We start from the raw sequence: 112,707 nt of genomic DNA, 5'->3' as shown, positions 1-112,707 counted from the left end.
GTCCACCGGCTCGACGGCGTCAGCGAGGCCGCCGCCGCGGCCTTCGCGCCCGCCGTGACCGCCCCGCTGCCGGCGGGCGATGTGCGTGATCGCCTCGACCGCCCACCCCGCGCCAGGGCAGCGTCCGCTTGCGGAGGGCGTCGGGGGCACCGTGATCGATTCCTCGACCCCGGCATCCGTGCACAAGGCTTTGCATAAAACTGCTGCACTACGTATAGTCATGCCATCCAGGAGGAGGGTTCGATGACGGTACGAGCAGCAGTGGCGGGCGCGAGCGGATACGCGGGCGGGGAACTCCTGCGCCTGCTCCTCGCCCACCCGCACATCGAGATCGGTGCCCTGACCGGGCACTCCAACGCCGGTCAGGCGCTCGGCGGGCTCCAGCCCCATCTGGCACCGCTCGCCGACCGGGTCCTGGAGCCGACGACCGCGGACGTCCTCGCGGGCCACGACGTCGTCTTCCTCGCCCTGCCCCACGGGCAGTCCGCCGCCGTCGCCGAGCAGCTCGGCCCGGACGTCCTCGTCGTCGACATGGGCGCCGACTTCCGGCTGCAGAACGCCGCCGACTGGGACCGTTTCTACGGCTCCGAGCACGCCGGGACCTGGCCCTACGGGCTCCCCGAACTTCCGGGCGCCCGCGCCGCGCTGGAGGGGTCCAAGCGCATCGCGGTGCCCGGTTGCTACCCGACCGCCGTCTCGCTCGCGCTCTTCCCGGCCTACGCCGACGGGCTCGCCGAGCCCGACGCCGTGATCGTCGCCGCCAGCGGCACCTCCGGCGCCGGCAAGGCCCTCAAGCCGCACCTGCTCGGCGCCGAGGTCATGGGCAACATGACCCCCTACGGCGTCGGCGGCGGCCACCGCCACACCCCCGAGATGATCCAGAACCTGAGCGCCGTCGCCGGCACCCGGGTGGGCGTCTCCTTCACCCCGACCCTCGCCCCGATGCCCCGCGGCATCCTCGCCACCTGCTCCGCGTACGCGAAGCCCGGCGTCACCGCCGAGTCCGTCCGCGCCGCCTACGAGAAGGCGTACGCCGACGAGCCGTTCGTCCGCCTGCTCCCCGAGGGGCAGTGGCCGGCCACCGCGGCCGTGTACGGCTCCAACGCCGTCCAGATCCAGGTCGCGTACGACGCCGAGGCGAACCGGATCATCGCGATCAGCGCCATCGACAACCTCGCCAAGGGCACCGCCGGCGGCGCGGTACAGAGCATGAACATCGCCCTCGGTCTTCCCGAGGACACCGGACTCTCCACGATTGGAGTCGCTCCATGAGCGTCACCGCAGCGAAGGGATTCACGGCGGCGGGCATCGCCGCCGGGATCAAGCAGAACGGCAACCCGGACCTGGCCCTCGTGGTCAACACCGGGCCGCGCCGCGCCGCCGCGGGAGTCTTCACCAGCAACCGCGTCAAGGCCGCCCCCGTCCTGTGGTCCCAGCAGGTCCTGGCCGACGGCGAACTGACCGCCGTCGTCCTCAACTCCGGCGGCGCCAACGCCTGTACCGGCCCGAAGGGCTTCCAGGACACCCACGCCACCGCCGAGAAGGTCGCGGAGGCCCTGGAGATCGGCGCGGGCGAGGTCGCCGTCGCCTCCACCGGCCTCATCGGCGTCCTGCTCCCCATGGACAAGCTGCTGCCCGGCGTCGACAAGGCCGTGGCCGAACTCTCCGAGCACGGCGGCGAGAAGGCCGCCATCGCCATCAAGACCACCGACACGGTCCACAAGACCGCCGTCGTCACCCAGGACGGCTGGACCGTCGGCGGCATGGCCAAGGGCGCGGGCATGCTCGCCCCCGGCCTCGCCACCATGCTCGTCGTCCTCACCACCGACGCCGACGTCGACGCCAAGGGCCTCGACGAGGCGCTGCGGCAGGCCACCCGGCTCACCTTCGACCGGGTCGACTCCGACGGCTGCATGTCCACCAACGACACCGTCCTGCTGCTCGCCTCCGGCGCCTCCGGCGTCACGCCGGCGCAGGACGCGTTCGCCGAGGCCGTCCGGCAGGTCTGCGACGACCTCGGCCGTCAGCTCATCGGCGACGCCGAGGGCGCGAGCAAGGACATCCGGATCGAGGTGATCAACGCGGCGAGCGAGGACGACGCCGTCGAGGTCGGCCGCTCCATCGCCCGCAACAACCTCCTCAAGTGCGCCATCCACGGCGAGGACCCCAACTGGGGCCGGGTGCTCTCCGCCATCGGCACCACGAGCGCCGCCTTCGAGCCGGACCGGCTGAACGTCGCCATCAACGGCGTCTGGGTCTGCAGGAACGGCTCCGTCGGCGAGGACCGCGAGCTGGTCGACATGCGCTACCGGGAGGTCGCCATCACCGCCGACCTGGCCGCCGGCGCCGAGTCCGCCGTGATCTGGACCAACGACCTCACCGCCGACTACGTCCACGAGAACAGCGCGTACTCCTCATGAGCGACGGAACCCGGAAGCACAAGGCCCTGCCCAAGGCGCAGACCCTCATCGAGGCGCTGCCCTGGCTGACCCGCCACCACGGCAAGACCATCGTCATCAAGTTCGGCGGCAACGCCATGATCGACGAGGAGCTCAAGGCCGCCTTCGCCCAGGACGTCGTCTTCCTGCGGCACGCCGGCCTCAAGCCCGTCGTCGTGCACGGCGGCGGCCCGCAGATCAGCGCCGCCCTCGACAAGCACGGCATCGTCAGCGAGTTCAAGGCCGGCCTGCGCGTCACGACCGAGGACGCGATGGACGTCGTACGGATGGTGCTCGCCGGACAGGTCCAGCGCGAGCTCGTCGGGCTGCTCAACCAGCACGGCCCGCTCGCCGTCGGCCTCACCGGCGAGGACGCGCACACCATCACCGCCACCAAGCACCAGCCCGTCATCGAGGGCGAGCCGGTCGACATCGGCCGGGTCGGCGAGATCACCGCCATCGACACCGGCGCCATCCAGGCCCTCCTGGAGGACGGCCGCATCCCGGTCGTCTCCTCCATCGCCCGCTCCGAGGACGACGGACATGTCTACAACGTCAATGCTGATACGGCGGCTGCGGCACTCGCTGCGGCGCTGGGCGCGGAGACGCTGATGGTACTGACCGACGTCGAGGGCCTGTACGAGGACTGGCCGAACAGCGACGAGGTCATCAGCCGGCTCACCGCGAGCCAGCTGGAGAAACTGCTGCCCGAGCTCTCCAGCGGCATGGTCCCCAAGATGGAGGGCTGCCTGCACGCCGTGCGCAACGGCGTCCGCACGGCCCGCGTCATCGACGGCCGGGTCCAGCACTCGATCCTGCTGGAGATCTTCACCGACGAAGGCATCGGCACCATGGTCGTGCCGGACGAGAACGCGGGGGACAAGGAATGAGCAACGCGGACCTCACCCAGCGGTGGCAGGGCTCGCTGATGAACAACTACGGCACCCCCCGCCTCCCGCTGGTGCGCGGCGAGGGCGCGACGGTGTGGGACGCCGACGGCAAGGAGTACCTCGACTTCGTCGGCGGTATCGCGGTCAACGCGCTCGGCCACGGTCATCCGGCCGTCGTCGAGGCCGTGTCCCGGCAGATCGCGGCCCTCGGCCATGTCTCCAACCTGTTCGTCGCCGAACCGCCCGTCGCCCTCGCCGAGCGGCTGCTGCAGCTGTTCGGCCGGCCGGGCCGGGTGTTCTTCTGCAACTCCGGCGCGGAGGCCAACGAGGCCGCGTTCAAGCTGGGCCGGCTGACCGGCCGGCGGCACGTCGTCGCCACGGACAACGCCTTCCACGGCCGCACCATGGGCGCCCTCGCGCTCACCGGCCAGCCCGGCAAGCAGGCCCCGTTCCGGCCGCTGCCCGGCGACGTCACGCACGTCCCGTTCGGCGACGTCGAGGCGCTGCGGGCCGCCGTCACCGAGGAGACGGCGTTCGTGATCATCGAGCCGATCCAGGGCGAGTACGGGGTGGTCGTCCCGCCCGCCGGCTACCTGCGGGCGGCCCGCGAGATCACCCGCGCCACCGGCACGCTGCTGGTCCTCGACGAGGTGCAGACCGGCATCGGCCGTTGCGGCACGTGGTTCGAGCACCAGGCCCACGACGGCGTCGACCCCGACATCGTCACCCTCGCCAAGGGCCTCGGCGGCGGGCTGCCGCTCGGCGCGACCGTCGCCTTCGGGCCGGCGGCCGAACTCTTCGAGCCCGGTCACCACGGCACCACCTTCGGCGGCAACCCGGTGGCCTGCGCGGCCGGCCTCGCCGTCGTCGACACCCTCGCCCAGGACGGTGCGCTCGACCAGGTCAAGCGGATCGGCGAGAAGCTCCGCGACGGGATCGAGGGCCTCGGCCACCCGCTCGTCTCCCACGTCCGTGGTGCGGGCCTGCTGCTGGGTATCGTGCTCACCGGGCCCCTCGCACCCCAGGTGCAGCAGGCGGCCCAGGACGCCGGCCTCCTGGTGAACGCGCCCGCGCCCGATGTCGTACGGATCATGCCGGCGCTGACCATCGGGGACGCGGAGGCGGACGCCTTCCTGGAGGCGTTCGCGGGTGTCCTGGACGCGGTGGACGGGGAAGGACGACGCGGAGAATGAGACGACGATGACCGAGGCGCAGGGCACCGAGCACGACGGGTCCTCCAAGGGGGACCCGGCGGGACCGTCCGTTCCGCAGACCCGCACCGCACGCCACCGCAGGATCGTCGACATCCTCAACCGGCAGCCGGTGCGCTCGCAGAGCCAGCTGGCCAGGCTCCTCGCCGACGACGGGCTGAGCGTCACCCAGGCGACGCTCTCCCGGGACCTCGACGAGCTCGGCGCGGTGAAGATCCGCAACACCGGCGGCGAGCTGATCTACGCGGTCCCCAGCGAGGGCGGCTTCCGCACCCCGCAGGCGCCGCTCGGCGAGTCCGCCAAGGAGGAGCGGATGCGCCGGCTCTCCGGCGAACTGCTGATCTCGGCGGAGGCGTCGGCGAACCTGGTGGTGCTGCGCACCCCGCCCGGTGCGGCCCAGTTCCTCGCCTCGGCCATCGACCAGGCCGAGCTGCACGACATCCTCGGCACGATCGCGGGCGACGACACGCTGCTGCTGATCTCCCGCGACCCGGCGGGCGGCCAGGCCCTGGCCGACCATCTGCTGCGGCTGGCGCAGAACGACCGCTGATTCAGTACCGCGTGATCGCCGTCGGGCCGCCCCGCGTCCCGACGGCGATGTGCGGGCGGCGGGCCGGGTCGGCCCACTGCAGGATCCGGCGCATCGCGCCGGCCGGCACGGACACGCAACCGGCGGTCGCCCCGCGCCCGTTGACGTGCAGAAAGATCCCGGCGCCGCGGCCGCGCACCGGGCGGTCGTAGTTGAAGCCGACGACGAGCGCGTGCGCGTACTGCGTCCCGTACGAGACGAGGTGCTCGGACTCGGCGGCCCGGCAGTCGGCGGGCAGCCCCTCGACCCAGCGGTTGTACGCCTGCGAGGCATTGTCCTGGCACCACCAGGAGCGCTCGGTGACGGGCACGTACGGGTAGGAGGTCTCCGGCGGCTCGGCGATCCCGAAGGCGTACGGCAACGGGTACAACCCGGTCGGGGTGGTACTCGTCCCCTGCCGGCGGGTCGCCCCGTCGACGAGCCCGTTCGCCCCGAACCGCGCGGGCGCGGACCCGGCCGCCGCCCACCGCCCGCCCCGCCGGTCCCACCAGGTGACGGTCCCGGTGGTGGAGCCCGCGGAGGGCGCCTCGGCGGTGATCAGCTGCGTACCGCCCCCGGTGTCGGCCATGCGCGAGGGCAGCGGATCGGCAGGAGCGGCGGCGGTCAGGGCGAGGACGACGGCGCCGACGGCGAGAAGCACACGCATGGCGCGACGCTAGACCCGCCGCGGCGCCGCCGCCACGGCTACGGGGCCGGGCGGGGGAGCGGCGGCAGCGGGAGCGGCAGCCCGGGCAGCCCGTCCATGCTGGTCGCGATGTGGTCCTTCTTGGCGAAGTACGCGCTCAGCGAGTCGTCGTCCTCCCGCGCGAACCGCCTCGCGTGCAGATCGCGGTCCTCGTCGTACGACATGAACGGCACCCCGTACCCGCAGGAGTCCCGGACGACCTCGGCCCGGACGACGATGACGGCCCGCAGCCCGTGCTGCGTGACGTCGATGTCCGGGAAACGGGCCATCAGGCCCTCCCAGCGCTCGTCGTCCCGGAACACCGCCTCGCCCTTCCCGTGCACCCGCACGATGTTCGGCGGCCCCTGGAACGCGCACCACATGAGCGTGATCCGGCCGTTCTCCCTCAGGTGCGCGACGGTCTCGGCGGTGGACCCGGCGAAGTCCAGATACGCGACGGTGCGGTCGTCGACCACCGCGAACGACCCCCGCAGCCCCTTGGGCGACAGGTTCACGGTCCCGTCCCCGTCGAGCGGCGCGGTCGCCGTGAAGAACACGGGCTGCGCCTCGATGAACTCCCGCAGCCGCCCGTCGATTCGCTCATGTGTTTTCCCCATGGCCCCGATTCTGCCGTGTGGCGAGCGGAAGTGCCGAAGCGTTTCAGCGGTCGGTCAGCGGCACGCCCGCGCCTGCGGATTTCGCCGGATCCAGCGACCGCAGCAGGACCTCGCGGAGATGGGAACGGTCCCAGGCGCGGAGCACGTCGTGGTGCCGGTCGAGCAGCTCCAGCACCTCGACGGCCACCTCGGGCGGGGTAGGCCAGGCGATGTAGGCCCTGCGGGTCGCCGCGAGGGCCGCCCGCGCGCGCAGCCTCGGATGCGGATCCTCCAGCATCCGCATCAAACCGAGCATCCGGTGGGAGCTGTAGCCCAGTGACAGCAGGCGCAGGGCCGCGGCCCGTTGCGGGTAGGGCCGTTCCGGCGCGATCCGGGCCAGCAACTCGTCCCCCGGCAGGGAGTACGCGTGCTCGGAGAGTGACCGCGTCACCTCGTGGACGACCGCTGCCGACGGGTCGTCGAGGAGTGGCAGCACCCGCTGCCAGCCCTTGGGGTCCAGGGTGCGCAGCCCGGCGACCGCCGAGGCGCGGACCCTGGCGACCGGATGGGTCGTCAGCTCCCTGAGCAGAGGCAGGTCCTCGTCCGTGCGCTCCGCGCACTCGGCGAGGCCGACGGGCGCGTAAGGCCGGCGGGCCGCGTCCGCGCATTGTGCGCGGCAGAGGTCGGCGGGGTGGCCGCCGGAGGCGCGTACCGCTTCGCGGGCGGCGGCGCGCACCGTCCCGGAGCGGTCGGCGAGGTACGGCTCCGCGTCGGTGAGGGCGGCGACCGCCGCGGCGCGGGTCTCGGGCCACTTGGAGGTCAGCAGGACGGAGAGGTGGGCCGGGTCGGGGTCCGGGACGTCGGCCACTGCCGCCAGGCACATGCCGCGTACCAGCCGGTCGGGGTCGGCCGCCGCGGTCCACGCGGCCCGCTCGGCCGGCAGGAGACCGCCGTCCAGCGCCGCCCGGTGGGCGAACCGGCGGGTGACCGGATCGGGCGCGTCGAGCAGGACCTCCCGCACGCGTGCGTCGGAGAACGCCTCCGCCAGCAACGCGTGGGCCGCCTCCCCCTCCCGCCGCTTCTCCACGGCCAGCACCGCGGCGGCGGTGGCGGCCAGGGCACCGGCGGGCAGCGGCCCGCGCAGCGCGTCCCGCAGCAGCCTCCGGGCCCGCGCCCGTACGGGCTTCACCCAGTCCGCGCACCGCACCGCGACCAGGGGCAGCACCCGGGCCAGTTCGTCGCGCGGAAGCGCCGCGGCCTGCCGCAGCGCCGCCCGCCGGTCCGCCCGCGAGGCGGCACACAGCGCCCCACCGAGCCCGCCGGGCGCGACGGCCCCGCCCTCCGCCCGGACCTCCCGGTCGTACCGGACCCACACCGCCGGCGGGTCCGCCAGGTGCGGCAGGCCCGCGGACATCTCACTCACCTCGCGTCGCACGGCGACGTCTCCCCTCTGCGGCCCGCCAGTCGTACAGGCGCTCCTGGTTCGCTTCGGCGAGGGCGCGGACCTCGTCCGCGTAGGGGCCCTCCGCGGCCTTTCCGTCCCACGGCACCCGCGTCCCCCTGCCCGCGGGCGGCCGCGCGCACCGCCCGAAACGGGTCATCCACCAGACGCAGCGCGGCGAGCAGGGCCTCCGGCTCGTAGCGGTGCTCGGCGGTGGTGGTGCCGTCGGAGCCCCAGTGCGGGGCGGTGTCCCAGTCGGCGACCTCCCGTCCGTCGACCCAGTGGAAGCCGATGCTGAGCCGCAGGCTGCTCCTCCACCCCATGACGCGCGACAGCGAGCCGGAGCGCACGTCCGCGTCGAGCCGTACCCAGTCCTCGGCCCGCCCGGCGCCCACGGCCGAGGCCGTGCCCTTTCCGCGCAGCAGGCGTTCGCCGGGCGTGGGGTACTGGGTGGGAAGGAGGCGGTGGATCGTCACGAGCCGGACTGTAGCGGCGCGGCCGATCACCCCACCCGCGATTTTCCGCCGCCCACACCCCTCGATTGACGAATCATGCAGAGCAATGCATACTCATGCATCAACAGGCTTCAGTTACGGCCAGGAGGAGCGCAGCAGTGAGCAGCAACAACGGTGACGTCCGGCTCTGGGGCGGTCGGTTCGCGGATGGGCCGGCCGAGGCCCTGGCGAAGCTGTCCGCCTCGGTGCACTTCGACTGGCGCCTCGCGCCGTACGACATCGCCGGCTCCCGTGCCCACGCCCGCGTGCTGCACAAGGCGGGACTGCTCACCGAGGACGAGCTGGCGCGGATGCTCGACGGACTCGACCGGCTGGAGGCCGACGTCGTCTCCGGCGAGTTCACCGGGACCATCGCCGACGAGGACGTGCACACCGCTCTGGAGCGGGGGCTGCTCGAGCGGCTCGGCCCCGACCTCGGCGGGAAGCTGCGTGCCGGACGGTCCCGGAACGACCAGGTCGCCACGCTGTTCCGGATGTACCTGCGGGACCACGCCCGCATCATCGGTGGCCTGATCGCCGACCTCCAGGACGCCCTCGTCGGCCTCGCCGAGGCGCACCCGGACGTCGCCATGCCGGGCCGTACCCACCTTCAGCACGCCCAGCCGGTGCTCTTCGCCCACCATGTGCTGGCCCACGTCCAGTCGCTGTCCCGGGACGGCGAGCGGCTGCGCCAGTGGGACACCCGGACCGCGGTCTCCCCGTACGGCTCGGGCGCCCTCGCCGGCTCCTCGCTCGGGCTCGACCCGGAGGCCGTCGCCAAGGACCTCGGCTTCGAGCGCGGCTCGGCGGGCAACTCCATCGACGGCACCGCCTCGCGCGACTTCGTCGCCGAGTTCGCCTTCATCACCGCGATGATCGGGGTCAACCTGTCCCGGATCGCCGAGGAGATCATCATCTGGAACACGAAGGAGTTCTCCTTCGTGACCCTGCACGACGCCTTCTCCACCGGCTCCTCGATCATGCCGCAGAAGAAGAACCCGGACATCGCCGAGCTCGCCCGCGGCAAGTCCGGCCGGCTCATCGGCAACCTGACCGGGCTGCTCGCCACCCTCAAGGCCCTGCCGCTGGCCTACAACCGGGACCTCCAGGAGGACAAGGAGCCGGTCTTCGACTCCTGCGACCAGCTCGAGGTCCTGCTGCCGGCCTTCACCGGCATGATGGCCACCCTCACCGTCCACCGGGAGCGCATGGAGGAGCTGGCCCCGGCCGGCTTCTCGCTCGCCACCGACATCGCCGAGTGGCTGGTCCGGCAGGGCGTGCCGTTCCGTGTCGCGCACGAGGTCGCCGGCGAGTGCGTGAAGGTCGCGGAGGGGGAGGGCAAGGAGCTCGACGAGCTCACGGACGAGCAGTTCGTGAAGATCTCCGAGCACCTCACCCCCGAGGTCCGCTCCGTCCTCAACGTCCCCGGCGCCCTCGCCTCCCGCAACGGCCGCGGCGGCACCGCGCCCTCCGCCGTCGCCGCCCAGCTCGTCGAGGTCAAGGCCGACCTGGTCATTCAGCACGCCTGGGCGGACGCCAAGAAGTAACCGCAGTACGTCACGTCACAGCGCCGCCGCCCAGTCCGCGAGCGCGTCGAAGTCCGGCCGGAGCAGACCGAGCCGGGGGTCGATGTGCAGCAGCAGGGCGGCGGCGAGGTGGTTCTGCTCCACGTACTCGTGGTCGTACGACGTGATGTCGTCGTCCACCCACGCGAACGGCCGCCCCGCCGCGTACTCGAGGATGTACTGGGTCTTCCAGAACGTCCCGCGCGGGGCGGCCCCGTGCATCTTCGGCCAGTCGATGAACGGCAGCTCCGGCAGCCCCAGATGAGGCCCGATCCAGTCGTTCGCCTCATCCTTCCAGGTCGTCGCCCAGACCAGCTCGTACTGCTCCGCCAGCTCCCGCAGCTCCGCCCCGTGGTCAGGGTTCAGCCAGACCCGCAGCGGCTTGCCGTCGAACCAGCCGGACGGACGCATCCGGTGCGTCGTGTACCCCTCCGGCCGCCGCTCGGCCTGCGCCGCGTACGGATTCAGCGGCCCGTCGACGTCGATCAGCAGCAAGGGCTTCATGGGCATGGACATGGTCATGCGTGCAGCATCCCGCTTCCGCCTCGGTGAGGCATCTCTATTTCAGATGAGACATTCATGTCTCATTTCGTGTATCGTTGTCTCATGGCAGTCGACCGCACCCAGGTACTCCGTTCCGCCGCCGCCACGCTCAGCCTCAGAGCGACCGCCACCCTGGACGACGTCGCCCGGGCCGCCGGCATCGGACGCGCCACGCTGCACCGGCTCTTCGCCGGGCGCGAGGCGCTGATCCGCGCGCTCGAGGAGATGGCCCTGGAGGAACTGGACGCCGCCTTCGACGGCGCGGCCCTCGACGAGGGCCCCGCGGACGAGGCCGTACGCCGGCTCGTCGCCGGGGTGGAGCCGATCGCTCCGCTGCTGTCGTTCCTCGTCACCGAGAACCAGCTGTTCGAGGGGGAGGGCCAGCACGAGGGCTGGGCCCGGCTCGACGCCCGCGTCTCCGCGCTCTTCCGGCGCGGTCAGGAGGAGGGCGTCTTCCGGATCGACCTGACGCCCGCCTGGCTCACCGAGGCCTTCTACGGGCTCGTCGGGAGCGGGGCGTGGGCCGTGATGGACGGGCGGGTGGCCGCCAAGGACTTCCAATTCATGATCGTCGAGCTGCTGCTCGGCGGAGCGCGCAGGAGCGTGGAGCAATGACCGTGACCGACCGGCACCAGGGACACGCCGAGGTGAGCCGACGGCCGGGCCGCTGGCTCGCCCTCGCGGTACTCGTCCTGGCCGTGCTGCTGGTGGCCGTGGACGCCACCGTGCTCGGCCTCGCGACGCCCTTCCTCTCCGAGGACCTCAAGCCGTCCGGTACCCAGCTGCTGTGGATCGGCGACGTCTACTCCTTCGTCATCGCCGGTCTGCTGGTCTCCATGGGCAGCCTCGGCGACCGCATCGGCCGCAAGAAGCTCCTGCTCACCGGCGCCGTCGCGTTCGGCGCCGTCTCCGTGCTGAACGCCTACGCCACCAGCCCGGAGATGATGATCGCGGCCCGCGCCCTGCTCGGCGTGGCCGGCGCGACCCTGATGCCGTCCACCCTCGCGCTGATCCGCAACCTCTTCCACGACCCGCGCGAGCGCAGCCTCGCCGTCGGCATCTGGGGCGCGATGGCCTCCGCCGGCGCGGCCGTCGGCCCGGTCGTCGGCGGCTTCCTGCTCGAACACTTCTGGTGGGGCTCGGTCTTCCTCATCAACCTGCCGGTCATGGCGGTCCTCGTCGTCGTCGGCTACAAGCTGATCCCCGAGTCGAAGAACCCGGCCCCGGGCCCCTGGGACCTGCCCAGCGTCGGCCTGTCCCTGGTCGGCATGATCGGCGTCGTGTACGCGATCAAGGAGATCGCCGCGCACGGTCCCACCGTCGACGTGGCCGTCGCCGTGCTCGCCGGTGCCGGCGCGCTGACCTGGTTCGTCCGCCGTCAGCTCACCCTGCCGGCGCCGCTGCTCGACATGCGGCTGTTCCGCAACCGCGGCTTCTCCGCCGCCGTCGTCGCCGATCTGCTGACCATCCTGGGCCTGTCCGGACTGATCTTCTTCCTGTCCCAGTTCCTGCAACTGGTCCAGGGACGACAGCCGTTGGAGGCCGGTCTGGCCGAACTCCCGGCGGCCGTCGGCGCGGTGACGGCCGGTCTGATCGCCGGTTCCGCCGCCCGCCGCTGGTCGGTGCGGTCCGTGGTGGCCGGCGGCCTCGCCGCGGTCGGTCTGTCGCTGGCCGTGCTGACCACTCTGGACAGCCACAGCGGCTACCCGCTGCTGGGCGCCAGCCTGCTCGTCGTCGGCGTCGGCGCGGGGTTCGCGTTCACGGTCACGGCCGACGTGATCCTGGGCGGCGTGCCCAAGGAGCAGGCCGGTGCGGCCTCCGCGGTCTCCGAGACCGCGTACGAACTGGGCGCGGCGCTCGGCATCGCGCTGCTCGGCTCGATCGTCACCGGCGTGTACCAGGGCTTCGTCACCCCGGCGGGCGTCCCGGACGGCGCCGCCGCGGCGGCCCACGACTCGCTCGGCGGCGCGGTCGAGGCGTCCGCGGACCTGGCCCCGGAGACGGCCGCGGCCCTGGTCGCCACGGCCCAGGACGCCTTCGTCGACGGCCTGCGCATAGCCGCCGGAATCGGTGCGACGGTCCTCCTGGCGACGGCGGTGGCGGCGTGGTTCCTGCTGAAGGGCCAGAAGCTGGCGGACGGCGTCGAGCACTGACGCCGCCGGACGCCGAGGACGCCCACGACGCACCGCACGCACCGGACGCACCAGACGCACCGGACGTGAGAAGCGCCCCCGTACAGCAGTGCGGGGGCGCTTCTCACGTCGCTCGTCGAGGCGCTACGCCGCCTTCGCCTTGGTGGCGTACATGTCCACGTACTCCTGCCCCGACAGCCGCATCACCTCGGCCATCACCGAGTCCGTCACCGCGCGCAGCACGTACCGGTCGCGGTCCATGCCCTCGTAGCGGGAGAACTCCATCGGCTCGCCGAAGCGGACCGTCACCCGGCCCGGCCGCGGCATGCCCGCGCCGCCCGGCTGGATCTTGTCCGTGCCGATCATCGCGAACGGCACCACCGGCGCGCCGGTCATCAGCGTCAGCCGGGCGATGCCGGTACGGCCCCGGTACAGCCGGCCGTCGGGGGAGCGGGTGCCCTCCGGGTAGATCGCGAACGCCTTGCCCTCCTCCAGGACCCGGCTGCCGGTCATCAGCGCGGCGACGCCGCCGCGGCCGCCGTCGCGGTCCACCGGGATCATGCCGACGCCGGTGAAGAACCAGGCCATCAGCCTGCCCTTGAGGCCCTTGCCCGTCACGTACTCGTCCTTGCCGATGAAGTACACCGGGCGGTCCGTGCACAGCGGCATGATCATCGAGTCGATGAACGTCAGATGGTTTCCGGCCAGGATCACCGGTCCCGTGCCCGGGATGTTCTCCGCGCCCTCCACGCGTGGGCGGAACATCAGACGCAGGATCGGTCCGAGCACTGCCTTGATGAGCGCGAGACGGGACAACGGTTCCTCCGGTGTCGGGGACGGCATGCGGGCGGCGGGCTGGGAACTGCGGCGTGCGAAGTGCAGGTGAGGACGATACTCGCGGGTCATACGGATCCGCACATCGGGTTCACGGAGCGGCAACGCGGCGTTGACGCGATTTTGCGCCCCGTTCTCCCGACGTCTGCCGCCCGGAAGGCGGCCCCGCCTACGGTCGGAGCGCCCGATTGACAGGTGCGGGACATCGACACGACAGCGGCAGAAGGAGCCTTCATGACCCAGGGTTCGCGTACAAACCCGGCCCGGCGGACCGTCCTCGGCGCGGCGGGAGCGGCCGTCCTCGGCTCCGCGGCCCTCGGTACGGCGGAGGCGCAGGCCGCCGGCGGACCGGCAGCGGACCGCACGGCCGGCCGGGGCCACCGCGCCCTGCCCGTCCCCACCGTCATCGCCCACCGCGGCGCCAGCGGCTACCGCCCCGAGCACACCCTGGGCTCGTACCAGCTCGGGCTCGACCTCGGCGCGCACGTGGTCGAGCAGGACCTCGTCCCCACCAGGGACGGGCACCTGGTGTGCCGCCACGAGAACGACATCACCGGCACCACCGACGTCGCGGACCACCCCGAGTTCGCCTCCCTGCGCACCACCAAGACCGTCGACGGGGTCTCCCTCACCGGCTGGTTCACCGAGGACTTCACCCTCGCCGAGCTGAAGACACTGCGGGCCAAGGAGCGCATTCCCGGCACCCGCCAGGAGAACACCCTCTACGACGGCCGCTGGGAGATCCCCACCTTCGAGGAGGTGCTGCGCTGGGCCGAGCGGGAGGGCCGCCGCCGCGGCCGCGAGGTGTGGCTGCACGTCGAGACCAAGCACCCCACGTACTTCCGCGGCCTCGGCCTCGGCCTGGAGGAGCGGCTCGCGAAGCTGCTGCGCCGCTACGGCCGGCACCGGGCGAACTCCCCGGTCTTCCTGCAGTCCTTCGAGCCCAGCAGCATCGAGCGCCTGGCGAAGCTGGTCGACTCCCCGCGGGTGGTCCTGCTGTCCGGCGCGAGCAGCCGCCCCTGGGACTTCGTCCAGGCGGGTGATCCGCGCACCGTCGCCGACCTGGTCAAGCCCGAGGGCCTGGCGTGGATCGCCTCGTACGCGCAGGGCATCGGCCCGACCCTGGACCTGGTCATCCCGCGCGACGCCACCGGCAGGCTGGGCGCCCCGACGACGCTCGTCCGCGACGCGCACGCGCAGGGCCTGATCCTGCACCCGTACACGCACCGCAACGAGAACGGCTTCCTGCCCGCCGAGTACCGCCGGGGCACCGACCCGAACGCGTACGGCGACGCCTTCGGCGCCCTGAAGACCTACCTGGCCACCGGGATCGACGGCATCTTCTCCGACAACCCCGACACGGCCCTGCTCGCCGTGGCCGACGCCGAGAAGAACTGACCGCCGGCGACGGGCGGTGCACCCGACCGGGTGGTTGGCGCGACGGCGCGCAACCGCCCCCGGGCCGCCGCCCGTCGTGCCCGGCATGACGACTGACGAACCCCCCGCCCCCGAGCGGGCCCCGCGCCTGGTCGCCGAACTCGCCCCGCTGCTCGCCGCCGAGTCGCACGCCGAGGCCGCCGGCGCCGGCATCGAACCCGGCGACCTCGAACAGGCCGTCTGGCTCCGCCTCCTGGAGCGCCTGCACGACGACGACGCCCCCGACCGCCCCGCCGACTGGCTGCGCCGCGCCGTCCGCGACGAGGCCCGCCGGGCCCGCCGCACCGCGGGCCGGGAGCGCGGCTACCCCCGCGAGCCGGCCGCGCCGCACGGCGCGCCCGGCGCCCCGGAGCGCTCCGCGCTCGTCGCCGAACGCCGCCGGGCGCTGCGCGCCGCGGTGCGCCGTACGCCGGGCCAGTGCCCCCGGGTCCTGACTGCGATGCTGTCGCCCGAGGACCCCACGTACCGCGAAATCGCAGGGGAGTTGGGTATCTCACAAGGCAGTCTGGGGCCGATGCGTTCCCGCTGCCTGGGATGCCTGCGCAGAATGCTGGCTGCAGAGGTTCCCGCCGCCGCCCTCCGGGGAAAGGAGCGGGAGACCGGCCGGAAGACCAGGTGAGCGGAAGGCAGCGCACATGGGCATGAGTGTGACGATCTCGGCGGCGACCGCACAGGACGCCGAGCAGATACTGAAGCTGCAGTACCTCTGCTACCAGAGCGAGGCGGAGCTGTACGGCGACTGGCGCATCGAACCGCTCACCCAGACCCTCGGGGACCTGCGGGCCGAACTGGAGCGGGGCCACGGCCTGGTGGCCCGGCTCGGCGACGAGGTGGTCGCGTCGGTCCGCGCCGAGGCGGACGAGGCCGGCACCGTGCACATCGCCAAGCTGATCGTCCATCCGCGGCTGCGCCGGCACGGCCTCGGCGGCCGGCTCCTCGACGCCATCGAGCAGCACTACGCGGCCGGCGCCCGGCCCGCCGCCAAGCGCTACCAGCTGTTCACAGGTCACCGCAGCGACGGCAACCTGCGTCTCTACCGCAGCCGCGGGTACGAGCAGATCGGCACCCGCGAGGTCGGCCCGCGGCTCACCCTGGTCACCCTGGAGAAGGCTGCCTGACTCAGGCCGTGCGCGTCCCGCGTGACCGGCGCAGCCAGAGGATGCCGGTCACCGGGAGCAGCACCGGGATGAAGACGTAGCCGTAGCCGAAGTCCGACCAGACCGTGGCGTCCGGGAACGCCGCCGGGTCGAGCAGCGTCCAGGTGCCCACGACCAGGACGCCCGCGAGCTCGGCGGCGCAGCACACCAGCGCCGCCCTGCGGGCCCGCTCGCCGCCCCGGACCAGTGTGTACGTGATGAAGACGTACACCACGGCGGCCACCGCCGACAGCGAGTACGCGAGCGGGGCGTGTTCGAACTCGGTGGAGATCTGCACGATCGAGCGCGAGACCGCGCCCACCGACATCACCCCGTACAGCCAGACCAGCAGCATGCCCGGGCCCTTGACGAGCCGGGTCCGCCCGCCGGGCTCCTCGGTCTGCGCGTCCGTCGCCGTCATCGTCAGCCCACCGTCCAGATGTCGAACAGACGCACCTCGAGGACCGCGAGCACCACCGCTCCCGCGGCCACCGTCGCCGAGCCCCAGCGGCTGCGCTCCGCCAGTGACATGAAGCCCGCCGCGGGGACCGCGCACAGCGAGCCCAGCAGGTACGCCACGAAGATCACCGTGCCCTCGTCGGCCTCCTGGCCGCGGGCCAGCTGTACGACCCCGACCACCAGCTGGACCAGGGCGAGCACCGTCACCACGGCCATGCCGATGAAGTGCCAGTCCTTGGTCGGCTGGTCGCGGTACGCGGCGAAGCCGCACCAGGCGGCGAGGGCGAGCGCGGCCACGGAGACCGCGACCGTCAGGGCGTCAAGCATGCGCCCGAGCGTATTACGCGGCGAGGGGGCCGCCGTCCCCGGCCCCGCTCCGGCCCGGCTCCCGCCCCGCCCCAGGCCGCCGGGGCGCGCGCCGGGGGTGGCCTTGGCCACACGAGGCGCCCCGCGGGCACCCCGCGGAGGACCGCGCGCGGGCCGTGTTCGGCCAGGCAGGGAGCGGAATGAGTCCCTCCGCCACTGTCCCGCCGCCCTCCGCCGTGTCCGCCTGGCGTCCCACGGGCGTCCGCTATTCGGACATCGCGCTTCCGTTCGGTAAGCACCGTGCTTTACTTGCAGCCATGACCACGACGAGCGAACGCAGCCCTGCGACCGAGGCGAACATGACGCCCGGTGCTCGTTGTATGTGTCGAATGTGCGCCAACTGAGGGCCCCCGTCTGAGACTCGCGCCCCGAAGCGAGCCCCCACGGCCGAACCCGTCCGAGTGCCCCCGGCACCGGAACGAGGCTGCCCCCGCGCACCCCCGCGCCTGACTGTCCCCTTGCGAATGCCCGTGCCCGGCGGAACCAAGCGCCGCGCACTCGACAGTACGGAAACCCCTGTGATCACCACTACGGGCCTCACCAAGGTCTACGAGTCACGAGGCCGCCAGGTCACCGCTCTGGACGGCGTCGACCTCCACGTCCGGGAGGGCGAGGTCTTCGGCGTGATCGGCCAGAGCGGCGCCGGCAAGTCCTCCCTGATCCGCTGCGTCAACCTCCTCGAACGCCCCACCTCCGGCACCGTGACCGTCGACGGGGTCGACCTCACCGCCCTCGCCGGCCGCGGCCGCCGGGCGGGTGCCGAACTGCGCCGGGCGCGCACCGGCATCGGCATGGTCTTCCAGCACTTCAACCTGCTGTCCTCGCGCACCGTGCAGGACAACATCGAGCTCCCGCTGGAGATCCTCGGCGTCTCCGGCGCCGAGCGCAGCCGCCGCGCCCTGGAGCTGCTCGACCTCGTCGGCCTCGCCGACAAGGCCAAGGCGTACCCCGGCCAGCTCTCCGGCGGCCAGAAGCAGCGCGTCGGCATCGCCCGCGCCCTCGCCGGCAACCCCAAGGTGCTGCTCTCCGACGAGGCCACCAGCGCCCTCGACCCCGAGACCACCCGCTCCATCCTCCAGCTGCTGCGCGACCTCAACCGGCAGCTCGGCCTCACCGTCCTGCTCATCACGCACGAGATGGAGGTCGTCAAGACGATCTGCGACTCCGCCGCGCTGATGCAGAAGGGCCGCATCGTCGAGTCCGGCACCGTCAGCGAACTGCTCGCCACCCCGGGCTCCGAGCTGGCCACCGAGCTCTTCCCGCTCAGCGGCGCCGCCACCGGCCCCGAGCGGACCGTCGTCGACGTCACCTTCCACGGCGAGGCCGCCACCCAGCCGGTCATCTCCCAGCTGGCCCGCACCTACAACATCGACATCTCGATCCTCGGCGCCGCGATGGACACCGTCTCCGGCAAGCAGATCGGCCGCATGCGCATCGAGCTGCCCGGCCGGTACGAGGACAACGTCGTCCCCGTCGGCTTCCTGCGCGAGCAGGGACTCCAGGTCGACGTCGTCGACGCGGCCCCGGCCGCCGTGCCCGTACAGAACCCCGCGCCGGTGAAGGAAGTCGCCAAGTGACCTGGTCCGAAATGCAGCCGCTGCTCGAGCAGGGCACGATCGACACCCTCTACATGGTGCTGTGGGCCACGGTCGTCTCCGTGCTCGGCGGACTGCCGCTCGGCATCCTCCTCGTCCTCACCGACAAGGGCGGACTGCTCCAGAACACGGCGGTCAACAAGGTCACCGGCGTCATCGTGAACATCGGCCGCTCGCTGCCGTTCATCATCCTGCTGATCGCCCTGATCCCCTTCACCACCTTCGTCGTCGGCACCTTCATCGGCCCGACCGCGATGATCGTCCCGCTCGCCATCGGCGCCATCCCGTTCTTCGCGCGCCTCGTCGAGACCGCGATCCGCGAGGTCGACCACGGACTGGTCGAAGCCGTCCAGTCCATGGGCGGCTCGGTGCCCACCATCATCCGCAAGGTCCTGCTCCCGCAGGCCCTGCCCTCCCTCGTCTCCGCCGTCACCACCACCGTGATCGTGCTCGTCGGCTACTCGGCCATGGCCGGCGCGGTCGGCGGCGAGGGCCTCGGCTCCAAGGCCATCACCTACGGCTACCAGCGCTTCGACACCCAGTTCATGCTCGTCACCGTCGTCGTCCTGATCGCCATCGTGACCGTGGTCCAGCTGGTCGGAGACGGCGTCGTCCGGCTCCTGGCCCGCCGCGGCCGCACCGCGTAGGTCCCCGACCTTTTCTCCACCCACAGCCCGCACTTGTCGTGCTCGGGCGAAGTCCGCACCACCAGAAAGAGGCACTCTTCGTGCGTAAGAACACCAAGCTCACCGCCGCTGCCGCCGCCACCGCCGCACTCGCCCTGGGCCTCACCGCCTGCGGCACGTCCTCCGACCCCGTCGCCAAGGGGGAGGGCAAGGCCGACGCGTCGAAGCCGCTCGTCGTCGCCGCGTCCCCGACGCCGCACGCCGACATCCTGAACTTCGTCAAGGACAAGCTGGCCGACAAGGCCGGACTGAAGCTGGAAGTGCGGGAGTTCACCGACTACGTCCTGCCGAACACGGCCACCGAGTCCGGCCAGGTCGACGCCAACTACTTCCAGCACAAGCCGTACCTCGACGACTTCAACAAGAAGAACAACACCCACATCGTCCCGGTGGCCAACGTCCACCTGGAGCCCCTCGGCCTCTACTCCAAGAAGGTCAAGGACATCAAGGACCTCAAGCCCGGCCAGACCGTGGCCGTGCCCAACGACACCACCAACGAGGGCCGCGCGCTCCAGCTGCTCGCCGCCAACGGCGTGATCACCCTGAAGGACGGTGTCGGCACCGACGCCAAGCTCTCCGACATCACCGACAAGAAGGGCCTGGAGTTCAAGGAGCTGGAGGCCGCCACCGTGCCCCGCGCCCTGAACGACGTCGACGCCGCCGTCATCAACGGCAACTACGCCATCGAGGCCAAGCTGAAGCCCGCCACCGACGCGCTCGTCCTGGAGAAGGCCGAGGGCAACCCGTACGCCAACTTCCTCGCCGTCAAGGAAGGCAGCGAGAAGGACCCGCGGGTCACCAAGCTCGTCGAGCTGCTCAACTCCCCCGAGGTGAAGAAGTACATCGAGGACACCTACACGGGCTCGGTCGTCGCGGCCTTCGGCGCCCCGGCCAAGTAACCGCCCCCGCATGCGACGTGCCGTCAGACGGCGCGCGCAGTAGTGTCCTTGTCGACGAAGGCCCCGCGCATCCCGTCCGGTGCGCGGGGCCTTCGCCGCGACCCACCCGGCCCTGCACACCGTCAGCTTCATGCTGCATGCTGTGCGTTCACGCTGTCTTCCGACGGTTCTTCGGCATGGAGCTGCGCATGACTACCACCTTTCCGGACATGTCCATCAGCACGGACCGGCTGGTGCTGCGCCCGTACGAAGACGCCGACATCCCCGCGTTCACCGAGATGATGAACGACGAACTGGTCACCGCCTGGACCTCCGTTCCGCATCCGTACACCCGCTCCGACGCCGAGGACTGGGTGCGCAGGATCGCTCCTGCAGAGCGAACCGAAGGACGCGGCATCGTCTTCGCCGTCACCGAGTTCCTGACCCAGCGGCTGGTCGGCACCGTCCATCTGCACCACACCAACTGGCGCACCGGAGCCACCGAGGTCGCCTACGTCACCGCCCCCTGGGCCCGCGGCGAGGGCTACGCCACCGAGTCCGTCCTCGCCGTCGCCCAGTGGCTGTTCCGCGACCGCGGCTTCGAGCGCCTGGAGCTGCGCACCGCCGCCGACAACACGGCCTCCCAGCAGGTGGCCCAGAAGATCGGCTGCATCAGCGAGGGCGTCCTGCGCAACGCCTGGATCGTGCGCCACCAGACCGACAGCGGCGAGTGGACCGACCTCCGGACCGACCTCATCGTGTGGAGCCTGCTCCCCGAGGACCTCGAGGGCGTCGCCGACCAGATGGCCGACGCCGGGTACTCGTCCTTCGCCGACTGGAGCTGACAGAGCCGCCCCGGTCCGGTCCGCTCCGTCGCCGGACAGACCCGATCCCAGGTACCCTCACCCTGCCCCGACCAGCCACGACCTCAGGAGACACGCGACGATGGCCGACCGGGTCACGGTGATCGGCTGGGACGGATCTCCCCTCACCGCGGCGGCCCGCTCCGCGCTCTCTGCCGCCACGCTGGTGGCCGGTGCCGCGCACCACCTCGCCCTGCCCGAGGTGCCGTCCGGCGCCGAGCGCATCCGCCTCGGCAGCGTCGACCTCGCCGCCCGCCGGATCGCCCAGCACCGCGGCACCGCCGTCGTCCTCGCCGACGGCGACCCCGGCTTCTTCGGCGTCGTCCGCACCCTGCGCGCCCCCGAGCACGGCCTCGAGGTCGAGGTCGTCCCCGCCGTCTCCTCCGTCGCCGCCGCCTTCGCACGGGCCGGCATGCCCTGGGACGACGCCCGCGTCGTCGTCGCCCACCAGCGCACCCTGCGCCGCGCCGTCAACGTCTGCCGCGCCCACCCCAAGGTCGCCGTCCTCACCTCACCCGGCGCCGGACCCGCCGAACTCGCCCTGCTCCTCGACGGGGTCCACCGCACCTTCGTCATCTGCGAGGAACTCGGCACCGAACGGGAACAGGTCACCGTCCTCACCTCCGACAAGGCCGCCGACCACGTCTGGCGCGACCCCAACGTGGTCATCGTCATCGGCGGCGGCGGCGCCCCGCCCGGCACCGGCTGGCTGATGGGTCACGACACCCCCGCCGTACGCGACTGGGTCCTCCCGGCCGCCGAGTACGCCGGCGAGGCGGACGCGGGCCCCGCCACGGACGACGACGCCGCCGGCGAGTCCCCGGCCCTGCGCGCCGCGCAGCTCGCCCGCCTCGGCCCCCGCGTCGGCGACCTCGTCTGGGACATCGGCAGCGGAGCCGGAGCGCTCGCCGTGGAGGCCGCCCGGTTCGGCGCCGCCGTCATCGCCGTCGACGCCGACCCGGCCGCCTGCGCCCGCGTCGAGGCCGCCGCCCGCCGCCACCACGTCCAGCTCCAGGCCGTGACCGGCCGCGCCCCGCACGTACTGGAACGGCTGCCCGAACCCGACGTCGTACGCGTCGGAGCGGGCGGCGCCGCTGTGGTCGCCGCCTGCGCCGACCGCCGCCCGGAGCGCATCGTCGCCCACGCCTCCACCCGCGACGACGCCGAGGCCATCGGCAAGGCCCTGGCGGACGGCGGATACGACGTCGAGTGCGTCCTGCTCCAGTCCGTCGAACTCGACGCGGGGGACTGGTCGGAGCGCGAGCGCTCGGTCGTGTTCCTGCTGTCCGGACGCCGGATCGACCGCGCCCCGTGATCCCGGGCGCACCGTGCGCCAGGTAGGCTGACCGACCGTTGTACCGAAACCCAGGCTTCCGGCGTTTGATTCACCAATGTCCGGAAAAGGTGGCCCGATTGGGTCGCTCCTGTGATACGGCTCAACAGGGGGACGCGCGACGTGGCGCAGTCCACAGCGCACCGTGGCGGATCTCCCTGCCACGATGGCCGAAGGCCGCGAGAATGCTTGGTGTTCGCGCGCCGTTCGTGCCGCGCGGCGCGCTTGCTCGTTCTTGTCGACGGGCGAAGGTCTGAAGGAGCACAACCGATGGGCGAGGGGTACGCATGACGGACACCGGCCAGGTCCCGGGCGAGGGACTGCCGGAGAACGCAGGCATGGTGGAGCAGCCGGGCATCCCCGCACCGGGCGCGTACACCTTCCTGGACCCCTCCGGGAGCACCGCCGAGGACGACGAGATCCTCCTCATGCCGGGCGCGCAGGGCGCGTGGAGCGAGCACCAGCCGGGCGTCGTGCCCGCGCCGCCGGTCGCCGTCCCCGCGCCGATGATGGGCGACCCGCTGACGGACCCGCTGCCCGACCCCCTCACTGACCCGCTGCCGCTCGACCCGCAGGCCGCGTACGGCGCCGTCGGCGCGCACGAGGCCGCGGGCCGCGACTCGGGCGCGCTCGACCTCGGTGCCGTACGGGCCGCCGCGCCCGCCTCCGCCGCGCCGACGCCGCCGCCGGCGCGCCGGCCGCTCCACATGGGCCCGCCCGCCCCGGACAGCACCGGCGGCGTGGTCCGCTCGCTGTCCGACCGCGGCGCCGCCGGTGCCGCGCAGCCGCCCCCCGCGCCGATGCCGGCCCGCACCCAGGGCCCGCCGACCACCGGCCTCGAGTACCTGGACGTGCCGCGCGACGAGGCGGCCCCGCTGCCCGGCCCGCGCCTCGGCGACCTGCCCCAGGGCGCGGTCCCGTGGACGCCGGAGGCCGTCGCCCCGCAGGAGCCGCAGCCGGTCGCCGTGGCGGCGCCGGTGCCCGCGCCCGCGTCCGCAGAAACGGTCGTGCCGCCGCAGGGCGGTGAGCCCGTTCCGGCGGCCCGGTTCGTCCAGGTCGAGGGCCAGGTCCCGACGACCCCGCACCTCGCCCCGACGCCGGCCGAGCCGGAGGGTACGGGGGAGGTGCCGGTACCGGCGGAGCCGGTGGCGGTCGCCCCGGAGCCGGTCGTCTCCGAACCGGTCGTGGTGGAGCCCGTGGTGGCCGCCGCGGAGCCGATCGCGGCTGAGCCGATCGTTGTCGAGCCGGTGGCCGCGGAGCCCGTCGCCGCGGAGCCCGTCGTGGCCGAGCAGGTCGCCGCCGAGCCCGCCGCGGTGGAGCCGGTCGTCGTCGAGCCCGTCGTCGTTGCGGAGCCTCAGCAGGCCGAGCCGGTCGCGGAGCCCGCCGTCGAGGCCCAGCAGGCCCCGGAGCCGGAGCCGGCCGTCGTGACCGAGCCCGTCGTGGTCGTCGTCCCCGAGCAGACAGCCGAGCAGACGGCCGAGCAGCCCGTCGAGGAGGCCGTCGCGCCGGAGCCGGTGGTCGTCGTCGCACCGCAGGCCCCCGAGGCGGAGGCTCCCGTACCGGCCGAGCAGGTCGTGGAGCCCGTCGCCGAGCAGACCGAGGCCCCCGAGATCATCGAGGCGCCTGAGGCCGTGGATACGGCGGAGCCCGTCGCCGAGACCGAGACCGAGACCGAGGACGCGGCCGAGGTCGCCGCCGTGGTCGAGACCCCGGCCGAAGAGCAGCAGGAGCCGCAGGAGCCCGCCCAGGACGAGGCCCCGGCCACCGCTGCGGCCCCCGGTTACGACGAGGCCGAGCGCGAGGCCGTGCTGCGCGTGATGCGCGAGCGCCGCGACATCCGCAACGGCTTCCGCAGCGACCCGATCCCGCACGAGGTGCTGCTGCGCGTCCTGGAGGCCGCGCACACCGCGCCCAGCGTGGGCCACTCCCAGCCGTGGGACTTCGTGGTCATCCGCTCCGCGGAGACGCGCCGGTCGATGCACGAACTGGCCACGCGGCAGCGCGAGGCGTACGCCAAGTCGCTGCCCAAGGGCCGGGCGAAGCAGTTCAAGGAACTGAAGATCGAGGCGATCCTCGACACCCCGGTCAACATCGTCGTGACCGCCGACCCGACGCGGGGCGGCCGCCACACGCTGGGCCGTCACACCCAGCCGCAGATGGCCCCGTACTCGTCGGCGCTCGCGGTCGAGAACCTGTGGCTCGCGGCGCGGGCCGAGGGCCTGGGCGTGGGCTGGGTGAGCTTCTTCGACGAGCGCGAGATGGTGCGGGCGCTCGGTCTGCCGGAGCACCTGGAGGTCGTCGCGTACCTGTGCGTCGGGTACGTGGACGAGTTCCCTGAGGAGCCGGAGCTGATGCAGGCGGGCTGGTCGAAGCGCCGTCCGCTGTCGTGGGTCGTCCACGAGGAGACGTACGGCCGCCGGGCGCTGCCCGGCGAGGAGCCGCACGACCTGCTCCAGGAGACCGTCGCGAACATCCGCCCGCTGGACGCCAAGGCGCTCGGCGAGGCGTGGGAGCGGCAGAAGCGGATGACGAAGCCCGCCGGGGCGCTGGGCATGCTGGAGATCATCTCCGCGCAGCTGTCCGGGCTCTCCCGGATGTGCCCGCCGCCGGTCCCGGAGCCCGCCGCGGTCGCGATCTTCGCCGGCGACCACGGGGTGCACGCCCAGGGCGTCACCGCGTGGCCGCAGGAGGTCACCGGCCAGATGGTCGCGAACTTCCTCGGCGGGGGAGCGGTCTGCAACGCGTTCGCCAACCAGGTCGGCGCCGAGGTCTGCGTCATCGACGTGGGTGTGGCCTCCGACCTGCCCGCGACGCCTGGCCTGCTGCCGCGCAAGGTCCGCCCGGGCACCGGCGACTTCACGACCGGCCTCGCGATGACCCGCGAGGAGGTCCTGGCGGCGATCGAGGTGGGCATCGAGACGGCCCGCGACCTCGTCGCGGCGGGCAACCGGGCCCTGCTGACCGGTGAGATGGGCATCGCGAACACCACCGCGTCGGCCGCGCTGATCTCCGTCTACACGGGCGTCGACCCGACGGAGGTCACCGGCCGCGGCACCGGCATCAACGACGAGATGCACGCCCGCAAGGTCGACGTGGTCCGGCGGGCGCTCGACCTCCACAAGCCGGACCCGGCGGACCCGATCGGCGTCCTGGCGGCGGTCGGCGGCCTGGAGCACGCGGCGCTGGTGGGCCTGATCCTGGGCGGCGCGTCGCTGCGCACGCCGGTGGTCCTGGACGGCGTCTCGACCGGCGCGGCCGCGCTGGTCGCCCGGGCGATCGCCCCGGAGGCCCTGGCGGCCTGCATCGCGGGCCACCGCAGCGCGGAGCCCGGCCACGTGGCGGCCCTGAACAAGCTGGGCCTGCGCCCCCTGGTCGACCTCGACCTGCGCCTCGGCGAAGGCACCGGCGCCCTCCTGGCCCTGCCGATCGTCCAGAGCGCGGCCCGGGCGATGCACGAGGTGGCGACGTTCGACTCCGCGGGCGTCACGGAGAAGTAGGGACCGGACGCCGCGCCCCCCTCGTCGGGGGCGCGGCGTTCGTCCGAGACCCGCCGGCGCCCGTCCGGCGTGGACGGGATCAGGGTCACAGCGTCGGTACCGCCGGTCACCGATATCGTGGGCGGAGGGCCCCGCACCCCGCCCCACCAGCCGCTTCACCGCCGCAGCGGCCCGCACGCACCGCTACGCCATCAGGAGCCGCACCGCCATGACCGAGACCGTGCCGCACGCCGCGTTCCCCGCCTACCCCGTCGGACTCCGTCTCGCCGGTCGCCGCGTCGTCGTCATCGGCGGCGGACAGGTCGCGCAGCGCCGCCTCCCGGCCCTCGTCGCCGCCGGCGCGGACATCACCCTGATCTCCCCCTCCGCCACCCCCTCCGTCGAGGCCATGGCCGAGGCCGGCGAGATCACCTGGACCCGGCGCCGCTACCAGGACGGCGACCTCGCCGACACCTGGTACGCCCTCGTCGCCACCGGAGACCCCGCCGCGAACGCCGCGGTCTCCGCCGAGGCCGAGCGCACCCGCACCTGGTGCGTCCGCTCCGACGACGCCGCGGCGGCCACCGCCTGGACCCCGGCGACCGGCCACAGCGAGGGCGTGACCGTCGCCGTCCTCACCGGCCACGACCCGCGCCGCTCCGCCGCCGTGCGGGACGCGATCGTGGAGGGCCTGCGCGACGGCTCCCTGGCCGCGCCGGCGCACCGCTCCCGCACCCCCTTCGTCGCCCTCGTCGGCGGCGGCCCGGGGGACCCGGACCTGATCACCGTCCGCGGCCGCCGGCTCCTCGCCGAGGCCGACGTCGTCATCGCGGACCGCCTCGGCCCGCGCGACCTGCTCAGCGAACTGCCCCCGCACGTCGAGGTGATCGACGCGGCGAAGATCCCGTACGGCCGCTTCATGGCCCAGGAGGCCATCAACAACGCGCTCATCGAGCACGCGAAGGCCGGCAAGTCCGTGGTCCGTCTCAAGGGCGGCGACCCGTTCGTCTTCGGCCGCGGCATGGAGGAGGCCCAGGCGCTGGCCGCCGAGGGCATCGCCTGCACGGTCGTGCCGGGCATCTCCAGCTCGATCTCCGTGCCCGGCGCGGCCGGCATCCCGGTCACCCACCGGGGCGTGGCGCACGAGTTCACCGTCGTCAGCGGCCATGTCGCCCCCGACGACCCGCGTTCCCTCGTCGACTGGGCGTCGCTGGCCAAGCTCACCGGCACCCTCGTGATCCTCATGGGCGTCGACAAGATCGGGAAGATCGCCGAGGCACTCGTGGCCCACGGCAAGGCCCCCGAGACCCCGCTGGCCCTGATCCAGGAGGGCACCACGGCCACCCAGCGCCGGGTCGACGCCACGCTCGCCACGGTCGCCGAGACCGTGCGGGCCGAGGACGTCCGCCCGCCCGCCGTGATCGTGATCGGCGACGTGGTCGGCGAGAGCCCCGACAAGCTCGTCAAGTGACCGTCACCGCCGTACGTCACCCGTCGAATGACGGTCACCGCCGTACGTAACCAGGGGTAACCCGCCCCACCGCACACATTGGCACCACCCCCCGGACAAGGCAGTATCGACCCGTGGCAGATCTCATCACCGTCGACGACCCCGACGACCCCCGCCTGCGCGACTACACCGGCCTCACCGACGTCGAGCTGCGCCGCCGGCGCGAGCCCGCCGAGGGCCTGTTCATCGCCGAGGGCGAGAAGGTGATCCGGCGCGCCAAGCAGGCCGGGTACGAGATGCGGTCGATGCTGCTGTCCGCGAAGTGGGTCGACGTCATGCGCGACGTCATCGACGAGGTCCCGGCCCCCGTGTACGCGGTGCAGCCGGACCTCGCCGAGCGGGTCACCGGCTACCACGTGCACCGCGGCGCGCTCGCCTCCATGCAGCGCAAGCCGCTGCCGAGCGCGGAGGAACTGCTCCGCACCGCCCGGCGGGTCGTCGTCATGGAGTCCGTCAACGACCACACCAACATCGGCGCGATCTTCCGCAGCGCCGCCGCGCTCGGCATGGACGCGGTCCTGCTCTCCCCGGACTGTGCGGACCCGCTGTACCGCCGCTCCGTGAAGGTCTCCATGGGCGCGGTCTTCTCCGTCCCGTACGCCCGCCTCGACTCCTGGCCCAAGGGCCTGGAGGCGGTCCGCGAGGCGGGCTTCAAGCTGCTCGCCCTCACCCCGGCCGAGCGCGCCGCGTCCATCGACGAGGCGGCCCCGCACCGACTGGAGCGCGTCGCGCTGATGCTGGGCGCGGAGGGCGACGGCCTGTCCCGGCAGGCGCTGATGGCCGCCGACGAGTGGGTCCGGATCCCGATGGCCCACGGTGTGGACTCCCTCAACGTGGGTGCGGCCGCCGCCGTCGCGTTCTACGCGGTGGCCACAGGTCGCCCGCAGGACTGACGCAAGCGCGGGGCGAGGCGCGGCGGACCCACGGTTCCGGCCGCGTCCCTCCGGGCCCGCCATGGCCGGAATCCTTCGTTCCGCTGCCGGTCCGGCACTCGACCGGCGGGCGCGATTCCGTGCGTTCGCAGCGGCACCGCGCGCCCTTTCGAGCTGATGAATCGTCACATGCCTTTGCTGGGGCCCGACTTGAAGGGGCGTGTGGCGCGGTGGTGTGCGCCGGGCGCACACGTGACGCGATGGCTCGAATGTCGTTGTTCACGCGGCTAAACCCCGCGTTTCGCAAGATCACTGCATAGAGGTAAACACCCCGGTCTCGTGGCGCGAGCCGGGGTTTTCGACGGCTACTGTTCCCGAGGATCTGGATGGATTCCCAGGGATTGTGTCGTTTTTTCCTCTTTTCTCAAGGAGCTCTCGCGCCATGACCGTCGAGACCGGCCCGGACACTCAAGTAGAGCCGCCGCGGCCGCAGTCCAGCCTCAGCACCGCGGCTGCCCGGAACCTCGCCACCACCACCAAGTCCGCCCCGCAGATGCAGGAGATCACCTCCCGGTGGCTGCTGCGGATGCTCCCCTGGGTGGAGACCAAGGGCGGCGCCTACCGGGTGAACCGCCGGCTGAGCTACACCGTCGGTGACGGAGTCATCGAGTTCGTCCAGGACGGCGCCACCGTCCGGGTCATCCCCCGGGAACTCGGTGAACTCGCCCTGCTGCGCGGCTTCGAGGACGAGGAGGTGCTGCGCACCCTGGCCGACCGGTGCGTCCAGCGCGACTTCCGCGCGGGCGAGGTCCTCGTCGAGCGCGGTGCGCCCGCCGACCAGATCCACCTCGTCGCGCACGGCCGCATCAGCCAGACCTCGATCGGCAAGTACGGCGACGAGGTAGCCGTCGCGGTCCTCGCCGACGGCGACCGGTTCGGTGAGAACGCCCTCCTGGACGCCGACGCCAGGTGGGACTACACCGCGACCGCCGAGACGCCGGGCACCCTGCTCACCCTCTCCCGCGCGGACTTCGCCTCCGTGCTCGACGCGGCGCCCAGCCTCCAGGAGCACATCCACACGTTCAGCTCGCTGCCCGAGCAGCGGCAGAACCGCCACGGCGAGGCCGAGATCGCCATGTCGGCCGGCCACGTGGGCGAGCACGAACTCCCCGGCGCCTTCGTCGACTACGAGCTCAAGCCGCGCGAGTACGAGCTCTCGGTCGCCCAGACCGTGCTCAAGGTCCACACCCGGGTCGCCGACCTCTACAACGGCCCGATGAACCAGACCGAGGAACAGCTCCGGCTCACGATCGAGGCGCTGCGCGAGCGCCAGGAGCACGAGCTGATCAACAACCGCGAGTTCGGTCTGCTGCACAACGCCGACTTCAAGCAGCGCATCCAGACCCACTCCGGCCCGCCCACCCCGGACGACCTCGACGAGCTGCTCTGCCGCCGGCGCGGCACCAAGCTCTTCCTCGCCCACCCGAAGACCATCGCCGCGATCGGGCGCGGGTTCAACGCCCAGGGCCTCTACCCGGACCACGTCGACCTCGGCGGACAGTCGGTCCCGGCCTGGCGCGGCGTGCCGATCCTGCCCTGCAACAAGATCCCGATCAGCAAGGAGCAGACCAGCTCGATCATCGCCATGCGTACCGGCGAGAACAACCAGGGCGTCATCGGTCTGCACCAGACCGGCCTGCCCGAGGAGTACGAGCCGGGCCTCTCGGTGCGCTTCATGGGCATCAGCGAGCAGGCGATCATCTCGTACCTGGTCACCACCTACTACTCCGCCGCGATCCTCGTGCCCGACGCGCTCGGCGTGCTGGAGAACGTGCAGATCGCCCGCAGGCGCGACTAGAGCCCCCGGGCCCGTGCGGGCGAAGGCCGCGCCGGCCCGAGCCGTCCGGGCCGTGAGTGACCCCCGACCCGTCCGAGCAAGGAGCCACGGATGCCCGACTCCGGGCTTTCTCCCGGGCAGCCGAGCCTGCCCGACCCGCCCGTCACCCCGCCGCCGCTGCCCGGCCCGCCCACCCTGCCGTTCCCGCCCGCGGGTGCGGCGGGGGCCGGCACGGCGGCCGCGCCCGCGGGCGTCGCCGACATCCCCGTACCTGTCACCCCGGAGCCGGGATGGATCCCGCGCGGGCCCAGCGGCCTGGGCACCGCGAGCCTCTCCCTGGCACGGCACCCGGAGGGCGCGCTGGAGGCACCGGCCCCCACCGCCCCGGCGGAGGGGCCCGCGATCCCGGGCCTGTACCACCACCCGGTCGCCGAGCCCGACCCCGTGCGGGTCGAGGAGGTCAGCCTCCGGATCAAGGCCTGGGCGGTCGACGAGGTCCAGGCGTTCCCGCCGGAGTGGGAGGACCAGTTCGACGGCTTCTCCGTCGGGCGCTACATGGTCGCCTGCCACCCGGACGCCCCGACCGTCGACCATCTGATGGCCGCCACCCGGCTGATGGTCGCCGAGAACGCGGTCGACGACTGCTACTGCGAGGACCACGGCGGCTCGCCGATCGGGCTCGGCAGCCGGCTGCTGCTCGCCCACACGGCGCTCGACCCGCTGCACACGACGGCCGAGTACGCGCCGGACTGGGCGGAGTCGCTGCACTCCGACGCCCCGCGGCGGGCCTACCGCTCCGCCATGGAGTACTTCGTCGAGCTGGCCACGCCGTCCCAGTCCGACCGCTACCGGCACGACATGGCCCGGCTGCACCTGGGGTACCTCGCCGAGGCGGCGTGGGCCGAGACCGAGCACGTACCCGAGGTGTGGGAGTACCTGGCGATGCGCCAGTTCAACAACTTCCGCCCCTGTCCCACCATCACCGACACCGTCGGCGGCTACGAACTGCCGGCGGATCTGCACGCGTCGCCCGCCATGCAGCGGGTGATCGCCCTGGCCGGGAACGCGACCACCATCGTCAACGACCTCTACTCCTACACCAAGGAGCAGAGGAGCCCCGGCCTGCACCTGAACCTGCCGGTCGTGATCGCCGAACGCGAGGGCCTCTCCGAGCAGGACGCCTATCTGAAGGCGGTCGAGGTCCACAACGACCTCATGCGCACCTTCGAGGCCGAGGCCGCCGAACTGGCCGCCGCCTGCCCCGTCCCGACCGTGCTGCGCTTCCTCAAGGGCGTGGCCGCCTGGGTCGACGGCAACCACTACTGGCACCGCACCAACACGTACCGCTACAGCCTGCCTAGTTTCTGGTAAGAACGGACCTTTATCTGTGACCAGCACCGAGTTCACCACCGCCGACGCCACCTCGACGTTCGTCCCTGCGCCCGCGACGCCCTACCAGGGGGACATCGCCCGCTACTGGAACAACGAGGCCAGGCCGGTGAACCTCCGCCTCGGCGACGTCGACGGGCTCTACCACCACCACTACGGCATCGGCGCCGTCGACCACGCCTCCCTCGGCACCCCCGAGGACAGCGAGTACGAGAAGAAGCTGATCGCCGAACTGCACCGGCTCGAGTCGGCCCAGGCCGAGGTCCTGCTCGACCACCTCGGCCCGATCGGCCCCGACGACACCCTCATGGATGCCGGCTGCGGCCGCGGCGGCTCCATGGTCATGGCCCACCAGCGCTTCGGCTGCAAGGTCGAGGGCGTCACCCTCTCCGCCAAGCAGGCCGACTTCGCCAACCGGCGTGCCGGGGAGCTCGACATCGAGAACCACGTGCACGCCCGGGTCTGCAACATGCTCGACACCCCCTTCGAGACCGGGCAGATGGCCGGCTCGTGGAACAACGAGTCGAGCATGTACGTCGACCTGCACGACCTGATGGCCGAGCACTCCCGGGTCCTCGCGACCGGCGGCCGCTACGTCACCATCACCGGTTGCTGGAACCCGAAGTACGGCCAGCCGTCGAAGTGGGTCTCCCAGATCAACGCCCACTTCGAGTGCAACATCCACTCCCGCCGCGAGTACCTGCGCGCCATGGCCGACAACCGCCTGGTGCCGAACGCGGTCGTGGACCTGACTGCGGCGACCCTGCCCTACTGGGAGCTGCGCGCCACGTCGTCGCTGGTCACCGGCATCGAGGAGGCGTTCATCGAGTCGTACAAGGACGGCTCCTTCCAGTACTTGCTCATCGCGGCCGACCGCGTCTGACGCATCGCGCCCGGCGCACCGCCCGCCCGTCGGCCGACTCCGTGCCCGGCGGGCGGGCGCACGCGTGCAGGGCCCGTCCGCCGGACAGACGCCTGCGGGTCGAGCGGCAGCCCGGGCGGCCTCAGCCCTGCAGGGCCTGCAGCGCCGTGATGCCCAGTGCCACGAGCAGCGTCACCACCACGAACACCACCAGCCGCTGCCGCAGCAGCCGCGGGTTCGCGGGGCGCCGGCCCGTCGAGGTCGAGCGCCCGCCCGGCCGGGAACCCGTCGGACGGCCGCCGCCGGTCCTGGCCGCGCCCTGCGGCCGGCCGCCGCCGCCCGTGCGCGCCCCGCCCGCACGGGACGAGGGACCCTTCCGCCCCGCGCCGCCGCCGGCGCTGCCGTTCGTGCCGAGCGTCGCCCGCTCCGTGTACCGCTCGGTGGGCCGGACCGTCGCCCGCGCCTGCTCCGGCCGCTCCCGCTGCGCCGGCGGACGCGCGTCCGGCAGCCCCTGGGCCTCCCGCGCCGCGATCTCCTTCAGCCGCATGGACAGCTGCAGGGTGCTCGGGCGCTCCTCCGGGTCCTTCGCGAGGCAGGCCCGCACCAGCGGCGCGAGCGCGTCCGGGACACCGTGCAGCTGTGGCTCCTCGTGCACGACGCGGTAGAGCATGACCTCCGAACTGCCGTGCCCGAAGGGCGAGTCGCCCATCGCCGCGTACGCCAGCGTGGCCCCCAGCGAGAACACGTCCGTCCCCGGGGTGACCGCCGCGCCGCGCACCTGCTCGGGGGCGAGGAAGCCGGGGGAGCCGACCGCGGTCCCGACGTGCGTCAGCGTGCTCGCGCCGGTCGCCCAGGCGATGCCGAAGTCGATGATCCGCGGACCCTTGGGGGAGAGCAGGATGTTCGACGGCTTCAGGTCCCGGTGCACCACCCCGGCCTCGTGGACCGCGACCAGGCCCTCCGAGAGCGCCGCGCCGATCGCCGCGACGTCCGCGGCCCGCAGCGGGCCCTCCTCCGCGACGCGGTCGTGCAGCGAGGGCCCGGGTACGTACTGGGTCGCGAACCAGGGGCGGTCCGCCTCGAGGTCCGCCGCGACCAGGCGGGCGGTGCAGCCGCCCCGGATCCGCCGCGCGGCGGACACCTCGCGGGCGAAGCGCGAGCGGAACTCCTGGTCCTCCGCCAGATCCGGCCGGATCACCTTCAGGGCCACGCGCTGTCCGCGCCGGTCGGAGCCGAGATAGACGACGCCCATCCCGCCCGCGCCGAGACGCCGGTGGAGCCGGAACGACCCGACGATCCGCGGATCCTCGCGCCGGAGCCGCATCATCGCCATGTCCGTCCCCTGGTCGTCCGTTCTGACGTGGCACAGCTTACGTACCGCCGCCCCGGCGCGCTCATAGGCCGCGCCCTCACGGCCCGATCGATTGTCAGTGCCCGGGGCGCGAATTGAGGGGTGGTCAGGGGGCGGCCGCACGCCGGCCCCCGACTCCTGCACGTTCCCAATGGCGCGTCGCAGAAGGGGGGTTGGATCGATGAAGGGTGACTGGGTGGAGATCGTCGTGGACGCGGGGGACACGACGCGCACGTACGAAGTGGTGGCAAGCCGGGCAGCCCGCAGGGTGGAGACGGCGGTCCGCCGGGGGGTGGTCGAAGTGAGCGAAGTCACGCTTGGGGGCACCTCCCGGGCGGAGCCCGGGGGAGGGGCGGTGGTCAGGACCGCGCGCTTCATGGCGAACCGGGTGCTCGCGCTGGTGGAGCAGCCCGCGCCCCGGGTGGCCGACGGCGAGGGCGGAGGTCCCGGCGCGGCGGCCTGAGCGGCCCGGACGAGGCCGTGGCCGGGGGCGTACGCGGGGGGCGCGCGTCCCGCGTGCGGCGCCTCCCCTCCGGGAAGACCCGCAGCCCGGAGGAGGCGTCCTCCACCCAGGGGAGTACACCGCGAGGGGTGGGCTCATCCTCCGGGAGGCCCGGAAGCCGGTACGCCGGCATGACGCCGCGGGCACCCCGCGTCCCTACTGTTGAAGACAAGCGGCGGGTGGTGCACTCGTCCCCCGAGGTCAGACACCCGCCGCTGTCGGACATGACAGGAGAGGACCCATGGCGCACACGGCATCCCGCACGATGACCCGTACCGAGGGACGCCGCCACCCCCTGGTGGCGACCGCCATGGTCCTCCCGCTCGCGGCCCTGCTCGTCGTCGTCTTCGGCGGCTGGGAAGCGGTGGTCACACAGGCGTCGTCCGTGGGCGTGATGCTGGGGCGCTGAGCGGCGCCCCGGACCCGGGTGAGCGGCCCGGGTCGGGGACATCCGGCCACCAACCCCGTGGGGACGGGGGTGCGGCGGACGACAGCGTTTGGCCGGTCAGCTGGGGAGCTGACCGGCCATCGCGCTTTTCGGGGAGGTACGAGGCCGCGGCGTCGGACGGGCGGCGGCCGCGCCTGCGCGGCGGACCGGCGGCGGCGCACCCGCGCACGGCGGACCGGGCCCGCATGCCGCCCGTGCGCCGTGCACGGGCCGAGCCCGCCTGCGGCACCCGCGCGCGGCCGATGGCCTCGACGAGCCGTCCGTCCGACGCCCGCCGGGCAGGGGAGACGCACGGCGCCTGCCGGCCGCGGGGCCGCACATCCCGCCCGGCACGCGTGCGCGGGCCGACTGCTCCGAGCCGTCCGCCCGTCTGTCCTTCCGCCGGCGGCAGGGGTGTTCGTCCCGCGTACGCTGCTCTCCATGGTCGAACGCAGCACCCTCGTCGTGCGTGAGCTTCGGCGGCTCGCTCAGGTCGCCGCGCATCTTCCCGCGCCGCGTGACGCCTGTGCGGACTGCGGTGGGGCAGGCGATGCGGACGTGCTGGCCGACCGGGCCGACGGGACCGTCGTGCGGCACGGGGCGGTCGTCGCCAAGGCGCACGCGGCGGACGCCGACCCGGGAGGGCACGCCGCGCGGGTGGCCGTGGCCGCCGATCCCGCGCTACGGGGGATCCTGCTGCCGCCGCTCCCGCTGCCGGACGCCGCCGTCGAGGGGCGGCGGGTCAGCGCGTGGCCGTACGGGGTCCCCGTCGACCCGGAGGACCCGGACGCCGCGCCCTGGGCCGAGACCGCACGCCTCCTCGCCCGGCTGCACCGCACCCCGCCGCCCGCCGGGCCCCTGCCCCCGCACCGCGGTCCCGCCAAGGCCGCCCGGGCCGTCGCCCGGCTCCTGGCCGGGCCCCCACGGCCCGCCGCCGCGCCCGTACTGCGCGCCTGGGCCGGGCTGCCGCCCTGGGCCCGCGACGAGGCGGCCCCGCCCCGTGCGGACATCCTCTGCCACGGCGACCTGCACCTGGGCCAGCTCGTCCGCCACCCCGCCCCCGACGGCCCCTGGCTGCTGATAGACGTCGACGACCTGGGCCTGGGCGACCCCGCCTGGGACCTGGCACGCCCCGCCGCCTGGTACGCCGCCGGGATCCTGCCCCCGGACATCTGGTCGGCCTTCCTCGCCGCGTACCGCGCGGCCGGCGGCCCCGCCGTCCCCGCCGACGGCGACCCGTGGCCGCAACTCGACGTCCCGGCACGGGCCCTGACCGTGCAGACCGCGGCGCTGGCCCTGGTGAAGAGCGCCGCGGAGGACCGCCCGCTCGACGAGGTGGAGCGGCTGATGCTCGACGCCTGCGCCCGAATCGCGTCCGTCCGAACCGACTTGGGCGAACCTGCGTCATCGTAGGGTGAGCACATCATCCGAACGGCGAGGAGTTGAGCCGAGCATGCAGTGTCCCAAGTGCCATGCCCCGATGCACACGTACAACCGCAGCGGCGTGCAGATCGAGCAGTGCAGCGGCTGCCGGGGGATCTTCCTGGACTACGGCGAGCTGGAGGCCTTGACCCGTCTCGAGTCGCAGTGGGGCCAGCAGGCGCCGCCGCCCGCCGCCCCGCCGGCCGCGCCCGCCTGGGGCGCCCCGCAGCAGGTGCACCACCACCATCACGGCGGACACCACCATCAGCGCGGCTTCGGCCGGATGCTGTTCTCGTCCTGAGCGGACGAACGACGGAGCCCCCGGCCGCTCGAGGCGGCCGGGGGCTCCGGTGGTGGTGCGCGATACTGGGATTGAACCAGTGACCTCTTCCGTGTCAGGGAAGCGCTCTCCCGCTGAGCTAATCGCGCGGGAACGGCATGAAGCCGCAGGTGAAGCAAGTGGTACATAGTGCTGCGTGCGCGATACTGGGATTGAACCAGTGACCTCTTCCGTGTCAGGGAAGCGCTCTCCCGCTGAGCTAATCGCGCGGGGACCCTTGCGGGTCAGTGGACGATACTGGGATTGAACCAGTGACCTCTTCCGTGTCAGGGAAGCGCTCTCCCGCTGAGCTAATCGTCCTTGGAGGTGGAGACGGGATTTGAACCCGTGTAGACGGCTTTGCAGGCCGTTGCCTCGCCTCTCGGCCACTCCACCAGGAGTGATTCAGGGGGTTCGGGAAGATCCCCCACATCGAGCGGACGACGAGATTCGAACTCGCGACCCTCACCTTGGCAAGGTGATGCTCTACCAACTGAGCCACGTCCGCTTGTCGTTTCCGTTCCGCTTGCGCGTCCCGGCGACGTGTTGAACTCTAGCGGATTCCGGGCCCAGTACAAAAACGCGTTTCCGCAGCGTGCTGACGTGTGGCCTGACCTGTGGCCGAGCCGCCGCCGATCCGCGTGCGCCGCAGGTTCACTCCGGGTGGCCGCCCGGTCGCTCCGGCACGCCCCCGCGCGAGCCCCCACCTAGACTCGAGCCGTGCACGACCTCGCTCCCCTGGCCCGCTTCGGCGGCCTCGTCGCGACCGACCTCCGGGACGTCACCCACGACCCCGAGGCGCTCGACTCCGCCGGCTTCTGGGCCGTCGCGGCCGACTTCGACGGCAGGCTCACCTGCGCCCGCTTCGCAGACGTCCGCGCGGCCCCGGTCCCCGCGCCCCGCCCGGGCGCCTGGCACGGACCGGCCCCCGACACCTGGACCTCCTCCCTGGACCGGGCCGCCTACACCGAGGGCGTCCGCCGGGTCCGCGAGCACATCGCGCGCGGCGAGGTCTATCAGGCGAACCTCTGCCGGGTGCTCTCCGCGCCGCTGCCCGACCCGGACGCCGCCGACGTCGACGCGCTCACCGCACTGCTCGCCCGCGGCAACCCCGCCCCGTACGCCGGAACGATCCGCCTGCCCGGGCACGGTGTGGAGATCGCCACCGCCTCGCCCGAGCTGTTCCTGCGCCGCGAGGGCGCGCGGATCTCCTCCGGCCCCATCAAGGGCACCGGCCGCACCGCCGCCGACCTGCTCCCCAAGGACCACGCCGAGAACGTGATGATCGTCGACCTGGTCCGCAACGACCTGGGGCGCGTCTGCGAGACCGGCACCGTCACCGTCCCCGCCCTGTGCGCGGTCGAGGAGCACCCCGGCCTCGTCCATCTGGTCTCCACCGTCAGCGGACTGCTGCGCGAGGACGCCGGCTGGAGCGACGTCCTGGCGGCGACGTTCCCGCCCGGCTCGGTCACCGGCGCACCCAAGTCCAGCGCGCTGCGGATCATCGAGTCCCTGGAGACCGCGCCCCGCGGCCCGTACTGCGGCGGCATCGGCTGGGTGGACGCCGACGCCGACACCGCGCAGCTCGCCGTCGGCATACGCACCTTCTGGGTCGACCGCGACGAGCCCGGCGGCCCCGTCCTGCGCTTCGGCACCGGCGCCGGCATCACCTGGGGCTCCGATCCCGAGCGCGAGTGGGACGAGACCGAACTCAAGGCCTCCCGGCTGCTCGCGGTAGCGTCGGGCGCGTACGAGGCGAGCGAAAGGGCCATCTCTCTTTGAACGCGATCAACGCGGCGAACGCGATGAAGCTGTGGGTCAACGGCGCACTGCACGACGAGGCCGACGCCCGGTTCTCCGTCCTGGACCACGGGCTGACCGTGGGCGACGGCGTCTTCGAGACGGTCAAGGCCGTGCGCGGCGACACCTTCGCGCTCACCCTGCACCTGGAGCGGCTCACCCGCTCCGCCCGGGGCCTCGGCCTGCCGGACCCCGACCACGACGAGATCCGCCGGGCCTGCGCCGCCGTCCTGGAGGCGAACCCGGTGGAGCTCGGCCGGCTCCGCATCACCTACACCGGCGGGGTCTCGCCCCTCGGCTCCGAGCGCGGCGAGGCCGGCCCCGGCCTGGTCGTGGCCCTCGGCGCGACCCAGCGCCGCCCGGACACCACCGCGGTGGTCACCGTCCCGTGGACCCGCAACGAGCGCGGCGCACTGGTGGGCCTGAAGACCACGTCGTACGCGGAGAACGTCGTCGCCCTCGCCCGGGCGCACGCCGCCGGCGCCTCCGAGGCGCTGTTCGCGAACACGCGGGACCGGCTCTGCGAGGGCACCGGTTCCAATGTGTTCGTCGTCCTCGGCGGCCGCGTCCACACCCCTCCGGTCGCCTCGGGCTGCCTCGCCGGCATCACCCGGGCGCTCGCGATCGAGTGGACCGGCGCGGAGGAGACCGATCTTCCGATGGACGTCCTGGACGAGGCCGACGAGGTCTTCCTGACCTCCACGCTGCGTGATGTCCAGGGTGTGCACCGGATCGACGGCCGTGAGCCGGCCGGCGCACCCGGCCCGGTGACCGCCAAGGCCATGCGCGTCTTCGAGGAGCGGGCCGCGGCCGACACGGACCCCCGGCTGTAGGCGTTTCCCCGACAACCCGGCGAAACCAGGTGACGTCCGGCCGCGGGGCAGGTAGAACACCCGTGATGACCACCACCCTTCGGCCGACAGGGCCGCTCCAGACGGCCGCCGACGGCCACCGGTCCCGCGCCTACGAGGTGTGCGTGAACAGCCGGCCGGTCGGCGCCGTCCGGCTGGCCACCGACCCGGCGTTCGGCCCGAAGGCGGGCGTGATCGAGAGCCTGCGGATCGACGAGGCGGACCGGCGGCGCGGCCGGGGCACCGTCGCGGCGCTCGCCGCGGAAGAGGTGCTGCGCGGCTGGGGCTGCACCCAGGTGCACGTCTCCGTCCCCGCCGAGGCCGAGCTCGCGCAGCGGATGGCCCGGATGCTCGGCTACGCCGAGGTCAGCCGCAACATGCTCAAGGAACTCACCGGCCCGCCGCCCGCGCTCCCCGACGGCGTCGAGGCGCGGTCGATGACCGAGGTCGAGTACGTGGCGTGGGAGGCCGCCGGCCGGCGGGCCTTCGCGGAGAGCTGGAGCGCCCGCGGCATCCCCGCCGACCAGGCCCGCGCGAAGGCCGAGGCGAGCCACCGCGAACTGCTCCCCGAGGGGCTCGCCAGCCCCGGAGTGGCGGTCCAGGTGGTCACGAGCGGCGGGGCCGTCGTCGGCCACGTCTGGACCGGGCGGCGCAAGCTGGCCCCGGGCGTGCAGGGCGGGTACGTGTACGACGTGGAGGTCGCCCCCGCGCACCGGGGCCACGGCTACGGCCGCGCCCTGATGCTCCTCGCCGAACGCACCGTCGCCGAGTCCGGCACCCGGCTCCTCGGCCTCCATGTCTTCGCCGACAACACCCCGGCCCTCCGCCTCTACTCCTCGCTCGGCTACCGCACCACGCACATCAACAGCAGCAAGGTCCTGCTGTAGGGGAGGGCGGCGGGGAAGGCAGGGGCCGGTGTCGCTCCTGCCCTTGCTCTCGCGGCGCTCAGCCCTGCGCGAGCAGGCGGTCCGCGATCTCCTCGATCCGGGCGCGCAGGCCCTCCTGGCTCTTGCCGCCGTCCAGGCGCTCGCCGCCGATCACGTACGTCGGGGTGCCGGTGACCTTGATCGCCTGGCCCTCCGCCTGGTCGGCGTCGACCACGAGCAGATGCCGGCCGTCGATCAGCGCCGTGTCGAACTCCTCGGCGTCCAGGCCGAGTTCACGGGCCACCTCGAGCAGCACCGGCTCGCCCCGCTCGGCCAGGTCCGAGGTCCTGGCCAGGAGCGCCTCCGCGTACGGCCAGCCCTGACCCTGCTCGGCTGCCTCCTCCGCCGCCTGCGCGGCCGCGTACGCGTGCTTGTTCTTCGGCAGCGGGAAGTGCCGCAGCACCACGTCCAGCCGCTCGCCGTACTTCTCGCGCAGCGCGTGCACGTCGTCGAGGGCGCTCGTGCAGTCGGGGCACTGGAGGTCGAACCAGGTCTCCAGGACGACGGGGGCGGCGGCGTTGCCGGTGGTGGAGTCGCTCATGGGGCCAGTCTTCCAGCCCGCCGCGGCGCCTCCCAACCGGGACCTGGGGAGGAGGCCGCCCCGGAGATCTCCCGGAGATCCGGCCCGGTGCGGCCGCCGTCGTGGCCGCGGACGGCCGTGACGGTGCAGGATGGAAGGGACGTAACGCCCAGCGCCCCGCCAGGAGGACCGGATGCTTGCCGAGACAGTCTGTTCCGCGGTGGCCGCGGCCGGCCTGGGCATCGCCGCGATCACGGCGTACCGCAAGCGGTTCCTCGCCGCGACGAGGATCGCCGCGTACGCGCTGGTGCCGCTCGGTCTGGTGATGACCGGGGCCGTGCAGTGGCTCGCCGACACCGCCTTCAGCCCCGTCGCCTGGGCCGGCTTCGGCGTCCTCGGCGTGGCCTGGGTGCTGTTCATGACCTCCCGCACCGTGGAGCGACGCCGCGGCGGCACCGCCGGCATCGAGGAGGAGCCCAAGGGACGGAAGCGGGCCGCCGAGCCGTCCGCGTCCGCACCCGCGCTCGGTCAGGGCAAGCGGGGTGCGACCCCGAAGCCGGAGACCGGCGCCCCGGCCGACGACTTCAGCGACATCGAGGCGATTCTGAAGAAGCACGGGATCTGACCCGAAGGATCTGAACCAGAGGATCCGACCCACGGGATTTCCTCCCGTATCCCCGCTCCCCGCGCCCCCGTGAACCCGGGGGCGCCGATCCACGGGATCCGGTGAACTGCCGCGGTCGTGGGGCGTGTTGCTGGATCTCCCGGGCCGGCCCTGCGCCATGATCGCCCCCGAGATGCTGGAAACCTCGCGGGATCGAGCCCCCGCCCCCACAGAGGAGCCGCGCGGCTGTCTGTTCGCGCTCTCCCAGCCGCCGCTGATGATCTTCCTCGCGGTGATCGGCTGCCTGCTCCTGATGGCCTCCGTGCACGACCTCTTCCTGCTGTGACGGCGCTCCGGGGCCGTCAGCCGGCCGCTTCCTTCCGGCGCGCCCGGTACGCGGCCACATGCAGACGGTTGCCGCAGGTCCGGCTGTCGCAGTAGCGGCGCGAGCGGTTGCGGGACAGGTCGACGAAGGCGCGCCCGCAGTCCGGGGCCTCGCAGCGGCGCAGCCGTTCCTGCTCCCCGTTGACGACGATGAACGCGAGCGCCATGCCGCAGTCCGCGGCCAGGTGGTCGGCGACGGACGCGCCCGGCGCGAAGTAGTGCACGTGCCAGTCGTAGCCGTCGTGGTCGGTGAGCTGCGGCGTCGTGCCCGCGGCCGCCACCAGCTGGTTGATCAGCGCCGCCGCCACCCGCGAGTCGGGCGCGGAGAACACCGCGGCGAAGCGGCTGCGCACCTCGCGCAGGGAGGCGAGGTCGTCGGCGCCGAGCTCGCCGACGTCGCTGATCTTGTGGTCCCGCACGAACGTGTGGAGTCCCGCGAGGTCCACCAGCGCGTCGCCCCGCTCGCCCTCGGCGGCGGTGTTCATCAGATCGACGACGGCGTCGAGGGCGATTCTGGTGTCGTGGGGGATCAGCACGTTCCGCTCCCTGGCCGGCTGCGGGCGGGCGCCCGCCGAATTCCGCTGACTCTAGCGGCTTCCGTCCGTCCTGCCCGGAGTGGGCGGGAACGGGGCCGAAAGCGTGCGGTCCGCGGACAGGCGTCCGGGGGCCGGGACGTCGGCGCCCGCACCACGTCGATGCGCGGTGCGGGCGCCGATCCCTGCCGTATGCGGTTGTCCGCGCGACGCCGTCTCCCCGAGTCGGACGGCGTCGTGCGGCTCTCGGCCTGGCTGTCAGCCGGTCAGCTGTCGGCCAGGATGTGCGAGAGCTCCGTGTCGAGGTCGAAATGGCGGTGTTCGGTGCCCGGCGGCACCGCGGCGTCGGTCCGCTTCAGGAACGACTCCAGGGCGCGCGCGGGGGCTTCGAGCAGGGCCTCGCCCTCGGGAGAGCTCAGCGCGATGCAGACGACGCCCTGACCGTGGCTGCGGGACGGCCAGACACGGACGTCGCCGGTACCGGTGGGCCGGTGCAGGCCCTCGGCGAGAAGGTCGCGGGCGAAGACCCACTCGACCGTCTCTTCGGCTCCGGTGTGGAAGGTGGCGTGCACGGCATAGGGATCGGCCGTGTCATACCGCAGGCCCGCCGGTACAGGCAGTGAGGACTCGCTCGACACAACGAGGCGCAGGTGCAGCTCGCAGCTGACCGTGGTGTTCATAAGCGCCAGGGCCTTTCGCTCAGTGTGCGCTCGGGGATTCGCACGTCGGCGAAATCGACATGCCACCTACGGTGCCGTTGTAAACCCCTCTGTCTGTTTTGTGATCGTTCAGGTCGCCCGGACGGCGGTGTATGTCGTCCGGACATGACGCCGTTCCGGTGATCCGCGCCGGTCCGGTAAGTTGGGGCCATGAATGCGGAGAGTGACGAGCGGCGCGCGGGGGCCGCCGGGCCCGCTGAGACGGGGGAGACGGTGGAGACCACCGAGACTGCCGAGACCGAGGCAGGGACCACCGAGACCGCAGAGACCGCCGAGACCGGGGAGAGGCCCCTCGGGTCACGGGCGCCGGAGTTCATCAAGGCGCGGCGGACGCTGCACATGAGCTGGCAGGTCGGCGTGTTCATCGTCGGTCTGGCCGTGGTGGTGGGCGGCGTGATCATGCTGCCGCTGCCCGGCCCCGGCTGGCTGGTGATCTTCGGTGGCATGGCGATCTGGGCGACCGAGTTCGTCTGGGCACAGCTCGTCCTGCGCTGGACCAAGCTCAAGGTGACCGAGGCGGCCCAGAAGGCCCTGGACCCGAGGGTGCGGCGGCGGAACATCATCCTGACCACCATCGGCCTCGTGATCATCGGGGTGCTGCTGGGGATCTACCTCTGGAAGTTCGGCTTCGTGATGCCGTGGCGGATCGACCAGTGACGACCCCGTGAGGACCTGGTCAGAGGGGCCCGCTGACATGGGGTAATGTTTGCGGTGCGCCCGGGCGATTAGCTCAGTGGGAGAGCGCTTCGTTCACACCGAAGAGGTCACTGGTTCGAACCCAGTATCGCCCACCACCCGGACCGAGGGCCCGGAGACTCGATGAGTCTCCGGGCCCTCGGCGTTGCCGGGCCCGCCCGGCCGGTCAGTGCATCCGGCCCAGCTTCTCGCGCAGTCGGCGCGCGTCGCGCAGCCGCTGCTCGTACGTCGCACCGACCGCGAGGAGCAGCAGACCGGCCAGCGCCGGCGGCAGCCAGCGGGGCAGCGCGCCGACCACCTGCACCACGTACGGCGCCAGCTCGTGCAGCGCCACCAGGGCCAGCACCGTGCCGCCCAGGACCAGCGGGGCCTGCAGCCGGTACCGGGCGCCGAGCAGCGTCACCGCGAGCGCCCCGACGCCGAGCAGCAGCGGGCGGCCCCAGGACGCGTCGCTCCAGGCCGCGATCAGGCTCGGCACCAGCGTCGCCGAGAGGCCCGGCCCGTACGCCGTCCAGGACGACGCCTCCGGATCCCTGTGCCGCCGCAGTACGCCGACGGCCAGCGCCGGGAGCGTCACCGGTAGCGTGTACGCCTCCGGCGTCGTCACGTCCGAGGCGGCGAGCCGTACCCAGGTCGCCAGGACGAAGAGCACCGCGGCGGTCCAGCCGGCCGTGCGCCCGCCCTCCGGACGTACCGCGGCCACGGCCGCGGCGAGCACGCCGCACAGCGCCAGTACGAGTGCCAGGGAGGCCGGGCGGCCCGCCGCCAGACCGATCGCGAGCAGCGCGACGGCGGCGCCGGACAGCTCGACCGGCAGCGCCAGCGGGTGGCGGCGCAGCCGGGCGCCCACGCCGACGGCGGCGGTGGGCACCACCAGCAGCCAGACCGCCGTGCGCGGGTCGTCGAGCTGGGCGGCCCGCGCCCCCGCGAGGACCAGTCCGCCCGCGGCGGCGACGGCCAGGCAGGCCGCCGTGGCGCGCACGCGGCGCTCACCGAGCGCCGCGACCCCCGCGAACAGCGCGAGCAGGATCCCGAGCGAGGTGAACGTCCCCGCCCGTGTGTCCAGCCCGCTCAGCACCGCCCCGAGCGCGGACGCCAGGGCGGCCCCGAACCCGCACCAGGCCAGCGCCGCCGCCGGAGCCACGGTCGCCCGAGCGGCCGCGGGTATCCGGGCGCCTGCCCACCCGGGCCAGGTCGGCGGCCCGAACGCACCGGCGGGAGCCGCACCGGCCGCGGGGCCGAAGCCCCCGTCCGGGGTCGCGCCCGCCGCGGGCCCGAACGCGCCCTCCGGCGCCGTACCGGCCGGCGGGGTCCCGCCCGGGGTGAGGCCCTGCTGGCCCGTCATGCCGGGCTCGCTGCCGGGGGACGTGCCGCTCGCCGGGGTCTGACCCTGCGGGCCGGTCATGCCGGGCGTGGTGCCCGGCGCCGTTCCGGCTGCCGGGCGGTAACCGCCCCCGGCGGCCTCGCCCTGCGCGGCCGCGGGGCCGTCGCCGACCGCCGGCGCCGCGGCAGGCTCCGGCAGGTCGCCGGTGAGCCACTGCGGGCGGCAGGCCAGGGCGGCGCCCGCCGCGGCCGTCGCCAGGAGCACCGTCAGGCGCAGGGAGTGGCTCAGGTCCAGGGACACCGGCAGCGACAGGACCGTCGTCCACGCAAGCAGGACCGCCGCGCAGCGGGCCCAGGTGCGCCGGAGCGGGGCCAGCGCGGCCGTCGCCGCCAGCAGGACCAGCGGGGCCGTCGCCGGGTACTCCGGGAGCGCCGGCATGTCCGGGCCCGACCACACCGGCGTCGTACGGACCGCCGAGTCCAGGAGCAGCGCCGCCGCCGGCGGCACCGCCCACAGCACGCCCAGGCCCAGCACGCCCGCGCCCGTCCCGAGCGCGCCCTGCTTCACCGGGCGGGGCAGCCCCGTGCGCAGCACCGCCGCGAGGGCGAGCCCGCAGGCCACGTACCCCGGCACGATCCACGCCTCCGGCAGCGCCGACCGCAGGACACCGCCCACCGCGGCGACCGCGGCGAGCGCCGCGACCACGGCGCCGAACACCGTCACCGCCGACGTGCGCCACCCGAAGAACAGGGCGAGCGCGCCGCCCGCGACCAGCAGCCCCACCGCCGGCACCGGGTCCGTCAGCGAGAACCAGCCGCCGGTCAGCAGCGCCCACGAGCCCGTCGCGCACAGCCCCACGGCCGCCGTGACCCGCACCGACCGCGGCTTCCCCCACAGCAGCAGCGCCGCGTCCGCGGCCGCCGTCGCCAGCATCGCCCAGCCCAGGGCGTATGCGCCCGCGTCCGCCGCCACCGCGGCCAGCGGCAGCGGCAGTTGGGCCGCGACCACCGCCACCGGCAGCGGGATCCGCAGCCGGCCGCCGAGCGCCGCTCCGTACGCCGCCCACGCGCCGGCCAGGACCGCCGTGGCGCCCGCCGTGTACGCCACGCCGTCCGTGCCGGGAAGGGCCACGCGGTGCAGCGCGTACGCGTCGAGGACCGTCAGGACCAGGCCCAGGGCGCCGACCGACTCCGCCGTCGAGACCAGGCCGCGGCGCAGCAGCACCACCGGCGCGGCCAGCGCCGCCGAGGTCACCAGACCGAGCACCGCGGCCCGGCCGCCGATGCCCATCGAACCCCAGCTGACCAGGGTGAACGCGATCGCGGCGATCGTCAGCAGCACCCCGCCCAGGGTGAGCAGCACGTTCTGGGCGCTGGGCGGTGTGGTGTCCGCGACGGGACGCGGAGCCGCGGGACCCCAGGCGGGCGTCGGTGCGGCCTGCGGGACCGCGGCGGCTCGCAGCACCTGCAGCAGCCAGGCCCGGCGGGCCAGCAACTGGGACCGTCGGGCATCGAGTTGGGCCAGCTCGCGGTCGACGAGCACCAGCTCGTCGGCGGGCGGCAGAACATTCTCCATGAGGCGGAGTGTGGCCCGCCGCACCCGCCCGCGGAATGCGTCGGGGTACTCAGATCCGCGCCTGAGTACGTGGGAGTACGTACACACTGGGGTCATGGACTGGTGCCGCTACCGCTTCCGCAGTGTCTGGCAGCTCGCCGCCCCCCCGGACGCCGTCTACGCCGTGCTGGAACGGGCCGAGGAGTACCCGCGCTGGTGGCCGCAGGTCCGCGAGGTCACCCCGGTCGACGAGGCCACCGGCACCGCGCGCTTCCGCTCCTTCCTGCCGTACGAGCTCGTCGTCACCGCCGTCGCCCGCCGCCGCGAGCCCGAGTCCGGGATCCTGGAGATCGGCATGAGCGGCGACCTCGACGGCTGGGCCCGCTGGACGCTCACCGCGCACGACGGCGGCACGCGTGCCGTGTACGAGCAGGAGGTCGAGGTCCGCAGCCGGCTGATGCGCGCGTTCGCCGTGCCCGGCCGGCCGGTGTTCCGGGCCAACCACGCGCTGATGATGCGGGGCGGACGGCGCGGCCTCGCCGCCCACCTGCGGTCCGGCTGAGGGAGCCCGCCCAATGAGTTTGAACCAACCGCCGCAGGGCCTGTATGGTTCAACCCGTTCCCGGGCGATTAGCTCAGCGGGAGAGCACTTCGTTCACACCGAAGGGGTCACTGGTTCGATCCCAGTATCGCCCACCGGGAAAGGCCGGTCCGTCACAGACGGACCGGCCTTCTTCGTTCCCGGACGCGTCGGCCTCACGCGTCCGCCTCACGCCGCCGCCGCGATCTCCGGCCGCAGCGGCCACGCCGGATCGACCGCCTCCGGCGTCCCGTTCCGGGTGAACCACGCCTGCAGGCCCCGGGCCTGCGCCGCGTGCCACACCGCCTGACGGGTGTGCAGCTCCGCCGGTGTCAGCCGGTCGAGCCGCGACGCGAACCGCCGCGCCACCGCCCGTACGACGTCCAGCGCCGCGACCGCGTCCGCCGCCGCGTCGTGCGCCCCGGTCAGTTCCACGTCGTACTCCGCGCAGAGGTCCGTGAGCGTGCGCCGGCCCTTGCGGTAGCGGTCCAGGTGCTTGTCCAGGACCCGCGGATCGAGCACGCACAGCGGCACGTTCTCCATGTAGCGGGCCAGCGACGAGGCCCGGTGCCGGCGCAGCTCCCGGTCCAGGATCGTCAGGTCGAACGGCGCGTTCATCACCACCAGCGGACGGCCCGCCGCCGACTGCTCGGTCAGCGCCCGGGCCACCTCCTCCATCACCGGAGCCGGCCAGCGGCCGTTGCGCTGGAGGTGATCGTCCGTCAGTCCGTGCACGTCGGTCGCCGCCCGGGGCACCGGAATGCCGGGGTTGACGAGCCATCGGGTGATGCGCGGGCGGCCGCCCGCGGTGTCCTGGACGACGAGGGCGGCGGACACGATCCGGTCCTGCTCGACGTCAACTCCTGTGGTCTCCGTGTCGAATGCGGCCAGGGGGCCCTCGTACCAGTGCATCGTCATCCCCGAACTCCTCCCACCTCGCGGGCAGATGGCGGCAGGTGGGCTTGTCCCGCTGCCCGAACCGGTGATACCCGGGCCGTTTGCGCTGTACGCGGGGCGGTCACAACACAGATGACGGGGAAGGGAATTCACTCATGGCCATCCCGCAGCCCGAACCCGGGGGGCCGTCCCGCACCGCAGGCACGGGCGGCGGGCTGCTGCCCCCGCAGCGGGACGCGCCGCTGCGGGGTTCGCTCGCCACCACCGCCTGCATGGAGACCCTCCAGGTGGGCTATCTGCACGCGGTCGCGGCGGCGGCGGGATGTTCGCTGTCGCAGCCGTTTCCGGACAACGGCATCGACTGGCACGTGAGCCACAGCGCTCCCGGGCACACCATCGACGACGAAGTGACCATCAAGGTGCAGCTCAAGTGCACCTACCAGCTCGCACCGCACACCCCCGGGGCGGCGCCCCCGGCTTTCTCGTTCACCCTCGACAACGAGCACCTGGCCAAGCTGGCGCGGACCCCGGTCTCGGTGCACAAGATCCTCGTCGTGATGATCGCGCCCCGCTCCCAGGACGACTGGCTGCGGGCCGGGCACGACCGGCTCGACCTCAGGCACTGCTGTTACTGGATCAATCTGGCCGGCCATCCCGTCACGGGGCGGCGCCGGACCACCGTGCGGATACCGACCGCGCGGATCTTCGACGACCGGGCGCTCTGCGAGATCATGACCCGGGTCGGGGCGGGAGGGAGACCCTGATGCACTGGCCGATCGACGAACCCGAGGGCGGGTCCCTCCCCTTCCGGCCCCACCCCCCGGCCTCCGTCGGCGACCCCGGACCGCCGGACGGGGCGCCCGGCGCGACGCCCGACGCCCTGCCCGACCCGGCCCGTGTGGACCCGCTGGTCCTCGGCGCGCTCCTGGACCGGCACGGCTGGCGGCGGCGGGGCGGAGCCGCCGGGCGGTACGCCCGCTGGAGCCCACCCGGGCCCGGCGGGCACCGCACCAGCCTCCTGGTGCCCGAGAGCCGGGCGTTCCCCGACTGCGAGGACCTGCTGGGCGAGGCGCTCACCGCGCTGGCCCGCAGCGGCACGCCCTCCGCGCGCGAGGTGCTGGTGGGGCTCGGCCTGCCCAGCGACGAGATCCGCTGGACCCGTGACGTGCCGCAGGGCCTGTCCGGGGCGCTGACCTGGACCGCGCAGGAGCAGCTGCGCTCGGCCGCCCGGCAACTGCTCCTCGCCGGCGCGCTCGCGGTGCGCGGGCGGGCCGGGTACTACGGCGGCCGGCACCGCCGGCAGGCCCAGGCGTCCCTGGAGAGCGTGGTGGTCGGCGCGGCGCCCGGCGGGCGCGGGCTGACCGCGTTCGTGCCGGTGGACACGGGCCGGCCCGTCGCCGTACGGCTCTACCACGCGCTGTACGCGGCCCGGGAGGCCGTGGACTACCAGCGGGCCACCGGTGGCATGGAGGCCTTCGACACGGCGGTGCAGGCGGGGGTGAGCCGGGAACTCACGGAGGCGCTGGTGGCGCTGGTGCGCGGCGCGGAGGGCGCCGGGATCGCGCTCTCCTGGGCGCCCGCGGCGGGCGCGCCGGAGGGCTGCGCGGCGCGGCCGGAGCCGGTGGAGTTCTCGCCCGGCGACCTGCCCGCGCTGCGGGAGGCGGGCGCGCGGTACATGAGCGACGAGCCGTCCGTACCGGTGCGGATCACCGGCGCGGTGGTGCGGATGCGCCGCTCCGGGGCGCGCGGCGCGGGCACCGTACGGCTGCGGGTGCTGGCCGGGGCGGAGGTCCCGCACGTCCGGGTCGCCCTCGACGAGGAGGCGTACCGGACCGCCGTCCACGCCCACCTGGTGGGCCTGCCCATCCGCGTCGTCGGCCGGCTGGAGCGCCGCGGCGGCTTCCGCCGGCTCACCGACGCCTCGGACGTCGTCCCGGTACAGGTGGACGACGCCGAGCGGGACCGCCTGATGAAGGCCCTCCACGAGAACGTCGACTTCTTCGAGGAGGCCTGCGGGGGCGACTGACGAGTGCGGCCGGGCTGCGGCGGGGTGGTGCGGTGGCAGCGATCCGCGCCGCCTGACCGTGGCCTCTGCCCGCGGTGGCAGCCTGACGGCGGTGCGCCGGCGGCGCGTACGTGTCCCGCGTGAGCCGGGCGTCCCTCCGCCGCGAGGCGGGACCCGTCGCCGACCGGCCGTTCGCCCCCGGCGGGGCCGTGACCACGGGCGTCGCGCCGCTTCGGCCCGGCCCCGGGCCGGCCCGCCCGGGCAAACCGTTTCGCGGGTGGGGCCCCCGGGTCGGTACGATCGGCGACGACGCGGCACCTCGTCTCTGCCGCGGACCGCCGGCGCCGGCACCTCGTGTCTGCCTGCGCCCCAATGCTCTGGAGTACCCGTGTCAGATGTCCGTGTGACCGTCCGCAACGCCTCAGGATCCGAGGAACGGGCGGTGAGCGCGGGCACCACCGCCGGCGCCCTGTTCGCCGACGACCGGTCCGTCATCGCCGCCCGCGTCGGCGGCGAGCTGAAGGACCTCGCGTACGAGCTCGCCGAGGGCGACCTCGTCGAGGGCGTCGAGATCTCCTCCGAGGACGGCCTCAACATCCTGCGCCACTCGACCGCGCACGTCATGGCCCAGGCCGTGCAGGAGCTCTTCCCCGAGGCCAAGCTGGGTATCGGCCCGCCGGTCCGGGACGGCTTCTACTACGACTTCGACGTCGAGAAGCCGTTCACCCCCGAGGATCTCAAGGCCGTCGAGAAGAAGATGCAGGAGATCCAGAAGCGCGGCCAGCGCTTCTCCCGCCGCGTCGTCTCCGACGAGGAGGCCCGCGAGGAGCTCGCCGACGAGCCGTACAAGCTCGAGCTCATCGGCATCAAGGGCGCCGCCTCCACCGACGACGGCGCGAACGTCGAGGTCGGCGGCGGCGAGCTGAGCATCTACGACAACCTGGACGCCAAGACCGGCGACCTGTGCTGGAAGGACCTCTGCCGCGGTCCGCACCTGCCGACCACCCGGAACATCCCGGCGTTCAAGCTGATGCGCAACGCCGCCGCGTACTGGCGCGGCAGCGAGAAGAACCCGATGCTCCAGCGCATCTACGGCACCGCCTGGCCGTCGAAGGAGGAGCTGAAGGCCCACCTCGACTTCCTCGCCGAGGCCGAGAAGCGCGACCACCGCAAGCTGGGCAACGAGCTCGACCTGTTCTCGATCCCGGACGAGATCGGCTCCGGCCTGGCCGTCTTCCACCCCAAGGGCGGCATCGTCCGCCGGGTCATGGAGGACTACTCGCGCAAGAAGCACGAGGAGCACGGCTACGAGTTCGTCTACTCGCCGCACGCCACCAAGGGCAAGCTGTTCGAGAAGTCGGGCCACCTGGACTGGTACGCCGAGGGCATGTACCCGCCCATGCAGCTCGACGAGGGCGTGGACTACTACCTCAAGCCCATGAACTGCCCGATGCACAACCTGATCTTCGACGCGCGCGGGCGCTCCTACCGTGAGCTGCCGCTGCGCCTGTTCGAGTTCGGCACCGTGTACCGGTACGAGAAGTCCGGCGTCGTGCACGGCCTGACCCGCGCCCGCGGCTTCACCCAGGACGACGCGCACATCTACTGCACCCGCGAGCAGATGGCGGAGGAGCTGGACCGGACCCTCACCTTCGTCCTGGACCTGCTGCGCGACTACGGTCTGACCGACTTCTACCTGGAGCTGTCCACCAAGGACCCGGAGAAGTACGTCGGCTCCGACGAGGTCTGGGAGGAGGCCACCGCCGTCCTCCAGCAGGTCGCCGAGAAGCAGGGCCTCCCGCTGACCCCCGACCCGGGCGGCGCGGCCTTCTACGGCCCGAAGATCTCCGTGCAGGCGCGCGACGCGATCGGCCGCACCTGGCAGATGTCGACCGTGCAGCTCGACTTCAACCTGCCGGAGCGCTTCGACCTCGAGTACACCGCCCCGGACGGCACCAAGCAGCGCCCGGTCATGATCCACCGCGCGCTCTTCGGCTCGATCGAGCGCTTCTTCGCGGTGCTCCTGGAGCACTACGCGGGCGCCTTCCCGGCCTGGCTCGCGCCCGTCCAGGCCACCGGCATCCCGATCGGCGACGCCCACATCCCGTACCTGCAGGAGTTCGCCGCCAAGGCGAAGAAGCAGGGGCTGCGGGTGGAGGTCGACGCCTCCTCGGACCGGATGCAGAAGAAGATCCGGAACGCGCAGAAGCAGAAGGTGCCGTTCATGATCATCGCCGGTGACGAGGACATGGCCAACGGCGCCGTCTCCTTCCGCTACCGCGACGGTTCGCAGGAGAACGGCATCCCGGTCGACGAGGCCATCGCCAAGATCGCCCAGATCGTCGAGGACCGCGTCCAGGTCTGATCCGGCGTGCGGGTCTGATCCGCGACGTGCTCAGGAGGCCCCCGGGGAATTCCCCGGGGGCCTCTTCTCGTCCTCCCGCGTGAAGACCTGGACCAGCCAGGACGAGAAGGAGCCGGTCACCGCCCCCAGCAGCGCGAGCCCGCAGGCCATCAGGCCCACCGCCGTGACCCGCCCGCCCGGGGTCACCGGGGACACGTCCCCGTAGCCCACCGTCGAGAGCGTCGAGCAGGCCCACCAGATCGAGTCGCCGAAGGTGCGGATCGAGGCGCCCGGGGCCCCGTACTCGTACGAGTAGACGGTCAGCGCTCCGGCGAAGCCGAGGAGGATCGACGAGAGGCCGGCGTAGGCCATGACCCGGACGTACAGAGTGAGCCGCGGCTGGTCCCGGCGGCGCTGGATCTTGTCGTACTCGGTCACCATCCGCAGCGGCCGCAGCAAGGGCAGCAGGAGGACGACCGTGTCCAGCAGATGAGTGCGCAGGAAGCGCAGGGGACGCAGACCGCTCAGCCACAGCCGTACCAGGTAGTCCACCGCGAACAGGGCCCAGGCCGCGTACGTGAACCCCAGGCAGACGTCCCGCCAGACCAGGGGGAGATCGTGGCCCAGGATCCGGACCGCGTATCCGGCGAGGAAGACCAGGGACGCCACGGCGAGCAGCGCGTCCGTCCGCTCTTCCCAGCGCTCCAGCTGCTGCGACCTGTCATTCATCGGATCAGCATCTCCGCCGGGCGAGGATCCGCCGCCCCGGCGACACGCTCCGAACGGGCGAAGCAATATGCTGCACAGCATGACGTTTGAGCCGGAGCAGCAGAACGGAGTGGGGACGCAGGACGCGTTCCAGCGCCTGTGGACACCCCACCGGATGGCCTACATCCAGGGGGAGAACAAGCCGAGCGGCCCGGAGGCCGGGGACGGCTGTCCGTTCTGCTCGATCCCGTCGATGTCGGACGAGGACGGCCTGATCGTCGCGCGTGGCCGGCACGTGTTCGCGGTGCTGAACCTGTACCCGTACAACGGCGGGCACCTGATGGTGGTGCCGTACCGCCACGTCGCCGACTACACGGAGCTGGACACCGGCGAGACCGTGGAGCTGGCCGAGCTGACGAAGCGCGCGATGGTGGCGCTGCGGACGGCGTCGGGGGCGCACGGGTTCAACATCGGCTTGAACCAGGGCGCGGCGGCCGGCGCGGGTATCGCGGCGCACCTGCACCAGCACGTGGTGCCCCGGTGGGGCGGCGACACGAACTTCATGCCGGTGGTCGGCCACACGAAGGTGCTGCCGCAGCTGCTCGCGGACACGCGGAAGATGCTGGCGGACGCCTGGCCGGTGGGCTAGTTCCCCGTACGCGAAGAGAAGGCCGGGTCCGCAGGTGGCGGGCCCGGCCTTCTTCGCGTGCGCGGTCAGGCGTCGTAGACGTCGGCCTTCTTCGGGCCGGGGTCCTGGATCAGTCCGCTGAGGACGAGCGAGCGGTTGGCGAAGCGCTCGGTGTTCACGCCGTGGTCCTCGAGGACCTTGATGACGGCGGTGTGCACGGCCCGCATGACCGGGGTGGCGGCGCGGATCGCGTCGTCGGCCATGAAGCGGTGCCGCCAGGGCTTGTCGGCCCAGGCGTGCCGCAGGCCGAACGGCTCGGGCAGCACCAGCTTGCCGCCGAGGAAGTCCAGGACCGGCGGGAACCAGGTCAGCGGGGCGCGGACGGCGAGCCGGACCACCTCGTCGGTGTCCACCAGCGGCAGGTGGATCTCCCGGGTCTCCCAGAAGCGGACGGTCTTCGAGACCTCCTTGGTCTTCGCGGCCGGCTTGCTGGTGAAGAGCGAGTGGACCGGGCCGAGGGCGTGGCCGGTGACCTCGACGCGCAGGGTGTGCAGCAGCGAGGTCACGGTGATCATCATGGTGAGGACGAGCTGGCCGTCCCAGAGCGTGAACTGCACGCCGAGGTAGTGGCGGTTGCCGCTGCCGAACTGCTGGTCGTTGCAGATGCGCTGTATCTCGTGCGGCCGGACCTGGAACGAGACGATGTTCTCGCCCTCGGGACGGGCGACCTCGGCGGCGCCCTCGCCGACGGGTGAGACGATCCAGTGCTTGACGACCGGGGTGGGGAAGCCGGTCTTGAGCGAGCCGCGCTCCAGGAGCTTGAGCTGGTCGTGGATCGGCCGGATCACGTCCCAGGCGCGGAAGTCGTGGATCTCCTTGCCCTCCTGGGGGACCAGGTCCTCGGCGAGGGTCCAGCTGCCCCAGCGGGTGCCCATGCCGAGTATGCCCTTGGGGCCGGCGTAGAAGACGACGTTGGACTGCTGCTCGGCGGTGAGCTTCTCCAGGTTCTGGCGGAGCTCCTCGGCGGCCTCCTCGCCGGGGTGCTGGGGGACCGCCTCGGGGATCTTCGCGGCGACGCCGCCGCCGGAGAGCAGCCCGTTCCAGCGTTCGCGCAGGTCGACGGCGGTGGACTCGCAGATCCGCTTGGCGAGGACCCAGCCGAGCGGCGGGGCGACGACCATGGCCCGCAGATAGATCCCGAGGACGCTGTCGAGCGGCAGCTTGATCAGGAAGATCAGGGCGAGCAGCCCCATGCCGATGAGCAGCGCGGTGCCGAGCCAGCCGGAGCGCTTGTCGGCGGCGCCGGCGAGGCTGCGGCGGAGCTGGATCACACCCAGCCAGAGCAGCAGGCCGGGCAGGAACAGCACGCCGAAGACGACCGTGACGAGGGTGAGTCTGACGTCACGGCGGCGGCGGATGTTGGTGGCGGCGAGGCAGTGCTCCACGACGGGCTGCGGCTCGGTGCCGAAGGACTGGATGAGTGCCTTGCGGGCGCCGCCGAGCATGCGGACCTGGACGGCCCGGGAGAACGCCTCGCCGAAGTCGGGGCGGAAGAGATCGTACCACTTGCCCTTCTTGACGGTCGACTTGTGCCAGTCGCTGTCCGCCTCGAGGATCTTGTCCATCGGGCCGTCGCGGTACGCGGCGGAGGCGAGCGCGAACGTCGCCGCCGTCTGCCCGTCCGAGCCCTGGAGGGGGACTTGCGCCCCGGGTCCGTACACGATCGTCATCAGCCCCCATCGCCGCGTGCCACCGCGTGATCTCTGTGCGGCCCTGTCCCGGCCCTGTTTCCCAACTACCGCGCCCCGCACACCTGCTGAGCTGGGCACCCCAGCGTATCGGGGACCGGGCGGTCACGTCAGGTGACGGCCGGATGCCGCCGCCTCCCGTGGGCGGGAGGCGGCGGCATCCGGCCGAATCAGACGCCGGCGTCGGCCTGTTCGCGCACCTTGCCGGCCAGCTGCGGCGGCATCGGCTCGTGCCGGGCGTAGCTGCGGTCGAAGCTGCCGGTGCCGTGCGAGATGGAGCGCAGGTCGACCGCGTACCGGCCGATCTCGATCTCCGGCACCTCGGCCCGTACCAACGTCCGGCCCGGCCCGGCCTGTTCGGTGCCGACGACCCGGCCGCGCCGCCCGGACAGGTCGCTCATGACCGGGCCGACGTACTCGTCCGGCACCATCACCTGCACCTCGGCGACCGGCTCCAGGAGGTGGATGGACGCGTCGGCGGCGGCCTCGCGCAGCGCGAGCGCGCCGGCGGTCTGGAAGGCCGCGTCGGAGGAGTCCACCGAGTGGGCCTTGCCGTCCTTCAGCGTGATCCGCACGTCGACCAGCGGATATCCGGCGGCGACGCCGCGTGCGGCCTGGGCCCGTACGCCCTTCTCCACGGACGGGATGAAGTTGCGCGGGACCGCGCCGCCGACGACCTTGTCGACGAACTCGATGCCGCTGCCGGCCGGCAGCGGCTCGACGTCGATCTCACAGATGGCGTACTGGCCGTGCCCGCCGGACTGTTTGACGTGCCGGCCGCGGCCCGCGGACGGCGCGGCGAAGGTCTCCCGCAGCGACACCTTGTACGGGACGGTGTCGACCTGGACGCCGTACCGGGTGCGCAGTCGCTCCAGGACGACGTCGCGGTGCGCCTCGCCCAGGCACCACAGGACGACCTGGTGGGTGTCGGGGTTCTGTTCCAGGCGCATCGTGGGGTCCTCGGCGACCAGCCGGGCCAGGCCCTGCGAGAGCCGGTCCTCGTCGGCCTTGCTGTGCGCCTGGACGGCCATGGGCAGCAGCGGGTCGGGCATCCGCCAGGGCTCCATCAGGAGCGGGTCGTCCTTGGCGGAGAGGGTGTCGCCGGTCTCGGCGCGGCCGAGTTTGGAGACGCAGGCGAGGTCGCCGGCGATGCAGTGGCTCATCAGCCGCTGCTGTTTGCCGAAGGGCGAGGTCAGCGCGCCGAGGCGTTCGTCGACGTCGTGGTCCTCGTGGCCGCGGTCCTCGAGTCCGTGGCCGGAGACGTGCACGGTCTCGTCGGGGCGCAGGGTGCCGGAGAACACCCGGACCATCGAGATCCGGCCGACGTACGGGTCGGAGGCGGTCTTGACCACCTCGGCGACGAGCGGGCCGTCCGGATCGCAGGTCAGGGGCGGGCGGGAGGCGCCGGAGGGCGTGGTGACGGCCGGGGCCTCGCGTTCCAGCGGGCTGGGGAAGCCGCCGGTGATCAGCTCCAGGAGTTCGACGGTGCCCAGGCCCTGGCGGCCGCCGTCGGCGGCGGGGGCGGCGGCGAGCACGGGGTGGAAGCTGCCGCGGGCTACGGCCTTCTCCAGGTCGTCCACCAGGGTCTTGAGGTCGATCTCCTCGCCGCCGAGATAGCGGTCCATCAGGGTCTCGTCCTCGCTCTCGGCGATGATCCCCTCGATGAGCCGGTTGCGGGCCTCCTCCAGGACCGGCCGCTGGGTGTCGTCCGGCGGGTTCTCCGCGCGCTCGCCGGCCGAGTAGTCGTAGATCTTCCGCGTCAGCAGGCCGACGAGACCGGTGGTGGCGGCGTGCCCGTCCGGTGCCTCGGGGCCGTGGACCGGCAGGTAGAGCGGCAGGACGGCGTCGGGGTCGTCGCCGCCGAAGAGCTGTCCGCAGACCTCGGTGAGCCGGTCGTAGTCGGTACGGGCGGTGTCCAGGTGGGTGACGACGATGGCGCGGGGCATGCCGACGGCCGCGCACTCCTCCCACACCATGCGTGTGGCGGCGGGCACGGCGTCCGCCTCCTGCGCCGCCGAGACGACGAAGAGGGCCGCGTCCGCGGCGCGCAGACCGGCCCTCAGCTCCCCGACGAAGTCGGCGTACCCGGGGGTGTCGAGGAGGTTGATCTTGTATCCGCCCCATTCCAGGGGGACGAGGGAGAGCTGTACGGAACGGTGCTGACGGTGCTCGATCTCGTCGTAGTCGGAGATCGTGCCGCCGTCCTCGACCCGGCCGGCCCGGTTGACCGCCCCGGCGGCCAGCGCGAGGGCCTCGACGAGGGTCGTCTTCCCCGAACCGCTGTGGCCGACCAGCACCACGTTCCGTACCGCCGAGGGCCGGTCGGCCGTCGGTGCCCTGCCGGCGGCTCCGGGCTGTGCGTTCGCCTTGTCGCCCATCTCTGTTCCTCCCGACTGCTCGCATGCGAGGTGGGACGCGGGCGTGGGGAGTGCGGGGCAGCTCCGGCGACGGCCCGCGATGGTCCTTCGAGCTTTGCACTGCTGTCACGGCGCGTCCATACGTCGTACCCGGGGGCCGGTGCGCGACGCCCGCCGGAGCGCCGCCACGCGCCGTGCCGGAGGCGCGGCCGTGCGCCGGGACCCGCGTGGCTACGATGGGCGCGCCGGTGGCCATCAGGGCCGTGCGGCGCCACCCCCTCTCGGGAAGAGGCTCGAAGGCCATGCTGAACAAGTACGCGCGTGCGTTTTTCACGCGTGTCCTCACACCGTTCGCCGCGTTTCTGCTCCGCAAGGGGGTGAGCCCCGACGCGGTCACGCTCATCGGCACGGCCGGAGTCGTGGCGGGCGCGCTGGTCTTCTTCCCCCGGGGCGAGTTCTTCTGGGGCACGATCGTCATCACGCTGTTCGTGTTCTCGGACCTGGTGGACGGCAACATGGCCCGCCAGGCCGGGATCTCCAGCCGCTGGGGCGCGTTCCTGGACTCGACCCTGGACCGGGTCGCGGACGGCGCGATCTTCGGCGGCTTCGCGCTCTGGTACGCGGGCGGCGGCGACGACAACGTGCTGTGCGCGGTGTCCATCTTCTGCCTGGCCAGCGGCCAGGTCGTCTCGTACACCAAGGCGCGCGGCGAGTCGATCGGGCTGCCGGTCGCGGTGAACGGGCTGGTGGAGCGGGCCGAGCGGCTGGTGATCTCGCTGGTCGCGGCCGGTTTCGCGGGCTTGCACAAGTTCGGTGTGCCGGGGATCGACGTGCTGCTCCCGATCGCCCTGTGGATCGTGGCCGTGGGCTCCGCGGTCACCCTGGGGCAGCGGGTCGTCACGGTACGCCGGGAGGCCGCGGAGGCCGACGCGGCGGCCGCGCCGGGGAGCGGGGCGGCGTCGTGAGCGGCATCAAGGACAGGCTGACGGACGGGCTGTACGGGCTCGGCTGGGCCACGGTGAAGAAGCTGCCCGAGCCGGTGGCGACGGCCCTCGGCCGGAAGATCGCGGACACCGCGTGGAAGCGGCGCGGCAAGAGCGTGCTGCGCCTGGAGTCCAACCTGGCGCGGGTCGTCCCGGACGCGACGCCGGAGCGGCTGGCCGAGCTGTCGAAGGCCGGCATGCGCTCGTACATGCGGTACTGGATGGAGTCGTTCCGGCTGCCCACCTGGAGCCAGGAGCGGGCCGCGGGCGGCTTCGTGCCGAAGGACGTGCACCACCTGAAGGACGCGCTGGCCTCCGGGCGCGGTGTGGTGCTCGCGCTGCCGCACCTGGCCAACTGGGACGTCGCGGGGGTGTGGGTGACCCGGGCCCTGGGCGTGCCGTTCACGACGGTCGCCGAGCGGCTGAAGCCGGAGTCGCTGTACGACCGCTTCGTCGCGTACCGCGAGTCGCTCGGCATGGAGGTGCTGCCGCACACCGGCGGCGCCGCGTTCGGCACGCTGGCGCGGCGGCTGCGGGACGGCGGCCTGGTCTGCCTGGTCGCGGACCGCGACCTGTCCGCCTCGGGCGTCGAGGTGAAGTTCTTCGGCGAGACCGCGCGGATGCCCGCCGGGCCGGCGCTGCTCGCCCAGCAGACAGGGGCGATCCTGCTGCCGGTGACGCTCTGGTACGACGACTCGCCGGTCATGCAGGGGCGGGTGCATCCGCCGGTCGAGGTGCCCGAGACAGGCACCCGGGCCGAGAAGACGTCCGTGATGACACAGGCGCTGGCCGACGCCTTCGCCACCGGCATCGCGGACCACCCGGAGGACTGGCACATGCTGCAACGACTGTGGCTCGCTGACCTGGAGGAACGGCCGGGGGAGGGCGGCGACTCGTGAAGATCGGCATTGTCTGCCCGTACTCCTGGGACGTGCCGGGCGGCGTCCAGTTCCACATCCGGGACCTCGCGGAGCATCTGATCCGGCTCGGGCACGAGGTGTCGGTGCTCGCCCCCGCGGACGACGAGACGCCGTTGCCGCCGTACGTGGTCTCGGCGGGGCGGGCCGTGCCCGTGCCGTACAACGGCTCGGTGGCCCGGCTGAACTTCGGCTTCCTGTCCGCGGCGCGGGTGCGGCGCTGGCTGCACGAGGGCACCTTCGACGTCATCCACATCCACGAGCCGGGCTCGCCCTCGCTGGGCCTGCTGGCCTGCTGGGCGGCGCAGGGGCCGATCGTGGCCACCTTCCACACCTCGAACCCGCGCTCGCGGGCCATGGTGGCGGCGTACTCGATCCTGCAGGCGGCGCTCGAGAAGATCAGCGCGCGGATCGCGGTCAGCGAGTACGCGCGGCGCACCCTGGTGGAGCACCTCGGCGGCGACGCGGTGGTCATCCCCAACGGCGTCGACGTGGACTTCTTCGCGCGGGCCGAACCGAAGAAGGAGTGGCAGGGAGCGACGCTGGGCTTCATCGGCCGGATCGACGAGCCGCGGAAGGGCCTGCCGGTCCTGATGAAGGCGCTGCCGCGGATCCTGGAGGCGCGTCCGGACACGCGGCTCCTCGTCGCCGGGCGCGGCGACGAGGAGGAGGCGGTGGCCTCCCTCCCCGTCGAGATGCGCTCGCGCGTCGAGTTCCTCGGCATGGTCAGCGACGAGGACAAGGCGCGGCTGCTGCGCAGCGTCGACGTGTACGTCGCGCCCAACACCGGCGGCGAGAGCTTCGGGATCATCCTGGTCGAGGCGCTGTCGGCGGGCGCGCCGGTGCTCGCCTCCGACCTGGACGCGTTCGCGCAGGTCCTGGACCAGGGCGCGGCCGGCGAACTGTTCGCCAACGAGGACGCCGACGCGCTGGCGGACGCGGCGATCCGCCTCCTCGGCGACGAGGAGCGGCGCGAGGAACTGCGCGCCCGCGGCAGCGCCCACGTCCGCCGCTTCGACTGGTCGACGGTCGGCGCGGACATCCTCGCGGTCTACGAGACGGTCACAGACGGCGCGGCGTCGGTCGCGACGGACGAACGCACGGGCCTGCGGGCCCGCTGGGGCCTGGCGCGGGACTAGGGGGTCCGGTCCGGCGGATCAGGGCCGGACGGGGCCTGGCGGGCGCGGGGCGGGCCCGGCGGCCCGGTAGCCTTGCCCGCCGTGACCGCAACGTTCATCTGGATCCTCGTCGGGCTCGTCGCCATCGGGCTGTACCTCAGCTGGACCGCCGGGCGGCTCGACCGGCTGCACGCGCGGATCGACGCGGCGCGGGCCGCGCTCGACGCGCAGCTGCTGCGACGCGCCTCGGTGGCGCAGGAGCTCGCCACCTCCGGCGTACTGGATCCGGCCGCGTCGATCGTGCTGTACGAGGCCGCGCACGGCGCGCGCCAGGCCGACGAGGACCAGCGCGAGGTCGCGGAGAGCGAGCTCAGCCAGGCGCTGCGGGCGGTCTTCGGCGAGGCCGGCCAGGTCGAGGTGGTCCGCGAGGCCCCCGGTGGCGAGGCCGCCGCCGAGGAACTGGCACAGGCCGTCCGCCGGGTCCCGATGGCCCGCCGCTTCCACAACGACGCGGTCCGCGCCGCCCGCGCCCTGCGCCGGCACCGCAAGGTCCGCTGGTTCCGGCTTGCAGGCCACGCACCCTTCCCGTTGGCCTTCGAAATGGACGACGAACCGCCTGTCGCACTTGCGGATCGCCCCAGCTGAGCCGTCTCAGCCTTCGGAATCCGAAAAAACGAGCCACGGGATCCACATTGGCCCTTGATGTGGCCCCCAGGTGGCCGGTTTCCTACTCCAGTCAACCCCCGTTGTCATGAGTGAGGTACCCGTGTCCACCACGCCTTCCAGCACCCCGCAGTCCCCCGAGACCGGCACCGCGCGCGTCAAGCGCGGCATGGCCGAGCAGCTCAAGGGCGGCGTGATCATGGACGTCGTCAACGCCGAGCAGGCGAAGATCGCCGAGGACGCCGGTGCCGTGGCCGTCATGGCCCTGGAGCGGGTCCCCGCGGACATCCGCAAGGACGGCGGCGTGGCCCGCATGTCGGACCCGAACATGATCGAGGAGATCATCGACGCGGTCTCCATCCCGGTCATGGCCAAGTCCCGCATCGGCCACTTCGTCGAGGCCCAGGTCCTGCAGTCGCTCGGCGTCGACTACATCGACGAGTCCGAGGTCCTCACCCCGGCCGACGAGGTCAACCACTCCGACAAGTGGGCCTTCACCACTCCCTTCGTCTGCGGCGCCACCAACCTGGGCGAGGCCCTCCGCCGCATCGCCGAGGGCGCGGCCATGATCCGCTCCAAGGGCGAGGCCGGCACCGGCAACGTCGTCGAGGCCGTCCGCCACCTGCGCCAGATCAAGAACGAGATCGGCCACCTGCGCGCCCTCGACCACAACGAGCTCTTCGCCGCCGCCAAGGAGCTGCGCGCCCCGTACGAGCTCGTCAAGGAGGTCGCCGAGCTCGGCAAGCTGCCCGTCGTCCTGTTCTCCGCCGGTGGCGTCGCCACCCCGGCCGACGCCGCGCTGATGCGCCAGCTCGGCGCCGAGGGCGTCTTCGTCGGCTCCGGCATCTTCAAGTCCGGCGACCCGGCCAAGCGCGCCGCCGCCATCGTGAAGGCCACCACCTTCTACGACGACCCGAAGATCATCGCGGACGCCTCCCGCAACCTGGGCGAGGCCATGGTCGGCATCAACTGCGACACCCTGCCCGAGGCCGAGCGCTACGCGAACCGGGGCTGGTAAGCACCCATGAGCAGCACTCCCGTGATCGGTGTCCTGGCCCTCCAGGGCGACGTACGGGAGCACCTGATCGCCCTGGCCGCGGCTGACGCCGTGGCCAGGCCCGTCAGGCGCCCCGAGGAACTCGCCGAGATCGACGGCCTGGTCATCCCGGGTGGCGAGTCCACCACCATCTCCAAGCTGGCCGTGCTCTTCGGCCTCATGGAGCCGCTCCGTGAGCGGATCGCCGAGGGCATGCCCGTGTACGGCACCTGCGCCGGCCTGATCATGCTCGCCGACAAGATCCTCGACCCGCGCTCGGGCCAGGAGACCTTCGGCGGCATCGACATGATCGTGCGCCGCAACGCCTTCGGCCGGCAGAACGAATCCTTCGAGGCCGGTGTCACCGTGGCCGGAATCGACACCCCCGTCGAGGGTGTCTTCATCCGCGCCCCCTGGGTCGAGTCCGTCGGCGGTACGGTCGAGGTACTCGCCGAGCACGAGGGGCACATCGTCGCGGTCCGTCAGGGCAAGGCCCTCGCGACGTCGTTCCATCCCGAGCTCACCGGCGACCACCGGATCCACGCACTCTTCGTGGACATGGTGCGCACGGAGCGGTGACGCGTCCCCGGTAAGATCTCTGGGGTTCGTTCAGTATTTGGTTACGCGAAGGAGACAGGCAGATGTCCGGCCACTCTAAATGGGCTACGACGAAGCACAAGAAGGCCGTGATCGATGCCAAGCGCGGCAAGCTCTTCGCGAAGCTGATCAAGAACATCGAGGTCGCGGCCCGTACGGGCGGCGCCGACCCCGAGGGCAACCCGACCCTCTTCGACGCCATCCAGAAGGCCAAGAAGAGCTCGGTCCCCAACAAGAACATCGACTCCGCGGTCAAGCGCGGCGGCGGCCTCGAGGCCGGCGGCGTCGACTACGCGACGATCATGTACGAGGGTTACGGCCCGAACGGTGTCGCGGTGCTCATCGAGTGCCTCACCGACAACCGCAACCGTGCCGCCTCCGACGTGCGCGTCGCCATGACCCGCAACGGCGGCTCGATGGCCGACCCGGGTTCCGTCTCGTACCTGTTCAACCGCAAGGGCGTCGTCGTGCTGCCCAAGGGCGAGCTGTCCGAGGACGACGTCCTGGAGTCGGTGCTCGAGGCCGGCGCCGAGGAGGTCAACGACCTCGGCGAGTCCTTCGAGATCATCAGCGAGGCCACCGACCTGGTCGCGGTCCGTACCGCGCTCCAGGAGGCCGGCATCGACTACGACTCGGCCGAGTCCAGCTTCGTCCCGACCATGCAGGTCGAGCTCGACGAGGAGGGCGCGCGCAAGATGTTCAAGCTGATCGACGCGCTCGAGGACAGCGACGACGTGCAGAACGTCTTCGCCAACTTCGACGTCAGCGACGAGGTCATGGAGAAGGTCGACGCCTGATCGCGGCTTCCTTCTCGCAGCGGGCCGACGGGACACACCCCGTCGGCCCGCTGCGTTGTCGGTGGCAGCCGATAGCCTGCACAAACAGATGAGCGAGGGAGGGGTGCGATGCGGGTACTGGGGGTGGACCCGGGGCTGACGCGCTGCGGTGTCGGTGTCGTCGAGGGCGTCGCGGGCCGCCCGCTGACGATGCTCGGCGTCGGCGTCGTCCGTACGCCCGCGGACGCGGACATCGGCACCCGGCTGGTCGGCATCGAGCGCGGTCTGGAGGAGTGGCTCGACCGGTACGCGCCCGAACTGGTCGCCGTGGAGCGGGTGTTCAGCCAGCACAACGTGCGTACGGTGATGGGCACCGCCCAGGCAAGCGCGGTCGCCATGCTCTGCGCCTCGCGCCGCGGGATCCCCGTCGCGCTGCACACCCCCAGCGAGGTCAAGGCAGCGGTCACCGGCAGCGGCCGGGCCGACAAGGCCCAGGTCGGCGCGATGGTGACCCGGCTGCTGCGGCTCTCCGCCCCGCCGAAGCCGGCCGACGCGGCCGACGCCCTGGCGCTCGCCATCTGCCACATCTGGCGGGCCCCCGCCCAGAACCGTCTGCAGCAGGCGGTCGCCCAGCACGCCCAGCACGCAGCGAAAGGCCGCACATCATGATCGCGTTCGTCCGCGGACCTGTCGCCGCCCTCGGTCCGACGACTGCCGTCGTCGAGGTCGGCGGGGTCGGCATGGCCGTCCAGTGCACCCCGGACACCCTCGCCGGCCTGAGGATCGGTCAGGAGGCCCGGCTCGCCACGTCGTTGGTGGTCCGCGAGGACTCCATGACCCTGTACGGCTTCGCCGACGACGACGAGCGCCAGGTCTTCGAACTGCTGCAGACGGCGAGCGGCGTCGGCCCGAGGCTCGCCCAGGCGATGCTCGGCGTCCACCGCCCCGACACGCTCCGCCTCGCCGTCGCGACCGGCGACGAGAAGGCGCTGACGGCGGTGCCGGGCATCGGCAAGAAGGGAGCGCAGAAGCTGCTCCTTGAGCTGAAGGACAAGCTGGGGGCGCCGGTGGGCACGGCTGCGGCCCGACCGGCCGCTTCGGGCCCGGCCCCGTGGACCGAGCAGCTCCACGCCGCCCTCATCGGCCTCGGCTACGCGGCACGCGAGGCGGAGGAGGCGGTCGTGGCGGTGACGCCGCAGGCCGAGGAGGCCATCGCCGCGGGCGGCTCGGCGCCGGTGCCGCAGCTGCTGCGAGCGGCGCTGCAGAGCCTGAACCGGGCGCGCTGAGGGGGCCGCTGCGCGGGGTTTCTTCCCCCACCCGGCCCCTTCCCCTAGCCGGGGGCTCCGCCCCGGACCCCCGCGCCTCGAACGCCGGCGAGGCTGGAATACGGACCGGGGTCTGGGGCGGAGCCCCGCGCAGCGGCCACCCCTCCGCCCGCCGGTCACCCGCACCCCACCCACTCCACCCACCCCCGAGATAGGCACACCACCGTGAACTGGGACGACGAGACGGACCCCGGCACCAGCGCAGAGCGCCTCGTCGGCGCCGCCGCCGACGGCGAGGACCAGGCCGTCGAGGCCGCCCTGCGCCCGAAGGACCTCAGCGAGTTCGTCGGCCAGGAGAAGGTCCGCCAGCAGCTCGACCTGGTCCTCAAGGCCGCCCGTCAACGCGGCGCCACCGCCGACCACGTCCTGCTCTCCGGCGCACCAGGGCTCGGCAAGACCACCCTCTCCATGATCATCGCCGCGGAGATGAACGCCCCGATCCGGATCACCTCCGGCCCCGCCATCCAGCACGCCGGCGACCTCGCCGCGATCCTCTCCTCCCTCCAGGAGGGCGAGATCCTCTTCCTCGACGAGATCCACCGGATGTCCCGGCCCGCCGAGGAAATGCTCTACATGGCGATGGAGGACTTCCGCGTCGACGTCATCGTCGGCAAGGGCCCCGGCGCCACCGCCATCCCGCTGGAGCTGCCGCCCTTCACGCTGGTCGGCGCGACCACCCGGGCCGGCCTGCTGCCGCCCCCGCTGCGCGACCGCTTCGGCTTCACCGCACACATGGAGTTCTACGACCCGGGCGAGCTCCAGCGCGTGATCCACCGCTCCGCCGGCCTGCTCGACGTCGAGATCGACACCGACGGCGCCGCCGAGATCGCCGGCCGCTCCCGCGGCACGCCCCGTATCGCCAACCGGCTGCTCCGCCGCGTCCGCGACTACGCGCAGGTCAGGGCCGACGGCCGGATCACCCGCGAGATCGCCGCCGCGGCCCTCGGGGTGTACGAGGTGGACGCCCGCGGGCTGGACCGGCTGGACCGCGCGGTCCTGGAGGCCCTGCTGAAGCTGTTCGGCGGCGGACCGGTCGGCCTGTCGACCCTCGCCGTGGCTGTGGGGGAGGAGCGCGAGACGGTCGAGGAGGTCGCCGAGCCCTTCCTCGTACGCGAGGGTCTGCTGGCCCGTACGCCCCGTGGTCGCGTCGCCACTCCGGCGGCCTGGACCCACCTCGGACTGACGCCGCCGCAGGCGGCCGCACCGGGAAATGGACAACAGGGGCTCTTCGGGGCGTGACGACGCTAACGGCGCGGAGGCTCGCCGGAGGAGGAACCAATCGGGGATGCTGGGCGTTGTTCCATCGATGCGGACTCGCCTAGACTCCGCCGATGCCGCCCTTATGGTCGGCGCACCCACCCCCGAAGATCAGGCCGCGGAATCGCCGCGACCATGCGAAGGATTTCCGTCCCGTGAATAACATCGGCATGCTCCTCCCGTTCATCGTCCTCATCGGGGCCATGTTCCTGCTGACCCGCTCTGCCAAGAAGAAGCAGCAGCAGGCCGTGGAAATGCGCAACCAGATGCAGGAAGGCTCCGGCGTCCGCACGATCGGGGGGATGTACGCCACCGTCAAGGAGATCAGCGAGGACACCGTCCTCCTCGAGGTCGCGCCCGGCGTGCACGCGGTCTTCGCGAAGAACGCGATCGGCGCGGTTCTCTCCGACGACGAGTACAACCGGATCGTGCACGGTGACACCGAGGGCGACGACAGTGACATCAAGATCACTGGCGACGCTGTACCGGATGACGTCTCCTCGCTGACCGAGAAGGACGACGCGTCCGACGCCAAGACCGACCTGACCAAGAAGGCGGAGCCGGCCGAGGCGGGCGCCGAGGCCGAGGTCAAGGACGGCAAGGCGGACGGCGACACCGACGCGAAGTAGTCGCAGCCGGGGATCGCGGACCCGCCCACCGGCGCGCCCGCGGTCCCCGGACCGTGTCTACGACTGCGGGGGCAGGTCCCCACACAACTTCGTGGCCGCTCGCGCACACCCGGCGCAGGCGGTTGGACAGGGAGAATCGACAAGGTGGCAGCACCGAAGAAGGGCCGAAGGCCGGCGGGGGGACAGGGCAGGCCGGGACGTGTCCTGGTCATGTTCCTGATCGCCATGGTCGCGCTCACCGGCGGGATGTTCTGGTCGGGTCACACCACGCCGCGACTGGGCATCGACCTCGCGGGCGGTACGACGATCACGCTCAAGGCACAGGCGGAGCCCGGCAAGGAATCCGCGGTCAACGAGACCAACATGAACACGGCCGTGAGCATCATCGAGCGCCGTGTGAATGGTCTGGGCGTCTCCGAGGCCGAGGTACAGACCCAGGGCCGCGAGAACATCGTCGTCAACATCCCGCGGGGGACGAACGAGGAGCAGGCCCGTGAGCAGGTCGGTACCACCGCCCAGCTCTACTTCCGCCCGGTCCTGATCGCCCAGCAGCAGGCGACGGACCCGCAGGCGACGCCGTCCGGGTCCCCGTCCGGCTCGCCGTCGCCGAAGCCCACGGCTTCCGGCGCGACCGCCGACAAGGGCAAGGACGAGAAGGACGGCAAGGCCACCGCCACGCCCACCCCGAGCGCCACCACCCAGGGCCGGCCGGTCTCCGAGGCCCTGAAGGCCCCGAGCCCCACGCCGACCCCGAGCGGTTCGGCCTCGGAGAAGCCCAAGGCCTCCGAGACCCCGAAGGCCCCCTCGAACAGCGAGGCCGCGCTCCAGCAGAAGTTCGCCGCACTCGACTGCTCGGACCCGAAGCAGCGCGCCGCGGCGGGCAAGGGCGTCAAGCCCACCGAGTCCACGGTCGCCTGCAGCGCCCCCGAGAACGGCGTCGTCGAGAAGTACCTGCTCGGCCCGGCCGAGGTGGACGGCAAGGACGTCAAGGACGCCGGCGCCGCCATCGAGGAGCGCAGCGGTCAGTGGATCGTCAACATGACGTTCACGGACGACGGTGCCAAGAAGTTCCAGAAGATCACGGGCCGCCTGTCCCAGCAGCAGGACCCGATGAACCGCTTCGCCATCGTGCTCGACGGCGAGGTCACCTCGGCCCCGTCCGTGAACCAGACGCTGAGCGCCAACGCGCAGATCTCCGGCAGCTTCAACCAGCAGTCCGCGCAGGACCTCGGCAACATCCTGTCGTACGGCGCCCTGCCGCTGTCCTTCGACACCCAGAGCGTCGACACCGTCACCGCCGCCCTCGGCGGCGAGCAGCTCCAGGCGGGTCTGATCGCCGGTGCGATCGGTCTGGCCCTGGTCGTGCTCTACCTGGTGGTCTACTACCGCGGCCTGTCGCTGATCGCCCTGCCCAGCCTCCTGGCCTCGGCGATCCTCACCTACGTGATCATGTCGCTGCTCGGCCCGGCCATCGGCTTCGCGCTGAACCTGCCGGCCGTCTGCGGCGCCATCGTCGCCATCGGCATCACCGCGGACTCGTTCATCGTGTACTTCGAGCGCGTCCGCGACGAGGTCCGCGAGGGCCGCACGCTGCGCCCGGCCGTCGAGCGCGCCTGGCCGCGGGCCCGGCGCACGATCCTCGTGTCCGACTTCGTGTCCTTCCTCGCCGCCGCGGTGCTGTTCGTGGTCACCGTCGGCAAGGTCCAGGGCTTCGCGTTCACCCTCGGTCTGACCACCCTGCTCGACGTGGTCGTGGTCTTCTTCTTCACCAAGCCGCTGATGACGGTGCTCGCCCGCACGAAGTTCTACGGCGACGGGCACCCCTGGTCCGGTCTGGACCCGAAGCGCCTCGGAGCCAAGCCCCCGCTGCGCCGCGCGCGTCGCGCCGCTGCCCCCGCCGGCCCTGTCGACCCGAAGGAGGCGTGAGATGGCGAAGCGCGACAGCTTCAGCGCCCGGCTCAACCGCGGTGAGGTCGTCTACGACTTCATCGGCAACCGCAGGATCTGGTACGGCATCTCGGTCCTGATCACCATCACGGCGATCGCGGCCCTGGCCGTGCGCGGGCTCAACATGGGCATCGAGTTCCAGGGCGGTGCGGTCTTCACGACGCCGAAGAGCGAGGTCTCGGTCTCCCAGGCCCAGGAGTTCGTGGAGGAGGCCTCCGGCCACGAGGTGATCGTCCAGAAGCTCGGCGAGGGCCAGCTGCGGATCCAGGTCGGCGGCCTCGACACCGAGCAGTCCGACCAGATCCGCGCGGAGCTGGCCGAGGACATGGGCGTCCCGACGTCGCAGATCGCGGCCGAGCTGGTCGGTCCCAGCTGGGGCGAGCAGATCGCCACGAAGGCGTGGACGGGCCTCGGGGTCTTCATGATCCTGGTGGTCCTGTATCTCGCCATCGCCTTCGAGTGGCGCATGGCGGTCGCGGCGCTCGTCGCCCTGATCCACGACCTCACCATCACCGTCGGCATCTACTCGCTGGTGGGCTTCGAGGTCACGGTCGGTACGGTCATCGGTCTGCTGACGATCCTCGGTTACTCGCTGTACGACACGGTGGTCGTCTTCGACTCGCTCAAGGAGCAGACGAGGGGCATCACCAAGCAGACCAGGTACACGTACGGCGATCTGGCGAACATCTCGATCAACAGCACCCTGATCCGGTCGATCAACACCACGGTCGTGGCGCTGCTTCCGGTCGCGGGTCTGCTGTTCATCGGCGGCGGTGTGCTCGGCGCGGGCATGCTGAACGACATCTCGCTGTCGCTGTTCGTGGGTCTGGCCGCCGGTGCGTACTCGTCGATCTTCATCGCCACGCCGCTGGTCGCGGACCTCAAGGACCGCGATCCGGCCGTCAGGGCGCTGAACAAGCGGGTGCTCGCCAGGCGCGCGGCCGCGGCCGCCAAGGGCGAGTCCGTGGACGCCGACCCGTCGGACGACTCCGTCGAGGACGCCGTCCCGGCGGCCGTGGTCGGCCAGCGCGGCCGTCGCGGCCGGTCCTCGGACGGGCGTCGATGACCGAGCACGTGAGCGCCCCAGTGACCGACCCGCGCGCCCTGCTGCTCAGCAGGATCCGTGACGTTCCGGACTATCCGAAGCCGGGCGTGCTGTTCAAGGACATCACGCCGCTGCTCGCGGACCCGGTGGCGTTCACGGCGCTGACGGACACGCTCGCCGAGCTGTGCCGGCGCAGCGGCGCGACGAAGGTCGCGGGCCTGGAGGCCCGCGGCTTCATCCTCGCGGCGCCGGTCGCGGTCCGCGCGGGCCTGGGCTTCATCCCGGTCCGCAAGGCCGGCAAGCTGCCCGGGGCGACGCTGAGCCAGGCGTACGACCTGGAGTACGGCACCGCCGAGATCGAGGTGCACGCCGAGGACCTGACCGCGGACGACCGCGTCATGGTCATCGACGACGTCCTCGCCACCGGCGGCACCGCCGAGGCGTCCCTCCAGCTGATCCGCCGCGCCGGCGCCTCGGTCGCGGGCGTCGCGGTCCTCATGGAACTGGGCTTCCTGCCGGGCCGCGCCCGCCTGCAGCCCGTCCTGGACGGCGCCCCGCTGGAGGCGCTGATCACGGTCTGAGCGCGCAGCGCGACGTCCACGGAAAGGGGCGCCCCGGGAATCCCCGGGGCGCCCCTTTCGCGCTGTCCGGCCACCCGGGGCGGCGGTGGCCCGATCGGGTGGGTGGGTTCAGGGGGCGGACGCGTGCGCGCCGTGGCGGGTGGGTCGATACCATGGGTTTTCCGGGCCTGACCGGGGGACCCGGATCCCACGAGGAGCGCTCTTGCCAGACGAGGCCCAGCCACTCTCCGCCGCGCAACCCGACCCGCAGGCCACGCAGGCCGCGGCGGGGTCCGGCACGCCACAGAACGAGCCCGCGGAGAACCGGCCGGCGCCCGACCGTGCCCCGGCCGCCCCTGCGCCGCTGGCGCCCCGGCCGAACCCGAGCTCCCTCGCCCGGCCCGGCGGTTCCTCGAACCGCGTCCGGGCCCGCCTCGCCCGGCTCGGCGTGCAGCGCTCGTCGCCGTACAACCCGGTCCTCGAACCGCTGCTGCGGATCGTCCGCTCCAACGACCCCAAGATCGAGACGGCCACGCTCCGCCAGATCGAGAAGGCGTACCAGGTCGCCGAGCGCTGGCACCGCGGCCAGAAGCGCAAGAGCGGCGACCCGTACATCACGCACCCGCTCGCCGTCACCACCATCCTCGCGGAGCTCGGCATGGACCCGGCGACGCTCATGGCCGGCCTGCTGCACGACACCGTCGAGGACACCGAGTACGGCCTGGACACCCTCCGCAAGGACTTCGGCGACCAGGTCGCCCTGCTCGTCGACGGCGTCACCAAGCTCGACAAGGTCAAGTTCGGCGAGGCCGCCCAGGCCGAGACCGTGCGCAAGATGGTCGTCGCCATGGCCAAGGACCCCCGCGTCCTGGTCATCAAGCTCGCCGACCGCCTGCACAACATGCGCACCATGCGCTACCTCAAGCGCGAGAAGCAGGAGAAGAAGGCGCGCGAGACCCTCGAGATCTACGCGCCGCTCGCCCACCGCCTGGGCATGAACACCATCAAGTGGGAGCTGGAGGACCTCGCCTTCGCGATCCTCTACCCCAAGATGTACGACGAGATCGTCCGGCTCGTCGCCGAGCGCGCCCCCAAGCGGGACGAGTACCTGGCGATAGTGACCGACGAGGTGCAGTCCGACCTGCGCGCGGCGCGGATCAAGGCCACCGTCACCGGGCGGCCGAAGCACTACTACAGCGTCTACCAGAAGATGATCGTCCGCGGCCGTGACTTCGCGGAGATCTACGACCTGGTCGGCATCCGCGTCCTCGTCGACACGGTCCGCGACTGCTACGCCGCCCTCGGCACCGTCCACGCGCGATGGAACCCGGTCCCCGGCCGGTTCAAGGACTACATCGCGATGCCGAAGTTCAACATGTACCAGTCGCTGCACACGACGGTCATCGGCCCCAACGGCAAGCCGGTCGAGCTGCAGATCCGCACCTTCGACATGCACCGCCGCGCCGAGTACGGCATCGCCGCGCACTGGAAGTACAAGCAGGAGGCCGTCGCCGGCGCCTCCAAGGTCCGCACCGACGTGCCCAAGTCGTCCGGCAAGGGCAAGGACGACCACCTCAACGACATGGCGTGGCTGCGCCAGCTGCTTGACTGGCAGAAGGAGACGGAGGACCCGGGCGAGTTCCTGGAGTCGCTCCGCTTCGACCTGTCGCGCAACGAGGTCTTCGTCTTCACGCCCAAGGGCGACGTCATCGCGCTGCCCGCCGGCGCCACCCCCGTCGACTTCGCGTACGCGGTGCACACCGAGGTCGGCCACCGCACCATAGGCGCCCGGGTCAACGGCCGCCTCGTCCCGCTGGAGTCCACCCTCGACAACGGCGACCTCGTCGAGGTCTTCACCTCCAAGGCCGCCGGCGCCGGCCCGTCCCGAGACTGGCTGGGCTTCGTCAAGTCCCCGCGGGCCCGCAACAAGATCCGCGCCTGGTTCTCCAAGGAGCGCCGCGACGAGGCGATCGAGCAGGGCAAGGACGCGATCGCGCGGGCCATGCGCAAGCAGAACCTGCCGATCCAGCGGATCCTCACCGGCGACTCGCTGGTCACCCTCGCCCACGAGATGCGCTACACCGACATCTCCTCGCTGTACGCGGCGATCGGCGAGGGCCATGTCACCGCCCAGTCCATCGTGCAGAAGCTGGTCCAGGCGCTCGGCGGCGAGGAGGCCGCCACCGAGGACATCGCCGAGACCGCCCCGCCGGCCCGCGGCCGCACCAAGCGCCGCTCCAGCGCCGACCCGGGCGTCGTGGTCAAGGGCGTCGAGGACGTCTGGGTGAAGCTGGCCCGCTGCTGCACCCCGGTGCCGGGCGATCCCATCGTCGGCTTCGTCACCCGTGGCAGCGGCGTCTCGGTGCACCGCGCCGACTGCGTCAACGTCGAGTCGCTGTCCCGGGAGCCGGAGCGGATGCTGGACGTCGAGTGGGCGCCGACCCAGTCCTCGGTGTTCCTCGTCGCCATCCAGGTCGAGGCCCTGGACCGCTCGCGGCTGCTGTCGGACGTCACCCGGGTGCTGTCCGACCAGCACGTCAACATCCTGTCCGCGGCCGTGCAGACGTCCCGCGACCGGGTGGCCACCTCGCGGTTCACCTTCGAGATGGGCGACCCGAAGCACCTCGGCCACGTCCTGAAGGCGGTGCGCGGCGTGGAGGGCGTGTACGACGTCTACCGCGTCACCAGTGCCCGCAGGCCCTAGGGGGTGACGAGGAAGGCCCCCGGGACCGTGTCCCGGGGGCCTTCCTCGTACGTACGGGGCTCGGCCGGTGTCAGCCGCCGAACTCCTCCAGGCCCTTCAGCGCCTGGTCCAGCAGCGCCTGGCGGCCCTCCAGCTCGCGGGCGAGCTTGTCGGCCTTGGCGTCGTTGCCCGCCGCACGGGCCGCGTCGATCTGCTTCTGCAGCTTGTCGACCGCGTCCTGCAGCTGACCGGTCAGACCCGCGGCGCGGGCCCGCGCCTCCGGGTTGGTCCGGCGCCACTCGGACTCCTCGGCCTCCTGGATCGCCCGCTCCACCGCGTGCATCCGGCCCTCCACCTTCGGGCGGGCGTCGCGCGGCACGTGGCCGATGGCCTCCCAGCGCTCGTTGATGCCCCGGAAGGCAGCACGGGCCGCCTTCAGGTCCGTCACCGGCACCAGCTTCTCGGCCTCGGCGGCGAGCTCCTCCTTCAGCTTGAGGTTCTCGCCCTGCTCCGCGTCCCGCTCGGCGAAGACCGAGGAGCGGGCCGCGAAGAACACGTCCTGGGCGCCGCGGAAGCGGTTCCACAGGTCGTCCTCGAACTCGCGCTGCGCCCGGCCGGCCGCCTTCCAGTCCGCCATCAGCTCGCGGTAGCGCGCGGCCGTCGCACCCCAGTCCGTGGAGTTCGACAGCGACTCCGCCTCGGCGACCAGGGCCTCCTTCGCCTTGCGGGCGTCCTCGCGCTGGGCGTCCAGCGAGGCGAAGTGGGCCTTGCGGCGCTTGGAGAAGGCCGAGCGGGCGTGCGAGAAGCGGTGCCACAGCTCGTCATCGGACTTCCGGTCCAGCCGCGGCAGGCCCTTCCAGGTGTCGACCAGGGCCCGCAGCCGCTCGCCGGCCGCCCGCCACTGCTCGCTCTGGGCCAGCTCCTCGGCCTCGACGACCAGCGCCTCCTTGGCGTGCTTGGCCTCGTCGGTCTGCTTGGCCTTCTGGGCCTTCCGCTCCTCGCGGCGCGAGTCGACCGTCTCCACCAGCTTGTCGAGCCGCTTGCCCAGCGCGTCCAGGTCGCCGACGGCGTGGTGCTCGTCGACCTGCTGGCGCAGGTGCTCGATGGCGGTCATGGCGTCCTTCGCCGAGAGGTCGGTGGTCCTCACCCGACGCTCGAGGAGGCCGATCTCGACAACCAGGCCCTCGTACTTGCGCTCGAAGTAGGCCAGTGCCTCCTCGGGAGTGCCGGCCTGCCAGGAGCCGACGACCTTCTCGCCGTCGGCCGTACGCACGTACACGGTGCCCGTCTCGTCGACGCGGCCCCACGGGTCGCTGCTCACAGCGCCTCCTCCACCTGATGCCCTGCGAAGGGGTTGTGCCCCCCGGGCATCGTCCACAGTTTCGCGGCGGGTCCCGCCCGCCCTCCACAGCGCGGAATACCGTCCACGCTGCACAACGCCAATCTAGGCGACCGGCCGCCCGGCTGTCCGCTGTCAGCGCGAGCGAAGTTCACCGGGTTCACACCTTCCGGACCGCTGCCTTCTCCACCGTGACCGCCAGCTTCGGCGCGCCGTCCTGGGCCCCGCCCTCGACGCCACCGGCCGCGATCTTCTTCACGACCTCCAGGCCGGCCTTGTCGATCGTGCCGAAGGGCGTGAACTGCGGGGGCAGCTTGGTGTCCTTGTAGACCAGGAAGAACTGGCTGCCGCCGGTGTTCGGCTGCATCGTGTTGGCCATCGCGACCGTGCCGGCCGGGAAGGTCACCGAACCGTCCGCGCCCGCCTTGCCGAGCGCGGTCAGGTTCTCGTCCGGGATCGTGTACCCGGGGCCGCCGGTGCCGTCGCCCTTCGGGTCGCCGCACTGGAGCACGAAGATGCCCTGCGTGGTGAGCCGGTGGCACTTCGTGCCGTCGAAGTACTTCTTGTCCGCGAGGTGCTTGAAGGAGTTCACCGTGCGCGGGGTCTTCGCCGCGTCCATGGCGATACCGATCGCGCCCTGGTTCGTCTTCAGCTCCATCGCGTACTTCGCCTCGGCGTCGATCGCCATCTTCGGCTCCGGAGCCTTGGACTCCGAGGTCTCCGGCGGGGTCGGCGTCGGGCTCGTGGCCGCGTTGTCGTCGGACTTCTTCTCGCCCCCGCCCAGCGCGACGGACGCGTACACGGCGCCTCCGGAGGCGAGCACCACGGCCAGACCGGCGGCGATCACGACGTTGCGGCGTCTGCCCTTGAGGCGCGCCTCCTGACGCCGCTGCTGCTGCCGCGCGTACTTCTCCCTGGCGAGCTGCCGCCGCCGCTGATCGCTGCTGACCACCGGGTCGCTCCTTGTCGGTCGCTGGTTCCTGTCCTGGTCTGATGTGCCCGTACCGTATACGGGTTGGCTGTGGGATGAGCAGCGCCGGTAGGCTCTGATCTGCTGCATTCCGCTGCGCCGCAGCGTGCGCCGCACGCTTTCGCCGGACGACACAGTGAGGACGATCGTGCTGATTGCCGGGTTCCCCGCCGGGGCCTGGGGGACCAACTGCTACCTGGTCGCCCCCGCCGCAGGCGAGGAGTGCGTGATCATCGACCCGGGCCACCAGGCCGCCCAGGGAGTCGAGGAGACGCTCAAGAAGCATCGGCTCAAGCCCGTCGCCGTGATCCTCACCCACGGCCACATCGACCATGTCGCCTCCGTCGTCCCCGTCTGCGGCGCCCATGACGTGCCCGCGTGGATCCACCCCGAGGACCGCTACATGATGAGCGACCCGGAGAAGGCCCTCGGCCGCTCCATCGGGATGCCGCTCATGGGCGAGCTGACCGTGGGGGAGCCGGACGACGTCCGCGAACTGGGCGACGGCAGCACGCTGGAGCTGGCCGGACTGGAGTTCTCGGTCGCGCACGCGCCCGGCCATACCAAGGGGTCGGTGACCTTCCGGATGCCCCAGACGACGGAGATCCCGTCCGTCTTCTTCTCGGGCGACCTGCTGTTCGCCGGCTCCATCGGACGCACCGACCTCCCCGGCGGTGACATGGACGAGATGCTCGGCTCGCTGGCCCGCGTGTGCCTGCCGCTCGACAACTCGACCGTGGTGCTGTCCGGACACGGTCCCCAGACGACCATCGGCCAGGAGCGCGCCACCAACCCGTACCTCCGGGAAGTGGCCGCCGGCCTCGGGAGCACCCAGGCTCCCCGACGAGGAATGTGACGAGAGACTTCCGTGAGCACCTTCAAGGCCCCCAAGGGCACGTTCGACCTCATCCCGCCGTTCTCCGCGACCTATCTGGCCGTCCGTGACGCCATCTCCGCGCCGCTGCGGACCTCGGGCTACGGCTATGTCGAGACCCCCGGCTTCGAGGACGTCGACCTCTTCGCCCGCGGCGTCGGCGAGTCGACCGACATCGTGACCAAGGAGATGTACACCCTCACCACCAAGGGCGGCGCCAACCTGGCGCTGCGCCCCGAGGGCACCGCCTCCGTGCTGCGCGCGGCCCTGGAAGCGAACATGCACAAGGCCGGCGGCCTGCCGGTCAAGCTCTGGTACTCGGGCTCGTACTACCGCTACGAGCGCCCGCAGAAGGGCCGCTACCGCCACTTCTCGCAGGTCGGCGCGGAGGCCATCGGCGCCGAGGACCCGGCGCTCGACGCCGAGCTGATCATCCTGGCCGACCAGGCGTACCGCTCCCTGGGCCTGCGGCAGTTCCGCATCCTGCTGAACTCGCTGGGCGACAAGGAGTGCCGCCCGGTCTACCGCGAGGCCCTGCAGGGCTTCCTGCGCGGCCTCGACCTGGACGAGGAGACCCGCCGCCGCATCGAGATCAACCCGCTGCGGGTGCTCGACGACAAGCGCGCCGACGTCCAGCAGCAGCTCGTCGGCGCGCCGCTGCTCAAGGACTACCTGTGCGAGTCCTGCAAGGCGTACCACGCGGAGGTGCGCGAGTTGCTGACCGCGGCGGGCGTGACCTTCGAGGACGACGAGAAGCTGGTCCGCGGCCTGGACTACTACACCCGCACCACCTTCGAGTTCGTCCACGACGGTCTCGGCTCGCAGTCCGCGGTGGGCGGCGGCGGCCGCTACGACGGCCTGTCCGAGATGATCGGCGGCCCGGCGCTCCCGTCGGTCGGCTGGGCGCTCGGCGTGGACCGCACGGTCCTGGCCCTGGAGGCGGAGGGCATCGAGCTCGAGATCCCCGCGGCCACCAGCGTCTTCGCCGTGCCCCTGGGCGAGGAGGCCCGCCGGGTGCTGTTCGGCGTGGTCACCGAGTTGCGCAGGGCGGGTGTGGCGACGGACTTCTCGTACGGCGCCAAGGGCCTCAAGAGCCACATGAAGAACGCCAACCGCTCCGGCGCCCGCTACACGATCGTCGCCGGCGAGCGCGACCTCGCCGACGGCAACGTCCAGCTGAAGGACATGGAGACCGGCGAGCAGGAGCCGGTCGCCCTGGACAAGCTCGTGGAGACGGTCACGTCCAAGCTGGCCTGACCGCAGGCGCACGAGGGCCCGGCCGCCGCCCGGCGGACCGGGCCCTCGGCATGTCGCGGGATGGCCGGGAAGTGATCGTCCTTATGTCCATCGAACGGTGGACCGACAGGTCGGTACGGCAGAATGACCGTGCCCATTTGCTCGCGACGACCATGGAACGGCGAAATGACGAGTGCTGCGCGGGACGACGTGTCCGACAAGGAGAGCTCCGGCACGATCGGCGCGAGCCGGGCGTTCGCCTGGATGCTGGTGATCACGGGAGCGGCCGGACTGCTCGCCGCCTGGGTCATCACGATCGACAAGTTCAAGCTGCTCGAGGACCCGACCTTCACCCCGGGCTGCAGCCTCAACCCGGTCGTCTCCTGCGGCAACATCATGAAGAGCGACCAGGCGTCGGTGTTCGGCTTCCCGAACCCGATGCTGGGCCTCGTGACCTACGCGATGGTGATCGCGATCGGGGTCGGGCTGCTGGCCGGGGCGCGCTACCGGAAGTGGTACTGGCTGGGGCTCAACGCCGGCACGCTGTTCGGCGTCGGGTTCTGCACCTGGCTCATGCAGCAGTCGCTGTACGAGATCAACGCTCTCTGCCTGTGGTGCTGCCTGGCCTGGGTCGCCACCATCATCATGTTCTGGTACGTGACCTCGCACAACGTCCGCAAGGGCGTCATCCCGGCCCCGGCCGGGCTGCGCACCTTCTTCGACGAGTTCACCTGGATCCTGCCGGCGCTGCACATCGGCATCATCGGCATGCTGATCCTGACCCGCTGGTGGGACTTCTGGACCAGCTGATCCCGGCTGATCCCGGCTGATTCCCGCTGGTCCACGGCGGCCCGGGACCGGGCTGTCAGTCCGCTCGCTTAGGCTTCCTTGCGTGGAGCCCGACCTCTTTACCGCCGCCGCCGAAGAACGCCAGGAGAAGGACCCGGCCAGCAGTCCGCTGGCCGTGCGGATGCGCCCGCGCACCCTCGACGAGGTCGTGGGCCAGCAGCATCTGCTCAAGCCGGGATCGCCGCTGCGCCGCCTGGTGGGCGAGGGCGGCGGGCCGGCCGGGGCCTCCTCGGTGATCCTGTGGGGCCCGCCCGGCATCGGCAAGACCACCCTGGCGTACGTGGTCTCCAAGGCGACCGACAAGCGGTTCGTGGAGCTCTCCGCGATCACCGCCGGCGTCAAGGAGGTCCGCGCGGTCATCGACGGCGCACGCAGGGCCGCCGGCGGCTACGGCAAGGAGACCGTCCTCTTCCTCGACGAGATCCACCGCTTCAGCAAGGCCCAGCAGGACTCCCTGCTGCCCGCCGTGGAGAACCGCTGGGTCACCCTGATCGCGGCCACCACGGAGAACCCGTACTTCTCCGTCATCTCCCCGCTGCTCTCCCGCTCGCTGCTCCTGACCCTGGAGCCGCTCACCGACGACGACCTGCGCGCCCTGCTGCAGCGGGCGCTCACCGAGAACCGGGGCCTCGGCGGGGCCGTCACCCTCCCCGAGGACGCCGAGGCGCATCTGCTGCGGATCGCCGGCGGCGACGCCCGCCGGGCGCTGACCGCCCTGGAGGCCGCCGCGGGCGCGGCGATCGACAAGGGCGAGCCGGAGATCACCCTCGCCACCCTCGAGGAGACCGTCGACCGGGCCGCGGTGACCTACGACCGGGACGGCGACCAGCACTACGACGTGGCCAGCGCTCTGATCAAGTCGATCCGCGGCTCGGACGTGGACGCGGCCCTGCATTACCTGGCCCGCATGATCGAGGCGGGGGAGGACCCCCGGTTCATCGCTCGCCGGCTGATGATCTCGGCCAGCGAGGACATCGGCCTCGCCGACCCCCACGCGCTGCCGATCGCCGTCGCCGCCGCCCAGGCCGTCGCCATGATCGGATTCCCCGAGGCGGCGCTGACGCTCAGCCATGCCACCATCGCCCTGGCCCTGGCCCCCAAGTCCAACGCGGCGACCACCGCGATCTTCGCCGCGCAGGCCGACGTCCGCAACGGCCTGGCCGGCGCCGTGCCGCCGCACCTGCGCGACGGCCACTACAAGGGCGCCGCGAAGCTCGGCCACGCCCAGGGGTACGTGTACCCGCACGACGTCCCCGGCGGCATCGCCGCCCAGCAGTACGCCCCGGACACGGTGCACGGCAAGCGGTACTACGAGCCCACCCGGTACGGCGCCGAGGCCCGGTACGCGGACGTGGTCGAGAAGGTCCGCGAGCGGCTGAAGGGCGAGGGCGGCTGACGCACCCGGCCGCACAGGCCCCCGTCCGCACCCCCTCCGCCGAGCCGGTACACTCGTGCGGAGTGCTGCGTCCCGTGTCCGGCCCCGTGCCGGCGCCACCAGAGCGGGACAGTCAGCCGGAACACCGCCCCCGGGCGGAGTTCCAGGAGCGTCGCGCACCTTCGAAGGTGTCGCGTGCCACCCACCACCCCCCGGATTCCCGGGACCGGCGGTGGGTCGTTCGCGTGCTGCACGTATGTGCCCAGACCAGGGAGCGGCTGCCCGGCAGGTCCGTCAGGACCCGCGGGGTTTCCCGGCTGCGGATGCGACCTCCTCTAACCACTGGTGAAGCCGTATTCGCACAGATGAGAGAGGTTGGTTCATGCCGAACCAGTCCCGTCCCAAGGTCAAGAAGTCGCGTGCCCTCGGCATCGCGCTGACCCCGAAGGCCGTCAAGTACTTCGAGGCCCGCCCCTACCCGCCGGGCGAGCACGGCCGTGGCCGCAAGCAGAACTCGGACTACAAGGTCCGTCTGCTCGAGAAGCAGCGCCTGCGCGCCCAGTACGACATCAGCGAGCGCCAGATGGCGCGCGCCTACGACCGCGCCAAGAAGGCCGAGGGCAAGACGGGCGAGGCGCTGGTCGTCGAGCTCGAGCGTCGCCTCGACGCCCTGGTCCTGCGTTCGGGCATCGCCCGCACCATCTACCAGGCCCGCCAGATGGTCGTGCACGGTCACATCCAGGTCAACGGTGGCAAGGTCGACAAGCCGTCGTTCCGTGTCCGTCCCGACGACGTCGTGATGGTCCGCGAGAAGTCCCGCGAGAAGCCGCTGTTCCAGGTCGCTCGCGAGGGTGGCTTCGCCGCCGACGGTGAGACCCCGCGCTACCTCCAGGTCAACCTGAAGGCCCTGGCCTTCCGCCTGGACCGCGACCCGAACCGCAAGGAGATCCCGGTCATCTGCGACGAGCAGCTGGTCGTCGAGTACTACGCCCGCTGATCCTCAGCGAGCCGTAGTACCGCCTCCGCGGTGTCAGCCCGCCGTCTCCCCGCCCTTCAGGGTGGGCGAGCCGGCGGGCTTCCGCGTCTCCGGGACCCCGGCACGGAACGGGCGCGGCGTCCGCGTCCCGCGCCCGCCCACGGCAGGCGCCCGCCGCCCCGCCAGCGCCCGGTCCACCACCTCGTCCAGCGACAGCGCCCGCCCCTCCCGCACCGCCGCCGCGTACCGCGCGGGTCCGAGCACCTCGCTCGCCTGCCGCTCGCACAGCTCCCGCGGCCCGCTGAAGTTGGCCGAGCCGAACAGCGGCACCCCCACCGAGTCCCACACCGGGGCCGCCGCCCCCTGCAGCACCGCCGCCTCCGCCGGATCGCCCTCGCTCGCCGTCACCAGCGCGAGCAGTTCGAGCGCCAGGACCAGGCCCACCAGGTCGTGGAAGGCGTGGTCGATCGCGATGCACTCGGCGAGCAGCGTCCGCGCCTCGCCGTGCTCGCCGCCCGCCCAGGCCGCGTACGCGAGCACGTACAGCGCGTACGCCTTCGTCCAGCGCTCGCCGCGCTCCTCGCAGATCTCCCGCACCTCGGCGACCAGCAGCAGCGCCCCCTCCAGGTCCCCCTGGAAGATCCGGGTCATCGCCAGCTCGACCTGCCCCATCAGCACATTGCTGTTGAGCTCGCCCAGTTCCCGGTACGCGTCGAGCGCCCGCCGCATCAGCTCCTCCGCCCGCGGCATGTCGTCCGACAGCAGCGCCAGACAGCCCATCCGGTGCGTCGCGTACGCCTCCGCCACCCGGTCGCCGGCCAGCAGGGCCCGGTCCGCGCACTCGTGCAGCGCCGCCACCGCGGCCGTGTCGTCGCCCTGCAGGACGGCCACGTACCCCAGCACCCACAGCGGCTTGAGCCGCGCGTCGTGGTGACCGTGCGGCCCCGCCGGTTCCGGCTCCGGGGCGAGCGCCCGGTCCAGCCAGTGCCGGCCCTCCGCGAGCCGGCCGCAGCCCGCCCAGTAGAACCACAGCGTGCCCGCGAGGTGCAGCGCCAGATGGCCGTCCTCCGGCTGCTCCAGGCACAGCTCCAGGGCGGCCCGCAGATTCGGCAGCGCCGCGTCCGTCGCCGCCGCGACCTCCGCCTGGCGGGGGCTGAACCACTCCAGCTCGCACCAGGTCGCCAGGCCCATGTACCAGTCCCGGTGCCGCCGCCGCATCCGCTCGGTGTCCCCGAGCGCGGCCAGCCAGTCCGCCCCGTACGCGGCGACCGTGTCCAGCATCCGGAAGCGCGGGCCCGCCGGGGTGTCCTCGCGCATCACCAGGGACTGGGCGAGCAGCCCGCCCAGTACGTCGAGCACCCGCTCCGCGGGCAGGCCCGAGCCCCCGCACACGTACTCCGTCGCCTCCAGGTCGAACGGCCCGGCGAACACCGACAGGCGCGCCCACAGCAGCCGCTCCTCCGGGGTGCACAGCTCGTGGCTCCACCCGATCGCGGTCCGCAGCGTCTGGTGCCGGGGCAGCGCCCCCCGGGCGCCGTCGGTCAGCAGCCGGAACCGGTCGTCCAGACGGTGCAGCACCTGCTCCACGGTCAGCAACGGCAGCCGGCCCGCGGCCAGTTCGAGCGCCAGCGGGATCCCGTCGAGCCGTCGGCACAGCTCCCGTACCGCCTCCCCCGGAGCCCCCGGCGCGCCCGCGCCCGCCGCCCGCGCCTCGAACAGCTCGACCGCGTCCTCGTCCGACATCGGGGCCAGCGTGAACACCGCCTCGCCGTCCACCCGCAGCGGCCGCCGGCCCACCGCGAGCACGGTCAGCCCCGGCGCCCCGGCCAGCAGCTCCCGCAGTAGCGGCGCGCACTCCTCCACCAGGTGCTCGAAGCCGTCCACCACCAGCAGCAGCCGGCGCTCCGCCAGGTGCTCGGCCAGCATCTCCCGCGGCGACCGGACGGTGTGATCGGTCAGTCCCAGCGCCTCGGCCAGCGCGTGCTCCAGGACCGCCGGATCGCGCAGCGCCGACAGCTCGGCCAGCCGCACCCCGTCGACGTAGCGTTTCTCCGTCGCCGCGGCACACCGCAGCGCCAGCCGGGACTTGCCCACTCCGCCCATGCCGACCACGGTGACCAGGCGGAACTCCTCCAGGAGCCGCCGCAGTCCGTCCTGCTCCCCGGCCCGGCCCACGAACCGGTTGAGCTCCGCCGGAAGATTGCTCCGTCGCATGGGACACGGAGCGTACTCATCCGCGCGCACTCCGTACAATCGGTGCGTCGATCCCGCGATTCCGGGCCCCGCGCCGCCTCTAATGCGGTACGGGGAGAGACCCCGGGCGCGATAGGGTCGGAGGACGACTTTTCGCAAGGGCCCAACGACAGCAGAGAGCGGTGCAGCGCGTGACCGGTGGAGAGGTTGCCGGGATCCTGGTGGCCGTGTTCTGGGCGATTCTCGTCTCCTTCCTCGCCGTGGTGCTGGTGAGGCTGGCGCAGACGCTCAGGGCGACCACCAAGCTCGTGGCGGACGTGACGGAGCAGGCGGTTCCGCTGCTGGCCGACGCCTCCGCGGCGGTCCGCTCGGCACAGACCCAGCTCGACCGGGTCGACGCCATCGCCTCCGACGTCCAGGAGGTCACCTCCAACGCGTCGGCGCTGTCCACCACGGTCGCCTCGACCTTCGGCGGCCCGCTCGTCAAGATCGCGGCCTTCGGCTACGGCGTCCGCCGGGCGCTCGGCCGCGGCCGCGAGGAGCAGCCGCGCGAGCAGACGCGCCGCTCGGTGATCGTCGGCCGCACGGTGCCGGCGCCGCGTCGCCGCAAGCAGAAGGGCTGAGCACACGATGTTCCGTCGCGCTTTCTGGTTCACCGCAGGCGCCGCCGCAGGTGTCTGGGCCACCACCAAGGTCAACCAGAAGCTGAAGCAGCTGACTCCCGAGAGCCTCGCCGCCCAGGCGGCGAACAAGGCGGTCGAGACCGGCCACCGGCTGAAGGACTTCGCCCTCGACGTCCGGGCCGGCATGGCCCAGCGCGAGGCCGAACTCGGCGAGGCGCTCGGCCTGGACGCCTCCGACGAACCGGCGGAGCTTCCGGCCCCGCGCCGGTACGCGGCGCTCGACCCGCGCGCGCCGGGCCGGGCGAAGAGCACGAAACCTCCGTACCCCACGATCACGTACAACCGGAATGAGGACCACTGATGGAGTCGGCTGAAATCCGCCGTCGCTGGCTGAGCTTCTTCGAGGAGCGCGGGCACACCGTCGTCCCTTCGGCGTCGCTCATCGCGGACGACCCGACTCTGCTGCTCGTCCCGGCCGGCATGGTGCCGTTCAAGCCCTACTTCCTGGGCGAGGTCAAGCCGCCCTTCTCGCGCGCCTCCAGCGTGCAGAAGTGCGTGCGCACGCCGGACATCGAGGAGGTCGGCAAGACCACCCGGCACGGCACGTTCTTCCAGATGTGCGGCAACTTCTCCTTCGGCGACTACTTCAAGGAAGGCGCCATCAAGCTCGCCTGGGAGCTGCTGACCACCCCGGTGGAGCACGGCGGCTACGGGCTGGACCCGGAGAAGCTCTGGATCACCGTCTACCTGGAGGACGACGAGGCCGAGCGGATCTGGCGCGACGTCGTCGGCGTGCCCGCCGAGCGCATCCAGCGCCTCGGCAAGAAGGACAACTACTGGTCCATGGGCGTCCCCGGCCCCTGCGGCCCGTGCTCCGAGATCAACTACGACCGCGGCCCCGAGTTCGGCGTCGAGGGCGGCCCGGCCGTCAACGACGAGCGGTACGTGGAGATCTGGAACCTGGTCTTCATGCAGTACGAGCGCGGCGAGGGCACCTCGAAGGAGGACTTCGAGATCCTCGGCGAGCTGCCGTCGAAGAACATCGACACGGGCCTCGGCCTGGAGCGCCTGGCGATGATCCTCCAGGGCGTCCAGAACATGTACGAGACGGACACCCTCAAGGTCGTCATCGACAAGGCCACCGAGCTCACCGGCGTCGCCTACGGCAAGGCCCACGACAGCGACGTCTCGCTGCGCGTGGTCGCCGACCACATGCGCACCTCCGTGATGCTCATCGGCGACGGCGTCACCCCGGGCAACGAGGGCCGCGGTTACGTGCTGCGCCGCATCATGCGCCGCGCCGTCCGGAACATGCGCCTGCTCGGCGCCACCGGGCCGGTCGTCCAGGACCTCGTCGACGTCGTGATCGACACGATGGGCGAGCAGTACCCGGAGCTGGTCACCGACCGCAGGCGGATCGAGACCGTCGCCCTCGCCGAGGAGGCCGCGTTCCTCAAGGCCCTCAAGGGCGGCACCAACATCCTCGACACCGCCGTCACCGAGACCAAGGCCGCCGGCGGCACGATCCTCGCCGGCGAGAAGGCCTTCCTGCTCCACGACACCTGGGGCTTCCCGATCGACCTCACCCTCGAGATGGCCGCCGAGCAGGGCCTGTCCGTGGACGAGGACGGCTTCCGCCGCCTGATGAAGGAGCAGCGGGAGCGCGCCAAGGCCGACGCCAAGGCCAAGAAGACCGGCCACGCCGACGTCTCCGCGTACCGCGAGATCGCCGACAGCTCCGGCGCCACCCAGTTCACCGGCTACACCAACACCGAGGGCGAGTCCACGGTCGTCGGTCTGCTGGTCAACGGCGTTCCGTCGCCGGCCGCCACCGAGGGCGACGAGGTCGAGGTCGTCCTCGACCGCACCCCGTTCTACGCCGAGGGCGGCGGCCAGCTCGCCGACCAGGGCCGGATCAGGCTGCACAGCGGAGCCGTCGTCGAGATCCGCGACGTCCAGCAGCCGGTCCCCGGCGTCACCGTGCACAAGGGCGCCGTGCAGGTTGGCGAGGTGACCCTGGGCTCCACGGCCTACACCACCATCGACGTGCGCCGCCGCCGGGCCATCGCCCGCGCCCACTCGGCCACCCACCTCACCCACCAGGCGCTGCGCGACGCCCTCGGCCCGACGGCCGCCCAGGCCGGTTCGGAGAACTCGCCCGGCCGCTTCCGCTTCGACTTCGGCTCGCCGAACGCCGTTCCCGGCGCCGTGCTCACCGACGTCGAGCAGAAGATCAACGAGGTGCTCGCCCGCGAACTCGACGTGCACGCCGAGGTCATGCCGATCGACGAGGCCAAGCGTCAGGGCGCCATCGCCGAGTTCGGCGAGAAGTACGGCGAGCAGGTCCGCGTCGTCACCATCGGCGACTTCTCCAAGGAGCTGTGCGGCGGCACGCACGTGCACAACACCGCCCAGCTGGGTCTGGTGAAGCTGCTCGGCGAGTCGTCCATCGGCTCCGGCGTGCGCCGTATCGAGGCCCTGGTCGGCGTCGACGCGTACAACTTCCTGGCCCGCGAGCACACGGTCGTCGCCCAGCTCCAGGAGCTGGTCAAGGGCCGTCCGGAGGAGCTGCCGGAGAAGATCGCGGGCATGCTCGGCAAGCTCAAGGACGCCGAGAAGGAGATCGAGAAGTTCCGCGCGGAGAAGGTCCTCCAGGCCGCCGCCGGACTCGCCGAGAACGCCCAGGACATCCGCGGCGTGGCCCTCGTCGTGGGCCGGGTCCCGGACGGCACCGGCGCCGACGACCTGCGCAAGCTGGTCCTCGACGTGCGCGGCCGCATCCCGGCCGACCGCCCGGCCGTCGTGGCCCTGTTCACCACGGCCAACGGCAAGCCGCTGACCGTGATCGCCACCAACGAGACCGCCCGTGAGCGCGGCTTCAAGGCCGGCGAGCTGGTCCGTACGGCCGCCAAGACCCTCGGCGGCGGCGGTGGCGGCAAGCCGGACGTCGCCCAGGGCGGCGGCCAGAACCCGGAGGCCGTGAGCGAGGCCATCGCCGCGGTCGAGCGTCTGGTCGTGGAGACCGCGTAATGCGCAGAGGACGGCGACTCGCCATCGACGTCGGGGACGCCCGGATCGGGGTCGCCTCGTGCGACCCCGACGGGGTCCTCGCCACCCCGGTGGAGACCGTGCCGGGACGTGACGTCCCGGCCGCCCACCGGCGGCTGCGGCAACTCGTCGAGGAGTACGAGCCGATCGAGGTCGTCGTGGGCCTTCCCCGCTCGCTGAGCGGACGGGAGGGCCCCGCGGCCACCAAGGTGCGGGCCTTCGCGCAGGAGCTCGCCCGGGGCATCAAGCCGGTCCCGGTACGGCTCGTCGACGAGCGGATGACGACGGTCACGGCCACCCAGGGCCTGCGTGCGTCCGGCGTGAAGTCGAAAAAGGGACGCTCGGTGATCGACCAGGCCGCCGCTGTGATCATCCTCCAGAACGCTCTTGAGGCCGAACGGGTATCTGATAATCCGCCCGGCGAGGGCGTCGAAGTGGTCATCTGATCGCGATACGGTAACGTTCCGCGCGATGCGGCGGTTCGAACACGTGCCGCACAACGTAGAGGCGGATCGTCCGGAAGCCTCGCGGCTGTTTGGGGATCGATGACTGAGTATGGCCGGAGCCCCGGCTCCGAACCGTGGCACCCCGAGGACCCCTTGTACGGGGACCAGGGGTGGGGAGGCCAGCAGCAGCCGTACCCGCAACAGGCGCAGCAGGCGAACTACCACCCGCAGGACCCGTACGCGCAGCAGGGCTACGACGGACAGCAGTACCCGCAGCAGCAGTACGGGGGGCAGCAGCAGTACGGCGGACAGCCCGGGCAGGGCTACGACACGGGCGGCTATCCCGTGCAGCAGCCGTACGACGGCGGCTGGGACACCGGCCAGCACCAGGCGATGCCGTACGGCGCGCCGCCCGCCGACCCGTACGGCGCGGCCCGGCCGCAGGACCTGTACGGCACCCCCGAGGCGTACCCGCCGCCGCAGCCCCCGGGCCGGCGGCAGGGGCCGCCGGAGCCGGTCAGCGACTGGCAGGCGGAGGAGCCGGAAGAGGAGAACCACCCGTTCTTCACCGGCGAGGACGCCCCCGAGGAGCCCCGCCGGCGGCGCGGCCGGGGCCGCGAGGCCGTCCGTGAGGACGAGTACGACGGCGACTACGACGACGAACCGGACTCCCGGTCCTCCCGCGGCGGCGGTCGTGACCGCCGCGGCAAGGGCCAGAAGAAGGGCCGCAACGGCTTCGCCTGCCTGTTCGTCGCGCTGGTCCTGGTCGGCGGCGTGGGCGGCGTCGGCTACGTCGGCTACCAGTTCTGGCAGGGCCAGTTCGGCGGCGCGGAGGACTTCGAGGGCACCGGCAGCGGCACGGTCCAGGTCGAGATCCCCAAGAACGCCGGCGGCTACGAGATCGGCAACATCCTCAAGAAGGCCGGCGTCGTCAAGAGCGTCGACGCCTTCGTCTCGGCCCAGCAGAAGAACCCCAAGGGCCTGTCGATCCAGGCCGGCGTCTTCACCCTGAAGAAGGGGATGTCGGCGGCGAGCGCGGTCGAGATGATGCTCGACCCGGCCAGCCAGACCAACTTCGCCATCCCGGAGGGCCGGCGGAACAGCTGGGTCTACGCCGAGATCGACAAGCGCCTCGGCCTGGAGGCGGGCTCCACCGCGGGCGTCGCGAAGGCCAAGGCGAACGACCTGGGCCTGCCCGAGTGGGCGAAGAACCACGAGGACGTCAAGGACCCGCTGGAGGGCTTCCTCTACCCGGCGAGCTACCCGGTGGCCAAGGGCGCGAAGCCCGAGGACGTGCTGCGCAAGATGGTCGCGCGGGCGAACCAGGAGTACGAGAAGCTCGACCTGGAGGCGAAGTCGAAGGCGCTCGGTCTCAAGGACCCGTGGGAGTTCGTCACGGTCGCGAGCCTGGTCAACGCCGAGGGCAAGACGGAGGACGACTTCCGGAAGATGGCCGAGGTCGTCTACAACCGGCTCAAGCCGGACAACCGGGAGACCTACCAGCTGCTCCAGTTCGACTCGACCTTCAACTACCTGAAGGGCCAGAGCGAGATCAAGATCTCCGAGAAGGAGATCCTCAGGAACAAGGACCCGTACAACACGTACACGCAGAAGGGTCTGCCTCCCGGCCCGATCGGGAACCCGGGCGCCGTGGCGCTCCAGGCCTCGCTCAACCCGACGAAGGACGGCTGGATCTACTTCGTCGCGACCGACGGCCAACACAAGACCGAGTTCGCCAAGACGCACGCGGAGTTCCTCAAGCTCAAGGAAAAGTTCAATGCCAACAGCTGAACGGCGCCGCGCCGCCGTACTCGGCTCGCCGATCGCCCACTCGCTCTCGCCCGTGCTGCACCGCACGGCGTACGCGGCGCTGGGCCTCGCCGACTGGTCGTACGACCGGTTCGAGATCGACGAGGCGGCGCTGCCGGGGTTCGTCGGCGATCTCGACGACAGCTGGGCCGGTCTCTCGCTGACCATGCCGCTCAAGCGGGCGATCATCCCGCTGCTCGACGAGGTCGGTGAGACGGCCGCCTCCGTGGAGGCCGTCAACACCGTGGTCTTCCGCGCGGACGGCTCGCGGTACGGCGACAACACCGACATCCCCGGCATGCTCGCCGCCCTGCGCGAGCGGGGCGTCGAGAAGGTGGACTCCGCCGCGATCCTCGGCGCCGGCGCCACCGCGTCCTCCGCGCTGGCCGCGCTCGCCCGGATCAGCTCGGGCCCGGTCACCGCGTACGTCCGCAGCGAGGCCCGGGCCGCCGAGATGCGGGCCTGGGGCGAGCGGCTCGCCGTGGACGTCCGTACCGCCGACTGGGACGACGCGGTGCGCGCGTTCGACGCCCCGCTGGTCGTCGCCACCACGCCGGCCGGTACGACGGACGCGCTCGCGGAGGCCGTCCCCGGCGCGCCCGGCACCCTCTTCGACGTGCTGTACGACCCCTGGCCCACCGCCCTCGCGGCCGCCTGGTCGGACCGCGGGGCGCAGGTCGTCGGCGGACTCGACCTGCTCGTGCACCAGGCCGTGCTCCAGGTGCAGCAGATGACCGGCGTGCCCGAGGCGCCTCTCGCGGCGATGCGCGCGGCGGGCGAATCGGCACTCGCGGCACGGTGAGCGCAACGGGGGAACTGGTCCTCGCGTCGCGCTGGGACGCGGTGTTCGACGTCGGCCACTGGATCGTCGCGGGACTCCGCATCGCCTTCGGCAGCCTGCCCGAATGGGCGAAGCTCGCCTTCGCCGCCGCGGTCTTCCTCACCCTCCTCGGCGGCTGGGCGCACAGCCGTAGGCGCCGCCGGCAGGTCCTCGCCGCGTCCGGATCTGACGAAGCACGCGTCCGATAGCTGGACCGGCGGCCTGGTCACGGTGTCGGACGTGGGAGGATCGGAGTCGGCGGGCCAGGGCCGCGCACCCGGTCGCGTCGTCGCAGTGCCAGGCGCGAGCAGAGGAGCATCGTTGAGCAGGTTGCGTTGGCTGACCGCTGGGGAGTCCCACGGACCCGCACTGGTCGCGACGCTGGAGGGCCTTCCCGCCGGCGTCCCGGTCACCACCGAACTGGTGGCGGACCACCTCGCGCGGCGGCGCCTCGGCTATGGTCGCGGCGCCCGGATGAAGTTCGAGCGGGACGAGATCACCTTCCTCGGCGGTGTCCGCCACGGGCTCTCCCTCGGTTCGCCGATCGCGGTCATGGTGGGCAACACCGAGTGGCCCAAGTGGGAGAAGGTCATGTCGGCGGACCCCGTCGACCCCTCGGAGCTCAAGGAGACGGGCCGCAACGCGCCCCTGACCCGGCCCCGCCCCGGCCACGCCGACCTCGCCGGCATGCAGAAGTACGGCTTCGACGAGGCCCGTCCGATCCTGGAGCGCGCCAGCGCCCGGGAGACCGCCGCCCGCGTCGCCCTCGGCGCCGTCGCCCGGTCCTTCCTCAAGGAGGCCGCCGGCATCGAGATCGTCAGCCACGTCGTCGAACTCGCCGCCGCCAAGGCCCCGTACGGCGTCTACCCGACCCCCGCCGACGTCGAGAAGCTCGACGCCGACCCGGTCCGCTGCCTCGACGCCGACGCGTCGAAGGCGATGGTCGCCGAGATCGACCAGGCCCACAAGGACGGCGACACCCTCGGCGGCGTCGTCGAGGTCCTCGCGTACGGCGTGCCCGTCGGCCTCGGCTCGCACGTCCACTGGGACCGCCGGCTCGACGCGCGGCTGGCCGCCGCGCTCATGGGCATCCAGGCCATCAAGGGCGTCGAGGTCGGCGACGGCTTCGAGCTCGCCCGGGTGCCCGGCTCCCAGGCGCACGACGAGATCGTGAAGACCGAGGACGGCCTCAGGCGCACCTCCGGCCGTTCCGGCGGCACCGAGGGCGGTCTGACCACCGGCGAGCTGCTGCGCGTCCGCGCCGCGATGAAGCCCATCGCGACCGTGCCGCGCGCCCTGGCCACCGTCGACGTCGTCACCGGCGAGGCCGCCGCGGCCCACCACCAGCGCTCCGACGTCTGCGCCGTCCCGGCCGCCGGCATCGTGGCCGAGGCCATGGTTGCGCTGGTGCTCGCCGACGCCGTCGTGGAGAAGTTCGGCGGCGACTCGGTCCCCGAGACCCGCCGCAACGTGCAGTCGTACCTCGACAACCTGCACATCCGGTGACCGGCGGACCGCTCGTCGTCCTCGTCGGACCCATGGGCTCCGGCAAGTCCACCGTGGGCGCGCTGCTCGCCGAGCGGCTCGGCGCGCCCTACCGGGACACCGACGCCGACATCGTCGCCGCCGAGGGCCGCGAGATCTCCGACATCTTCGTGGAGGACGGCGAGGAGCACTTCCGTGCCCTCGAGCGCGCGGCGGTGCGCACCGCCGTGGCCGAGCACGAGGGCGTCCTCGCGCTCGGCGGCGGCGCGATCCTCGACGCCGGCACCCGCGAGCTGCTGACCGGGCTGCCCGTCGCCTATCTCTCGATGGACGTCGAGGAGGCGGTCCGCCGGGTCGGCCTCGGCGCCGCCCGGCCGCTGCTCGCCGTCAACCCGCGCCGGCAGTGGCGCGAGCTGATGGAGGCGCGCCGCCACCTCTACATCGAAGTCGCCCGTGCCGTCGTCGCCACCGACGACCGCACCCCCGAAGAGGTCGCCCAGGCGGTCCTCGACGCACTGGAGTTGAAGGACGAATGACGGACCAGGACCAGGTGACGCGGATCCACGTCGGCGGCAGCGCCGGACACGATCCGTACGACGTGCTGGTCGGCCGGCAGCTGCTCGGTGAGCTCGGCGGCCTCATCGGCGACAAGGCCAAGCGCGTCGCCGTGATCCACCCCGAGGCGCTGGCCGGCACCGGCGAGGCCCTGCGCGACGACCTGGCCGAGCAGGGCTACGAGGCCGTCGCCATCCAGGTGCCGAACGCGGAGGAGGCCAAGACCGCCGAGGTCGCCGCGTACTGCTGGAAGGCCCTCGGCCAGACCGGCTTCACCCGCACCGACGTGATCGTCGGCGTCGGCGGCGGCGCCACCACCGACCTGGCCGGCTTCGTGGCGGCCACCTGGCTGCGCGGGGTGCGCTGGATCGCCGTGCCCACTACCGTCCTCGCGATGGTGGACGCGGCCGTCGGCGGCAAGACCGGCATCAACACCGCCGAGGGCAAGAACCTCGTCGGCGCCTTCCACCCGCCGGCCGGGGTGCTCTGCGACCTCGCGGCGCTGGACTCGCTGCCGGTCAACGACTACGTCAGCGGCCTGGCCGAGATCATCAAGGCCGGCTTCATCGCCGACCCGAAGATCCTCGACCTGATCGAGGCGGACCCCCAGGCCGCCCGTACGCCCGCCGGCCCGCACACCGCCGAGCTGATCGTGCGCTCCATCCAGGTCAAGGCGGACGTGGTCTCCAGCGACCTGAAGGAGTCCGGCCTGCGGGAGATCCTCAACTACGGGCACACGCTGGCCCATGCGATCGAGAAGAACGAGCGGTACAAGTGGCGGCACGGCGCGGCCGTCTCCGTCGGCATGGTCTTCGCCGCCGAGCTGGGCCGGCTGGCCGGCCGGCTGGACGACGCCACCGCCGACCGGCACCGCGCGGTCCTGGAGTCCGTCGGCCTGCCGCTCACGTACCGCGGCGACCAGTGGCCCAAGCTTCTGCAGACCATGAAGGTCGACAAGAAGTCCCGCGGCGACCTGCTCCGCTTCATCGTCCTCGACGGGCTGGGCAAGCCCACGGTCCTGGAGGGCCCGGACCCGGCCGTGCTGGTGGCCGCGTACGGCGAGGTGTCCGCGTGAGCGAGCGGCGACGGGTGCTCGTGCTCAACGGGCCCAACCTCGGCCGGCTCGGCTCGCGCGAGCCGGACATCTACGGCGCCACCTCGTACGCCGGTCTCGTCGAGTCCTGCCGGGCGCTCGGCAAGGAGCTGGGCTTCGACGTCGAGGTGCGCGAGACCAACGACGAGGGCGAGATGATCCGCTGGCTGCACGAGGCCGCGGACGGTTCGATTCCGGTCGTTCTCAACCCCGGTGCGTTCACGCACTACTCGTACGGGATGCGCGACGCGGCCGCCCAGCGGACCGCGCCGCTCATCGAGGTGCACATCTCGAACCCGTACACACGGGAGGAATTCCGGCACACCTCGGTGGTCGCCGCCGTCGCCAGCGGCACCGTCGCCGGCTTCGGCATCGGGTCGTACCGGCTGGCGCTGCGCGCGCTCGCAGAGGAGATCTCTGGCTGACCGGGCACTCTGGACCGCCCCCGGCCGTTCCCCCTGGGAGCGCCGGGGGCGGTACCGTGCCCGGAGGCATCGGACGTACGAACGAGACGGAGTGGCACCGGATGCAGCACGGGATGGGGGCTCTGCCGCCGGAGTCGGGTGGCTGGCCGCCCACGGGCCATCAGCCTCCGGGGAGTGCGGCCGGGCCGGTCCCGCCGACGGGTGCGCCTCTGCCGCCCACCGACGGACCGGCCGGTGTGCCGGGGCCGCAGGACGAACAGGAGCCCACGGCCCGGCTGCAGGTCATCCGCGCCGCGTCGACCCCCGGTCACGGCAGCCGCCCGCCGGTACCGCCCCCGCCGGGCACCTCCCGGCACCCGCAGCAGCCGTACGCGGGGCAGCACCCGGGCACGCCCGCCGCGCCGCAGCCTCCGCACCCCGGCGCCCCCGCCGGCTCCCCGGCCCCGCATCCCGCCGGCCCGACCGGGCAGCACCCCGGCGCGCAGCCCGCCCCGCCCGGCGCCCCCGTGCCGCCGCCCGGGCAGCAGGCGCAGCACCCCGGACCCGCGTGGGGGAGCGGGATGCCGCGGGACACCACCGGGCACGTCCCGCTGCCGCCCGGCGGACCGGTCGCCATGCCCGCGCCGCCGGCCGTCGAGCTCGGCACCGGCAACGCGACGCTCGCCGTGCTGCTCATAGGCCCCGCGGGGGCCGGGAAGACCACCGTCGCCAAGCACTGGGCCCGCACCCGCCGGGTGCCCACCGCGCACATCAGCCTGGACGACGTGCGCGAATGGGTCTGCTCCGGCTTCGCCGACCCGCAGACCGGCTGGAACGAGAACTCCGAGGCCCAGTACCGCCTCGCTCGCCGCACCTGCGGCTTCGCCGCGCGCAACTTCCTCGCCAACGGCATCTCCTGCATCCTCGACGACGCCGTCTTCCCCGACCGCCCGGTGGTCGGCCTCGGCGGCTGGAAGCGGCACGTCGGCCCCGGCCTGCTCCCCGTCGTCCTGCTGCCCGGCCTGGAGATCGTCCTGGAGCGCAACGCCGAGCGCAGCGGCAACCGGCGGCTCTCCGACGAGGAGGTCGCCTCCATCCACGGCCGGATGGCCGGCTGGTACGGCTCGGGCCTGCCGATCATCGACAACTCCAAGTACGACGTGGAGACCACCGCCCGCGTCCTCGACGACGTCCTGGCCCGCTCCATAGCCAGCCCGCCCACCTGGTAGCGGGCCCGGCGGCCCGGGGCGCTCCCCGGTCGGACCTCACGACGGGCCGGGTCGCGCGGACGCTCGTAGGCTCGGAACATGTCACAGGTGTACGCGGACCGCCGTGTCCGGCTGCGCGACCGCTGCGCGGCCGCCGGCAGCACGGCTGCCCTGGTCTCCCGCCCCGCCAACGTCCGCTATCTCGCGGGCGGTTCGCCTCCCGGCGCGGTCCTGCTCCTGGGCCCGAAGGAGGACCTGCTGCTCTGCCCCGTCACGCCCGGCGGCGATCCCGCCCACGGCCGGCTCGACGAGGACCTCCCGCTGACGGTGCTGCCTCCCGGTGCGCCCATCGGCGATCCCGCCGTCGCGGCCGTCGACACGGCCCGCAGATCGGGGGCCGACTCGCTCGCCGTGGAGGAGCACCACCTCACCGTGGCCCGGCACCGGGCCATGGGCTCGGTCGCCCCCAAGCTGCGTCTCGCGGATCTCGCCGGTGCCGTGGAACAGCTGCGGATCGTCAAGGACGAGGACGAGATCGCCTGTCTGCGGATCTCCGCCGAGATCGCCGACCAGGCGCTGGGGGAGCTGCTGGAGTCGATCCTCGTCGGCCGCACGGAGCGTCATCTCGCCCTGGAGCTGGAGCGCCGGCTGGTCGACCACGGGGCTGACGGCGCGGCCTTCCCGACCTCGGTCGGCACCGGGCCGAACTCCGGTCGCAGCGGCCACCGCCCCACCGACCGGCGCGTCGAGGAGGGCGACTTCCTCTCCGTCTGCCTGGGCGCGAACTACCGCGGTTACCGCTCCGAGATCGGCCGCACCTTCGTCATCGGCACCACCCCCGCGGACTGGCAGATCGAGCTGTACGACCTCGTCTTCGCCGCTCAGCGGGCCGGCCGGGAGGCCCTCGCACCCGGGGCGGAGTTCCGGGACGTGGACCGGGCGGCCCGCCAGATCCTGGACGGCACAGGCCACGGCGAGACCCTCGAGCCCCGCATCGGGCACGGCGTCGGTCTGGAAATCGACGAGGACCCGCAGCTCGCACCTTCCGCCATGGGTAAACTGGACGCTTGTGTGCCGGTCACCGTCGAACCGGGGGTCCACCTCCCGGGCCGGGGCGGGGTCCGGATCGATGACACGCTCGTCGTACGCCAGGAGGCGGACGGCGGACCCGAGCTACTCACCATCACGACCAAGGAGCTGCTCGCGCTGTAGGGCGCGCCCGCCTCCCCGGTCCCACGTCAGTCCAGGAGATTCCGCAACCGTGGCTTCCACGAACGACCTCAAGAACGGCATGGTGCTCAAGCTCGAAGGCGGCCAGCTCTGGTCCGTCGTCGAGTTCCAGCACGTCAAGCCCGGCAAGGGCCCGGCCTTCGTGCGCACCAAGCTCAAGAACGTGCTGTCCGGCAAGGTCGTCGACAAGACCTTCAACGCCGGCGTGAAGGTCGACACGGCCACCATCGACCGTCGCGACATGCAGTTCTCGTACATGGACGGCGACTACTTCGTCTTCATGGACATGGACACCTACGACCAGCTGCACGTCGACCGCAAGTCCGTCGGCGACGCCGCCAACTTCCTGATCGAGGGCTTCAACGCCCAGGTCGCGCAGCACGAGGGCGAGGTGCTCTACGTCGAGCTCCCGGCCGCCGTCGAGCTCACCATCCAGGAGACCGAGCCGGGCGTCCAGGGCGACCGCTCCACCGGTGGCACCAAGCCCGCCATCCTGGAGACCGGCCACCAGATCCAGGTCCCGCTCTTCATCACCACCGGTGAGAAGGTCAAGGTCGACACCCGCACCAGCGACTACCTCGGCCGGGTGAACAGCTAACCGTGGCTGCCCGCAGCAAGGCCCGTAAGCGGGCCTTCCAGATCCTCTTCGAGGCCGACCAGCGCGGCGCGTCCGTGCAGGAGGTCCTCGCGGACTGGGTACGGCACGCGCGGTCCGACGACCGTCAGCCGCCGGTCAGCGAGTTCACCATGCAGCTCGTGGAGGGGTACGCGCAGCACGTCGCGCGCATCGACGAGCTGATCGCCACCTACGCGGTGGACTGGGAGCTCGACCGGATGCCGGTCGCCGACCGGAACATCGTGCGCCTCGGCGCGTACGAGCTGATCTGGGAGGACGGCACGCCGGACGCGGTGGCGATCGACGAGGCGGTACAGCTCGCCAAGGAGTTCTCCACCGACGAGTCGCCGACCTTCGTCAACGGTCTGCTGGCGCGCTTCAAGGACCTGAAGCCGCGCCTTCGCCGGGACGCCGAGGCGGGCGCCTAGTCCGTCCCGTGCGCCCCGGCAGTCGAAGGGGCCCGCAGCACTCGGTGCTGCGGGCCCCTTCGCCGTACCCGGGCACGTGCCCGGGCGGGGAGCAGGCCGTGGGACGCAGGGCGGGCCGTCGGACACCGGCGGGCCCAGGGGCCCGGAGCGCACCTGGCAGGCCCGGAGAACGCCGCCGGGGCGGCGGGAAGGCCGTATGCCCCTCCCGCCGCCCCGGCGGCACGTTTCTGCTACTGCGGAGTCGCCCGACTCAGCTCTCCTCGTGGGCGACCGCGCGACGCGCGTCCGCGTCCAGGACGCCCCAGCTGATCAGCTGCTCGGTGAGCACCGAGGGCGACTGGTCGTAGATCACGGCGAGGGTGCGCAGGTCGTCCTGGCGGATCGACAGCACCTTGCCGTTGTAGTCGCCGCGCTGCGACTGGATGGTCGCCGCGTAGCGCTGCAGCGGGCCGGCCTTCTCCGCGGGGACGTGGGCCAGGCGCTCCAGGTCGAGGACGAGCTTCGGCGGCGGCTCGGCGGCCCCGCCGGGGGTGGTGCCCGGGAGCAGCTCCTGCACCGGGACGCCGTAGAAGTCCGCCAGCTCGGCCAGACGCTGCACGGTCACCGCACGGTCACCACGCTCGTACGAGCCGACGACGACGGCCTTCCAGCGCCCCTGGGACTTCTCCTCCACACCATGGAGGGAGAGGCCCTGCTGGGTGCGGATCGCGCGGAGCTTGGCCCCGAGCTGCTTTGCGTATTCGCTGGACATAACGCTCCCGGACGCTGTGACGACATGCGGCTGCGCCGCGCGGCTGGTAACTCACTGTGAGGTTACGCAGCGTTACTTGGCTCCGTCAAGCCGAATGGTCCATACCGCCCACTCCCGGGGGACGGGGCACGGAGCGGCGACGGGGGCGTGGGCGGGGCGGTCGCCCGCCCCTGGTAGGGTTGACGGCGCACATCAGACGTCCTTTAAGAACCGTCCCGTGAGGCGGAGAAGGAGGTCCGTTTCGTATGGACGCACAGCAGGACATCCAGGGGTCCGGTACGGCACGCGCCGTGCTCGAAGCCCCCGACATCGCGCGGGTCCTCACCCGCATCGCCCACGAGATCGTCGAACGCGCCAAGGGCGCCGACGACGTGGTGCTCCTCGGCATTCCGACCCGGGGCGTGTTCCTCGCCCGCCGGCTGGCCGACAAGCTCGCGGAGATCACCGGACGGAAGATCCCGGTCGGCTCGCTGGACATCACCATGTACCGCGACGACCTGCGGATGAAGCCCGCCCGCGCCCTCGGCCGCACCGAGATCCCCGGTGACGGCCTCGACGGCCGCCTGGTCGTGCTGGTCGACGACGTGCTCTTCTCCGGCCGCACCATCCGCGCCGCGCTCGACGCGCTCGGCGACCTCGGCCGCCCGCGCGCCGTCCAGCTCGCGGTCCTGGTCGACCGCGGCCACCGCGAGCTGCCGATCCGCGCCGACTACGTCGGCAAGAACCTCCCCACGTCGCTGCGCGAGACGGTCAAGGTCCAGCTCGCCGAGGAGGACGGTCGCGACACCGTGCTGCTCGGCAGCAAGCCCGCCTCCGCCTAGGGCCTGTCCCAGCACCGGCTCCCCCCGCCGGGTCCAGGGCACACCCCTGCGCGCCCGCAGCCCGTCACACCTCCCGATCACGGAGCACACCCCGATGATGCGTCACCTCATCTCGGCCGCCGATCTCACCCGCGACGACGCCGTCCTGATCCTCGACACCGCCGAGGAGATGGCCCGGGTGGCCGACCGGCCGATCAAGAAGCTGCCCACCCTGCGCGGCCGCACGATCTGCAACCTCTTCTTCGAGGACTCCACCCGGACCCGGATCTCCTTCGAGGCCGCCGAGAAGCGCCTCTCCGCCGATGTCATCAACTTCGCGGCCAAGGGCTCCAGCGTCTCCAAGGGCGAGTCCCTCAAGGACACTGCCCAGACACTGGAGGCGATGGGCGTCGACGCCGTCGTCATCCGGCACGGCGCGTCCGGCGCCCCCTACCGGCTGGCCACCTCCGGCTGGATCGACGCCCCGGTGATCAACGCCGGTGACGGCACCCACCAGCACCCCACGCAGGCCCTGCTCGACGCCTTCACCATGCGCCGCCGCCTGATCGGCCGGGACGCCGGGCTCGGCCAGGACCTGGCCGGCAAGCGCATCACGCTGGTCGGTGACGTGCTGCACAGCCGGGTCGCGCGCTCCAACGTCGACCTGCTGCACACCCTCGGCGCCGAGGTCACCCTGGTGGCCCCGCCGACGCTGGTCCCGGTCGGCGTCGAGACCTGGCCCTGCGAGGTCTCGTACGACCTCGACAACGTGCTGCCGAAGTCCGACGCGGTGATGATGCTGCGTGTGCAGCGCGAGCGGATGAACGCGGCCTTCTTCCCGACCGAGCGCGAGTACTCGCGGCGGTACGGGCTCGACGGCGACCGGATGGCGAGGATGCCCGAGCACGCCATCGTCATGCACCCCGGCCCCATGGTCCGCGGCATGGAGATCACCGCCGAGGTCGCCGACTCCGACCGCTGCACGGTCGTCGAGCAGGTCGCCAACGGCGTCTCCATCCGGATGGCCGTCCTCTACCTGCTTCTGGGCGGCAACGAGCCCGCCGTCAGCCACACCCGTACCGAGGAGAGCAAGTAGTCATGAGCAAGATCCTGATCCGCGGTGCGAAGGTGCTGGGCGGCGAGCAGCAGGACGTCCTGATCGACGGCGAGACCATCGCCGAGGTGGGTACGGGCCTGGCCGCCGAGGGCGCGCAGGTGATCGAGGCCGAGGGCCGGATCCTCCTGCCCGGCCTGGTCGACCTGCACACCCACCTGCGCGAGCCCGGCCGTGAGGACTCCGAGACCGTCCTCACCGGCACGCAGGCCGCGGCCTCCGGCGGCTACACCGCCGTCTTCGCGATGGCCAACACCTTCCCGGTCGCCGACACCGCCGGCGTCGTCGAGCAGGTCTACCGCCTCGGCAAGGAGCACGGCTACTGCGACGTGCAGCCCATCGGCGCCGTCACCGTCGGCCTGGAGGGCAAGAAGCTCGCCGAGCTCGGCGCCATGCACGACTCCGCCGCCGGCGTCACCGTCTTCTCCGACGACGGCAAGTGCGTCGACGACGCCGTGATCATGCGCCGCGCCCTGGAGTACGTGAAGGCCTTCGGCGGCGTCGTCGCCCAGCACGCCCAGGAGCCCCGCCTCACCGAGGGCGCCCAGATGAACGAGGGCATCGTCTCCGCCGAGTTGGGCCTCGGCGGCTGGCCCGCCGTCGCCGAGGAATCGATCATCGCCCGCGACGTGCTGCTCGCCGAGCACGTCGGCTCCCGCGTCCACATCTGCCACCTCTCCACCGCCGGCTCCGTCGAGATCGTCCGCTGGGCCAAGTCCCGCGGCATCGACGTCACCGCCGAGGTCACCCCGCACCACCTCCTCCTGACGGACGAGATGGTCCGCACGTACAACCCGGTCTACAAGGTCAACCCGCCGCTGCGCACCGAGCGCGACGTGCTGGCCCTGCGCGAGGCGCTGGCCGACGGCACCATCGACATCGTCGCCACCGACCACGCCCCGCACCCGCACGAGGACAAGGACTGCGAGTGGGCCGCGGCCGCCATGGGCATGGTCGGCCTGGAGACCGCGCTCTCCGTCGTCCAGCAGACGATGGTCGAGACCGGACTGCTCGACTGGGCCGGCGTCGCCGACCGGATGTCCTTCGCCCCGGCCCGGATCGGACAGGCCGCGGGCCACGGCCGGCCCGTCTCGGCTGGTGAGCCCGCGAACCTCACGCTGGTCGATCCGGCATACCGTGGTGCCGTGGACCCCGCGGGCTTCGCCTCCCGCAGCCGCAACACCCCGTACGAGGGCCGCGAGCTGCCGGGGCGCATCACCCACACCTTCCTGCGGGGCCGCGCGACGGTCGTGGACGGGAAGCTCGCGTGACACTCATCAACCTGGCCGCCGAGCAGAAATCGGCGGAAGTGACCGACTGGGCCGCCCGGCTCGGCTGGGTCGCCGGACTGCTGCTCTTCATCGCCTTCGTGTACTGGCTGATGCGCCAGGGATGGAAGTGGCGGGGCAGCCTCCAGTCCGGACTCCCCGAACTCGCCGCCCTCCCGTCTCCCACCACCACCCTCAACGGAGGCGGCAAGCCGCCGCTGCCCGGAATGCCGGAGCAGCCCGGCGAGGCGAGACTGGAGCTCAGCGGGCGCTACCACGGCTCGACGACCGCCGGTCAGTGGCTCGACCGGATCGTGGCGCACGGGCTCGGCACCCGCAGCCGGGTCGAGCTCACCCTGACCGACCAGGGACTGGCCGTCGTCCGCCCCGGCGCGAACGACTTCTTCATCCCCGCCGCGGACCTGCGCGAGGCGCGCCTCGACAAGGGCATCGCCGGCAAGGTCCTCGCCGAGGGCGGGCTGCTGATCGTCACCTGGGCACACGGTGACGCGCTGCTCGACTCCGGCTTCCGGTCCGACCACGCGGCGGAGCACGCCGCCTGGGTCGAGGCCGTCAACACCATGAACCACGCACGCACGACGGAAGGCACCGCACGATGACGACCTCCACCCGGGGAGCCAAGGCTCCCGCCGTACTCGTCCTGGAGGACGGCCGCATCTTCCGCGGCCGCGCCTACGGGGCCGTGGGGGTGACCTTCGGCGAGGCGGTGTTCAACACCGGCATGACCGGCTACCAGGAGACCCTGACCGACCCCTCCTACCACCGCCAGGTCGTCGTGATGACCGCCCCGCACGTCGGCAACACCGGCGTCAACGACGAGGACCCCGAGTCCGCGAAGATCTGGGTGGCCGGCTACGTCGTCCGCGACCCCGCCCGCGTCCCGTCCAACTGGCGCTCCAGGCGCTCCCTGGACGAGGAGCTGGCCCACCAGGGCGTCGTCGGCATCTCCGGCATCGACACCCGCGCCCTCACCCGCCACCTGCGCGAGCGCGGCGCCATGCGCGTCGGCATCTTCTCCGGCAACGCGCTGCCCGACGAGGGCACCATGCTCGCCGAGGTGCGCCAGGCCCCCGAGATGAGCGGCGCCGACCTCTCCGCCGAGGTCGCCACCAAGGAGACGTACGTCGTCCCCGCGATCGGTGAGAAGAAGTTCACCGTCGCCGCCGTCGACCTCGGCATCAAGGGCATGACCCCGCACCGGATGGCCGAGCGCGGCATCGAGGTGCACGTGCTGCCCGCCACCGCCACCGCCGACGACGTCTTCGCCGTGAACCCCGACGGCGTGTTCTTCTCCAACGGCCCGGGCGACCCGTCCACCGCCGACGGCCCCGTCGCCGTCATGCAGGAGGTCCTGCGCCGCAGGACGCCGCTGTTCGGCATCTGCTTCGGCAACCAGATCCTCGGCCGCGCCCTCGGCTTCGGCACCTACAAGCTGAAGTACGGCCACCGCGGCATCAACCAGCCGGTCCAGGACCGCACCACCGGCAAGGTCGAGGTCACCGCGCACAACCACGGCTTCGCCGTCGACGCGCCGCTCGACAAGGTCTCCGACACCCCCTTCGGGCGCGCCGAGGTCTCCCACGTGTGCCTGAACGACAACGTCGTGGAGGGCCTGCAGCTGCTCGACCAGCCGGCCTTCTCCGTCCAGTACCACCCCGAGGCGGCCGCGGGCCCGCACGACGCCGCGTACCTCTTCGACCGCTTCGTTTCTCTGATGGAGGCCGAGCGTGCCTAAGCGCACCGATATCCAGTCCGTCCTGGTCATCGGCTCCGGCCCGATCGTCATCGGCCAGGCCGCCGAGTTCGACTACTCCGGCACCCAGGCCTGCCGGGTCCTCAAGTCCGAGGGCCTGCGCGTCATCCTGGTCAACTCCAACCCGGCCACGATCATGACCGACCCGGAGATCGCCGACGCCACGTACGTCGAGCCGATCACCCCCGAGTTCGTCGAGAAGATCATCGCCAAGGAGCGCCCGGACGCGCTCCTGCCGACGCTGGGCGGCCAGACGGCCCTCAACACCGCGATCTCCATGCACGAGCAGGGTGTCCTCGAGAAGTACGGCGTCGAGCTCATCGGCGCCAACGTCGAGGCCATCCACAAGGGCGAGGACCGCGACCTCTTCAAGGGCGTCGTCGAGGCCGTCAACGCCAAGATCGGCCACGGCGAGTCCGCCCGCTCGGTCATCTGCCACTCCATGGACGACGTCCTCGCGGGCGTCGAGACCCTCGGCGGCTACCCGGTCGTCGTCCGCCCCTCCTTCACCATGGGCGGCGCCGGCTCCGGCTTCGCGCACGACGAGGAGGAGCTGCGCCGCATCGCCGGCCAGGGTCTGACGCTCTCCCCGACCACCGAGGTGCTCCTGGAGGAGTCCATCCTCGGCTGGAAGGAGTACGAGCTGGAGCTGATGCGCGACAAGCACGACAACGTCGTGGTCGTCTGCTCCATCGAGAACTTCGACCCGATGGGCGTGCACACCGGTGACTCGATCACCGTCGCCCCGGCGATGACGCTGACCGACCGCGAGTACCAGGTGCTGCGCGACATCGGCATCGCGATCATCCGCGAGGTCGGCGTCGACACCGGCGGCTGCAACATCCAGTTCGCGGTCAACCCCGTCGACGGCCGGATCATCGTCATCGAGATGAACCCGCGCGTCTCCCGCTCCTCCGCGCTCGCCTCCAAGGCCACCGGCTTCCCGATCGCCAAGATCGCCGCCCGGCTCGCCGTCGGCTATACGCTGGACGAGATCCCGAACGACATCACCGAGAAGACCCCGGCGTCGTTCGAGCCCACCCTCGACTACGTCGTGGTCAAGGCCCCGCGCTTCGCCTTCGAGAAGTTCCCGCAGGCCGACTCCACCCTCACCACCACCATGAAGTCGGTCGGCGAGGCCATGGCCATCGGCCGCAACTTCACCGAGGCGCTGCAGAAGGCCCTGCGCTCCCTGGAGAAGAAGGGCTCGCAGTTCACGTTCGTGGGCGAGACCGGTGACAAGGCCGAGCTGCTCGCCGAGGCGGTCCGCCCCACCGACGGCCGCATCAACACGGTCATGCAGGCCATCCGCGCGGGCGCCACGCCCGAGGAGGTCTTCGAGTCCACGAAGATCGACCCGTGGTTCGTCGACCAGCTCTTCCTGATCAAGGAGATCGCCGACGAGCTGGCCGCCGCCGAGAAGCTCGACCCGGAGCTGCTCGCCGAGGCCAAGCGGCACGGCTTCTCCGACGCCCAGATCGCCGAGATCCGCGGCCTGCGCGAGGACGTCGTCCGCGAGGTCCGGCACGCCCTCGGTGTCCGCCCGGTCTACAAGACGGTCGACACCTGCGCCGCCGAGTTCGCCGCGAAGACCCCGTACTTCTACTCCTCGTACGACGAGGAGAGCGAGGTCGCCCCGCGCGAGAAGCCCGCGGTGATCATCCTGGGCTCCGGCCCGAACCGTATCGGCCAGGGCATCGAGTTCGACTACTCCTGCGTCCACGCCTCCTTCGCGCTCAGCGACGCGGGCTACGAGACCGTGATGGTCAACTGCAACCCGGAGACCGTCTCCACGGACTACGACACCTCCGACCGCCTGTACTTCGAGCCGCTGACGCTCGAGGACGTTCTGGAGATCGTGCACGCCGAGTCCCTCGCCGGCCCGATCGCCGGTGTCGTCGTCCAGCTCGGCGGCCAGACCCCGCTGGGCCTCTCCCAGGCGCTGAAGGACAACGGCGTCCCGGTCGTCGGCACCTCGCCGGAGGCCATCCACGCCGCCGAGGACCGCGGCGCCTTCGGCCAGGTCCTCGCCGAGGCCGGCCTGCCCGCCCCCAAGCACGGCACCGCGACCACCTTCGCCGGCGCCAAGGCCATCGCCGACGAGATCGGCTACCCGGTCCTGGTCCGCCCGTCGTACGTGCTCGGCGGCCGCGGCATGGAGATCGTGTACGACGAGACCCGCCTCGAGTCGTACATCGCCGAGTCCACCGAGATCAGCCCCACCCGGCCGGTCCTGGTCGACCGCTTCCTCGACGACGCGATCGAGATCGACGTCGACGCGCTCTACGACGGCCACGAGCTGTACCTCGGCGGCGTCATGGAGCACATCGAGGAGGCCGGCATCCACTCCGGCGACTCGGCCTGCGCCCTGCCCCCGATCACCCTCGGCGGCTTCGACATCAAGCGGCTGCGCGCCTCCACCGAGGCCATCGCCAAGGGCGTCGGCGTGCGCGGCCTGATCAACATCCAGTTCGCCATGGCCGGCGACATCCTGTACGTCCTGGAGGCCAACCCGCGCGCCTCCCGCACCGTCCCCTTCACCTCGAAGGCGACCGCGGTGCCGCTGGCGAAGGCGGCCGCCCGGATCTCCCTGGGCGCCACCATCGCCGAGCTGCGCGAGGAGGGCCTGCTGCCGAAGACCGGCGACGGCGGCGAGCTGCCGCTCGACGCGCCGATCTCCGTCAAGGAGGCCGTGATGCCGTGGACCCGCTTCCGCGACATCCAGGGCCGCGGCGTGGACACGGTCCTCGGCCCGGAGATGCGCTCCACCGGCGAGGTCATGGGCATCGACACGGTCTTCGGCACGGCGTACGCCAAGTCCCAGGCCGGCGCGTACGGCCCGCTGCCCACCAAGGGCCGCGCGTTCATCTCGGTCGCCAACCGCGACAAGCGCTCGATGATCTTCCCGGCCCGCGAGCTGGTCGCCCACGGCTTCGAGCTGATGGCCACCTCCGGCACCGCCGAGGTCCTCAAGCGCAACGGCATCAACGCCACGGTCGTGCGCAAGCAGTCCGAGGGCGAGGGCCCGAACGGCGAGAAGACCATCGTCCAGCTGATCCACGACGGCCAGGTCGACCTGATCGTCAACACCCCGTACGGCACCGGCGGCCGCCTCGACGGCTACGACATCCGTACGGCGGCGGTGGCGCGCAGCGTCCCGTGCCTCACCACGGTCCAGGCGCTCGCCGCGGCCGTCCAGGGCATCGACGCGCTCAACCACGGCGACGTGGGCGTCCGCTCGCTCCAGGAGCACGCGGAACACCTGACCGCGGCCCGCGACTAGCAGCCCGTACGAGGAGGGGGACACCGGCAGGACCTGCGGTGTCCCCCTCGTCATGAGCACACCTGGACGACAGACACATGTACAAGTTCTTCTTCAACCTGGTCTTCAAGCGGATGGACCCCGAGGAGGCCCACTACCTGGCCTTCCGCTGGATCCGCCTGGCCGTCCGCATCCCTGTGCTGCGCACCTTCGCCGCGGCCGTCCTCGCCCCCCGGTACGAGGCGCTGCGCACCGAGGCCCTGGGCCTGCGGATGCACGGCCCCTTCGGCCTCGCGGCCGGCTTCGACAAGAACGCGGTCGCGATCGACGGCATGTCGATGCTGGGCTTCGACCACGTCGAGATCGGCACGGTCACCGGGGAGCCCCAGCCGGGCAACCCCAAGAAGCGGCTCTTCCGCCTCGTCGCGGACCGCGCGCTGATCAACCGCATGGGCTTCAACAACGAGGGCTCCGCCGCCGTCGCCGAGCGCCTGGGCGCCCGCAAGCCGGTGTTCAGGACCGTCGTGGGCGTGAACATCGGCAAGACCAAGGTCGTCCCGGAGGCCGAGGCCGCCGCCGACTACGTGAAGTCGACCGAGCGGCTCGCCGCCCACGCCGACTACCTCGTCGTCAACGTCTCCTCGCCGAACACCCCCGGCCTGCGCAACCTCCAGGCCACCGAGTCGCTGCGCCCGCTGCTCACCGCCGTCCGGGAGGCCGCCGACCGCACCGTCACCGACCGTCGCGTCCCGCTCCTCGTCAAGATCGCCCCCGACCTCGCCGACGAGGACGTGGACGCCGTCGCCGACCTCGCCCTGGAGCTGGGCCTGGACGGCATCATCGCCACCAACACCACCATCGCCCGCGAGGGCCTCGGCCTGAAGTCCGACCCGGCCCTCGTCCAGGAGACCGGCGGCCTGTCCGGCGCCCCCGTCAAGGCCCGCTCCCTGGAGGTCCTGCGCCGCCTGTACGCACGCGTGGGCGACCGGATCGTCCTCGTGGGCGTCGGCGGCATCGAGAACGCCGAGGACGCCTGGCAGCGGATCCTCGCCGGCGCGACCCTGATCCAGGGCTACAGCGCCTTCATCTACGAGGGCCCGTTCTACTCCCGCGCGATCCACAAGGGCCTGGCCGCCCGCCTGGCCGCCTCCCCGTACGACACCCTCGCCGAGGCCGTCGGCGCCGACACCCGAAAGGCCACCGCATGAACGACTCCTTCGGTGCACGTCTCCGCTCCGCCATGGACGAGCGCGGTCCGCTCTGCGTCGGCATCGACCCGCACGCCTCCCTGCTCGCCTCCTGGGGCCTGAAGGACGACGTCGACGGCCTGGAGACCTTCACCCGGACCGTGGTGGAGGCGCTCGCCGAGACCGTCGCCGTCTTCAAGCCGCAGTCGGCCTTCTTCGAGCGCTTCGGCTCGCGCGGCATCGCCGTCCTGGAGCGCGCCGTCGCCGACCTGCGGGCGGCCGGCGGCCTGGTCGTCATGGACGCCAAGCGCGGCGACATCGGCTCCACCATGGCCGCCTACGCGGAGACCTTCCTGCGCCCGGAGTCCCCGCTGTTCTCGGACGCGCTCACGGTCTCCCCGTACCTCGGCTACGGCTCGCTGAAGCCGGCCGTCGACCTGGCCCGGGAGTCCGGCGCCGGGCTGTTCGTCCTGGCCCTCACCTCCAACCCGGAGGGCGCCGAGGTCCAGCGCGCGGTCCGCGAGGACGGCCGGACCATCGGCGCGACGATGCTGGCGCACCTGGCGGAGGAGAACGCGGGGGAGAGCCCGATGGGCTCCTTCGGCGCGGTCGTCGGCGCGACCCTGGGCGACCTGTCCTCGTTCGACCTGGACATCAACGGCCCGCTGCTCGCCCCCGGCATCGGCGCGCAGGGCGCGACGGCCGCCGATCTCCCGGCGGTCTTCGGCCCGGCGGTGCGCAACGTGGTGCCGAACGTGAGCCGCGGCGTCCTGAAGGAGGGCCCCGACGCGACCGCGCTGAGGGCCGCAGCCGAGCGGTTCGCGGACGAGATCCGGGCCGCCGTCGCCGTCTGACCCGTCGGAGCCGTCTCAGTTGTCGAACGGCGAGGGCGAAAATCCTCGGCATAATGCCGGGATTGTCCCGGTCGGTGGTGCCAGACTCGATCCTGACCAGGACTTTTCGTCTGTTCTCGCTGACTGGAGCGGTCCTGGCCGCTAGTCTCCGACGCAGAGTCGTCGTGGCGAATGGCCCAGGCCACCGCCATGTGACTCGCCGCATGTGGGGCGACCACGTTCCTCAGCGGTCCGTATCCGACAGTTCGACATCCGAGGTGACGTAGGCGTGGCTCTTCCGCCCCTTACCCCTGAACAGCGCGCAGCCGCGCTCGAAAAGGCCGCCGCGGCTCGCCGGGAGCGGGCCGAGGTCAAGAATCGACTCAAGCACTCCGGCGCCTCCCTCAACGAGGTCATCGAGCAGGGCCAGAAGAACGACGTGATCGGCAAGATGAAGGTCTCGGCGCTGCTCGAGTCCCTGCCGGGCGTCGGCAAGGTCCGTGCCAAGCAGATCATGGAAAGGCTCGGCATCTCCGAGAGCCGCCGCGTGCGCGGTCTCGGCACCAACCAGATCGCCGCCCTGCAGCGGGAGTTCGGCACCACGGGCGCCTGAGTCCGGGACGGCGTCCCGGGCACACCCGCGAAGCTGGAATAATCGCTGCATGGCAGCAGAGGTACGTCCGCGGCTGACCGTGCTCTCCGGCCCCTCCGGGGTCGGCAAGAGCACGGTCGTCGCTCATATGCGCAAGGTCCACCCCGAGGTCTGGCTCTCGGTGTCGGCCACGACACGGAAGCCCCGGCCCGGCGAGAAGCACGGTGTCCAGTACTTCTTCGTCTCCGACGACGAGTTCGACAAGCTGATCGCCAACGGCGAGCTCCTCGAGTGGGCCGAGTTCGCGGGCAACCGCTACGGCACGCCTCGTCGGGCGGTCCAGGACCGCCTGGAGGCGGGCGAGCCCGTCCTGCTGGAGATCGACCTCCAGGGCGCGCGCCAGGTGAAGGAGTCCATGAAGGACTCCCAGCTGGTGTTCCTGGCCCCGCCCAGCTGGGACGAGCTGGTCCGCCGGCTCACCGGCCGGGGCACCGAGTCGCCCGAGGTGATCGAGCGCCGGCTGGCGGCGGCCAAGATCGAGCTGGCCGCCGAAACCGAGTTCGACACCACCCTTGTGAACACCTCCGTCGAGGACGTAGCACGTGAGCTGCTAGCCTTGATGCAGGTTCTTTGATCTTTTTCCCCTTTTCGGAAGGTAGAGCGTGTCCTCTTCCATCACCGCGCCCGAGGGCATCATCAACCCGCCGATCGACGAGCTGCTCGAGGCCACGGACTCGAAGTACAGCCTCGTGATCTACGCGGCCAAGCGCGCGCGTCAGATCAACGCGTACTACTCCCAGCTCGGCGAGGGCCTGCTGGAGTACGTCGGTCCGCTGGTGGACACCCACGTCCACGAGAAGCCGCTCTCGATCGCGCTGCGCGAGATCAACGCGGGCCTGCTGACCTCCGAGGCCATCGAGGGCCCGGCGCAGTAAGCACGAAACGCTTGTCACCACAGGCCCGGCGGAACAACCGCCGGGCCTGTGGTGTCTCATGGAGTCGTACGCATCCGAGTGCGGGGAGTGAGTAGTGGTGACCAAGCCGAAGGTCGTTCTGGGGGTCAGCGGCGGCATCGCCGCGTACAAGGCCTGCGAGCTGCTGCGGCGGCTCACGGAGTCCGGCCACGACGTGCGCGTCGTCCCCACCGACTCGGCGCTGCACTTCGTCGGCGCCGCCACCTGGTCCGCGCTCTCCGGCAACCCCGTCTCGACCGAGGTGTGGGAGTCCGTCCACGAGGTCCCGCACGTCCGGATCGGCCAGGGCGCCGACCTCGTCGTCGTCGCGCCCGCCACCGCCGACATGCTGGCCAAGGCCGCCCACGGGCTCGCCGACGACCTGCTCACCAACACCCTGCTCACCGCCCGATGTCCGGTGGTCTTCGCGCCCGCCATGCACACCGAGATGTGGGAGCACCCGGCCACCCAGGAGAACGTGGCCACCCTCCGCCGCCGCGGCGCCCTCGTCATCGAGCCCGCCGTCGGCCGGCTGACCGGCGTCGACACTGGCAAGGGCCGGCTGCCCGACCCCGGCGAGATCTTCGAGGTCTGCCGCCGCGTGCTCGCCCGGGGGACGGCCGAGCCCGACCTCGCCGGCCGCCATGTCGTGGTCAGCGCCGGCGGCACCCGCGAGCCGCTCGACCCGGTCCGCTACCTCGGCAACCGTTCCTCCGGCAAGCAGGGCTACGCCCTCGCCAAGGCCGCCGCGGCGCGCGGCGCGCGGGTCACGCTCATCGAGGCCAACACCGGCATCCCCGACCCGGCCGGCGTCGACGTCGTCCACGTCGGCACCGCGCTCCAGCTGCGCGAGGCGGTCGTCAAGGCCGCCTCGGACGCCGACGCGGTGGTGATGGCGGCGGCCGTCGCCGACTTCCGTCCGGCCGTCTACGCCCCCGGCAAGATCAAGAAGAAGGACGACGGCGGCGCGCCCACCGTCGAGCTGGTGCGCAATCCGGACATCCTGGCGGAGATCTCCGCCGACCGTGTCCTGGACGGCCAGGTGATCGTCGGCTTCGCCGCCGAGACCGACGACGTCCTCGCCAACGGCCGCGACAAGCTCCGCCGCAAGGGCTGCGACCTGCTCGTGGTCAACGAGGTCGGGGAGCGCAAGACCTTCGGTCAGGAGGAGAACGAGGCCGTGATCCTCGCCACCGACGGCGGTGAGACGCCGGTGCCGTACGGACCGAAGGAGGCGCTCGCCGAGACGGTCTGGGACCTCGTCGCCCCGCGGCTGCGTCCTCTGCCGGCGTAACCGCTCCGGTACCATCGGGATGAATCCGTACATCGGCGACACATGGTGAGCATGCTGTGCGGAACTGGGCCTTTCGGGTGTACGGCGGAGCCATTCGCCGTACAGGAGATGACCATTTCCCGGGTGATCCCTCTCCCACCTTGCGAGACACCTGGTCATACGCCCGATGGCGCCCGATAAACTGTTCTCGGAACGACGCGGGGCGCAGCCCCCTGCTGTTCCGTAAATGATCAGCCAGCAGCCGCTGCAACCACAGGGAGCGTTGTGTCCCGTCGTCTGTTCACCTCGGAGTCCGTGACCGAGGGTCACCCCGACAAGATCGCTGACCAGATCAGCGACACCATTCTCGACGCGCTGCTCCGGGAGGACCCCACCTCCCGCGTCGCCGTGGAGACCCTGATCACCACCGGCCTGGTCCACGTGGCCGGCGAGGTCACCACCAAGGCCTGGGCGGACATCCCCACCCTGGTGCGCAACAAGATCCTCGAGATCGGGTACGACTCCTCGAAGAAGGGCTTCGACGGCGCCTCCTGCGGCGTCTCGGTCTCCATCGGGTCGCAGTCCCCGGACATCGCGCAGGGTGTCGACACCGCGTACGAGAAGCGCGTCGAGGGCGACGAGGACGAGCTGGACAAGCAGGGTGCCGGCGACCAGGGTCTGATGTTCGGCTACGCGTCGGACGAGACGCCGGAGCTGATGCCGCTGCCGATCTACCTGGCGCACCGGCTGTCGCGCCGGCTGACCGAGGTCCGCAAGAACGGGACCATCCCGTACCTGCGTCCCGACGGCAAGACGCAGGTGACCATCGAGTACGACGGTGACAAGGCCGTGCGTCTGGACACGGTCGTGGTGTCCTCGCAGCACGCCTCGGACATCGACCTGGACTCGCTGCTGGCGCCCGACATCCGGGAGTTCGTGGTCGAGCACGTGCTGAAGCAGCTCGTCGAGGACGGCATCAAGCTGGACACCGAGGGCTACCGCCTGCTGGTGAACCCGACCGGTCGTTTCGAGATCGGCGGTCCGATGGGTGACGCGGGCCTGACCGGCCGGAAGATCATCATCGACACGTACGGCGGCATGGCCCGTCACGGCGGCGGTGCCTTCTCCGGCAAGGACCCGTCCAAGGTCGACCGCTCGGCCGCCTACGCGATGCGCTGGGTCGCCAAGAACGTGGTGGCGGCCGGTCTGGCCTCGCGCTGCGAGGTCCAGGTCGCGTACGCCATCGGCAAGGCGGAGCCGGTCGGTCTGTTCGTCGAGACCTTCGGCACCCACACCGTCGAGACGGAGAAGATCGAGCACGCCATCGGCGAGGTCTTCGACCTCCGCCCGGCCGCGATCATCCGCGCGCTGGACCTGCTGCGCCCGATCTACGCCCAGACCGCCGCGTACGGCCACTTCGGCCGTGAGCTGCCGGACTTCACCTGGGAGCGCACCGACCGCGTCGAGGCGCTGCGCAAGGCCGCCGGTATCTGACGCTTCCGTCGTGCCCGCACGGCCCCGGACCTGCTGGTCCGGGGCCGTCGGCGTTGTCGGTGCCGTTTGGTAGGAATGGGTCTGTGAGCGGCGAGAACCGGCCCCCTGCGGGGGCAGACGCGGACGGCCCGGCGGACGGCGGGCCGCCCGAGCAGCTCGCGCTCATCCGGGAGACCGTGCGCAAGGCGAAGGCGCCCCGCGCCAAGCCGCGCACCTGGCGCGGGGCGGCGCTGGCCAAGGAGCTGCCGGTCGCCCGGATCGTGGTCAACAAGGGCGTGCTCCATCTCGACCGGTACTTCGACTACGCCGTCCCCGAGGAGCTCGACGAGACCGCGCAGCCCGGGGTGCGCGTGCGGGTGCGGTTCGGCGCCGGGTCGGGGCAGGTGCGGGACGGGCGGCGCGAGGGCGGCCGGCTGATCGACGGCTTCCTCGTCGAGCGGCTCGCCACCTCGGACTACACCGGGCCGCTGGCCGCGCTCGCCGACGTGGTGTCGCCCGAGCCGGTGCTGAGCCCGGAGCTGCTGGCGCTGGCGCGGGCGGTCGCCGACCGGTACGCGGGGAGCCTCGCGGACGTGCTGCAGCTCGCGGTGCCGCCGCGCAGCGCGCGGGCCGAGTCCCGCCCCTCGCCCGCGCCGCTGCCGCCGCCGGCCGCGCCGGAGCCGGGGAGCTGGACGCGGTACGAGCGGGGGCCGGCGTTCCTGGAGTCGCTGGCCAGGGGCGGGGCGCCGCGGGCGGTGTGGAACGCGCTGCCGGGGCCGTCCTGGGCCGAGGAGCTGGCCCGCGCCGTGGCGGCGACGCTCGCCTCGGGGCGCGGAGCCCTGGTCGTGGTGCCCGACGGGCGGGCGGTCGCCCGGATGGACGCGGCGCTGACCGCGGTCCTGGGGGAGGGGCGGCACGCGGTGCTGACCGCGGAGGCCGGCCCCGAGAAACGGTACGGGCAGTGGCTCGCGGTGCGGCGAGGAGCGGTACGGGCGGTGATCGGCACCCGGGCCGCGATG

The 112,707-nt window shown here is 72.3% G+C and carries 107 protein-coding genes and 7 tRNA genes (1 of these 114 running past the window's edge); 88 read left to right on the top strand and 26 right to left on the bottom strand.

Annotated elements, in window-relative coordinates; all coding sequences use genetic code 11:
• The first annotated feature begins 243 nt into the window (after positions 1–243).
• The 5 genes from argC to ABZO31_RS05375 are packed head-to-tail and all read left to right on the top strand — an operon-like array spanning position 244 to position 5,089.
• On the top strand, positions 244–1,272 hold the full coding sequence (argC, locus tag ABZO31_RS05395) for an N-acetyl-gamma-glutamyl-phosphate reductase (RefSeq protein ID WP_406859814.1): 1,029 nt from the start codon (positions 244–246) through the stop codon (positions 1,270–1,272).
• Positions 1,269–2,420, top strand: a complete 1,152-nt coding sequence (gene argJ / locus ABZO31_RS05390) for a bifunctional glutamate N-acetyltransferase/amino-acid acetyltransferase ArgJ (RefSeq protein WP_406859813.1) — start codon at positions 1,269–1,271, stop codon at positions 2,418–2,420. The genes argC and argJ overlap by 4 nt, the downstream gene beginning before the upstream one ends.
• Positions 2,417–3,328 (top strand): acetylglutamate kinase, encoded by a 912-nt coding sequence (gene argB / locus ABZO31_RS05385; RefSeq protein WP_406859812.1) that lies wholly within the window; start codon positions 2,417–2,419, stop codon positions 3,326–3,328. Before argJ ends, argB begins: the two co-directional genes overlap by 4 nt.
• Positions 3,325–4,521, top strand: coding sequence for an acetylornithine transaminase (locus tag ABZO31_RS05380; RefSeq protein WP_406859810.1), 1,197 nt, complete (start codon positions 3,325–3,327; stop codon positions 4,519–4,521). The genes argB and ABZO31_RS05380 overlap by 4 nt, the downstream gene beginning before the upstream one ends.
• Before the next feature lie 7 nt (positions 4,522–4,528).
• Entirely contained in the window at positions 4,529–5,089 is a 561-nt protein-coding gene (locus ABZO31_RS05375; protein WP_406859809.1) for an arginine repressor, read from the top strand.
• Between the two features lies 1 nt (position 5,090).
• Here ABZO31_RS05375 and ABZO31_RS05370 read toward each other — a convergent pair whose 3' ends face one another.
• From ABZO31_RS05370 to ABZO31_RS05355, 4 genes are read right to left on the bottom strand one after another with little or no spacing between them, the layout of a single operon-like run.
• Entirely contained in the window at positions 5,091–5,774 is a 684-nt protein-coding gene (locus ABZO31_RS05370; RefSeq protein ID WP_406859808.1) for a L,D-transpeptidase family protein, read from the bottom strand.
• Positions 5,775–5,812: 38 nt separating this feature from the next.
• Complete coding sequence (locus ABZO31_RS05365; RefSeq protein WP_406859807.1) at positions 5,813–6,409, bottom strand: pyridoxamine 5'-phosphate oxidase family protein; 597 nt, start codon at positions 6,407–6,409, stop codon at positions 5,813–5,815.
• 43 nt (positions 6,410–6,452) lie between these two features.
• Entirely contained in the window at positions 6,453–7,802 is a 1,350-nt protein-coding gene (locus ABZO31_RS05360; protein ID WP_406859806.1) for a hypothetical protein, read from the bottom strand.
• A gap of 5 nt (positions 7,803–7,807) precedes the next feature.
• Positions 7,808–8,305 (bottom strand): hypothetical protein, encoded by a 498-nt coding sequence (locus tag ABZO31_RS05355; protein WP_406859804.1) that lies wholly within the window; start codon positions 8,303–8,305, stop codon positions 7,808–7,810.
• A 137-nt stretch (positions 8,306–8,442) separates the two neighbouring features.
• On the opposite strand from ABZO31_RS05355, the gene argH reads away from it, so the two are divergent.
• Positions 8,443–9,870 (top strand): argininosuccinate lyase, encoded by a 1,428-nt coding sequence (gene argH, locus ABZO31_RS05350; protein ID WP_406859803.1) that lies wholly within the window; start codon positions 8,443–8,445, stop codon positions 9,868–9,870.
• 15 nt (positions 9,871–9,885) lie between these two features.
• Here the strand turns inward: argH and ABZO31_RS05345 are convergent, their stop codons facing one another.
• Complete coding sequence (locus tag ABZO31_RS05345) at positions 9,886–10,392, bottom strand: HAD domain-containing protein (RefSeq protein WP_406865260.1); 507 nt, start codon at positions 10,390–10,392, stop codon at positions 9,886–9,888.
• Between the two features lie 102 nt (positions 10,393–10,494).
• On the opposite strand from ABZO31_RS05345, the gene ABZO31_RS05340 reads away from it, so the two are divergent.
• Positions 10,495–11,046: a TetR/AcrR family transcriptional regulator gene (locus ABZO31_RS05340; RefSeq protein ID WP_406859801.1), complete on the top strand. Its 552-nt coding sequence runs from the start codon at positions 10,495–10,497 to the stop codon at positions 11,044–11,046.
• Positions 11,043–12,584 (top strand): MFS transporter, encoded by a 1,542-nt coding sequence (locus ABZO31_RS05335; RefSeq protein WP_406859799.1) that lies wholly within the window; start codon positions 11,043–11,045, stop codon positions 12,582–12,584. Before ABZO31_RS05340 ends, ABZO31_RS05335 begins: the two co-directional genes overlap by 4 nt.
• A gap of 123 nt (positions 12,585–12,707) precedes the next feature.
• Here the strand turns inward: ABZO31_RS05335 and ABZO31_RS05330 are convergent, their stop codons facing one another.
• Positions 12,708–13,379 (bottom strand): lysophospholipid acyltransferase family protein, encoded by a 672-nt coding sequence (locus ABZO31_RS05330; protein WP_406859798.1) that lies wholly within the window; start codon positions 13,377–13,379, stop codon positions 12,708–12,710.
• A 252-nt stretch (positions 13,380–13,631) separates the two neighbouring features.
• Between ABZO31_RS05330 and ABZO31_RS05325 the strand changes: the two genes are divergently transcribed.
• From ABZO31_RS05325 to ABZO31_RS05315, 3 genes are all read left to right on the top strand, one after another.
• The gene (locus ABZO31_RS05325; RefSeq protein WP_406859797.1) at positions 13,632–14,795 is read left to right on the top strand and encodes a glycerophosphodiester phosphodiesterase; all 1,164 of its coding nucleotides are present in this window, start codon (positions 13,632–13,634) and stop codon (positions 14,793–14,795) included.
• An 85-nt stretch (positions 14,796–14,880) separates the two neighbouring features.
• On the top strand, positions 14,881–15,453 hold the full coding sequence (locus tag ABZO31_RS05320; protein ID WP_406859796.1) for a sigma-70 family RNA polymerase sigma factor: 573 nt from the start codon (positions 14,881–14,883) through the stop codon (positions 15,451–15,453).
• Between the two features lie 16 nt (positions 15,454–15,469).
• On the top strand, positions 15,470–15,952 hold the full coding sequence (locus tag ABZO31_RS05315) for a GNAT family N-acetyltransferase (RefSeq protein WP_406859794.1): 483 nt from the start codon (positions 15,470–15,472) through the stop codon (positions 15,950–15,952).
• Position 15,953: 1 nt separating this feature from the next.
• On the opposite strand, the gene ABZO31_RS05310 is transcribed toward ABZO31_RS05315, so the two are convergent.
• Both ABZO31_RS05310 and ABZO31_RS05305 read right to left on the bottom strand, forming a co-directional pair.
• A complete protein-coding gene (locus tag ABZO31_RS05310) occupies positions 15,954–16,391 on the bottom strand; it encodes a hypothetical protein (RefSeq protein ID WP_406859793.1) in 438 nt (145 codons plus the stop codon).
• 2 nt (positions 16,392–16,393) lie between these two features.
• Entirely contained in the window at positions 16,394–16,756 is a 363-nt protein-coding gene (locus tag ABZO31_RS05305) for a hypothetical protein (protein ID WP_406859792.1), read from the bottom strand.
• Between the two features lie 557 nt (positions 16,757–17,313).
• On the opposite strand from ABZO31_RS05305, the gene ABZO31_RS05300 reads away from it, so the two are divergent.
• The 11 genes from ABZO31_RS05300 to ABZO31_RS05250 all read left to right on the top strand — a co-directional run bounded on the left by ABZO31_RS05300 (position 17,314) and on the right by ABZO31_RS05250 (position 32,117).
• The gene (locus tag ABZO31_RS05300) at positions 17,314–18,372 is read left to right on the top strand and encodes a methionine ABC transporter ATP-binding protein (RefSeq protein WP_406859790.1); all 1,059 of its coding nucleotides are present in this window, start codon (positions 17,314–17,316) and stop codon (positions 18,370–18,372) included.
• Positions 18,369–19,037, top strand: coding sequence for a methionine ABC transporter permease (locus ABZO31_RS05295; protein ID WP_406859789.1), 669 nt, complete (start codon positions 18,369–18,371; stop codon positions 19,035–19,037). The genes ABZO31_RS05300 and ABZO31_RS05295 overlap by 4 nt, the downstream gene beginning before the upstream one ends.
• A gap of 80 nt (positions 19,038–19,117) precedes the next feature.
• Entirely contained in the window at positions 19,118–19,975 is an 858-nt protein-coding gene (locus tag ABZO31_RS05290; RefSeq protein WP_406859788.1) for a MetQ/NlpA family ABC transporter substrate-binding protein, read from the top strand.
• Positions 19,976–20,112: 137 nt separating this feature from the next.
• The gene (locus tag ABZO31_RS05285) at positions 20,113–20,799 is read left to right on the top strand and encodes a GNAT family N-acetyltransferase (RefSeq protein ID WP_406859787.1); all 687 of its coding nucleotides are present in this window, start codon (positions 20,113–20,115) and stop codon (positions 20,797–20,799) included.
• A 100-nt stretch (positions 20,800–20,899) separates the two neighbouring features.
• A complete protein-coding gene (cbiE, locus tag ABZO31_RS05280; RefSeq protein ID WP_406859786.1) occupies positions 20,900–22,132 on the top strand; it encodes a precorrin-6y C5,15-methyltransferase (decarboxylating) subunit CbiE in 1,233 nt (410 codons plus the stop codon).
• Positions 22,133–22,437: 305 nt separating this feature from the next.
• Positions 22,438–25,647, top strand: coding sequence for a nicotinate-nucleotide--dimethylbenzimidazole phosphoribosyltransferase (cobT, locus tag ABZO31_RS05275; protein WP_406859784.1), 3,210 nt, complete (start codon positions 22,438–22,440; stop codon positions 25,645–25,647).
• A 208-nt stretch (positions 25,648–25,855) separates the two neighbouring features.
• The gene (gene cobA / locus ABZO31_RS05270; protein WP_406859783.1) at positions 25,856–27,097 is read left to right on the top strand and encodes a uroporphyrinogen-III C-methyltransferase; all 1,242 of its coding nucleotides are present in this window, start codon (positions 25,856–25,858) and stop codon (positions 27,095–27,097) included.
• A gap of 113 nt (positions 27,098–27,210) precedes the next feature.
• The gene (locus ABZO31_RS05265) at positions 27,211–28,029 is read left to right on the top strand and encodes a TrmH family RNA methyltransferase (protein ID WP_406859782.1); all 819 of its coding nucleotides are present in this window, start codon (positions 27,211–27,213) and stop codon (positions 28,027–28,029) included.
• A 421-nt stretch (positions 28,030–28,450) separates the two neighbouring features.
• Entirely contained in the window at positions 28,451–29,866 is a 1,416-nt protein-coding gene (locus tag ABZO31_RS05260; RefSeq protein ID WP_406859780.1) for a family 2B encapsulin nanocompartment shell protein, read from the top strand.
• A 90-nt stretch (positions 29,867–29,956) separates the two neighbouring features.
• Positions 29,957–31,216: a family 2 encapsulin nanocompartment cargo protein terpene cyclase gene (locus tag ABZO31_RS05255; protein ID WP_406859779.1), complete on the top strand. Its 1,260-nt coding sequence runs from the start codon at positions 29,957–29,959 to the stop codon at positions 31,214–31,216.
• Between the two features lie 16 nt (positions 31,217–31,232).
• Positions 31,233–32,117 carry a geranyl diphosphate 2-C-methyltransferase gene (locus tag ABZO31_RS05250; protein ID WP_406859777.1) on the top strand — a complete coding sequence of 295 codons (885 nt, stop codon included), beginning with the start codon at positions 31,233–31,235 and terminating at the stop codon, positions 32,115–32,117.
• 121 nt (positions 32,118–32,238) lie between these two features.
• Here the strand turns inward: ABZO31_RS05250 and ABZO31_RS05245 are convergent, their stop codons facing one another.
• Positions 32,239–33,429, bottom strand: a complete 1,191-nt coding sequence (locus tag ABZO31_RS05245; protein WP_406859776.1) for a serine/threonine-protein kinase — start codon at positions 33,427–33,429, stop codon at positions 32,239–32,241.
• Positions 33,430–33,628: 199 nt separating this feature from the next.
• Between ABZO31_RS05245 and ABZO31_RS05240 the strand changes: the two genes are divergently transcribed.
• The 4 genes from ABZO31_RS05240 (at position 33,629) to ABZO31_RS05225 (ending at position 36,099) form a co-directional block, all read left to right on the top strand.
• Positions 33,629–33,910, top strand: coding sequence for a hypothetical protein (locus ABZO31_RS05240; protein WP_406859774.1), 282 nt, complete (start codon positions 33,629–33,631; stop codon positions 33,908–33,910).
• 280 nt (positions 33,911–34,190) lie between these two features.
• Positions 34,191–34,358 carry a hypothetical protein gene (locus ABZO31_RS05235; RefSeq protein ID WP_406859773.1) on the top strand — a complete coding sequence of 56 codons (168 nt, stop codon included), beginning with the start codon at positions 34,191–34,193 and terminating at the stop codon, positions 34,356–34,358.
• Positions 34,359–34,817: 459 nt separating this feature from the next.
• Positions 34,818–35,789, top strand: a complete 972-nt coding sequence (locus ABZO31_RS05230) for a phosphotransferase family protein (protein WP_406859772.1) — start codon at positions 34,818–34,820, stop codon at positions 35,787–35,789.
• Between the two features lie 40 nt (positions 35,790–35,829).
• Complete coding sequence (locus tag ABZO31_RS05225; RefSeq protein WP_406859771.1) at positions 35,830–36,099, top strand: zf-TFIIB domain-containing protein; 270 nt, start codon at positions 35,830–35,832, stop codon at positions 36,097–36,099.
• Positions 36,100–36,152: 53 nt separating this feature from the next.
• Here the strand turns inward: ABZO31_RS05225 and ABZO31_RS05220 are convergent.
• From ABZO31_RS05220 to ABZO31_RS05200, 5 genes are all read right to left on the bottom strand, one after another.
• A tRNA-Val gene (locus tag ABZO31_RS05220) sits at positions 36,153–36,227 on the bottom strand.
• A 48-nt stretch (positions 36,228–36,275) separates the two neighbouring features.
• Positions 36,276–36,347: transfer RNA gene (locus ABZO31_RS05215), tRNA-Val, on the bottom strand.
• A gap of 19 nt (positions 36,348–36,366) precedes the next feature.
• Positions 36,367–36,438: transfer RNA gene (locus tag ABZO31_RS05210), tRNA-Val, on the bottom strand.
• A 1-nt stretch (position 36,439) separates the two neighbouring features.
• Positions 36,440–36,513 (bottom strand) — tRNA-Cys (locus ABZO31_RS05205).
• Between the two features lie 39 nt (positions 36,514–36,552).
• Positions 36,553–36,625 (bottom strand) — tRNA-Gly (locus tag ABZO31_RS05200).
• 212 nt (positions 36,626–36,837) lie between these two features.
• Between ABZO31_RS05200 and ABZO31_RS05195 the strand changes: the two genes are divergently transcribed.
• The 3 genes from ABZO31_RS05195 (at position 36,838) to ABZO31_RS05185 (ending at position 39,655) form a co-directional block, all read left to right on the top strand.
• The gene (locus tag ABZO31_RS05195) at positions 36,838–37,899 is read left to right on the top strand and encodes a chorismate-binding protein (protein WP_406859770.1); all 1,062 of its coding nucleotides are present in this window, start codon (positions 36,838–36,840) and stop codon (positions 37,897–37,899) included.
• A 23-nt stretch (positions 37,900–37,922) separates the two neighbouring features.
• The gene (locus ABZO31_RS05190) at positions 37,923–38,750 is read left to right on the top strand and encodes an aminotransferase class IV (protein WP_406865259.1); all 828 of its coding nucleotides are present in this window, start codon (positions 37,923–37,925) and stop codon (positions 38,748–38,750) included.
• Between the two features lie 65 nt (positions 38,751–38,815).
• Positions 38,816–39,655 carry a GNAT family N-acetyltransferase gene (locus ABZO31_RS05185; RefSeq protein ID WP_406859769.1) on the top strand — a complete coding sequence of 280 codons (840 nt, stop codon included), beginning with the start codon at positions 38,816–38,818 and terminating at the stop codon, positions 39,653–39,655.
• Between the two features lie 58 nt (positions 39,656–39,713).
• Here the strand turns inward: ABZO31_RS05185 and ABZO31_RS05180 are convergent, their stop codons facing one another.
• Positions 39,714–40,235, bottom strand: coding sequence for a DsbA family protein (locus tag ABZO31_RS05180; RefSeq protein ID WP_406859768.1), 522 nt, complete (start codon positions 40,233–40,235; stop codon positions 39,714–39,716).
• A gap of 172 nt (positions 40,236–40,407) precedes the next feature.
• Between ABZO31_RS05180 and ABZO31_RS05175 the strand changes: the two genes are divergently transcribed.
• A complete protein-coding gene (locus tag ABZO31_RS05175) occupies positions 40,408–40,839 on the top strand; it encodes a hypothetical protein (protein WP_406859767.1) in 432 nt (143 codons plus the stop codon).
• A 124-nt stretch (positions 40,840–40,963) separates the two neighbouring features.
• The gene (locus ABZO31_RS05170) at positions 40,964–41,164 is read left to right on the top strand and encodes a hypothetical protein (protein ID WP_406865573.1); all 201 of its coding nucleotides are present in this window, start codon (positions 40,964–40,966) and stop codon (positions 41,162–41,164) included.
• A gap of 16 nt (positions 41,165–41,180) precedes the next feature.
• Here ABZO31_RS05170 and ABZO31_RS05165 read toward each other — a convergent pair whose 3' ends face one another.
• The gene (locus tag ABZO31_RS05165; RefSeq protein ID WP_406859766.1) at positions 41,181–41,738 is read right to left on the bottom strand and encodes a CGNR zinc finger domain-containing protein; all 558 of its coding nucleotides are present in this window, start codon (positions 41,736–41,738) and stop codon (positions 41,181–41,183) included.
• 263 nt (positions 41,739–42,001) lie between these two features.
• Complete coding sequence (locus ABZO31_RS05160; RefSeq protein WP_015032345.1) at positions 42,002–42,415, bottom strand: SsgA family sporulation/cell division regulator; 414 nt, start codon at positions 42,413–42,415, stop codon at positions 42,002–42,004.
• A 189-nt stretch (positions 42,416–42,604) separates the two neighbouring features.
• On the opposite strand from ABZO31_RS05160, the gene ABZO31_RS05155 reads away from it, so the two are divergent.
• Positions 42,605–43,111 carry a TIGR02611 family protein gene (locus ABZO31_RS05155; protein ID WP_406859765.1) on the top strand — a complete coding sequence of 169 codons (507 nt, stop codon included), beginning with the start codon at positions 42,605–42,607 and terminating at the stop codon, positions 43,109–43,111.
• 62 nt (positions 43,112–43,173) lie between these two features.
• Positions 43,174–43,248: transfer RNA gene (locus tag ABZO31_RS05150), tRNA-Val, on the top strand.
• 68 nt (positions 43,249–43,316) lie between these two features.
• On the opposite strand, the gene ABZO31_RS05145 is transcribed toward ABZO31_RS05150, so the two are convergent.
• A complete protein-coding gene (locus ABZO31_RS05145) occupies positions 43,317–46,049 on the bottom strand; it encodes an SCO7613 C-terminal domain-containing membrane protein (protein ID WP_406859764.1) in 2,733 nt (910 codons plus the stop codon).
• A 94-nt stretch (positions 46,050–46,143) separates the two neighbouring features.
• Between ABZO31_RS05145 and ABZO31_RS05140 the strand changes: the two genes are divergently transcribed.
• Positions 46,144–46,590, top strand: a complete 447-nt coding sequence (locus ABZO31_RS05140; RefSeq protein WP_406859763.1) for an SRPBCC family protein — start codon at positions 46,144–46,146, stop codon at positions 46,588–46,590.
• Between the two features lie 62 nt (positions 46,591–46,652).
• Positions 46,653–46,724: transfer RNA gene (locus ABZO31_RS05135), tRNA-Val, on the top strand.
• Between the two features lie 73 nt (positions 46,725–46,797).
• Here ABZO31_RS05135 and ABZO31_RS05130 read toward each other — a convergent pair.
• Entirely contained in the window at positions 46,798–47,526 is a 729-nt protein-coding gene (locus ABZO31_RS05130; RefSeq protein WP_406859762.1) for a 3'-5' exonuclease, read from the bottom strand.
• A gap of 134 nt (positions 47,527–47,660) precedes the next feature.
• Between ABZO31_RS05130 and ABZO31_RS05125 the strand changes: the two genes are divergently transcribed.
• The 3 genes from ABZO31_RS05125 to thrS all read left to right on the top strand — a co-directional run bounded on the left by ABZO31_RS05125 (position 47,661) and on the right by thrS (position 51,875).
• Positions 47,661–48,269, top strand: a complete 609-nt coding sequence (locus ABZO31_RS05125) for a DUF4365 domain-containing protein (protein WP_406859761.1) — start codon at positions 47,661–47,663, stop codon at positions 48,267–48,269.
• Positions 48,269–49,531, top strand: a complete 1,263-nt coding sequence (locus tag ABZO31_RS05120) for a hypothetical protein (protein WP_406859760.1) — start codon at positions 48,269–48,271, stop codon at positions 49,529–49,531. Before ABZO31_RS05125 ends, ABZO31_RS05120 begins: the two co-directional genes overlap by 1 nt.
• A 367-nt stretch (positions 49,532–49,898) precedes the next feature.
• Positions 49,899–51,875 carry a threonine--tRNA ligase gene (gene thrS, locus ABZO31_RS05115; protein WP_406859759.1) on the top strand — a complete coding sequence of 659 codons (1,977 nt, stop codon included), beginning with the start codon at positions 49,899–49,901 and terminating at the stop codon, positions 51,873–51,875.
• A gap of 30 nt (positions 51,876–51,905) precedes the next feature.
• Here the strand turns inward: thrS and ABZO31_RS05110 are convergent, their stop codons facing one another.
• Entirely contained in the window at positions 51,906–52,583 is a 678-nt protein-coding gene (locus ABZO31_RS05110) for a potassium channel family protein (RefSeq protein WP_406859758.1), read from the bottom strand.
• Between the two features lie 67 nt (positions 52,584–52,650).
• Here ABZO31_RS05110 and ABZO31_RS05105 point away from each other — a divergent pair, with 67 nt between their 5' ends.
• Positions 52,651–53,211 (top strand): HIT family protein, encoded by a 561-nt coding sequence (locus ABZO31_RS05105; RefSeq protein WP_406859757.1) that lies wholly within the window; start codon positions 52,651–52,653, stop codon positions 53,209–53,211.
• 65 nt (positions 53,212–53,276) lie between these two features.
• Here ABZO31_RS05105 and ABZO31_RS05100 read toward each other — a convergent pair whose 3' ends face one another.
• A complete protein-coding gene (locus tag ABZO31_RS05100; protein ID WP_406859756.1) occupies positions 53,277–54,920 on the bottom strand; it encodes a hypothetical protein in 1,644 nt (547 codons plus the stop codon).
• Between the two features lie 188 nt (positions 54,921–55,108).
• Positions 55,109–57,316, bottom strand: coding sequence for an elongation factor G-like protein EF-G2 (locus ABZO31_RS05095; RefSeq protein ID WP_406859754.1), 2,208 nt, complete (start codon positions 57,314–57,316; stop codon positions 55,109–55,111).
• Positions 57,317–57,531: 215 nt separating this feature from the next.
• Between ABZO31_RS05095 and pgsA the strand changes: the two genes are divergently transcribed.
• The 15 genes from pgsA to ABZO31_RS05020 all read left to right on the top strand — a co-directional run bounded on the left by pgsA (position 57,532) and on the right by ABZO31_RS05020 (position 72,852).
• Complete coding sequence (pgsA, locus tag ABZO31_RS05090) at positions 57,532–58,260, top strand: phosphatidylinositol phosphate synthase (protein ID WP_406865258.1); 729 nt, start codon at positions 57,532–57,534, stop codon at positions 58,258–58,260.
• On the top strand, positions 58,257–59,177 hold the full coding sequence (locus ABZO31_RS05085) for a phosphatidylinositol mannoside acyltransferase (protein WP_406859753.1): 921 nt from the start codon (positions 58,257–58,259) through the stop codon (positions 59,175–59,177). The genes pgsA and ABZO31_RS05085 overlap by 4 nt, the downstream gene beginning before the upstream one ends.
• Positions 59,174–60,334, top strand: coding sequence for a glycosyltransferase family 4 protein (locus tag ABZO31_RS05080; RefSeq protein WP_406859752.1), 1,161 nt, complete (start codon positions 59,174–59,176; stop codon positions 60,332–60,334). The genes ABZO31_RS05085 and ABZO31_RS05080 overlap by 4 nt, the downstream gene beginning before the upstream one ends.
• A gap of 81 nt (positions 60,335–60,415) precedes the next feature.
• Positions 60,416–60,958, top strand: a complete 543-nt coding sequence (locus ABZO31_RS05075; RefSeq protein WP_406859751.1) for a hypothetical protein — start codon at positions 60,416–60,418, stop codon at positions 60,956–60,958.
• A 106-nt stretch (positions 60,959–61,064) separates the two neighbouring features.
• The gene (gene pdxS / locus ABZO31_RS05070) at positions 61,065–61,994 is read left to right on the top strand and encodes a pyridoxal 5'-phosphate synthase lyase subunit PdxS (protein WP_406859750.1); all 930 of its coding nucleotides are present in this window, start codon (positions 61,065–61,067) and stop codon (positions 61,992–61,994) included.
• Positions 61,995–62,000: 6 nt separating this feature from the next.
• Positions 62,001–62,591: a pyridoxal 5'-phosphate synthase glutaminase subunit PdxT gene (gene pdxT, locus ABZO31_RS05065; RefSeq protein ID WP_406859749.1), complete on the top strand. Its 591-nt coding sequence runs from the start codon at positions 62,001–62,003 to the stop codon at positions 62,589–62,591.
• Positions 62,592–62,653: 62 nt separating this feature from the next.
• Entirely contained in the window at positions 62,654–63,406 is a 753-nt protein-coding gene (locus ABZO31_RS05060) for a YebC/PmpR family DNA-binding transcriptional regulator (RefSeq protein WP_406859747.1), read from the top strand.
• Positions 63,407–63,514: 108 nt separating this feature from the next.
• Positions 63,515–64,054 (top strand): crossover junction endodeoxyribonuclease RuvC, encoded by a 540-nt coding sequence (gene ruvC / locus ABZO31_RS05055; RefSeq protein ID WP_406859746.1) that lies wholly within the window; start codon positions 63,515–63,517, stop codon positions 64,052–64,054.
• Entirely contained in the window at positions 64,051–64,671 is a 621-nt protein-coding gene (ruvA, locus tag ABZO31_RS05050; protein ID WP_406859745.1) for a Holliday junction branch migration protein RuvA, read from the top strand. Before ruvC ends, ruvA begins: the two co-directional genes overlap by 4 nt.
• A 204-nt stretch (positions 64,672–64,875) precedes the next feature.
• Complete coding sequence (gene ruvB / locus ABZO31_RS05045) at positions 64,876–65,949, top strand: Holliday junction branch migration DNA helicase RuvB (RefSeq protein WP_406859744.1); 1,074 nt, start codon at positions 64,876–64,878, stop codon at positions 65,947–65,949.
• A 188-nt stretch (positions 65,950–66,137) separates the two neighbouring features.
• A complete protein-coding gene (gene yajC, locus ABZO31_RS05040; protein ID WP_406865257.1) occupies positions 66,138–66,596 on the top strand; it encodes a preprotein translocase subunit YajC in 459 nt (152 codons plus the stop codon).
• A gap of 144 nt (positions 66,597–66,740) precedes the next feature.
• A complete protein-coding gene (gene secD, locus ABZO31_RS05035; RefSeq protein ID WP_406859743.1) occupies positions 66,741–68,522 on the top strand; it encodes a protein translocase subunit SecD in 1,782 nt (593 codons plus the stop codon).
• Between the two features lies 1 nt (position 68,523).
• Entirely contained in the window at positions 68,524–69,609 is a 1,086-nt protein-coding gene (gene secF / locus ABZO31_RS05030) for a protein translocase subunit SecF (protein WP_406859742.1), read from the top strand.
• A gap of 20 nt (positions 69,610–69,629) precedes the next feature.
• Positions 69,630–70,169, top strand: a complete 540-nt coding sequence (locus ABZO31_RS05025; protein ID WP_406865256.1) for an adenine phosphoribosyltransferase — start codon at positions 69,630–69,632, stop codon at positions 70,167–70,169.
• A 202-nt stretch (positions 70,170–70,371) separates the two neighbouring features.
• Entirely contained in the window at positions 70,372–72,852 is a 2,481-nt protein-coding gene (locus ABZO31_RS05020; protein ID WP_406859741.1) for a RelA/SpoT family protein, read from the top strand.
• A 70-nt stretch (positions 72,853–72,922) separates the two neighbouring features.
• On the opposite strand, the gene ABZO31_RS05015 is transcribed toward ABZO31_RS05020, so the two are convergent.
• Both ABZO31_RS05015 and ABZO31_RS05010 read right to left on the bottom strand, forming a co-directional pair.
• Positions 72,923–74,152, bottom strand: coding sequence for a DUF349 domain-containing protein (locus tag ABZO31_RS05015; protein WP_406859740.1), 1,230 nt, complete (start codon positions 74,150–74,152; stop codon positions 72,923–72,925).
• A gap of 178 nt (positions 74,153–74,330) precedes the next feature.
• Positions 74,331–75,122: a peptidylprolyl isomerase gene (locus ABZO31_RS05010; protein ID WP_406859739.1), complete on the bottom strand. Its 792-nt coding sequence runs from the start codon at positions 75,120–75,122 to the stop codon at positions 74,331–74,333.
• Positions 75,123–75,288: 166 nt separating this feature from the next.
• Between ABZO31_RS05010 and ABZO31_RS05005 the strand changes: the two genes are divergently transcribed.
• The 5 genes from ABZO31_RS05005 to rpsD all read left to right on the top strand — a co-directional run bounded on the left by ABZO31_RS05005 (position 75,289) and on the right by rpsD (position 80,471).
• Positions 75,289–75,996, top strand: coding sequence for an MBL fold metallo-hydrolase (locus ABZO31_RS05005; protein WP_406859738.1), 708 nt, complete (start codon positions 75,289–75,291; stop codon positions 75,994–75,996).
• A 12-nt stretch (positions 75,997–76,008) separates the two neighbouring features.
• Positions 76,009–77,271, top strand: coding sequence for a histidine--tRNA ligase (hisS, locus tag ABZO31_RS05000; protein WP_406859737.1), 1,263 nt, complete (start codon positions 76,009–76,011; stop codon positions 77,269–77,271).
• A gap of 165 nt (positions 77,272–77,436) precedes the next feature.
• Positions 77,437–78,060 carry a vitamin K epoxide reductase family protein gene (locus tag ABZO31_RS04995; protein ID WP_406859736.1) on the top strand — a complete coding sequence of 208 codons (624 nt, stop codon included), beginning with the start codon at positions 77,437–77,439 and terminating at the stop codon, positions 78,058–78,060.
• 82 nt (positions 78,061–78,142) lie between these two features.
• Positions 78,143–79,495, top strand: a complete 1,353-nt coding sequence (locus tag ABZO31_RS04990) for a replication-associated recombination protein A (protein ID WP_406859735.1) — start codon at positions 78,143–78,145, stop codon at positions 79,493–79,495.
• A 361-nt stretch (positions 79,496–79,856) separates the two neighbouring features.
• Complete coding sequence (gene rpsD, locus ABZO31_RS04985) at positions 79,857–80,471, top strand: 30S ribosomal protein S4 (RefSeq protein WP_393649620.1); 615 nt, start codon at positions 79,857–79,859, stop codon at positions 80,469–80,471.
• 33 nt (positions 80,472–80,504) lie between these two features.
• On the opposite strand, the gene ABZO31_RS04980 is transcribed toward rpsD, so the two are convergent.
• The gene (locus tag ABZO31_RS04980; protein WP_406859734.1) at positions 80,505–82,664 is read right to left on the bottom strand and encodes an ATP-binding protein; all 2,160 of its coding nucleotides are present in this window, start codon (positions 82,662–82,664) and stop codon (positions 80,505–80,507) included.
• Positions 82,665–82,834: 170 nt separating this feature from the next.
• On the opposite strand from ABZO31_RS04980, the gene ABZO31_RS04975 reads away from it, so the two are divergent.
• From ABZO31_RS04975 to nusB, 15 genes are all read left to right on the top strand, one after another.
• A complete protein-coding gene (locus ABZO31_RS04975; RefSeq protein WP_406859733.1) occupies positions 82,835–83,266 on the top strand; it encodes a DUF948 domain-containing protein in 432 nt (143 codons plus the stop codon).
• A gap of 7 nt (positions 83,267–83,273) precedes the next feature.
• A complete protein-coding gene (locus tag ABZO31_RS04970; RefSeq protein WP_406859732.1) occupies positions 83,274–83,627 on the top strand; it encodes a DUF6167 family protein in 354 nt (117 codons plus the stop codon).
• Positions 83,627–86,296 (top strand): alanine--tRNA ligase, encoded by a 2,670-nt coding sequence (gene alaS / locus ABZO31_RS04965; protein ID WP_406859731.1) that lies wholly within the window; start codon positions 83,627–83,629, stop codon positions 86,294–86,296. The genes ABZO31_RS04970 and alaS overlap by 1 nt, the downstream gene beginning before the upstream one ends.
• Complete coding sequence (gene ruvX, locus ABZO31_RS04960) at positions 86,296–86,760, top strand: Holliday junction resolvase RuvX (RefSeq protein ID WP_406859730.1); 465 nt, start codon at positions 86,296–86,298, stop codon at positions 86,758–86,760. Before alaS ends, ruvX begins: the two co-directional genes overlap by 1 nt.
• A gap of 99 nt (positions 86,761–86,859) precedes the next feature.
• Complete coding sequence (mltG, locus tag ABZO31_RS04955; protein ID WP_406859728.1) at positions 86,860–88,551, top strand: endolytic transglycosylase MltG; 1,692 nt, start codon at positions 86,860–86,862, stop codon at positions 88,549–88,551.
• Positions 88,538–89,371 carry a shikimate dehydrogenase gene (locus tag ABZO31_RS04950; RefSeq protein ID WP_406859727.1) on the top strand — a complete coding sequence of 278 codons (834 nt, stop codon included), beginning with the start codon at positions 88,538–88,540 and terminating at the stop codon, positions 89,369–89,371. Before mltG ends, ABZO31_RS04950 begins: the two co-directional genes overlap by 14 nt.
• Positions 89,368–89,598 (top strand): hypothetical protein, encoded by a 231-nt coding sequence (locus ABZO31_RS04945; RefSeq protein ID WP_406859726.1) that lies wholly within the window; start codon positions 89,368–89,370, stop codon positions 89,596–89,598. The genes ABZO31_RS04950 and ABZO31_RS04945 overlap by 4 nt, the downstream gene beginning before the upstream one ends.
• Before the next feature lie 112 nt (positions 89,599–89,710).
• Positions 89,711–90,895, top strand: a complete 1,185-nt coding sequence (gene aroC / locus ABZO31_RS04940; RefSeq protein WP_406859725.1) for a chorismate synthase — start codon at positions 89,711–89,713, stop codon at positions 90,893–90,895.
• Complete coding sequence (locus ABZO31_RS04935) at positions 90,892–91,410, top strand: shikimate kinase (RefSeq protein WP_406859724.1); 519 nt, start codon at positions 90,892–90,894, stop codon at positions 91,408–91,410. The genes aroC and ABZO31_RS04935 overlap by 4 nt, the downstream gene beginning before the upstream one ends.
• Complete coding sequence (gene aroB, locus ABZO31_RS04930) at positions 91,407–92,504, top strand: 3-dehydroquinate synthase (protein WP_406859723.1); 1,098 nt, start codon at positions 91,407–91,409, stop codon at positions 92,502–92,504. The genes ABZO31_RS04935 and aroB overlap by 4 nt, the downstream gene beginning before the upstream one ends.
• Complete coding sequence (gene aroQ / locus ABZO31_RS04925) at positions 92,501–92,947, top strand: type II 3-dehydroquinate dehydratase (protein WP_406859722.1); 447 nt, start codon at positions 92,501–92,503, stop codon at positions 92,945–92,947. Before aroB ends, aroQ begins: the two co-directional genes overlap by 4 nt.
• Before the next feature lie 101 nt (positions 92,948–93,048).
• Positions 93,049–94,155 (top strand): AAA family ATPase, encoded by a 1,107-nt coding sequence (locus ABZO31_RS04920; protein WP_406859721.1) that lies wholly within the window; start codon positions 93,049–93,051, stop codon positions 94,153–94,155.
• A gap of 78 nt (positions 94,156–94,233) precedes the next feature.
• Positions 94,234–95,346 carry an aminopeptidase P family protein gene (locus tag ABZO31_RS04915; RefSeq protein ID WP_406859720.1) on the top strand — a complete coding sequence of 371 codons (1,113 nt, stop codon included), beginning with the start codon at positions 94,234–94,236 and terminating at the stop codon, positions 95,344–95,346.
• Positions 95,347–95,395: 49 nt separating this feature from the next.
• Positions 95,396–95,962: an elongation factor P gene (efp, locus tag ABZO31_RS04910; protein WP_406859719.1), complete on the top strand. Its 567-nt coding sequence runs from the start codon at positions 95,396–95,398 to the stop codon at positions 95,960–95,962.
• Between the two features lie 2 nt (positions 95,963–95,964).
• The gene (gene nusB, locus ABZO31_RS04905; RefSeq protein WP_406859718.1) at positions 95,965–96,408 is read left to right on the top strand and encodes a transcription antitermination factor NusB; all 444 of its coding nucleotides are present in this window, start codon (positions 95,965–95,967) and stop codon (positions 96,406–96,408) included.
• Positions 96,409–96,658: 250 nt separating this feature from the next.
• Here the strand turns inward: nusB and bldD are convergent, their stop codons facing one another.
• The gene (gene bldD / locus ABZO31_RS04900) at positions 96,659–97,159 is read right to left on the bottom strand and encodes a transcriptional regulator BldD (protein ID WP_030607052.1); all 501 of its coding nucleotides are present in this window, start codon (positions 97,157–97,159) and stop codon (positions 96,659–96,661) included.
• 245 nt (positions 97,160–97,404) lie between these two features.
• Between bldD and pyrR the strand changes: the two genes are divergently transcribed.
• The 14 genes from pyrR to ABZO31_RS04830 form a co-directional block, all read left to right on the top strand.
• On the top strand, positions 97,405–97,980 hold the full coding sequence (gene pyrR / locus ABZO31_RS04895) for a bifunctional pyr operon transcriptional regulator/uracil phosphoribosyltransferase PyrR (protein ID WP_406859717.1): 576 nt from the start codon (positions 97,405–97,407) through the stop codon (positions 97,978–97,980).
• A 94-nt stretch (positions 97,981–98,074) separates the two neighbouring features.
• Complete coding sequence (locus ABZO31_RS04890; RefSeq protein ID WP_406859716.1) at positions 98,075–99,055, top strand: aspartate carbamoyltransferase catalytic subunit; 981 nt, start codon at positions 98,075–98,077, stop codon at positions 99,053–99,055.
• 2 nt (positions 99,056–99,057) lie between these two features.
• Positions 99,058–100,344 carry a dihydroorotase gene (locus ABZO31_RS04885; protein WP_406859715.1) on the top strand — a complete coding sequence of 429 codons (1,287 nt, stop codon included), beginning with the start codon at positions 99,058–99,060 and terminating at the stop codon, positions 100,342–100,344.
• A complete protein-coding gene (locus ABZO31_RS04880; RefSeq protein WP_406859714.1) occupies positions 100,341–100,961 on the top strand; it encodes a hypothetical protein in 621 nt (206 codons plus the stop codon). The genes ABZO31_RS04885 and ABZO31_RS04880 overlap by 4 nt, the downstream gene beginning before the upstream one ends.
• Positions 100,958–102,097 carry a glutamine-hydrolyzing carbamoyl-phosphate synthase small subunit gene (gene carA / locus ABZO31_RS04875; RefSeq protein ID WP_406859713.1) on the top strand — a complete coding sequence of 380 codons (1,140 nt, stop codon included), beginning with the start codon at positions 100,958–100,960 and terminating at the stop codon, positions 102,095–102,097. The genes ABZO31_RS04880 and carA overlap by 4 nt, the downstream gene beginning before the upstream one ends.
• The gene (carB, locus tag ABZO31_RS04870) at positions 102,090–105,398 is read left to right on the top strand and encodes a carbamoyl-phosphate synthase large subunit (RefSeq protein WP_406859712.1); all 3,309 of its coding nucleotides are present in this window, start codon (positions 102,090–102,092) and stop codon (positions 105,396–105,398) included. Before carA ends, carB begins: the two co-directional genes overlap by 8 nt.
• Before the next feature lie 77 nt (positions 105,399–105,475).
• Positions 105,476–106,585: a quinone-dependent dihydroorotate dehydrogenase gene (locus tag ABZO31_RS04865; RefSeq protein WP_406859711.1), complete on the top strand. Its 1,110-nt coding sequence runs from the start codon at positions 105,476–105,478 to the stop codon at positions 106,583–106,585.
• Positions 106,582–107,418: an orotidine-5'-phosphate decarboxylase gene (pyrF, locus tag ABZO31_RS04860; protein WP_406859710.1), complete on the top strand. Its 837-nt coding sequence runs from the start codon at positions 106,582–106,584 to the stop codon at positions 107,416–107,418. Before ABZO31_RS04865 ends, pyrF begins: the two co-directional genes overlap by 4 nt.
• Positions 107,419–107,686: 268 nt before the next feature.
• Positions 107,687–108,010: an integration host factor, actinobacterial type gene (mihF, locus tag ABZO31_RS04855; protein ID WP_406859709.1), complete on the top strand. Its 324-nt coding sequence runs from the start codon at positions 107,687–107,689 to the stop codon at positions 108,008–108,010.
• 49 nt (positions 108,011–108,059) lie between these two features.
• Positions 108,060–108,623, top strand: coding sequence for a guanylate kinase (gmk, locus tag ABZO31_RS04850; RefSeq protein ID WP_406859708.1), 564 nt, complete (start codon positions 108,060–108,062; stop codon positions 108,621–108,623).
• A 28-nt stretch (positions 108,624–108,651) separates the two neighbouring features.
• Positions 108,652–108,924, top strand: coding sequence for a DNA-directed RNA polymerase subunit omega (gene rpoZ / locus ABZO31_RS04845; protein WP_005319902.1), 273 nt, complete (start codon positions 108,652–108,654; stop codon positions 108,922–108,924).
• A gap of 97 nt (positions 108,925–109,021) precedes the next feature.
• On the top strand, positions 109,022–110,236 hold the full coding sequence (coaBC, locus tag ABZO31_RS04840) for a bifunctional phosphopantothenoylcysteine decarboxylase/phosphopantothenate--cysteine ligase CoaBC (protein ID WP_406859707.1): 1,215 nt from the start codon (positions 109,022–109,024) through the stop codon (positions 110,234–110,236).
• A gap of 264 nt (positions 110,237–110,500) precedes the next feature.
• Positions 110,501–111,709: a methionine adenosyltransferase gene (metK, locus tag ABZO31_RS04835; protein WP_406859705.1), complete on the top strand. Its 1,209-nt coding sequence runs from the start codon at positions 110,501–110,503 to the stop codon at positions 111,707–111,709.
• Positions 111,710–111,792: 83 nt separating this feature from the next.
• Positions 111,793–112,707, top strand: partial view of a primosomal protein N' gene (locus ABZO31_RS04830; RefSeq protein WP_406859704.1) — the beginning only. 1,248 nt of this gene lie beyond the right edge of the window; only the first 915 of its 2,163 coding nucleotides appear in the window; it begins with the start codon at positions 111,793–111,795; the stop codon falls past the right edge of the window.

The sequence above is a fragment of the Streptomyces solicamelliae genome (assembly GCF_045348655.1).
GTDB classification, from domain to species: Bacteria; Actinomycetota; Actinomycetes; order Streptomycetales; family Streptomycetaceae; genus Streptomyces; species Streptomyces solicamelliae.
This window is presented reverse-complemented; position numbering and strand designations above follow the sequence as displayed.

What these genes read in the sequence shown, in the direction of transcription:
- ABZO31_RS05235 (WP_406859773.1), top strand. Translation starts at nt 34,191, where the DNA reads ATGGCGCACACGGCATCCCGCACGATGACCCGTACCGAGGGACGCCGC.
- mltG (WP_406859728.1), top strand. Translation starts at nt 86,860, where the DNA reads ATGACTGAGTATGGCCGGAGCCCCGGCTCCGAACCGTGGCACCCCGAG.
- ABZO31_RS04915 (WP_406859720.1), top strand. Translation starts at nt 94,234, where the DNA reads ATGTCACAGGTGTACGCGGACCGCCGTGTCCGGCTGCGCGACCGCTGC.
- ABZO31_RS05370 (WP_406859808.1), bottom strand. Translation starts at nt 5,774, where the DNA reads ATGCGTGTGCTTCTCGCCGTCGGCGCCGTCGTCCTCGCCCTGACCGCC.
- rpsD (WP_393649620.1), top strand. Translation starts at nt 79,857, where the DNA reads ATGCCGAACCAGTCCCGTCCCAAGGTCAAGAAGTCGCGTGCCCTCGGC.
- ABZO31_RS05155 (WP_406859765.1), top strand. Translation starts at nt 42,605, where the DNA reads ATGAATGCGGAGAGTGACGAGCGGCGCGCGGGGGCCGCCGGGCCCGCT.
- ABZO31_RS05110 (WP_406859758.1), bottom strand. Translation starts at nt 52,583, where the DNA reads ATGAATGACAGGTCGCAGCAGCTGGAGCGCTGGGAAGAGCGGACGGAC.
- ABZO31_RS05315 (WP_406859794.1), top strand. Translation starts at nt 15,470, where the DNA reads ATGGGCATGAGTGTGACGATCTCGGCGGCGACCGCACAGGACGCCGAG.
- ABZO31_RS05140 (WP_406859763.1), top strand. Translation starts at nt 46,144, where the DNA reads ATGGACTGGTGCCGCTACCGCTTCCGCAGTGTCTGGCAGCTCGCCGCC.
- argJ (WP_406859813.1), top strand. Translation starts at nt 1,269, where the DNA reads ATGAGCGTCACCGCAGCGAAGGGATTCACGGCGGCGGGCATCGCCGCC.
- ABZO31_RS04995 (WP_406859736.1), top strand. Translation starts at nt 77,437, where the DNA reads ATGACGAGTGCTGCGCGGGACGACGTGTCCGACAAGGAGAGCTCCGGC.
- alaS (WP_406859731.1), top strand. Translation starts at nt 83,627, where the DNA reads ATGGAGTCGGCTGAAATCCGCCGTCGCTGGCTGAGCTTCTTCGAGGAG.
- ABZO31_RS05360 (WP_406859806.1), bottom strand. Translation starts at nt 7,802, where the DNA reads ATGTCCGCGGGCCTGCCGCACCTGGCGGACCCGCCGGCGGTGTGGGTC.
- bldD (WP_030607052.1), bottom strand. Translation starts at nt 97,159, where the DNA reads ATGTCCAGCGAATACGCAAAGCAGCTCGGGGCCAAGCTCCGCGCGATC.
- ABZO31_RS05160 (WP_015032345.1), bottom strand. Translation starts at nt 42,415, where the DNA reads ATGAACACCACGGTCAGCTGCGAGCTGCACCTGCGCCTCGTTGTGTCG.
- ABZO31_RS05125 (WP_406859761.1), top strand. Translation starts at nt 47,661, where the DNA reads ATGGCCATCCCGCAGCCCGAACCCGGGGGGCCGTCCCGCACCGCAGGC.
- pgsA (WP_406865258.1), top strand. Translation starts at nt 57,532, where the DNA reads ATGGGCGCGCCGGTGGCCATCAGGGCCGTGCGGCGCCACCCCCTCTCG.
- ABZO31_RS05310 (WP_406859793.1), bottom strand. Translation starts at nt 16,391, where the DNA reads ATGACGGCGACGGACGCGCAGACCGAGGAGCCCGGCGGGCGGACCCGG.
- ABZO31_RS04865 (WP_406859711.1), top strand. Translation starts at nt 105,476, where the DNA reads ATGTACAAGTTCTTCTTCAACCTGGTCTTCAAGCGGATGGACCCCGAG.
- yajC (WP_406865257.1), top strand. Translation starts at nt 66,138, where the DNA reads ATGCTCCTCCCGTTCATCGTCCTCATCGGGGCCATGTTCCTGCTGACC.
- gmk (WP_406859708.1), top strand. Translation starts at nt 108,060, where the DNA reads ATGGCAGCAGAGGTACGTCCGCGGCTGACCGTGCTCTCCGGCCCCTCC.
- ABZO31_RS04890 (WP_406859716.1), top strand. Translation starts at nt 98,075, where the DNA reads ATGATGCGTCACCTCATCTCGGCCGCCGATCTCACCCGCGACGACGCC.
- ruvX (WP_406859730.1), top strand. Translation starts at nt 86,296, where the DNA reads ATGCGCAGAGGACGGCGACTCGCCATCGACGTCGGGGACGCCCGGATC.
- ABZO31_RS05060 (WP_406859747.1), top strand. Translation starts at nt 62,654, where the DNA reads ATGTCCGGCCACTCTAAATGGGCTACGACGAAGCACAAGAAGGCCGTG.
- ABZO31_RS05245 (WP_406859776.1), bottom strand. Translation starts at nt 33,429, where the DNA reads ATGGCGATGATGCGGCTCCGGCGCGAGGATCCGCGGATCGTCGGGTCG.
- pyrF (WP_406859710.1), top strand. Translation starts at nt 106,582, where the DNA reads ATGAACGACTCCTTCGGTGCACGTCTCCGCTCCGCCATGGACGAGCGC.
- ABZO31_RS05225 (WP_406859771.1), top strand. Translation starts at nt 35,830, where the DNA reads ATGCAGTGTCCCAAGTGCCATGCCCCGATGCACACGTACAACCGCAGC.
- ABZO31_RS04885 (WP_406859715.1), top strand. Translation starts at nt 99,058, where the DNA reads ATGAGCAAGATCCTGATCCGCGGTGCGAAGGTGCTGGGCGGCGAGCAG.
- ABZO31_RS05175 (WP_406859767.1), top strand. Translation starts at nt 40,408, where the DNA reads ATGCTTGCCGAGACAGTCTGTTCCGCGGTGGCCGCGGCCGGCCTGGGC.
- ABZO31_RS05185 (WP_406859769.1), top strand. Translation starts at nt 38,816, where the DNA reads ATGACCACCACCCTTCGGCCGACAGGGCCGCTCCAGACGGCCGCCGAC.
- pdxT (WP_406859749.1), top strand. Translation starts at nt 62,001, where the DNA reads ATGAGCAGCACTCCCGTGATCGGTGTCCTGGCCCTCCAGGGCGACGTA.
- ABZO31_RS05255 (WP_406859779.1), top strand. Translation starts at nt 29,957, where the DNA reads ATGCCCGACTCCGGGCTTTCTCCCGGGCAGCCGAGCCTGCCCGACCCG.
- ABZO31_RS05180 (WP_406859768.1), bottom strand. Translation starts at nt 40,235, where the DNA reads ATGAGCGACTCCACCACCGGCAACGCCGCCGCCCCCGTCGTCCTGGAG.
- ABZO31_RS05285 (WP_406859787.1), top strand. Translation starts at nt 20,113, where the DNA reads ATGCTGTGCGTTCACGCTGTCTTCCGACGGTTCTTCGGCATGGAGCTG.
- ABZO31_RS04950 (WP_406859727.1), top strand. Translation starts at nt 88,538, where the DNA reads ATGCCAACAGCTGAACGGCGCCGCGCCGCCGTACTCGGCTCGCCGATC.
- ABZO31_RS05260 (WP_406859780.1), top strand. Translation starts at nt 28,451, where the DNA reads ATGACCGTCGAGACCGGCCCGGACACTCAAGTAGAGCCGCCGCGGCCG.
- ABZO31_RS05325 (WP_406859797.1), top strand. Translation starts at nt 13,632, where the DNA reads ATGACCCAGGGTTCGCGTACAAACCCGGCCCGGCGGACCGTCCTCGGC.
- ABZO31_RS05145 (WP_406859764.1), bottom strand. Translation starts at nt 46,049, where the DNA reads ATGGAGAATGTTCTGCCGCCCGCCGACGAGCTGGTGCTCGTCGACCGC.
- ABZO31_RS05320 (WP_406859796.1), top strand. Translation starts at nt 14,881, where the DNA reads ATGACGACTGACGAACCCCCCGCCCCCGAGCGGGCCCCGCGCCTGGTC.
- ABZO31_RS05305 (WP_406859792.1), bottom strand. Translation starts at nt 16,756, where the DNA reads ATGCTTGACGCCCTGACGGTCGCGGTCTCCGTGGCCGCGCTCGCCCTC.
- ruvA (WP_406859745.1), top strand. Translation starts at nt 64,051, where the DNA reads ATGATCGCGTTCGTCCGCGGACCTGTCGCCGCCCTCGGTCCGACGACT.
- ABZO31_RS05095 (WP_406859754.1), bottom strand. Translation starts at nt 57,316, where the DNA reads ATGGGCGACAAGGCGAACGCACAGCCCGGAGCCGCCGGCAGGGCACCG.
- ABZO31_RS05105 (WP_406859757.1), top strand. Translation starts at nt 52,651, where the DNA reads ATGCTGCACAGCATGACGTTTGAGCCGGAGCAGCAGAACGGAGTGGGG.
- ABZO31_RS05365 (WP_406859807.1), bottom strand. Translation starts at nt 6,409, where the DNA reads ATGGGGAAAACACATGAGCGAATCGACGGGCGGCTGCGGGAGTTCATC.
- cobT (WP_406859784.1), top strand. Translation starts at nt 22,438, where the DNA reads ATGACGGACACCGGCCAGGTCCCGGGCGAGGGACTGCCGGAGAACGCA.
- pdxS (WP_406859750.1), top strand. Translation starts at nt 61,065, where the DNA reads ATGAGTGAGGTACCCGTGTCCACCACGCCTTCCAGCACCCCGCAGTCC.
- ruvC (WP_406859746.1), top strand. Translation starts at nt 63,515, where the DNA reads ATGCGGGTACTGGGGGTGGACCCGGGGCTGACGCGCTGCGGTGTCGGT.
- ABZO31_RS04920 (WP_406859721.1), top strand. Translation starts at nt 93,049, where the DNA reads ATGCAGCACGGGATGGGGGCTCTGCCGCCGGAGTCGGGTGGCTGGCCG.
- cobA (WP_406859783.1), top strand. Translation starts at nt 25,856, where the DNA reads ATGACCGAGACCGTGCCGCACGCCGCGTTCCCCGCCTACCCCGTCGGA.
- carA (WP_406859713.1), top strand. Translation starts at nt 100,958, where the DNA reads ATGACGACCTCCACCCGGGGAGCCAAGGCTCCCGCCGTACTCGTCCTG.
- ABZO31_RS05340 (WP_406859801.1), top strand. Translation starts at nt 10,495, where the DNA reads ATGGCAGTCGACCGCACCCAGGTACTCCGTTCCGCCGCCGCCACGCTC.
- aroB (WP_406859723.1), top strand. Translation starts at nt 91,407, where the DNA reads ATGACGGACCAGGACCAGGTGACGCGGATCCACGTCGGCGGCAGCGCC.
- ABZO31_RS05345 (WP_406865260.1), bottom strand. Translation starts at nt 10,392, where the DNA reads ATGAAGCCCTTGCTGCTGATCGACGTCGACGGGCCGCTGAATCCGTAC.
- ABZO31_RS05120 (WP_406859760.1), top strand. Translation starts at nt 48,269, where the DNA reads ATGCACTGGCCGATCGACGAACCCGAGGGCGGGTCCCTCCCCTTCCGG.
- ABZO31_RS05240 (WP_406859774.1), top strand. Translation starts at nt 33,629, where the DNA reads ATGAAGGGTGACTGGGTGGAGATCGTCGTGGACGCGGGGGACACGACG.
- argC (WP_406859814.1), top strand. Translation starts at nt 244, where the DNA reads ATGACGGTACGAGCAGCAGTGGCGGGCGCGAGCGGATACGCGGGCGGG.
- ABZO31_RS05130 (WP_406859762.1), bottom strand. Translation starts at nt 47,526, where the DNA reads ATGACGATGCACTGGTACGAGGGCCCCCTGGCCGCATTCGACACGGAG.
- ABZO31_RS04970 (WP_406859732.1), top strand. Translation starts at nt 83,274, where the DNA reads ATGTTCCGTCGCGCTTTCTGGTTCACCGCAGGCGCCGCCGCAGGTGTC.
- pyrR (WP_406859717.1), top strand. Translation starts at nt 97,405, where the DNA reads ATGGACGCACAGCAGGACATCCAGGGGTCCGGTACGGCACGCGCCGTG.
- ABZO31_RS04980 (WP_406859734.1), bottom strand. Translation starts at nt 82,664, where the DNA reads ATGCGACGGAGCAATCTTCCGGCGGAGCTCAACCGGTTCGTGGGCCGG.
- ABZO31_RS05190 (WP_406865259.1), top strand. Translation starts at nt 37,923, where the DNA reads ATGAAGCTGTGGGTCAACGGCGCACTGCACGACGAGGCCGACGCCCGG.
- argB (WP_406859812.1), top strand. Translation starts at nt 2,417, where the DNA reads ATGAGCGACGGAACCCGGAAGCACAAGGCCCTGCCCAAGGCGCAGACC.
- secF (WP_406859742.1), top strand. Translation starts at nt 68,524, where the DNA reads ATGGCGAAGCGCGACAGCTTCAGCGCCCGGCTCAACCGCGGTGAGGTC.
- ABZO31_RS05335 (WP_406859799.1), top strand. Translation starts at nt 11,043, where the DNA reads ATGACCGTGACCGACCGGCACCAGGGACACGCCGAGGTGAGCCGACGG.
- ABZO31_RS05375 (WP_406859809.1), top strand. Translation starts at nt 4,529, where the DNA reads ATGACCGAGGCGCAGGGCACCGAGCACGACGGGTCCTCCAAGGGGGAC.
- cbiE (WP_406859786.1), top strand. Translation starts at nt 20,900, where the DNA reads ATGGCCGACCGGGTCACGGTGATCGGCTGGGACGGATCTCCCCTCACC.
- ABZO31_RS05230 (WP_406859772.1), top strand. Translation starts at nt 34,818, where the DNA reads ATGGTCGAACGCAGCACCCTCGTCGTGCGTGAGCTTCGGCGGCTCGCT.
- ABZO31_RS05380 (WP_406859810.1), top strand. Translation starts at nt 3,325, where the DNA reads ATGAGCAACGCGGACCTCACCCAGCGGTGGCAGGGCTCGCTGATGAAC.
- ABZO31_RS05100 (WP_406859756.1), bottom strand. Translation starts at nt 54,920, where the DNA reads ATGACGATCGTGTACGGACCCGGGGCGCAAGTCCCCCTCCAGGGCTCG.